General features: G+C 60.7%; 97 protein-coding genes, 10 tRNA genes and 1 pseudogene (1 of these 108 running past the window's edge). 57 read left to right on the forward strand and 51 right to left on the reverse strand.

Translation table 11 applies throughout. The features are described 5' to 3' along the window. From AB1805_05655 to AB1805_05675, 5 genes are all read right to left on the reverse strand, one after another. A partial coding sequence (locus AB1805_05655; GenBank protein MEW5744911.1) for a GTP-binding protein occupies positions 1-114 on the reverse strand: 114 nt, incomplete at its 3' end. Positions 115-215: 101 nt separating this feature from the next. Further along, positions 216-288: transfer RNA gene (locus AB1805_05660), tRNA-Thr, on the reverse strand. A gap of 125 nt (positions 289-413) precedes the next feature. Then, a tRNA-Gly gene (locus tag AB1805_05665) sits at positions 414-485 on the reverse strand. A 92-nt stretch (positions 486-577) separates the two neighbouring features. Further along, positions 578-662: transfer RNA gene (locus tag AB1805_05670), tRNA-Tyr, on the reverse strand. 136 nt (positions 663-798) lie between these two features. Next, positions 799-874 (reverse strand) — tRNA-Thr (locus tag AB1805_05675). A 257-nt stretch (positions 875-1,131) separates the two neighbouring features. Between AB1805_05675 and AB1805_05680 the strand changes: the two genes are divergently transcribed. From AB1805_05680 to AB1805_05695, 4 genes are all read left to right on the forward strand, one after another. Further along, positions 1,132-1,209 (forward strand) — tRNA-Pro (locus AB1805_05680). 114 nt (positions 1,210-1,323) lie between these two features. Then, positions 1,324-1,397 (forward strand) — tRNA-Arg (locus AB1805_05685). A gap of 135 nt (positions 1,398-1,532) precedes the next feature. Then, positions 1,533-1,607: transfer RNA gene (locus tag AB1805_05690), tRNA-His, on the forward strand. A 110-nt stretch (positions 1,608-1,717) separates the two neighbouring features. Beyond that, positions 1,718-1,791 (forward strand) — tRNA-Arg (locus AB1805_05695). Positions 1,792-1,911: 120 nt separating this feature from the next. Here AB1805_05695 and AB1805_05700 read toward each other — a convergent pair. Beyond that, positions 1,912-3,126 (reverse strand): bifunctional 3,4-dihydroxy-2-butanone-4-phosphate synthase/GTP cyclohydrolase II, encoded by a 1,215-nt coding sequence (locus AB1805_05700; protein MEW5744912.1) that lies wholly within the window; start codon positions 3,124-3,126, stop codon positions 1,912-1,914. Positions 3,127-3,391: 265 nt separating this feature from the next. Here AB1805_05700 and AB1805_05705 point away from each other — a divergent pair, with 265 nt between their 5' ends. Both AB1805_05705 and AB1805_05710 read left to right on the forward strand, forming a co-directional pair. Further along, complete coding sequence (locus AB1805_05705) at positions 3,392-5,347, forward strand: adenylate/guanylate cyclase domain-containing protein (protein ID MEW5744913.1); 1,956 nt, start codon at positions 3,392-3,394, stop codon at positions 5,345-5,347. Positions 5,348-5,359: 12 nt separating this feature from the next. Next, positions 5,360-6,127 carry a 3',5'-cyclic-nucleotide phosphodiesterase gene (locus AB1805_05710; protein ID MEW5744914.1) on the forward strand — a complete coding sequence of 256 codons (768 nt, stop codon included), beginning with the start codon at positions 5,360-5,362 and terminating at the stop codon, positions 6,125-6,127. A 141-nt stretch (positions 6,128-6,268) separates the two neighbouring features. Here AB1805_05710 and AB1805_05715 read toward each other — a convergent pair whose 3' ends face one another. The 4 genes from AB1805_05715 to AB1805_05730 form a co-directional block, all read right to left on the reverse strand. Continuing rightward, positions 6,269-6,910: a riboflavin synthase gene (locus tag AB1805_05715; protein MEW5744915.1), complete on the reverse strand. Its 642-nt coding sequence runs from the start codon at positions 6,908-6,910 to the stop codon at positions 6,269-6,271. Positions 6,911-7,016: 106 nt separating this feature from the next. Then, positions 7,017-7,622 (reverse strand): signal peptidase I, encoded by a 606-nt coding sequence (lepB, locus tag AB1805_05720; GenBank protein ID MEW5744916.1) that lies wholly within the window; start codon positions 7,620-7,622, stop codon positions 7,017-7,019. A gap of 133 nt (positions 7,623-7,755) precedes the next feature. Continuing rightward, positions 7,756-9,546 (reverse strand): translation elongation factor 4, encoded by a 1,791-nt coding sequence (lepA, locus tag AB1805_05725; protein MEW5744917.1) that lies wholly within the window; start codon positions 9,544-9,546, stop codon positions 7,756-7,758. Between the two features lie 181 nt (positions 9,547-9,727). Then, the gene (locus AB1805_05730) at positions 9,728-10,669 is read right to left on the reverse strand and encodes an ROK family protein (protein ID MEW5744918.1); all 942 of its coding nucleotides are present in this window, start codon (positions 10,667-10,669) and stop codon (positions 9,728-9,730) included. Between the two features lie 400 nt (positions 10,670-11,069). Between AB1805_05730 and AB1805_05735 the strand changes: the two genes are divergently transcribed. From AB1805_05735 to AB1805_05750, 4 genes are all read left to right on the forward strand, one after another. After that, positions 11,070-11,999: a 5'-3' exonuclease H3TH domain-containing protein gene (locus tag AB1805_05735; GenBank protein ID MEW5744919.1), complete on the forward strand. Its 930-nt coding sequence runs from the start codon at positions 11,070-11,072 to the stop codon at positions 11,997-11,999. Further along, positions 11,996-13,810 (forward strand): DNA polymerase I, encoded by a 1,815-nt coding sequence (gene polA / locus AB1805_05740; GenBank protein ID MEW5744920.1) that lies wholly within the window; start codon positions 11,996-11,998, stop codon positions 13,808-13,810. Before AB1805_05735 ends, polA begins: the two co-directional genes overlap by 4 nt. Positions 13,811-13,932: 122 nt before the next feature. After that, positions 13,933-14,205, forward strand: a complete 273-nt coding sequence (locus AB1805_05745; protein ID MEW5744921.1) for an HU family DNA-binding protein — start codon at positions 13,933-13,935, stop codon at positions 14,203-14,205. A 156-nt stretch (positions 14,206-14,361) separates the two neighbouring features. Next, complete coding sequence (locus tag AB1805_05750) at positions 14,362-14,667, forward strand: MTH1187 family thiamine-binding protein (GenBank protein ID MEW5744922.1); 306 nt, start codon at positions 14,362-14,364, stop codon at positions 14,665-14,667. A 111-nt stretch (positions 14,668-14,778) separates the two neighbouring features. Here AB1805_05750 and AB1805_05755 read toward each other — a convergent pair whose 3' ends face one another. From AB1805_05755 to AB1805_05790, 8 genes are all read right to left on the reverse strand, one after another. Then, positions 14,779-15,501, reverse strand: coding sequence for a polymer-forming cytoskeletal protein (locus tag AB1805_05755; GenBank protein MEW5744923.1), 723 nt, complete (start codon positions 15,499-15,501; stop codon positions 14,779-14,781). A gap of 228 nt (positions 15,502-15,729) precedes the next feature. Further along, positions 15,730-17,694, reverse strand: a complete 1,965-nt coding sequence (locus AB1805_05760; protein ID MEW5744924.1) for a thioredoxin domain-containing protein — start codon at positions 17,692-17,694, stop codon at positions 15,730-15,732. Positions 17,695-17,844: 150 nt separating this feature from the next. Further along, positions 17,845-18,282, reverse strand: a complete 438-nt coding sequence (locus AB1805_05765; GenBank protein MEW5744925.1) for a hypothetical protein — start codon at positions 18,280-18,282, stop codon at positions 17,845-17,847. A 29-nt stretch (positions 18,283-18,311) separates the two neighbouring features. Further along, positions 18,312-18,806 (reverse strand): ferritin family protein, encoded by a 495-nt coding sequence (locus AB1805_05770; GenBank protein ID MEW5744926.1) that lies wholly within the window; start codon positions 18,804-18,806, stop codon positions 18,312-18,314. A gap of 60 nt (positions 18,807-18,866) precedes the next feature. Then, positions 18,867-19,367, reverse strand: a complete 501-nt coding sequence (locus AB1805_05775; GenBank protein MEW5744927.1) for a cytochrome P460 family protein — start codon at positions 19,365-19,367, stop codon at positions 18,867-18,869. Positions 19,368-19,508: 141 nt separating this feature from the next. Continuing rightward, positions 19,509-19,955, reverse strand: a complete 447-nt coding sequence (locus tag AB1805_05780) for a hypothetical protein (protein ID MEW5744928.1) — start codon at positions 19,953-19,955, stop codon at positions 19,509-19,511. A gap of 34 nt (positions 19,956-19,989) precedes the next feature. Further along, complete coding sequence (locus AB1805_05785; GenBank protein MEW5744929.1) at positions 19,990-20,256, reverse strand: hypothetical protein; 267 nt, start codon at positions 20,254-20,256, stop codon at positions 19,990-19,992. Positions 20,257-20,275: 19 nt separating this feature from the next. Continuing rightward, positions 20,276-20,881: a Fe-Mn family superoxide dismutase gene (locus AB1805_05790; protein ID MEW5744930.1), complete on the reverse strand. Its 606-nt coding sequence runs from the start codon at positions 20,879-20,881 to the stop codon at positions 20,276-20,278. 276 nt (positions 20,882-21,157) lie between these two features. On the opposite strand from AB1805_05790, the gene AB1805_05795 reads away from it, so the two are divergent. From AB1805_05795 to AB1805_05810, 4 genes are all read left to right on the forward strand, one after another. Further along, a complete protein-coding gene (locus tag AB1805_05795) occupies positions 21,158-21,775 on the forward strand; it encodes an HAD family phosphatase (GenBank protein MEW5744931.1) in 618 nt (205 codons plus the stop codon). 45 nt (positions 21,776-21,820) lie between these two features. Next, positions 21,821-22,654, forward strand: coding sequence for an aldo/keto reductase (locus AB1805_05800; GenBank protein ID MEW5744932.1), 834 nt, complete (start codon positions 21,821-21,823; stop codon positions 22,652-22,654). 84 nt (positions 22,655-22,738) lie between these two features. Beyond that, positions 22,739-23,653: an NAD(P)/FAD-dependent oxidoreductase gene (locus tag AB1805_05805; protein ID MEW5744933.1), complete on the forward strand. Its 915-nt coding sequence runs from the start codon at positions 22,739-22,741 to the stop codon at positions 23,651-23,653. Positions 23,654-23,811: 158 nt separating this feature from the next. Further along, entirely contained in the window at positions 23,812-24,708 is an 897-nt protein-coding gene (locus AB1805_05810; GenBank protein ID MEW5744934.1) for an NAD(P)/FAD-dependent oxidoreductase, read from the forward strand. A 46-nt stretch (positions 24,709-24,754) separates the two neighbouring features. Here the strand turns inward: AB1805_05810 and AB1805_05815 are convergent, their stop codons facing one another. Next, positions 24,755-26,920 (reverse strand): EAL domain-containing protein, encoded by a 2,166-nt coding sequence (locus AB1805_05815; protein ID MEW5744935.1) that lies wholly within the window; start codon positions 26,918-26,920, stop codon positions 24,755-24,757. Positions 26,921-27,164: 244 nt separating this feature from the next. On the opposite strand from AB1805_05815, the gene gltB reads away from it, so the two are divergent. Genes gltB through AB1805_05830 form a run of 3 tightly spaced genes read left to right on the forward strand, consistent with a single transcriptional unit; the run spans position 27,165 to position 35,236 of the window. Then, entirely contained in the window at positions 27,165-31,559 is a 4,395-nt protein-coding gene (gene gltB, locus AB1805_05820) for a glutamate synthase large subunit (protein MEW5744936.1), read from the forward strand. 28 nt (positions 31,560-31,587) lie between these two features. Beyond that, complete coding sequence (locus AB1805_05825; GenBank protein MEW5744937.1) at positions 31,588-34,119, forward strand: PAS domain S-box protein; 2,532 nt, start codon at positions 31,588-31,590, stop codon at positions 34,117-34,119. Further along, entirely contained in the window at positions 34,097-35,236 is a 1,140-nt protein-coding gene (locus AB1805_05830) for a hybrid sensor histidine kinase/response regulator (protein ID MEW5744938.1), read from the forward strand. The genes AB1805_05825 and AB1805_05830 overlap by 23 nt, the downstream gene beginning before the upstream one ends. Positions 35,237-35,282: 46 nt before the next feature. On the opposite strand, the gene AB1805_05835 is transcribed toward AB1805_05830, so the two are convergent. Next, on the reverse strand, positions 35,283-35,666 hold the full coding sequence (locus AB1805_05835) for a hypothetical protein (protein ID MEW5744939.1): 384 nt from the start codon (positions 35,664-35,666) through the stop codon (positions 35,283-35,285). Positions 35,667-35,975: 309 nt separating this feature from the next. On the opposite strand from AB1805_05835, the gene AB1805_05840 reads away from it, so the two are divergent. From AB1805_05840 to nth, 6 genes are all read left to right on the forward strand, one after another. Continuing rightward, a complete protein-coding gene (locus tag AB1805_05840) occupies positions 35,976-37,106 on the forward strand; it encodes an ATP-binding protein (GenBank protein ID MEW5744940.1) in 1,131 nt (376 codons plus the stop codon). A 3-nt stretch (positions 37,107-37,109) separates the two neighbouring features. After that, positions 37,110-37,565, forward strand: a complete 456-nt coding sequence (locus AB1805_05845; GenBank protein MEW5744941.1) for a response regulator — start codon at positions 37,110-37,112, stop codon at positions 37,563-37,565. 9 nt (positions 37,566-37,574) lie between these two features. Next, positions 37,575-40,448: an EAL domain-containing protein gene (locus tag AB1805_05850; protein ID MEW5744942.1), complete on the forward strand. Its 2,874-nt coding sequence runs from the start codon at positions 37,575-37,577 to the stop codon at positions 40,446-40,448. Between the two features lie 184 nt (positions 40,449-40,632). Continuing rightward, positions 40,633-41,619: a HAMP domain-containing sensor histidine kinase gene (locus AB1805_05855; GenBank protein ID MEW5744943.1), complete on the forward strand. Its 987-nt coding sequence runs from the start codon at positions 40,633-40,635 to the stop codon at positions 41,617-41,619. Between the two features lie 123 nt (positions 41,620-41,742). Next, complete coding sequence (locus AB1805_05860; GenBank protein MEW5744944.1) at positions 41,743-42,108, forward strand: DUF309 domain-containing protein; 366 nt, start codon at positions 41,743-41,745, stop codon at positions 42,106-42,108. A 30-nt stretch (positions 42,109-42,138) separates the two neighbouring features. After that, on the forward strand, positions 42,139-42,771 hold the full coding sequence (nth, locus tag AB1805_05865) for an endonuclease III (protein ID MEW5744945.1): 633 nt from the start codon (positions 42,139-42,141) through the stop codon (positions 42,769-42,771). Positions 42,772-42,782: 11 nt separating this feature from the next. On the opposite strand, the gene AB1805_05870 is transcribed toward nth, so the two are convergent. The 3 genes from AB1805_05870 to AB1805_05880 all read right to left on the reverse strand — a co-directional run bounded on the left by AB1805_05870 (position 42,783) and on the right by AB1805_05880 (position 44,124). Continuing rightward, a complete protein-coding gene (locus tag AB1805_05870; GenBank protein MEW5744946.1) occupies positions 42,783-43,124 on the reverse strand; it encodes a hypothetical protein in 342 nt (113 codons plus the stop codon). Continuing rightward, the gene (locus AB1805_05875; protein ID MEW5744947.1) at positions 43,111-43,434 is read right to left on the reverse strand and encodes a hypothetical protein; all 324 of its coding nucleotides are present in this window, start codon (positions 43,432-43,434) and stop codon (positions 43,111-43,113) included. Before AB1805_05875 ends, AB1805_05870 begins: the two co-directional genes overlap by 14 nt. Before the next feature lie 93 nt (positions 43,435-43,527). Further along, entirely contained in the window at positions 43,528-44,124 is a 597-nt protein-coding gene (locus tag AB1805_05880; protein MEW5744948.1) for a DNA-3-methyladenine glycosylase I, read from the reverse strand. A gap of 146 nt (positions 44,125-44,270) precedes the next feature. Between AB1805_05880 and AB1805_05885 the strand changes: the two genes are divergently transcribed. Further along, positions 44,271-44,993 carry a pirin family protein gene (locus tag AB1805_05885; protein ID MEW5744949.1) on the forward strand — a complete coding sequence of 241 codons (723 nt, stop codon included), beginning with the start codon at positions 44,271-44,273 and terminating at the stop codon, positions 44,991-44,993. 24 nt (positions 44,994-45,017) lie between these two features. Here AB1805_05885 and AB1805_05890 read toward each other — a convergent pair whose 3' ends face one another. The 3 genes from AB1805_05890 to AB1805_05900 form a co-directional block, all read right to left on the reverse strand. Beyond that, entirely contained in the window at positions 45,018-45,551 is a 534-nt protein-coding gene (locus AB1805_05890; protein ID MEW5744950.1) for a YceI family protein, read from the reverse strand. 112 nt (positions 45,552-45,663) lie between these two features. Next, positions 45,664-46,680: an NAD(P)-dependent oxidoreductase gene (locus AB1805_05895; GenBank protein ID MEW5744951.1), complete on the reverse strand. Its 1,017-nt coding sequence runs from the start codon at positions 46,678-46,680 to the stop codon at positions 45,664-45,666. A 307-nt stretch (positions 46,681-46,987) separates the two neighbouring features. Next, positions 46,988-48,034, reverse strand: a complete 1,047-nt coding sequence (locus tag AB1805_05900; protein ID MEW5744952.1) for a radical SAM protein — start codon at positions 48,032-48,034, stop codon at positions 46,988-46,990. Positions 48,035-48,803: 769 nt separating this feature from the next. Between AB1805_05900 and AB1805_05905 the strand changes: the two genes are divergently transcribed. Beyond that, positions 48,804-50,027 (forward strand): zinc-dependent alcohol dehydrogenase, encoded by a 1,224-nt coding sequence (locus AB1805_05905; GenBank protein ID MEW5744953.1) that lies wholly within the window; start codon positions 48,804-48,806, stop codon positions 50,025-50,027. Positions 50,028-50,169: 142 nt separating this feature from the next. Here the strand turns inward: AB1805_05905 and AB1805_05910 are convergent, their stop codons facing one another. After that, positions 50,170-51,348, reverse strand: coding sequence for a PLP-dependent aminotransferase family protein (locus AB1805_05910; protein ID MEW5744954.1), 1,179 nt, complete (start codon positions 51,346-51,348; stop codon positions 50,170-50,172). A gap of 217 nt (positions 51,349-51,565) precedes the next feature. On the opposite strand from AB1805_05910, the gene AB1805_05915 reads away from it, so the two are divergent. Together AB1805_05915 and AB1805_05920 are read left to right on the forward strand one after the other, a co-directional pair. After that, complete coding sequence (locus AB1805_05915; protein MEW5744955.1) at positions 51,566-52,687, forward strand: efflux RND transporter periplasmic adaptor subunit; 1,122 nt, start codon at positions 51,566-51,568, stop codon at positions 52,685-52,687. A 37-nt stretch (positions 52,688-52,724) separates the two neighbouring features. Next, positions 52,725-55,832, forward strand: coding sequence for an efflux RND transporter permease subunit (locus AB1805_05920; GenBank protein ID MEW5744956.1), 3,108 nt, complete (start codon positions 52,725-52,727; stop codon positions 55,830-55,832). Between the two features lie 154 nt (positions 55,833-55,986). Here AB1805_05920 and AB1805_05925 read toward each other — a convergent pair whose 3' ends face one another. The 3 genes from AB1805_05925 to AB1805_05935 all read right to left on the reverse strand — a co-directional run bounded on the left by AB1805_05925 (position 55,987) and on the right by AB1805_05935 (position 58,222). Next, entirely contained in the window at positions 55,987-56,976 is a 990-nt protein-coding gene (locus AB1805_05925; protein ID MEW5744957.1) for a lytic transglycosylase domain-containing protein, read from the reverse strand. Positions 56,977-57,100: 124 nt separating this feature from the next. After that, entirely contained in the window at positions 57,101-57,469 is a 369-nt protein-coding gene (locus AB1805_05930; GenBank protein ID MEW5744958.1) for a cytochrome c, read from the reverse strand. A 9-nt stretch (positions 57,470-57,478) separates the two neighbouring features. After that, positions 57,479-58,222: a cytochrome c gene (locus tag AB1805_05935; GenBank protein MEW5744959.1), complete on the reverse strand. Its 744-nt coding sequence runs from the start codon at positions 58,220-58,222 to the stop codon at positions 57,479-57,481. Between the two features lie 116 nt (positions 58,223-58,338). Between AB1805_05935 and AB1805_05940 the strand changes: the two genes are divergently transcribed. Beyond that, positions 58,339-59,151, forward strand: coding sequence for a ZIP family metal transporter (locus AB1805_05940; protein MEW5744960.1), 813 nt, complete (start codon positions 58,339-58,341; stop codon positions 59,149-59,151). 82 nt (positions 59,152-59,233) lie between these two features. Here AB1805_05940 and AB1805_05945 read toward each other — a convergent pair whose 3' ends face one another. Both AB1805_05945 and AB1805_05950 read right to left on the reverse strand, forming a co-directional pair. Further along, positions 59,234-60,505 (reverse strand): multiheme c-type cytochrome, encoded by a 1,272-nt coding sequence (locus AB1805_05945; GenBank protein ID MEW5744961.1) that lies wholly within the window; start codon positions 60,503-60,505, stop codon positions 59,234-59,236. 33 nt (positions 60,506-60,538) lie between these two features. Continuing rightward, positions 60,539-60,883 (reverse strand): hypothetical protein, encoded by a 345-nt coding sequence (locus AB1805_05950; protein ID MEW5744962.1) that lies wholly within the window; start codon positions 60,881-60,883, stop codon positions 60,539-60,541. A 393-nt stretch (positions 60,884-61,276) separates the two neighbouring features. On the opposite strand from AB1805_05950, the gene AB1805_05955 reads away from it, so the two are divergent. The 5 genes from AB1805_05955 to AB1805_05975 all read left to right on the forward strand — a co-directional run bounded on the left by AB1805_05955 (position 61,277) and on the right by AB1805_05975 (position 72,002). Further along, positions 61,277-62,074 carry a PEP-CTERM sorting domain-containing protein gene (locus tag AB1805_05955; GenBank protein ID MEW5744963.1) on the forward strand — a complete coding sequence of 266 codons (798 nt, stop codon included), beginning with the start codon at positions 61,277-61,279 and terminating at the stop codon, positions 62,072-62,074. Between the two features lie 28 nt (positions 62,075-62,102). Next, a complete protein-coding gene (locus AB1805_05960) occupies positions 62,103-67,031 on the forward strand; it encodes a copper oxidase (GenBank protein MEW5744964.1) in 4,929 nt (1,642 codons plus the stop codon). Positions 67,032-67,164: 133 nt separating this feature from the next. Further along, positions 67,165-69,042 carry a cytochrome D1 domain-containing protein gene (locus AB1805_05965; GenBank protein MEW5744965.1) on the forward strand — a complete coding sequence of 626 codons (1,878 nt, stop codon included), beginning with the start codon at positions 67,165-67,167 and terminating at the stop codon, positions 69,040-69,042. Positions 69,043-69,084: 42 nt separating this feature from the next. Further along, on the forward strand, positions 69,085-71,229 hold the full coding sequence (locus tag AB1805_05970; protein ID MEW5744966.1) for a cadherin-like domain-containing protein: 2,145 nt from the start codon (positions 69,085-69,087) through the stop codon (positions 71,227-71,229). A gap of 161 nt (positions 71,230-71,390) precedes the next feature. After that, positions 71,391-72,002, forward strand: a complete 612-nt coding sequence (locus tag AB1805_05975) for a PEP-CTERM sorting domain-containing protein (protein MEW5744967.1) — start codon at positions 71,391-71,393, stop codon at positions 72,000-72,002. Between the two features lie 134 nt (positions 72,003-72,136). On the opposite strand, the gene AB1805_05980 is transcribed toward AB1805_05975, so the two are convergent. Together AB1805_05980 and AB1805_05985 are read right to left on the reverse strand one after the other, a co-directional pair. Beyond that, positions 72,137-72,988: a 2-oxoacid:ferredoxin oxidoreductase subunit beta gene (locus tag AB1805_05980; protein MEW5744968.1), complete on the reverse strand. Its 852-nt coding sequence runs from the start codon at positions 72,986-72,988 to the stop codon at positions 72,137-72,139. After that, the gene (locus AB1805_05985; GenBank protein ID MEW5744969.1) at positions 72,966-74,690 is read right to left on the reverse strand and encodes a 2-oxoacid:acceptor oxidoreductase subunit alpha; all 1,725 of its coding nucleotides are present in this window, start codon (positions 74,688-74,690) and stop codon (positions 72,966-72,968) included. The genes AB1805_05980 and AB1805_05985 overlap by 23 nt, the downstream gene beginning before the upstream one ends. A gap of 193 nt (positions 74,691-74,883) precedes the next feature. Here AB1805_05985 and AB1805_05990 point away from each other — a divergent pair, with 193 nt between their 5' ends. Then, a complete protein-coding gene (locus tag AB1805_05990; GenBank protein ID MEW5744970.1) occupies positions 74,884-75,438 on the forward strand; it encodes an NUDIX domain-containing protein in 555 nt (184 codons plus the stop codon). A gap of 35 nt (positions 75,439-75,473) precedes the next feature. Here the strand turns inward: AB1805_05990 and AB1805_05995 are convergent, their stop codons facing one another. Then, on the reverse strand, positions 75,474-76,241 hold the full coding sequence (locus AB1805_05995; protein ID MEW5744971.1) for a VacJ family lipoprotein: 768 nt from the start codon (positions 76,239-76,241) through the stop codon (positions 75,474-75,476). 114 nt (positions 76,242-76,355) lie between these two features. Beyond that, positions 76,356-77,012: an ABC transporter substrate-binding protein gene (locus tag AB1805_06000; protein ID MEW5744972.1), complete on the reverse strand. Its 657-nt coding sequence runs from the start codon at positions 77,010-77,012 to the stop codon at positions 76,356-76,358. Between the two features lie 175 nt (positions 77,013-77,187). Here AB1805_06000 and AB1805_06005 point away from each other — a divergent pair, with 175 nt between their 5' ends. From AB1805_06005 to AB1805_06050, 10 genes are all read left to right on the forward strand, one after another. Beyond that, positions 77,188-79,839 carry an MMPL family transporter gene (locus AB1805_06005; GenBank protein ID MEW5744973.1) on the forward strand — a complete coding sequence of 884 codons (2,652 nt, stop codon included), beginning with the start codon at positions 77,188-77,190 and terminating at the stop codon, positions 79,837-79,839. A 182-nt stretch (positions 79,840-80,021) separates the two neighbouring features. Beyond that, a complete protein-coding gene (hpnJ, locus tag AB1805_06010; protein ID MEW5744974.1) occupies positions 80,022-81,449 on the forward strand; it encodes a hopanoid biosynthesis associated radical SAM protein HpnJ in 1,428 nt (475 codons plus the stop codon). A 68-nt stretch (positions 81,450-81,517) separates the two neighbouring features. Further along, entirely contained in the window at positions 81,518-82,579 is a 1,062-nt protein-coding gene (locus tag AB1805_06015) for a radical SAM protein (GenBank protein ID MEW5744975.1), read from the forward strand. Then, positions 82,561-83,454 (forward strand): ChbG/HpnK family deacetylase, encoded by an 894-nt coding sequence (locus tag AB1805_06020; protein ID MEW5744976.1) that lies wholly within the window; start codon positions 82,561-82,563, stop codon positions 83,452-83,454. The genes AB1805_06015 and AB1805_06020 overlap by 19 nt, the downstream gene beginning before the upstream one ends. After that, positions 83,439-83,924, forward strand: coding sequence for a DMT family transporter (locus tag AB1805_06025; protein ID MEW5744977.1), 486 nt, complete (start codon positions 83,439-83,441; stop codon positions 83,922-83,924). Before AB1805_06020 ends, AB1805_06025 begins: the two co-directional genes overlap by 16 nt. 68 nt (positions 83,925-83,992) lie before the next feature. After that, entirely contained in the window at positions 83,993-86,014 is a 2,022-nt protein-coding gene (gene shc / locus AB1805_06030; protein MEW5744978.1) for a squalene--hopene cyclase, read from the forward strand. Next, positions 86,011-87,027 (forward strand): hopanoid-associated sugar epimerase, encoded by a 1,017-nt coding sequence (gene hpnA, locus AB1805_06035; GenBank protein ID MEW5744979.1) that lies wholly within the window; start codon positions 86,011-86,013, stop codon positions 87,025-87,027. Before shc ends, hpnA begins: the two co-directional genes overlap by 4 nt. Before the next feature lie 34 nt (positions 87,028-87,061). Next, entirely contained in the window at positions 87,062-87,862 is an 801-nt protein-coding gene (locus tag AB1805_06040) for a DUF116 domain-containing protein (protein MEW5744980.1), read from the forward strand. Then, positions 87,859-88,878: an adenosyl-hopene transferase HpnH gene (gene hpnH / locus AB1805_06045; GenBank protein ID MEW5744981.1), complete on the forward strand. Its 1,020-nt coding sequence runs from the start codon at positions 87,859-87,861 to the stop codon at positions 88,876-88,878. Before AB1805_06040 ends, hpnH begins: the two co-directional genes overlap by 4 nt. Next, positions 88,854-89,744 (forward strand): carotenoid biosynthesis protein, encoded by an 891-nt coding sequence (locus AB1805_06050; protein ID MEW5744982.1) that lies wholly within the window; start codon positions 88,854-88,856, stop codon positions 89,742-89,744. The genes hpnH and AB1805_06050 overlap by 25 nt, the downstream gene beginning before the upstream one ends. Here the strand turns inward: AB1805_06050 and AB1805_06055 are convergent. Beyond that, a complete protein-coding gene (locus AB1805_06055; GenBank protein MEW5744983.1) occupies positions 89,699-90,565 on the reverse strand; it encodes a hypothetical protein in 867 nt (288 codons plus the stop codon). The two genes, AB1805_06050 and AB1805_06055, sit on opposite strands and share 46 nt — an antisense overlap. A 373-nt stretch (positions 90,566-90,938) precedes the next feature. On the opposite strand from AB1805_06055, the gene hpnI reads away from it, so the two are divergent. Continuing rightward, a complete protein-coding gene (hpnI, locus tag AB1805_06060; GenBank protein ID MEW5744984.1) occupies positions 90,939-92,102 on the forward strand; it encodes a bacteriohopanetetrol glucosamine biosynthesis glycosyltransferase HpnI in 1,164 nt (387 codons plus the stop codon). 479 nt (positions 92,103-92,581) lie between these two features. Here the strand turns inward: hpnI and AB1805_06065 are convergent, their stop codons facing one another. The 3 genes from AB1805_06065 to AB1805_06075 form a co-directional block, all read right to left on the reverse strand. Then, positions 92,582-92,896, reverse strand: a complete 315-nt coding sequence (locus AB1805_06065; protein MEW5744985.1) for a hypothetical protein — start codon at positions 92,894-92,896, stop codon at positions 92,582-92,584. A 171-nt stretch (positions 92,897-93,067) separates the two neighbouring features. Then, complete coding sequence (locus AB1805_06070) at positions 93,068-93,283, reverse strand: S41 family peptidase (protein MEW5744986.1); 216 nt, start codon at positions 93,281-93,283, stop codon at positions 93,068-93,070. Continuing rightward, positions 93,250-93,334: transfer RNA gene (locus AB1805_06075), tRNA-Leu, on the reverse strand. The genes AB1805_06070 and AB1805_06075 overlap by 34 nt, the downstream gene beginning before the upstream one ends. Before the next feature lie 147 nt (positions 93,335-93,481). Between AB1805_06075 and AB1805_06080 the strand changes: the two are divergent. Beyond that, positions 93,482-93,806, forward strand: a pseudogene (locus AB1805_06080) (integrase core domain-containing protein). 246 nt (positions 93,807-94,052) lie between these two features. Continuing rightward, positions 94,053-94,196, forward strand: coding sequence for a hypothetical protein (locus tag AB1805_06085; protein ID MEW5744987.1), 144 nt, complete (start codon positions 94,053-94,055; stop codon positions 94,194-94,196). Positions 94,197-94,319: 123 nt separating this feature from the next. Here AB1805_06085 and AB1805_06090 read toward each other — a convergent pair whose 3' ends face one another. Further along, the gene (locus AB1805_06090) at positions 94,320-95,813 is read right to left on the reverse strand and encodes a DUF4912 domain-containing protein (GenBank protein MEW5744988.1); all 1,494 of its coding nucleotides are present in this window, start codon (positions 95,811-95,813) and stop codon (positions 94,320-94,322) included. A 159-nt stretch (positions 95,814-95,972) separates the two neighbouring features. Beyond that, positions 95,973-96,060: transfer RNA gene (locus AB1805_06095), tRNA-Ser, on the reverse strand. Between the two features lie 138 nt (positions 96,061-96,198). Between AB1805_06095 and AB1805_06100 the strand changes: the two genes are divergently transcribed. Next, positions 96,199-96,741: a DUF502 domain-containing protein gene (locus AB1805_06100; GenBank protein MEW5744989.1), complete on the forward strand. Its 543-nt coding sequence runs from the start codon at positions 96,199-96,201 to the stop codon at positions 96,739-96,741. Positions 96,742-96,759: 18 nt separating this feature from the next. On the opposite strand, the gene AB1805_06105 is transcribed toward AB1805_06100, so the two are convergent. From AB1805_06105 to waaF (AB1805_06115), 3 genes are all read right to left on the reverse strand, one after another. Continuing rightward, entirely contained in the window at positions 96,760-97,194 is a 435-nt protein-coding gene (locus AB1805_06105) for a PPC domain-containing DNA-binding protein (protein MEW5744990.1), read from the reverse strand. A 91-nt stretch (positions 97,195-97,285) separates the two neighbouring features. After that, positions 97,286-98,314: a lipopolysaccharide heptosyltransferase II gene (gene waaF, locus AB1805_06110; GenBank protein ID MEW5744991.1), complete on the reverse strand. Its 1,029-nt coding sequence runs from the start codon at positions 98,312-98,314 to the stop codon at positions 97,286-97,288. Beyond that, positions 98,295-99,848, reverse strand: a complete 1,554-nt coding sequence (waaF, locus tag AB1805_06115; GenBank protein MEW5744992.1) for a lipopolysaccharide heptosyltransferase II — start codon at positions 99,846-99,848, stop codon at positions 98,295-98,297. The genes waaF (AB1805_06110) and waaF (AB1805_06115) overlap by 20 nt, the downstream gene beginning before the upstream one ends. 159 nt (positions 99,849-100,007) lie before the next feature. Between waaF (AB1805_06115) and AB1805_06120 the strand changes: the two genes are divergently transcribed. From AB1805_06120 to AB1805_06160, 9 genes are all read left to right on the forward strand, one after another. Beyond that, positions 100,008-100,409, forward strand: a complete 402-nt coding sequence (locus tag AB1805_06120; GenBank protein ID MEW5744993.1) for a Fur family transcriptional regulator — start codon at positions 100,008-100,010, stop codon at positions 100,407-100,409. A 93-nt stretch (positions 100,410-100,502) separates the two neighbouring features. Next, on the forward strand, positions 100,503-101,111 hold the full coding sequence (locus AB1805_06125; GenBank protein MEW5744994.1) for a redoxin domain-containing protein: 609 nt from the start codon (positions 100,503-100,505) through the stop codon (positions 101,109-101,111). A gap of 133 nt (positions 101,112-101,244) precedes the next feature. Then, the gene (locus tag AB1805_06130; GenBank protein ID MEW5744995.1) at positions 101,245-101,688 is read left to right on the forward strand and encodes a hypothetical protein; all 444 of its coding nucleotides are present in this window, start codon (positions 101,245-101,247) and stop codon (positions 101,686-101,688) included. An 88-nt stretch (positions 101,689-101,776) separates the two neighbouring features. Next, positions 101,777-102,991 (forward strand): FprA family A-type flavoprotein, encoded by a 1,215-nt coding sequence (locus AB1805_06135; protein MEW5744996.1) that lies wholly within the window; start codon positions 101,777-101,779, stop codon positions 102,989-102,991. A 28-nt stretch (positions 102,992-103,019) separates the two neighbouring features. Beyond that, positions 103,020-103,514 (forward strand): rubrerythrin family protein, encoded by a 495-nt coding sequence (locus tag AB1805_06140; protein MEW5744997.1) that lies wholly within the window; start codon positions 103,020-103,022, stop codon positions 103,512-103,514. 58 nt (positions 103,515-103,572) lie between these two features. Next, positions 103,573-105,114 (forward strand): multiheme c-type cytochrome, encoded by a 1,542-nt coding sequence (locus AB1805_06145; GenBank protein MEW5744998.1) that lies wholly within the window; start codon positions 103,573-103,575, stop codon positions 105,112-105,114. Next, a complete protein-coding gene (locus AB1805_06150; protein ID MEW5744999.1) occupies positions 105,111-105,683 on the forward strand; it encodes a flavodoxin family protein in 573 nt (190 codons plus the stop codon). Before AB1805_06145 ends, AB1805_06150 begins: the two co-directional genes overlap by 4 nt. 16 nt (positions 105,684-105,699) lie before the next feature. Next, positions 105,700-106,032 (forward strand): carboxymuconolactone decarboxylase family protein, encoded by a 333-nt coding sequence (locus AB1805_06155; protein MEW5745000.1) that lies wholly within the window; start codon positions 105,700-105,702, stop codon positions 106,030-106,032. Continuing rightward, positions 106,033-106,983: a radical SAM protein gene (locus tag AB1805_06160; GenBank protein ID MEW5745001.1), complete on the forward strand. Its 951-nt coding sequence runs from the start codon at positions 106,033-106,035 to the stop codon at positions 106,981-106,983. Here the strand turns inward: AB1805_06160 and AB1805_06165 are convergent. The 6 genes from AB1805_06165 to AB1805_06190 form a co-directional block, all read right to left on the reverse strand. Further along, the gene (locus tag AB1805_06165) at positions 106,964-109,456 is read right to left on the reverse strand and encodes an EAL domain-containing protein (protein MEW5745002.1); all 2,493 of its coding nucleotides are present in this window, start codon (positions 109,454-109,456) and stop codon (positions 106,964-106,966) included. The two genes, AB1805_06160 and AB1805_06165, sit on opposite strands and share 20 nt — an antisense overlap. Positions 109,457-109,608: 152 nt before the next feature. Continuing rightward, positions 109,609-110,991, reverse strand: a complete 1,383-nt coding sequence (locus tag AB1805_06170) for an NADH-quinone oxidoreductase subunit N (protein MEW5745003.1) — start codon at positions 110,989-110,991, stop codon at positions 109,609-109,611. Then, positions 110,988-112,496, reverse strand: a complete 1,509-nt coding sequence (locus AB1805_06175; GenBank protein ID MEW5745004.1) for an NADH-quinone oxidoreductase subunit M — start codon at positions 112,494-112,496, stop codon at positions 110,988-110,990. Before AB1805_06175 ends, AB1805_06170 begins: the two co-directional genes overlap by 4 nt. A gap of 23 nt (positions 112,497-112,519) precedes the next feature. Continuing rightward, positions 112,520-114,460: an NADH-quinone oxidoreductase subunit L gene (gene nuoL, locus AB1805_06180; protein ID MEW5745005.1), complete on the reverse strand. Its 1,941-nt coding sequence runs from the start codon at positions 114,458-114,460 to the stop codon at positions 112,520-112,522. A 4-nt stretch (positions 114,461-114,464) separates the two neighbouring features. Further along, complete coding sequence (nuoK, locus tag AB1805_06185; GenBank protein MEW5745006.1) at positions 114,465-114,767, reverse strand: NADH-quinone oxidoreductase subunit NuoK; 303 nt, start codon at positions 114,765-114,767, stop codon at positions 114,465-114,467. Positions 114,768-114,845: 78 nt separating this feature from the next. Further along, a protein-coding gene (locus tag AB1805_06190; GenBank protein ID MEW5745007.1) for an NADH-quinone oxidoreductase subunit J crosses the window boundary here: on the reverse strand, positions 114,846-115,343 show its 3' portion. It continues 36 nt past the right edge of the window; only the last 498 of its 534 coding nucleotides appear in the window; its start codon lies beyond the right edge, outside the window; its stop codon occupies positions 114,846-114,848.

Here is a 115,343-nt window from a genome sequence, read left to right on the forward strand (position 1 = left end):
CATGGCTAATACTTTCGTGATCGCCGCCGTCAAGGTCGTCTTGCCGTGGTCTACATGCCCGATCGTCCCCACATTCACATGCGGCTTTACCCTCTCAAATTTTGCCTTCGCCATATCTCCTCCTTGCTAAAAATCGAAAATAAAAAAATCAAAAACGCACAATGAAGGATTCCATAACGCTTACTGCTGCATCCCACGCTGCTTCAATGCGTCAGAGCCCATGACCGGAATCGAACCGGTGACCTCTTCCTTACCAAGGAAGTGCTCTGCCGACTGAGCTACATGGGCGTCTCACTAAATGCGTTATAGCGTGCAGCGTTGTGCGTTATAGCGCGAGTTGAAAAAAATTCCTTTTGCCATAACGCGATGAACGCTATAACACGATAAACGCCGTAACGTTGTACGGTCTCAAAAGCGGGAAACGGGATTCGAACCCGCGACCCTCAGCTTGGAAGGCTGACGCTCTACCACTGAGCTACTCCCGCAAGAACTGATATTATAAAACAAAAACAGCACTTTATGCCAGGGCACTACTGAGAGCGCCCTGCAGGGGCCGCCCTTCCGCACTGCGAGCGCATGGTGGAGAGGGGAGGATTCGAACCTCCGAAGGCGGAGCCGGCAGATTTACAGTCTGCTCCCTTTGGCCACTCGGGAACCTCTCCGATTCATGCGTACAGCGATATAGCGTTCATCGCGTTATGGCCAAAAGGAACTCCCTCTCCCTCACGCTATACCGGCGCCCGCTGTACCGTTTCTTTGCTAGAACGCGATGAACGCTATCCCGCACAACGCGTCTTATGGAGCCACCGAAGGGATTCGAACCCCCGACCTGATGATTACAAATCAACTGCTCTACCAACTGAGCTACGGTGGCGGTAACTTATTAATATAGGGAAACTATTATAAAAATGTCAACCTGTTTTTTCAATACGGCGCGGCGGGCCGCTCCCTTCTCTCCTGCCCGTTCGGCAGGCCGGCACGGCTTGCGGTGCAGCAGCGCTGCTCGGCAAGAGAATCCGTAGACATCGAGCGGCCATACACGATCGTAGTTATTATTCAATTATAACAACCGACCCGTAATCCAGCAATTAAATTGACTTTTCACCCATTATCTAGTAAGCTAAACAGTTACGGGGCGTAGCGCAGTTTGGCTAGCGCACCTGCCTTGGGAGCAGGGGGTCGGAGGTTCGAATCCTCTCGCCCCGACCAGTCCCGTAATGCGTAACGCGTGACGCGTAATGAGTATATATTTGCCCTTCAGCAAGGGTATTCTTGCCGCAGTCTCCAGCTCGTTACTGATTGCGCATCACGGATTACGAATCTGCGCCTGTAGCTCAGTCGGATAGAGCAACTGCCTTCTAAGCAGTGGGCCAGGGGTTCGAATCCCTTCAGGCGCGTTGGAAAATTGTGCAGCGTACAGCGTTGTGCGCTATGGCGTGCGATGAAGAAAACTGTTTTTCGTCATGACGAGACAAACGCTATAACGGCTTTTGCCATAACGCGATAAACGCTATAACGCTGTACGCATGATGGTGGGCGTAGCTCAATGGCAGAGCACTGGACTGTGGCTCCAGGTGTTGCGGGTTCGAGCCCCGTCGTCCACCCCAAAATTAAATCCGAAATTCTAAATCCTGAAAAGGTGGCAGGAACTCCGGATTCCTGACTCCTGAGCGGTTTAACACTCGGTATTTGGTGCTTCGGATTTGCTGTTACAGATGCGCCTGTAGCTCAGATGGATAGAGCATCAGCCTCCGGAGCTGAGGGTCGGAGGTTCGAATCCTCTCAGGCGCGCTCTTCTTTTCACGATGCGTAATGCGTAATCGGTAAAGCTGCTCTCGCTTGCACACTTCTGGATACTCTTCTAACCGGCCTTTTTCTCGTTACGGATCACGCATTACGGGTTGCGGTCGTTTACACGTTCTCCAGCATGTGCCCCAGCTTCTTCTTCTTCGTCTGCAGGTAGACGATGTTCTTGTCATGCGGCGAGCACTCCACCGGGACCCTCTCGACCACTTTCAGTCCGTACCCCTCGAGCCCTATGATCTTCTTCGGGTTGTTCGTCAGCAGCCGCATCTTCCGGATGCCGAGGTCCACGAGGATCTGGGCGCCGATGCCGTAGTCCCTGAGGTCGGGCTTGAAGCCGAGCTTGAGGTTTGCCTCGACCGTATCGAGTCCCTTGTCCTGGAGCTCGTACGCCCTGAGCTTGTTGGCGAGGCCGATGCCCCTGCCCTCCTGGCGCATATAGAGGATCACGCCCTTTCCCTCGTGCTTCATGACCTCCATCGCCTTGTGGAGCTGGTCGCCGCAGTCGCAGCGCTTCGAGCCGAAGACGTCGCCGGTCAGGCACTCGGAGTGGACCCTCACCAGCACCTTGTCCTCCGGAGAAATATCTCCCTTTACGAGGGCTATATGCACGTTGGCGTCGAAATCGTTCGCATAGGCGACCGCCTTGAACTCGCCGCCGTACTTCGTAGGCATCTGGACCTCAGCCACCCGCCGGACAAACCGTTCCGTCCGCATCCGGTACTGGATGAGGTCCTTGACCGTAATGATCTTCATCGTGTGCTTCTTCGCAAACTCCATCAGCTGGGGCACCCGCGCCATGGTGCCGTCGTCGTTCATGATCTCGCAGATCACTCCCGCCGGGGTGAGCCCGGCGAGCCGCGCGAGGTCGACGGACCCCTCGGTCTGTCCGGCGCGCTGCAGAACCCCTCCGGGCTTCGCGCGCAGCGGGAAGACATGGCCCGGTCGCGCTATATCCTCGGCGCCCGACTTCGGGTTGATGGCAGTCAGGATCGTTATCGCCCTGTCCTGGGCGGAGATGCCGGTGGTGACGCCTTTCTTGGCCTCTATCGAGACGGTGAAGGCGGTGCCGAACGATGAGGTGTTGTCATCGGTCATCATGGGAAGCTTCAGCTCCTCGACACGCTGCGGCGTCAGGGACAGGCAGATGAGACCCCTGCCGTACTTTGCCATGAAATTGATCGCTTCGGGCGTCACCTTTTCCGCCGCCATGCAGAGGTCCCCCTCGTTCTCCCGGTCCTCGTCATCGACGAGAATGACCATCCTGCCTTTGGCGATATCGTCCAAGGCCTCTTCTATGGTATTGAATCTATGCTTCTCCATGTACGACCTCCTGGGCGCTCTCTGATCACTCTGCGCACGGTGCGGGCCATACCGCACGGTAATGCACTCCTCAGTATAGCAAAATCAGGCAGTTCCTTTCCATTTCACCGCACGTCCCTGTCGAGCAATTCTGATATAATAGTTGAAATTTCCGGTCGTCGTGCAGAAGCGCGAGACCGCGGGACCCGTAGGCCATGAGCCATAAGGAGGAAGCCCCGATGAGACCGGGCCGTGCAGGGGAGCAGCCGCTCCGGCGGGCAGCGCGATGAGGAACCGCCGGGCAGTTACCGGCATTGCCCTCGGCATAACAGTGCTCATGGTCATCCTGAGCATCCTCAAGCCGGCTCCGCTCGAGCTCCTCGAAAACAAGCTCCTCGATGCACGCTTCAGGCTGCGCCCCTCCCTTGTCCACAGCGATGCCGTCGTCATTGCCGCCATCGATGAAAAGAGCATCGCCAGGCTCGGCAGATGGCCGTGGGACCGAGCTCTACTGGCCCGGCTCGTACGGCAGCTCGACTGGTCGGGGGCTGCGGTCATCGTATCCGATGTCCTTCTGAGCGAGCCGGAGCAGAACGACCCCCTGCTCGCAGAGGCGATGAGTGAGGCGGGGAATGTACTGCTCCCTGTCGCGTTCGACTTTCACCGGGATTCGCCCTCCCCTGCAGGGGAACGCCTCGCCTCCTCGTCGATCTCCGTTGCCGGCCGGGAGCTCTTCGCTGCATCCTCCCCGATTTCCGCAAAGGGGGTCCTCATGCCGGTTCGCGAGCTGAGCGGGGAGGCTGCGGGGCTGGGGCACATCACCATAGTGCCGGACGATGACGGCGCCGTACGGTGGGAGCTCATGGCTGTCGAATATAACGGGGGACTCTATCCTTCAATCGACCTGTCGGCCGCAGCCTTCTACCTCGGCATCCCTCCGGAGCGTATCGTTGTCGAGGCGACAAAAGGGGTTCGCCTCGGGGACCGTTACATCCCGACCGATAGATGGGGCCGTACGCTTATCAACTACCATGCCCCGGCGCAGACGTTCCGCCGCATCTCGATAGTCGACATCCTGGACGGCGCCTCCGACCCGAAGCTCTTCCAGGACAGGATCGTCCTCATCGGCGCTACGGACGCAGTGGGTATTCATGACCTGAGGGCCACGCCTCTCGCCCCTGCCGCTCCCGGCGTCGAAAAGCATGCGAGCGTCATCGCCTCGATCATCGAGAACAAGTTCCTGCGGCAGACCTCTCTTCACCTTGATGCGGCGCTCATCCTTTTGAGCGGGCTGCTCCTCGCCCTTCTGCTCCCCCGTTTCCGGGCTGCGGCTGCAGCAGGCGCCGCTGCAGGGCTGCTCGCCGCCCTCCTCGCTTTTACCTACTATCTGTTCGCTTATAAAGGGCTCTGGACTCCCGTCGCCTATCCCTCGCTGAATGTGCTGCTCATATTCATAGGGGTCATTACCGGGAACTACGCCGCAGAGGAAAGGAGCGCCCGCAGGATACGCGCCCTCTTCTCGAGCTACGTGGCCGAGCGTGTCGTCGATGAGCTGATCAAGCATCCCGAAGCAGCCCGGGTGGGAGGGGAGCGGCGCGAAGTGACGGTGCTGTTTGCCGATCTGCGCGGCTTCACCGGCTTTGCCGAAAAGCGTCCGCCCGAGGAGGTGGTCGCGCTGCTCAACGAGCATTTCGGCGTGTTGACGAACGTCGTGCTCAAATGGGAGGGAACCCTCGACAAATTCGTCGGCGACGCCCTGCTCGCCTTCTGGGGGGCGCCCCTGCAGCAGCCGGACCATGCGGAGCGCGCCCTCCGGTGCGCCCTCGAGATGGCCGCAGCGCTCGAAGCGCTCAGGGAGAAGTGGAGAGCGGAAGGGAAGCCGCCGCTCGCCTGCGGCATCGGCATGAATACCGGAGAGGTGGTGGTAGGGAACATCGGCGCTGCAGAGAGGAAAATGGAGTATACGGTCATCGGAGACCATGTGAATCTCGCCTCGCGGGTGGAGTCATTGACCGGGAAGTATACTGCGCAGATCATCATTACCGAATTCACCCTGGCCAAGGTAAGGAGAGCTCTCGATGAGCAGCGTATCGCGCAGGTGACGGTCAAGGGCCTCGACCGGGTCATCGTAAAAGGCAGGGAACAGCCGGTAACCATTTACGAGGTCATTCATCACGAGCACGGGACGCCCTCACGGGTGATCGAATACGGGCAGGAGTTTACCGGCGCCCTGAGTGTATAGGAGAAGACGGACATGAAGATCAGAGTTCTCGGCTGCTCGGGAGCGGAGCTCCCGGGCCATAACCTCTCGGGCTTCCTGCTGGACGGTACGATCCTCTTTGATGCAGGCAGCGCCGCCGCCGCGCTCGACAGGAGGGGACAGTCGAAGATCGGGCATATCTTCATCACCCATGCGCACCTCGACCATATCAGGGGCATCCCGTTCCTCGCGGATAACATCACCATCGAAAGGAGGAGGCAGCAGGTCGCTGTCATCAGCATCCCCCCTGTTCTGCGGACCATAAGAAAGAATCTCCTCAATAACGCCTTGTGGCCCGATTTTTCGACCATCCCGGATCACGAGAGCGCGGTGCTGAGATACCTCCCTCTCACGGAGGGGCAGGCGGTCGCTGCCGGGGACTTCTCGATCACGCCGTACCGGGTACACCACTCGGTTCCGGCTGTCGGCTATCTCGTCGAGGACCGCGGGAAACGGCGCTTCTTTTACACCGGCGATACCGGCCCCACCCCTGCAACATGGAAGAAGCTCGGCGACCGTCCGCTGCACGGCCTGATTATCGAGGTCTCTTTCCCGAACCGGATGAGCGAGCTGGCGGTCACGACAGGCCACCTCTCCCCGCTCCTCCTCAAAGAGGAGCTCGGAAGGCTGCCGCACCTGCCCGAAACGATCTATATCACCCACCTGAAACCGCAGCTTGCAGGGACCATAAAGAAAGAGCTGGACAAGCTCAACCTGAGAAATCTCAGGCTGTTGAGAGAGGGGGAGACAATTACGTTATAGCGTTTATAGCGTACAGCGTTATAGCGTAAAAGACGATGCCTGCAACGCGACAGACGCTATAACGCGATGAACGCTGTACGCGATGAACGCGACAAACGCTGAACGCTATGAACGCTATAGACGCGATGAACGCGATGAACGCTAAATGAAGCCTGATCGTTTGAGCGCCGACATGAGCGAGGCATCCTTGCCGGTGTCGATCTGGAGGAACTTCGCCACGTACTTGGCGAGGATATCGGGCTCGAGGTTGACCGTTTCCCCGGTGCTCTTGATCCCGATGGTGGTCATCGATGCGGTATGGGGGATGATAACGACGGTGAAGGCGTCCTTCAGGACATCGACGACCGTCAGGCTGATCCCGTCAATGGCGACCGAGCCCTTTCCCACGAGATACCGCACAACATTCTCCGGCGCCTCGATCTCGACCCTCACCGCATTGCCGAGGGGAGTCTTCGAGCGGACCCGGCCTATGCCGTCGACATGGCCGGTAACAAAATGGCCGCCCAGTTTCGAATCGGGTTTGAGCGAAGGCTCGAGGTTGACGCGGTCTCCCCTCTTCAGGACGCCGAGGTTGGTGCTTTTGAGCGTCTCGTACGAGACATCGAAGGAGAGCACCTCCCTGTCGATGGTCACCACGGTGAGACAGACGCCGTTGATCGCGATGCTGTCGCCGATCGCGGCATCCTTCACCACCTCGCGGCCCCGTATCGACAGCCGGGCGCTGTCGTCCCTCCGGTCGAGGGCGACCACCTCTCCGAGCTCTATGATCAATCCGGTAAACATAAATACCGTTGTGCGTTTATCGCGTTCATCGCGTTGTGCGTTTATCGCGTTGCAGACATCGTCTTTTGCGCTATAAACGCTATAAACGCTATAAACGCTATAAACGCTAATGAACGAGCTGCCCGATCCGTCCGAACCGGGGGAAGCTCTTTATCTTATCCCAGGACCAGTAAATGATGAACGCCTTGCCCTTGAGCAGCTTCGTATCCACATAACCCCAGTACCGGCTGTCGTAGCTCTGGTCCCGGTTGTCTCCCATCACGAAGATCCTGCCCTTCGGCACGAGGTAGGGGCCGAAATTGTCCCGGGGCTCCATGCCGCCCATGCGCACCGAGGCATCGGTGTACTGCACGTAGGGCTCGACAACGCGCTTCCCGTTGACAAAAACCGCTTTGTTGCGCGCTTCGACGACGTCCCCCTCGACACCGACAACCCTTTTTATGAAATCCTTGCTGGGGTCTTCGGGATACTTGAAGACCACGATATCGCCCCGTTCGGGCTTTGCGAGGACCAGCACGCGGTTATCGGTGAACGGGATCGTGGTGCCGTAAATGAACTTGTTCACCAGGATGTGATCGCCGATCAGCAGCGTCGGTATCATGGAGCCCGACGGTATCTTGAAGGCCTGCACGACATAGGCCCTGATGATCAGCGCAAGAATGAGCGCCGTACCGATCGCCTTCGTATATTCCCAAAGTTTTTTCTGGTTCATTCCTCTCCTCACAGCGTTCATCGCGTTGTGCGTTTATCGCGTTGCAGACATCGTCTTTTGCGCTATAAACGCTATAACGCGATGAACGCTATAGCGCGATGAACGCGATGAACGCTGTACGCTATAACGGTAGTTACTCCTGCACCTTCAGCACCGAGAGGAAGGCCTCCTGGGGGATCTCGATCCTCCCGATCTGCTTCATCCGCTTCTTCCCCTCTTTCTGCTTTTCGAGGAGCTTCCTCTTCCTCGTGATGTCGCCGCCGTAGCACTTGGCGAGGACGTTCTTCCGCATCGCCTTGACGCTCTCCCGCGCGATGATCTTGCCGCCTATGGCAGCCTGAATGGCAATCTCGAAGAGCTGCCGGGGAATGACCTCGCGAAGCCGTTCCGCGATCTGCCTGCCTTTATAATACGCCCGGTCGGCATGCACGATCAACGAGAGGGCGTCGACCGGCTCGCCGTTGATCAGCAGGTCGAGCTTGACGAGCTTCGACTCCCGGTAGCCGATGAACTCGTAATCCATCGAGGCGTACCCCCGCGAGACGGACTTGAGCTTATCGTAGAAATCCCAGAGGATCTCGTTGAGCGGTATCTCGTAGGCGACCATGATGCGGTCCCTGCTGATGAACGAAAACTCCTTCTGCACCCCGCGTTTGTCCTGGCAGAGCTCGAGGATCTGGCCGACATAGGTCTGCGGCACGAAGACGGTCACTTTCACGTAGGGCTCTTCGATGGTCTCGAACCGGTCGGGAAGGCTGCTGGGGTTATCGACGGAGAGCACGCTGCCGTCCGCGGTCGTCACCCGGTAGACGACCGTCGGCGCGGTCGTGATCAGCGAGAGGCCGAACTCCCGCTCGAGCCGCTCCTTGATGATCTCCATGTGCAGGAGCCCCAGGAAGCCGCACCGGAACCCGAACCCCAGGGCGGACGATGTCTCGGGCTCGTAGCTGAAGGAGGCGTCGTTCAGCCGCAGCTTTTCGAGCGCGCCCTTCAGGTCCTCGTACTGGTGCGTCTCGACCGGATAGAGCCCGGAAAAGACCATCGGCTTTATTTCCTTGTACCCGGCCAGCGGCTTATCCGCGGGCCTGTTCGCATCGGTGATCGTATCGCCGATCTTCGTATCCCCCACGGTCTTTATGCCGGCAATGATATAGCCGACCTCGCCTGCGGTGAGCTCCGCCGCTTCCGTCATCTTCGGCGTAAAGACCCCCACCTTGGTGATCTCATACTCCTTGCCCGCTGCCATCAGGCGCATCTTCATGCCGGGGCGCACGACCCCTTCAAATATCCTCACCAGCACGACCACCCCCTGATAGTTGTCGAACCATGAATCGAAGATGAGCGCCTTGAGCGGCGCTTCGTCGCTCCCCCGGGGCGGAGGGACCTTCTTGACGATCGCCTCGAGGATCTCCCTGGTGCCGATGCCCTCCTTCGCGCTGGCGAGCACCGCCTCCGAGCAGTCGATGCCGATCGCCTCTTCGATCTGCTCCTTCACCCGCTCCGGCTCGGCGCCCGGCAGGTCTATCTTGTTGATGACCGGGATGATTTCGTGGTTGTGCTCGACCGCGAGATAGGTGTTGGCGAGGGTCTGCGCCTCGACCCCCTGGGTTGCATCGACGACGAGGAGGCTCCCTTCGCAGGACGCGAGGCTCCGCGAGACCTCGTACGAGAAGTCCACATGGCCCGGCGTATCGATGAGGTTCAGGATGTACGGGGTCCCGTCCTCGGCCGTGTAGGAGAGCCGCACCGCATGGGCCTTGATCGTGATCCCCCGCTCCCGCTCCAGGTCCATTGAATCGAGCACCTGGGCCATCATCTCGCGGGAGCTCAGGGCCCCCGTATACTCGAGGAGCCGGTCGGCCAGGGTCGACTTCCCGTGGTCGATATGGGCGATTATGGAAAAATTCCTTATGTTCTTCGACATACCGTGTTTCCTCTTCCGTCACTCACCGCACTGCAGAAAGCCGGCGCGCCGCGGCCGGCAGCAGCCGGACCCTGCCACGCTGCCAAGACCTGCCGGAACCTGCCAAAGCCTGGAATGGATAGGATAACGGCAGAGGCAGGGAAGAAGCAAGGCACCGCCGGCTGCGGCTGGCGGCAGACGCTCACCGGTCGCTCTTGCACGCCTCGAAAGCGAGATGTGATGCGCCGATCATGCCGGCATCGTCGCTCTGGGAGGAGGGGATGATTTTTACTCTGCTGTACAGCTCCTTGAAGGCCCGTCGGGAGGCCTCCTGGACCGCGGCTTCGCCGTAGATGTTCCAGGCGCCGGTGAGCCCGCCGGTGAGGATGATCGCATCGGGGCTCAGGAGGTTGATCATATTCGCGATGCCGATGCCGAGGCTCTTTCCCGCATCCCTGAGGACCGTCCGGGCAAGGACGTCGCCGTCGAGCGCCGCCTTGTAAACATCCTCGGCCTTTATCTTATAAAAATTACCGTTATGATAGTCCTTCAGGAGACTGCTCTTGCCCTTTTCTATTTCGGCGATGGCGTGGTTGATCACCGCCGTGGCCGACGCATAGAGCTCGAGACAGCCCACGTTGCCGCAGGGACACTGCTGCCCCCCGGCGCTGATGCTCATGTGGCCTACCTCCGCGGCGACCGGCAGGAGCTTGTCCTGGATAACGATGCCGCCGCCGATCCCGGTGCCGAGCGTCAGCACGACGAAGCTTCTGAAGTCCTTTCCCGCTCCGACGAGCTTTTCGCCATAGGCTGCGGCATTCGCGTCGTTCTCGATGACGACACAGGTCTTGTACCATTTCCTGATTTCAGCCGCGATAGGGATATTGTCGAGCTTCTGGATGTTGGGGGAGCGCAGCACCACGCCGTTCTCCCGGTCCACGACCCCTGCAACCGCAACACCGATACCGCACACCTCCCTCGCATGCGGCACATAGACCGACTCTAAGAGCTTGTGCACCACCGCAACGGGATCTTTCCCCGTCGCCGCTTTCGCCTTTTCGACGACCTCGCCGTTGAGGGTGATGAGGGCTGCCCTGATATTGGTACCGCCAATATCGATACCTGCAACATATTTTTTTGCCATGGATTCTCTCTTGCCGGCGCTGCAAAGACATCTGGGGTTTCAATGAATTGTCCCGAGAGGGAGTTCCTTTTAAAAAACAATATTTATATTACCATATTTACGGTTGCTGCGCAATTTGCCGGCTCCCTCGAAAAGACCTTTCACGCTCACCTGGCTGGCAGTGCCGGGGGGGAGTGCCGGTTTTGAGGGGAATTATTCTTCGTTTACTCCAGAGCAGAGGGTGTTGAACTCGATCCTCGTAAATGCACCCGCAACGGTGGTTCGCCCCAAAGGCTCCGCCTTTATGGGCTGCACCAGAGCCAGGAATTCCCCTCAAAACCGGCACTCCCCCCCGGCACTCCACACCCAATCCATCCCGCCCGGCGTCCCGCCGCGTCCGGATAGTCTGTTATAATTAACGATGAACCTTTATCTGATAGACGGGAGCTCCTATTTCTACCGCGCCTACCACGCCATCAAGCGGCTGAGCACCTCCAAAGGGTTCCCGACCAACGCCATTTACGGCTTCACCAGCATGATCCTGAAGATCATCAGGGACAAGAAGCCGGACGGCCTGGCGATCGTCTTCGACTCTCCCCTTCCCACCGAACGCCACCGGCTCTATGAGCAGTACAAGGCCCACCGGCCCGAGATGCCCGACGATCTCGCGCTCCAGATCCCGCCGATCAAGGAGATCATCACGGCCTTCCGCATCCCCTCGATCGAGGCCCCCGGCTGCGAAGCGGACGACCTCATCGGCGCCGCGGCCAAAAAGGCGGCACGACAGGGAGCGAAGGTCTTTATCGTGAGCGGCGACAAGGACATGATGCAGCTCGTGGACAAGGCGATCGTGATGTATGATCCCATGAAAGACCTGCTCATCGACGAGGCTGCGGTGAAGGAGCGGTTCGGCATGGAGCCGGAGAGGATAGTCGAGGTCATGGCCCTGACCGGCGATGCCGTGGATAACATACCGGGCGTGAAAGGCATAGGCGAAAAGACCGCGAAGGACCTCCTCGCCGAAGCGGGAGGACTCGAGGAGCTCCTCGCCCATCCCGAGAGGATAAAGAACGAACGCCACCGGAAGATGATCATGGAGAATATCGATACCATCCGGTTGAGCAAGACCCTCGCGACGATAGATATTCGCCTCCCGGTCGAGATCGATCCCGGCGACCTGGTGCTTGCCGAGCCCGACTGGCCGGCGCTCCTCCGCTACTTTACGGAGTTCGAGCTCAAGAGCTTCATGAAGCTCGTCCCTGCCCGGGGATATGCGCAGCGGGGGAGTTACATCACCCTGACCCGCAGGGAGCAGCTCTGCGAGTTCCTGGGCCTGGGGAGCAGGGGATGAAGCAGCACTCGCTCTTCGGGGCCGATGCCCCCCAGGAACACAACGTAAAGGGACCCGAACGCTGCAGCCAGGATAGCGCCCCCGTCTCCGGCTCCCCGGTTCGCCTCCTCTCCTTCGATATCGAGTCGACAGGCCGGGACCCTCTCGCCGACATTCCCGTGGGCATCGCGCTCTGCAAGGAACCGGGCGTCGCCTACTACGTGCCCCTGCGCCACACCTCGGGGCCCAATATCGAGGGCGCCCTCTCCCTGCTGAAAGATATCCTCGAGGACCCCGCTGTCCCGAAGGTCGGTCACAACCTGAAATATGACATCCTGATACTCCGCCGCGAAGGGATAAAGGTCAGGGGCTTTCTCTACGACACCATGGTGGCATCGTACCTGCTGAACCCCAACAAACCGGGCCACAGCCTCGAAGAGGTTTCGGTCGAGCATCTCATGCACAAGAAGAGGGCCTTTACCGAGGTGCTGGGAAAGCGCGAATCCTTTGCCGAGGTGCCGCTCGACGAGGCCACACACTATGCCGCAGAGGATGCGGAGCTCGCGATGGAGCTCAAGGAGATACTTTTCCCCGCGCTCGAGAAGCAGGGGCTCGGACGGCTCTACGACGAGATCGAGATGCCGCTCATCCCCGTGCTCGCCGATATGGAAGAGGCGGGAGTCAAGATCGACCGCGAGCGGCTCGAGGCATTGTCCGGAGAGCTCGACCGGCAGCTGGAGGCGCTCCAGGCGAAGATATTCGCGCTTGCGGGGTCATCCTTCAATATCAACTCCCCGCGCCAGCTCTGCAAGGTGCTCTTCGACGACCTCGGCCTCAAACCGACGCGGCGGACGAAGACAGGATACTCCACGAGTGTCGATGTCCTCGAGGAGCTGGCAAAGGTCCACGAGCTCCCCGGCGAGATCCTCAACTACCGCACGCTCTACAAATTGAAGACGACCTATGCCGATACCCTCCCGACCCTCATCAACGAGCGGACCGGACGGGTCCACACCTCCTTCAACCAGACCGTCACCGCCACCGGACGGCTCAGCAGCAGCGACCCCAACCTCCAGAACATACCGGTCCGCGGTGAGTGGGGAGCCCGGATCAGGGAAGCCTTCATTGCCGAAAAAGGCCATATGCTCATCTCGGCGGACTATTCGCAGATCGAGCTGCGGGTCCTCGCCCACATGAGCGGAGACGAAGGGCTGATCAGCGCCTTCAGGGAGGATATCGACATTCACGCGAGGACCGCGGCAGAGCTCTTCGGGGTTCCGCTCGATGCGGTCTCCGCCGAGATGCGGCGCATAGCCAAAACGGTGAACTTCGGCATCGTCTACGGCATCAGCGCCTTCGGCCTGTCGGAGTCGCTCGGCATCCCGCCGAAGCAGGCGGGCAGCTATATCGACCACTACTTCGACAAGCACCCCGGCGTCCGGCGGTTCATCGAGCAGACGATCGCGGCCGCCCGGCAGCAGGGATATGTCACGACCCTGCTGGGAAGGATGAGGCCGGTCCCTGAAATCACCAGCGCCAATGCGGCGATACGGCAGCAGGCGGAGCGGCTCGCGACCAACACCCCTGTCCAGGGCACCGCGGCAGACCTCATCAAGAAGGCGATGATTACCATCGCGCACCTGCTCCGGGAACGGCAGCTCGCGACCCGCATGATCCTCCAGATCCACGACGAGCTGCTCTTCGAGGTCCCTGAAGAAGAGATTACGGCAGCGCGGGAGCTGATACGGGAGGCAATGGAGCACGCCCTCCCTCTCTCCGTCCCCCTGAAGGTCGATATCGGCTGGGGTACGAATTGGGCTGAAGCGCACTAAAAGCACGGAGCGAAATGAGCGAGCGGGCCGGGCCATATTTCCCTTGACAAAGCGTTCTTCGCCCGTTTATTGTGTATACCTGCTTCTTTGCGCTACTTCTTCAAAAGAAAGGAGGGAAATATATGACAAAGGCAGAACTGATCGACAAGATCGCCTCGAACACCGGCCTCTCGAAGAGCGGAGCGGCCAAGGCGCTCGATTCGACGCTGGATGCAGTCAAAGCCGCTCTCAAAAGGGGGCAGAAGGTGACGCTCGTGGGGTTCGGCACCTTCTCGATAAGCAAGAGAAAGGCACGGAAGGGACGTAACCCGAGGACAGGAGCCGAGATCAAGATTCCCGCAGCAAAGATTCCGAAGTTCACCGCAGGCAAAACACTCAAAGACGCAGTAAAATAATAGTTCTTTATCCCCTGCTTATTGAAAGAGGCGGCTGTCGTGCCGCCTCTTTCTCTTTACTCCGCCATGCCCCCTGCTGCCGCTGCTCCCGTGCCCGTGCGCGCCCGGGCGAAGCGGGATATAATGTAAGAAACCATGTGTGAAAAGGAGGAGACCATGCTCGCGGAATTCAGCATCATTCCCATCGGCGCGGGAAGCAGCATCGGGGACCAGCTCGCCGCAGTGCTCAGGATCGTCGATGAAAGCGGTATTCCCTACAGGGTCAATCCCATGGGCACCGTTCTCGAAGGAGAGTGGGACGATATCATGCGCTTGATAAAGAAATGCCACGACGAAGTCATGAAGCGGGAGGAACGGGCCTATATCAGCATCACCATCGACGACCGCAAGAACAAGCCCGACCGGATCGCCGAGAAGATCGCCTCGATCGAGCGGCGCCTCAGGAAGACATTGAGCAAATAGCGATCCGGGGCGCGCAGGCGGTCGCAGCGGTCCGCCCCGCTGATCCGTACTCATCACACCCTGCGAGAGCGGTTGAGGAGACGACCCTCAAGAGAGGGCCGTCTCTCTTCGCTACTTCATGGAGAAGAATCCCTTCTTCGGCTTCGGCTCCTCTCTGGTTACCCTCTCCGGAACCGGCTTCGGAGCAGGCTCGGGTTTCCGGTCCGCTGGCATGCGGGTGATGCGGCCCTCCACCTTCGCTCCCTTCTGGATCGAGAGGTCCTCCCTGAAGAAGAGCTCTCCCGTGCCCTGGGCGCCGGCGCCGACCTCTATCTCGTTGCTCTCGAGGGTGCCACTGAATTCGCCGTTGATATGGATCTTCTCTCTCGCCTGGATCTTTCCGCCGTGGAACTTCCCGGTGATCTTCACGTATCCTCCGGCAACGATATCGCCCCCGCTCATGTCGCCTTCGATCTCGACGCTGCCGCCTTTGGTCCTGATGTTTCCTTTGCAGGTGCCCTTGATGAAGATATTCGAGTTCTCCTCGCTCGTGATATCGCCTTCGACGTCACCGGTGATCTCGAGGTCCTGGGTGATGATGAGATTGCCGGTAAGCTTGCTTCCTTTATTGATAGCGTTTATCCCCCGCAGGACGGGTTTGATCGTGCTCTCCGGGGCCACCCTCCCGTTGTCATGCGCCTCGATGCCTTCTCTCTCGGCTCCCTCGGCTTTCAGTACCGGCAGGACCGGTTCGAGCTCATCCACAGGCACGGGCCGTTCCATGAATCCTGCGATCGAAACGGGCTTCGGGGAAGTCTCCTTCGAATTCTCTGCTACTGCTGCTTTGCTGTTCATATCTCTTCAACTCCTTTCTCCCGGACTGCCCGGGAACGACAATAGCTCTGCCCGGATAACGGCGAGCGCTTGTCAGGGGAAAGCAAGGGCCATACCACTTTATAAATTCCGCAAAATCAGGTATCCCCCCGCGGCAGTGAAGAGAGGAACATACACTTTGCCGGTTCCGGAGTGTAGGGAGAGTACTACATACGTCGAGGGCCTCTCCGGGAATACGCTGCTCTGCCGCTACGATGCCTTCACCGTCGAATCGATAAACTCCCTGAGCCCTGAAGGCTCGCTCAACGGTTCGTAGCAGGTATCCCCGAGGCAGGGAATGATGCGCTGACGGTCTTCGGCATAGACGATCGCCGTATACGGTCTGAAGAGTGACCGCGCCGCATCGGCGAGAGGGCTTTCGGGCGATGCCTCGATGGTCAGCGTCAGCAGCGAAAAGTATGCATCGAGGCTGCAGAAGTAGTACCCTCCATGGGCGCCGAGGTCCCGTGCCCGTACGGCAAACGCCGATAACGCTTCCTCCGCGCGTTGGCGATACAGCGCTCTCCCGGTGAGGACGGAGAGCTTGAGCAGCTGCATGACCGCCGCCGCATTGGGCGATGGGTGAGGGATATCCTCGATGCCCTTGAGCCGGATGCCGAGCACCTCTGTCTCGGCGTCGAAGAACCCTCCCTCCGAACCATCCCAGAACTTGGCGAGGCACTGCTCCATGAGGCGCTCGGCCTCATCGCGGCAGGCTGCCGAGCCGGTGGCTTCATAGGCGGCGATGAGCGCCTCGACGATATAGACATAATCATCGAGCAGCGCCTCCACTCCTGCCGTATGGAGGAGCCTCTCCTCCTGCCTGTTCAGGCGGAGTATGCGGTCGAGGCTCTTGAGCGCAAAAGCCCGCGCACCATCATGCCCGAGCATCCGGGAGGCGCTGAGAAAGGAGGTTATGAACATGCCGTTGAGCGAGGTGTAGAGGGTCTCATCGATAAAGGGGGCGGTCCTCCTGTCTCTCTCGTTGAGCAGCTTCGCCTTGCCGCGCGCGATCAGCTCCTTCACCGCCTCCTCGCTCTTCCCCATCTCCCGCGCTATAGCGCTTTCATCGCGAGCAGCGAAGAGCACCCGCTTCGAGGGGTCGTGGTGCATGCTCCCCCGCTCGTGCAGCAGATGTCGGGAGAGCACGTCGTATTCGTCTTTGCCGAGAACCGCCCTGAACTCCTCGTCGGTCCAGGTGAAATAGCCCCCCTCGTCATCAGGGGTGACATCCGCGTCCTGGCTCGCATAGAACCCTCCTTCGGGGTCAGAGAGCACGCTCATGGCGAAGGTGATGATCCCTTCGGCAACCTGCCGGTAGTAGGGGGCGCCGAAGAGTCCATAAGCGTCGGCGTACACTCTCAGGAGCCATGCATTATCGTCCGCCATCTTCTCGAAATGCGGCACGACCCAGGCTTCGTCGACCGAATAGCGGTGGAACCCTCCCTTGAGCTGGTCGTGGAACCCGCCCTTCGCCATGGCGTCGAGGGTCTTCCTGACGGCGAGAGCGCTGCCCTCGTCACGGTCGAAGAAGTGCCGGTTCAGGAGGAAGGTCATCGCTCCATGCAGCGGGAACTTCGGCGCCGTGCCGAAGCCGCCGTTCCGGGGATCGAACGCCGACATGACCGCGCCGACGGCCCCGTCCCTGAGCTCGACCGTTATCGGTCCCCGGGGCAGGCCCTCGGGCTTGAGGAAGTCCATAAGCTGCGCCGTGTACCGTGCAACCTCTTCCCGGTTTTTCCGGTAGAGCTCCACGACCGCCCTCAGGACCCTCTTGAACCCGGGCCTTCCGTAGCTGTCTTCGGGAGGAAAGTAGGTGCCGCCGAAGAAGGGTCTCTTGTCGGGGGTGAGAAAGACGCTGAGGGGCCAGCCTCCGCCCGAGCCCATCGCCGCCACCGCCTGCTGGTAGCGCCGGTCGATGTCGGGACGCTCGTCGCGGTCGAGCTTGATGCAGATGAAATGGTCGTTGAGGAGCCGTACGACCTCGTCATCGAAGAAGCACTCCTTGGCCATCACATGGCACCAGTGGCACCACACGGCGCCGGAGCTCAGGAATACCGGCCTGTCCTCGCCCCGCGCCCGCTCGAACGCCTCTTCCGACCAGGGATACCACTCGATCTTCTGGTCAGCGGCGTGCCTGAGGTACGGGGATCTCTCCCGGGCGAGCTTGTTCATAATCCTCACAATGAAAAAATAGCTATCAGCTATCAGCCGGCAACAAAGGATACAAGCAGTCTGCAAAACATCTTAGTTGTTACTGAATGCTGAAAGCTGACCGCTGAAAGCTTCTTTGTTTTCACTGATAGCTGATTGCTTGCTTCGTCCTCACACGGTCGGCTCGTAGCGCTGTATCGGGAAGCCGAGCCGCTTCATCTGGTCGAGCGCCCACTCGTCCTCGACCCGCTCATCCTCGGCCACATATCCCTTGGTCCGGGCATACTCCCGCAGGAACACATAGGCGAGCTGCTTCTCCGCGGTATCGAACTGGAGCATCAGGTTCGCCCTGTTGTCGACCACCTGCCAGCGGACATCGAGCGCGGTGATGAGATCGTGAAGCCTCCCGTCGTCGACCGCCTCCTGGACGACCATGACGAGCTGGCCGTCGGGCCCGGCGGTAAGCTTCATGAACTGGGCCGGCTCGTCGAGGGACTCCCCGTGCTGTTCCGCCCATGCAGCCAGACGCGGCACATACCGGATATCGGCCACGCAATACTCGCCGCCGATCCTTTGCAGCAGCTCATCATAGTCCCGTACGCTGATCATGACTCCCTCCGTACGTGGTGAGATAGGGGTTAGGCTGCCCGGGAGAGCTTTGCCATCATGCTCCTGAGATGGTCGATGTGCTTCGTCTCCTGCTCCATCATGCTCCTGAAGACGACCCGTGCATTGGTATCCGCAGCGCTCCTCGAGAGCTTCCAGTAGAGATTGTAGGCCTTGCCCTCGATCTCGAGCGCCAGGGCGACCGCTCCCATGTCGTCGGTAATGGTATAGCGCTCGATACTCGATTCGAGATCCTTTACCGGGATTCCCGCCTCGGTGAGAGGAGCAGGGCTCTTTCTGCTGAACTCCTCGAACCCCTGCACATCCCGGTCTTCCGTCATCGACCGGTAGAGGTACCCGATATACTCCATGTGCCGGTCCTCCCATTCCGCAAGCTCCTTGAACGCCTGCTTCGCCTCGGCAGCCGACACCTTCTGCGCAGCCTGCGCATAAAACTCCCGAGTCCCCTTCTCCATGAAATAGGCGTCCATGAGCGCCTGGAGCACGTCCTCTTTCCCTGTCGCCATTACCCGGCTCTCCCTTCGTCGAATAAAGGATGGTTGTTCATCGCTGCTGCACAGGGCGCGCTACTTGGTCAGGATATAGTCGCCGGCCTTGTTCTTCGCGTGGCAGCCGATACAGCTCTCCACCTTTCCCGAAGCCTGCACCGTGCCGTCCGGAGCATATTTAGCCCAGAACCAGTTCCCGGCAGACGGGTTGTAGCCTTTCACCTTGTACATCACGGTGAGGGCGGCGAGCTCTTTGTCGGACTTGTAGTTCTCCTTCACGATGATCGCATCGTTGGCCATGCCCTTCTTCTTGCCGATCGATCTGAGCGCAGGCTCATTGACATAGGTGGTGAGCAGAACGCCGTGGGGCTCCGTCCCCTTGTAGAGCTTCCCTTTGCCGGGCCACATATCCCACTGGGTGTAGGGATCGGTCTTCGTTATGTAATCGTAGAGCGCCTTGGCGTTGGGCCCCGGCATGACCTTCTGCGTTTCCGAAGGGATCTGCTCATGCACCGCATAAGAGCCGGAACCTGCTGCAAGGAGAGCAAAGAGACAGAGAGCTGCTACCGCTGTTTTCATAACCCATACCTCCTGAATAGTGGTTTACGAGCAACCATAACTGCTACTTAACTCCTACCAAACAGGCAAGTGGTTGTCAAGGCTGCGGATTGCGGCACCCCTCAGCTGCCAAGAACGTACGTCCACACCTGCGCAAAGACCTCAGTAGGTCGAAGGATCTTCGGGAGGGAGCTCCGCCTCGTCGAACGGCAGAACCCCGAGCTGCACCATAACGGATTCGAAATCGCTGAGGAGGCCGGAATAGTCATACCCCGGGAGCTCCTCGTGCAACGCTTTTTCGACGAGCGCATCGAAGGACGCGTAGTCGAACTTGCCGTCGAGCACGTCCGAGCGGGTCAGGAGAGAATAAAGCGTCTTCTCGTCATCCAGTCGTTCCCCCTCCTCTACGCGAAGGCTCTTCCGCCGCTCAGGTCCGAGCACATACCAGTGCATGGCGCTCCCCAGGGCATCATACAGGGTCACGATCCCTGCAGCGATCTTGCCCTGCCGCAACCGTCGCCTGCCGCCGCGGATATGCAGCTTCGCCTGCTGCAGCGCCGCTGCTTCGGGCCCGAGGGCGTCGGCATCCATCAACCCCGCATGCGGCACCGCATTCCCTCGCCTTCCGGAACGGCAGCAGGTCTCATTCCGGCCAGGTCTCCCCGGGATCGAACCCCTGCTGCGCCCGGCGTATACGCTTCGCCAGCTCCCTGATCGCATCGGCCAGGGGCATTCCTTCGGCAACCAATTCGCTCACGAGCTCCGCCTTCGAGAGACTGCTGATAATCTCCTCCGCAGGGCGGCTGTCGATGCAGACGTTGGCCCCGGTCTCGAGCTGTTGTGTTATGCACCGCTCTATCTGGTCGGGGGTATACTTCTTCGCCAGTTCTTTGATCTCCTTTACATCCACGACGCTATCCTATGGAACGCTATGCCACTCCTGCGAGGGCAGGCGTCTGCTGCAGCCGCGCTTCTGCCGCCGCCCAGTTGATGTTCTTGAAGAAGGCAGCGATATAATCGGCTCTCTTCAACCCGTAATCGATCATGAAGGCATGCTCGAAGACATCCATTATCAGTATGAGGTTGCATGAGGAAGGATGCCCGGTATCGTGCTCATTGATCCAGAAGTTCATGAGCTTGCCGGTGCGCGAATCCTGATAGAGGGCTGTCCAGCCGATGCCCCTCATCGCTCCCGCAGCCTTGAAATCCTTTTCCCAGGACTCATAGCTTCCGAAGTCCTCGGCCATCCGTGCAGCGAGCTTGCCGTTCTTGTCGATACTCCCGTTGCCGCCGAGATTTTCGAAATAAAACTCGTGGAGCCGCACCCCGTTGAACTCCCATCCGAGCCTCCGCTTCATTTCAGCGTACTCGGGAGTCGACTCCTTCCCGTCCTTGAGCAGCGCCGCCAGGGAATCCAGGAGCTTGTTGGTATTGGTCACATATCCCTGATAGAGCGTAAAGTGGTTCTTCAGGAGCGTCTCGCTGAATCCCTCCATGCCGATCAGCTTGCTGTAATCATTTGCCGTGTACGCCATAATGCAGTCCTCCTTGAGATGATGAATGCTGGATTCTGATTGAATTCTATTATCTTTTCCATTCGATAGCAACCCCTCCGCATTCCCTTGCGGATGCCGGGCCCCGCGGTAAATTACCTAAATGCTACCAGATTGGGCATAAATGTCAAATAGCGGAGAGTCCGACGTTTGGAGCTCGCTGCGGGGCATCCCGATCCGAACGTTCCCGGTCCTTTTTTCTGCTATAATCTCCTTAACAACACCTGCCGTGGCTTCTCGATACTCTCCGGGGACACCATGAAAAGACCTGAAAAAAAAGCGCCGCTCAAGGCAGTCCTGTTCGACTTCGGCGGGGTCCTGGCAGAAGAGGGCTTCAGGGGCGGGCTCAAAGCGGTCGCCCTCAAGGACAATCGTGATCCCGAGCGCTTTTTCGAGCAGGCCCGGGAGCTTATCTACGAGATCGGCTATGTCACCGGACAGACCGACGAGGCGAGCTACTGGAGCGCGCTGCGGGAAGAGACGGGCATCACCTGGAGCGACGGCGAGCTCAGGGAGGAGATTCTCAAGCGCTTCGTGCTCCGCCGGCGCATGCTCCGGCATGTCGAGCGACTCAGATACCACGGCATCGTCGTAGCCCTTCTGAGCGACCAGACGAACTGGCTCGACGAGCTGAACCGGAGGGACCCCTTCTATCACTACTTCGACCACCTCTTCAACTCCTTCACGCTGCACAAAAGCAAGCGGGATCCCTCGATCTTTATGGATGCGGCCGCACGCATCGGGTTCAGGCCCGGGGAGATGCTCTTCGTCGATGACGACAAAGGAAACACCGGGAGGGCCACTGAGCGGGGATACAGGGTCATCCATTTCCAGGGCATCGATGATTTCGAAGCGAAGATAAGCGCTTTCGTCTGAGCCCCGGCTTTTGCGGGCTTCCGCATTGTCTGCTACAATTGCCTTATGGATATTCCGAAAAGAGTTCTCGGCAGGACAGGCGTTGCGGTCACCGTCCTGGGGCTCGGCGGAGAGGGAGTGCTCAGGACCTACGGCTATGAAGAGGACGCTTACCGGCTCATCAACACGGCGATCGACCTCGGCATCACGTACTGCGAATCGGCGCGGGCCTACTCCGGCAGCGAATCCTATTACGGCCTGGCCCTGAAAGAGCGCAGGGCAGAGGTATTCCTCACGAGCAAGTCCCACGCCAGGGATAAAAAAGGCGCCCTCGCGCACCTTGCCGAGACCCTGCGCGCCATGAAGACGGACCACCTCGACCTCTGGCAGGTGCACGATGTGAGGACCGCCGATGATATCGAGGAGCTCTTCGGTCCCGACGGGGCCGTCGAGGCCTTCGCCGAGGCGAAGGCGAAAGGTCTCGTCCGCTTCGTCGGCGTGACCGGCCATCACGATCCCGCCGTCATCTCCCGGTGCATCGGGATGTTCGACTTCGATACGGTGCTGCTGCCGGTCAATCCCGCGGAACCGTCGCACAACAGTTTCATCCGGACCGCGCTGCCGCTCGCACAAGAGAAGGACATGGGGGTTATCGGCATGAAGGTCTATTTCCGCGGGCTCGCAGAGCAGCTGCCGTGGTTCAGCTCGATGGAGCCGTTCCTGCGCTTCGCGCTCTCCCAGGGGATCACCACAGCGGTCATCGGGTGCGACAGCGTTGCACAGCTCGAGGAGAATGTCGCCTTTGCGAAGTCCTTCCGTCCCCTTTCCGACCGCGAGCTGCAGGAGCTCATCGACGAGACCGCTCCCTTTGCCCGGCAGCTGCTGTATTACAAACCGTAAAACGCTGCACCCTGTTCGACCGGCACACAGGGGGGCCGCGCGCTGTCCGTAATCCCTGAGAGCACCCGTGAAAGCGAGGGAGTCATGAGAGAAGAGAAACTGTACGACTGTCTGATTATCGGCGCCGGACCCGGCGGGCTCCAGGCTGCCATTTACCTGGGACGATGCAATTTCGAAGTCCTCCTCATCGACAGGACGGGAGGCAGGACATGGCATGCGAAACATATCGAGAACTACTTCGGCCACCGGCTCGTCACCGGGGAGGAGCTCATTACGACCGGCATCGAGCAGGCGAAGCAGTTCGGGACCCGTGTCGAGCGGGGACAGGTGATCGGCATCCGGAAGCGCGATACCTTCGAAGTGGACACCCACACCGATACCTGCCGCGCCCGCTTCGTCATCGTCTCGTCCGGCGTCTATGACATCCTTCCGCCGCTCGAGAACCTCTACACCTTTTTCGGCGACTCGTTCCACACCTGCATCGATTGCGACGGGTACCGCACCACCGGAAAAAAGATCGTCGTCATGGGAGACGGCATCGAGGCGGTCAATCATGCATTCGCCATGAAAGAGATGTACACCGGCGATATCACCGTCGTGGTCGATGCCGACAGCATACCACCCGAATACGAGGAGGAGCTGAGCGACGAGGGCATTCCGCTCGTTAAAGGGGAGCCGGTAAAATTGCTCGGCGGCGAACACCTCGAGGCCGTGGAACTGAGCAGCGGAGAGCGCATTCCCTGCGAGGCGGTCATGTCGACCTACGGCTATCGCCGCAATGACGACTTCCTTTCAGGGCTCGAGCTCAAGAAGAACCAGCGGGGATACTATGTTACCAGCCGGGACTACGAGTCATCCCTGAGCGGCCTCTACATCGTCGGCCCGCTCAACACCGGCCACGACCAGGTCGTCATCGCTGCAGGAGAAGGCGCCGTCGCCGCCCTCGACATCAAGCGCGCCGTCCTCGAACAGCGCAAAATGGCGTTCTTCACGGAATAAAGGCAAGTGAGAAGTGGGAACTGAGAAGTAGGAAGTGAAAACAGGAGCCAGAATAAAAAACTCCCTTAAGCTCCCCCCCGTCTTCTTACTTCTTACTTCTTACTTGTCTGTCCTTACTTGTCTTTATCCCTTCATCTCGTTTACTATTCTCTTCAGCCATGGCTGAAGAGAATAGCTACGACTGCATCATTGTGGGCGCAGGGCCCGGCGGGCTCCAGGCCGCGATTTACCTGGGACGGTTCAGCAAGGAGGTGCTGCTCATCGACCGCGGCGGCGGGAGGACCTGGCATGCCCGCCACATAGAGAACTTCCTGACCCAGAAGGTCATCACCGGCAAGGAGATTATCGAGCGGGGCATAGAGCAGGCCCGCAGCTTCGGCGTCACGGTCATGAAAGGGCTCGTGACCGCGATAGAGAAAAAGGGCGGCCTCTTCGAGGTGAGCGCAGGGGAGGCGGTCTACCGCGCCCCGTTCGTCATCGTCTCGTCAGGCGCCCAGGACAATCTCCCCTCGATCGAAAACCTCTTCACCTTCTTCGGCACGAGCATCTACACCTGCGTCGATTGCGACGGCTACCGGACCAGGGGCAAGAAACTGGTCATCATCGGCAACTCGATCAAGTCGGCGGACCTCGCCCTCGCCATGAAGAGAATGTATACCGACGACATCACACTCGTCCTCTATACCGACAAGCTCCCCGACGATTACAAAGAGGAGTTGAAAGAGGAGCGCATCCGCCTCGTCATCAGCAGGCCTGTTCGCGTTATCGGCGAGAAGGTGCTGGAAGGGGTAGAGCTCCAGGACGGAACGACTGTCGCCTGCGAGGCGATCATGTCCCACTTCGGGTTCAAGCTGAATGACGCCTTTCTCTCCGGGCTCGACCTCAAAAAAGATGCGCAGGGGTTCAAATATGTCGTGAGCGCTGCCTACGAGTCGTCCCTGAGCGGCCTCTACATCGTCGGCCCGCTCAACACCGGGAACGACCAGGTCGTCATCGCCGCAGGAGAAGGCGCCGTCGCCGCGATCGATATCAACAAGCGCCTCCTCCAGATGTAGCACTTGCATAAAAACCTTAGCGCCCCCTCTCCCCGCTCGTTACGCTCTAACGGTACAGGCTGATCAGGGCCCTGAGCTCTTCCGCATCGACCGCCTCGCTGAAGAGGTATCCCTGCATACCGTCACAGCCGCTCTCGAGGAGGGCCGCGAGCTGCTCCTCTGTCTCGACCCCTTCGGCGACCACCTTCAGCTTCAGGCTGTGCGCCATGGCGACAATCGCTCCCACGACGGCCTGATCGCCGCTATCGCCGGGAAGCCCCCTCACCAGAGACCTGTCTATCTTGATCGTATGGACCGGGAGCCGCTTCAAGCAGCTCACTGAAGACAGGCCGGTCCCGAAGTCATCGATCGAGAGGCGCACCCCTGCGGCGGTCAGCTCTTCCAGAGCAGGCATCGCTGCGCCGCAATCCTCCATGACCGTGCCCTCGGCAACCTCGAGCGCGAGCCACCGCGGCTCGAGCCCGGTCTCCTGGAGCGTCCGGAAGACCACCTCGGCGAGATTGGCCTGCAGGAACTGGCGCGCCGAGAGGTTGACGGTAATCGTGAGCGGCGGATATCCCGCCTCGTCCCACGACCTTCTCTCTGCGCAGGCGGTGCGCAGCACCCACTCATCCATCGTGACGATGAAGCCCGTCTCCTCGGCGAGGGGGATGAACCGGAACGGGTCGATCAGGCCGAGCTCGGGATGCTTCCAGCGCACCAGGGCCTCGACCCCGATAAGCTGCCGGGTATCGATGCTCACCTGCGGCAGGTAGTGGACGCTCAACTCTCCCCGCTTCAGCGTCTGGCGCAGGCTGTTCTCGAGGATCATCCGTTCCAGCGTGGCCACGTTCATGACGGGGTTGTAGAACTGGTAGTTGTTCCGCCCCTGCTCCTTGGCGTGGTACATGGCGATATCGGCGTTCTTGAGGAGGGTCTCGGCGTACTCCCCGTCGTCGGGATACATGCTGATGCCGATGCTCGGCGTCACATGGAGCTCCTGCCCGCCGAGGATAAAAAACTTCTCGAAGGCGGCCAGCACTTTCGTTGCGATCTTCGCGGCGTCTTCCGCCTGCGCGACCTGGGGGAGCAGGATCGTAAACTCGTCGCCGCCGATACGGCCTATCGTATCGGACTCGCGGATGCAGGGCCTCAACCGCGCCGCGACCTCTTTCAGCAGCCGGTCGCCGGCATCGTGCCCGAGGGTATCGTTGATGCTCTTGAACCGGTCGATATCCATGAACATCACCGCCAGCCTCGTCCGGTCGCGGTGCGCCTGGAGGATGGCGCGGTCGAGGTGGTCCATCAAGAGCATCCGGTTCGGCAGGCCGGTGAGCAGATCGTGATACGCCTGGTACCTGATCGCCTCTTCGGCCCGCTTGTTCTCGGTAATGTCCGTGGCAACGGCGATGGCGCTCAGGATCAGGCTGTCGGTGGGGACCGGCGCTATATGCACCCGGTACCACCGCAACTCGCCGTTCGGGTCCGCTCCCTCGATTTCGTACTCCCGGGAATTTCCGGTATCGAATACGGCGGCGAGCGCAGCGCGCGCCAGATGGCGGGAGTGCGCCGGGACCCAGTCGAAGAAGCAGCTGCCGATCACCTCGCTCATCTCGCAGCCGGAGGCCGTCCTGTTCATGTAGATGATCGTCCCGTTGCGGTCGAGCTGCATGATGTACCCGGGTGCGTTCCGGGTTATGATCGTGAGCCGGGCCTCGCTCGCCCGGAGCGCCTCCTCGGTGCGCTTCCGCTCCGTGATATCGGCGATCATGCCCACGAGGCCGATGACCTCCCCTCCCTCGTCGCGCAGCGGCGCTGTCCAGAGGCAGACATCGATAAGGGTCCCGTTTTTCCTGAGACGGCGCAGCTCGACCCCGGAGTGTGAGATTCCCCTGAACTGCTGCCGTATGCTCTCCAGGTAGTGGGCCCGCTGGTCTTCGGGAATGATAGGGAGCGGACGGCCGAGCACCTCCTGCCCGCTCCAGCCGAAGAGCTGCTCCGCAGCAGGGCTCCACATCAGCACATCGCCGTTACGGTCGAGGACGATGATCGCCAGAGGCGAGGCCTGGGCCAGTGCCCGCAGCGTATCGCCGGCGCGGTACCGCGCTGCTTCGGAAGACGCCTGAGCAATGCTCCTCGCCCGGTGAAGCTCCTCCTCGGCCCGGGCGAGCCTGCAGCGGAGCTCCTCCGTAGCGGCAACAAGTTCGCACTTCTTTTTTCTGCGCGGATCCATATCCCCCCACACCACGCGGTGGATGCGTCGTACTCCTGTTGAGGCTTGCTCGTGTCTTTAAGGCTCGGGAACTGCTGAAGCGGCGGAAAGCATGTAAATAGTTTCTAATATTACCCTTAACGCGCATCTTTTTTCCACTATCGGGGCAGCGGTACCCGGTACGCTGGCAACGCCCGAAATATCTGATACAATTTGAGTAGGTCAAAAGCGCTGTACGACACATCTCTTGCATCGTGGGCAGGCCATGCAGAAGAACATTCGCGAGCATCCGGACAGCACCGGCTCCTGCGGCGTCGGCTTCATCTGTACTCTCGCAGGGACCAAAAGCCATGATATCGTCCTCCGGGGGACCGAAGCCGTAAAGAACCTTACTCATCGGGGCGCCGTCGGCGCGGACGGGAAGACCGGCGACGGCGCCGGGGTCCTCATCCAGATACCGCAGGAGCTCTTCCGCGGGGAGGTAGCCCGAAAGGGCTACTCCCTGGCGGACGCGGCAACGCTCGCCGTGGGAACGTTCTTCCTCTCCGATGATGCAGAGCCGTCCATAGAGGAAGTATTCAGGAGGCGGACGTTCACGGTCATCGGCTGGCGGGACGTTCCCACCGACAGGAATGCCCTCGGCGCATCGGCGCTCCGCACCATGCCGCGGATACGGCACCTCCTCCTCGATACTGTGCAGATCCCGGCGCCGCGCCGCGAGAGCCGGCTGTACCTCGCGCGAAAAGAGATCGAGCGGACCCTCGCCTCTTCAGTGTATGTCGCCTCGCTCTCCACGAAGACGATCGTCTACAAGGGGCTGCTGGCGGCAACGCATCTCGCCGAATTCTATCCCGACCTGCGCGACCCCTCTGTCGGGTCGGCCTTCTGCATGTTCCACCAGCGCTTCTCGACCAACACCCTCCCCGACTGGTCGATCGCGCAGCCCTTCAGGGTCATCGCCCACAACGGCGAGATCAACACCATTCAGGGCAACAGGAACCGGATGGTCACCTTCGAGCATATGGTGCGGCACGAGCTCTTCGGCGGCGAGCCGCTGCACCCCCTCGTCTCGCGGGAAGAGAGCGACTCCGCCTCGCTCGACAGGATCGTGGAGCTGCTGGTGCTCTCGGGGTTCCCGCCGGCCCACGCGCTCCTCATGTGCATCCCGCCCGCCTGGGAGCACGCACCCTTCAGCGACGAGGTGAAGGCCTTTCTCGAATACCAGTCGCTGCTCATGAAGCCCTGGGACGGCCCTGCTGCCGTAACCTTCACCGACGGCGTCACGATCGGCGCCCACCTCGACCGCAACGGCCTGAGGCCCCTCCGTTACCTGGTGACCGATGACGGGCTCATGGTGATGGGGTCCGAGACGGGCATGGTGGACCTCGGCAAGCGGACTGTCGTGGAGAGGGGCCGCCTGGGTCCCGGCGATATCGTCACCGTCGATACCGCACGGGGCGTACTGAAGCATACCGACGAGATACTCGGGGAGCTGGCAGCGCAGAGGCCCTACCGGGAGTGGCTCGACCGCTTTTTCCTCAAGCTCGGGGAGACACGCATTCCCGTTCCGCGGCATGACCACGACCTCATCCGCAAACAGAAGGCCTTCGGGTACACGGCCGAAGAGCTCCGGACCTCCCTGAAGACGATGGCGGAGACAGGCAGGGAGATGACCTACTCCATGGGAGACGATACGCCCCTCCCTCCCCTGTCCGCACGCCCGCAGCTCCTCTTCAGGTACTTCAAGCAGAAGTTCTCGCAGGTCACGAATCCTCCCATCGACTATATCCGGGAGCGGGAGGTGATGTCGCTCTCCATGAACCTCGGCCGGAAACGGAGCTTCCTCGCCGAGATGCCGGAGCACGCCCGCCGGATCCACCTGGACTCTCCGCTCCTGCTCGAGAGCACCATGCGGGAGATCGAGCGGCAGCCCTCTATCACCTTCCAGCGGATACTGACGACCTTTCCCTGCTCGGAGCCGACGCCCTTTCTCCCCCACTCGGTAGCAGCGCTCCAGCAGCAGGTGCTCCAGGCGGTACAGGGCGGGGTCGAGCTCCTCATCCTCTCGGACATCGATATCTCCCGGCGCCACGCGGCGATCCCGGTCCTGCTCGCTGTCTCGGCCTCCTTCAAGGCCCTGCAGCGGGAGCGCCTCGCCGACCGGGTCAGCATCATCGCCGAGACCGGGGAGGCGCGGGATATACACCATATCGCCTGCCTCATCGGCTACGGCGCTTCCGCGGTCTATCCCTATCTCGCATTCGAGACGGTCCATGACGAGTGCCGGAGAGGAGCGGTCGCCGTCCCCTACGAGGACGCGGCGCGCAACTACAAGCGGGCTATCGATGAAGGACTGCTCAAGGTGATCGCGCGCATGGGCATTTCGACCCTCAATTCCTATCGCGGCGCACAGCTCTTCGATGCCGTATGCCTGAACAGGGACTTCGTCGACGAGTTCTTCACCGGCACCCCGGTCGTGATCGAGGCGGACGGCATCGCTGCGCTCGAAGAGTCGCTCCTCGATCGGCACAACAGCGGCTACGAGGAGCCGCACCCCGTGCTCGAGTACGGCGGCGAGCTGCACTACCGGAAAGGGGGGGAACTGCATGCGTGGTCTGCTCCCCTGGTAGCCGCGATCAATAAGTTCATCAAGACTCCTTCCGATGCCGCCTATCGCGAACTCTCCCGGGCGGCCGGGGAGCAGCCTCTCTTTCTGCGCCATCTCCTCGGCTATAAGGAAGGGCGTCCCCTCCCGGTCGGCGAGGCAGAGGCGGAAGAGGCGGTCCTCAGGAGGTTCTTCTCCGGGGCCATGTCCATCGGCGCGCTCTCTCCCGAGGCGCACGAGACGATCGCCGAGGCCTGCAACCGCCTCGGCATCAGGAGCAACAGCGGCGAGGGGGGAGAAGACCCCCGGCGGTACGGGGGGCCGAAGAACAGCGCGATCAAGCAGGTCGCCTCCGGGAGATTCGGGGTCACGCCGGCCTATCTCGCATCCGCTGACGAGATCGAGATCAAGATAGCCCAGGGAGCGAAGCCCGGCGAAGGCGGCCATCTCCCCGGCTCCAAGGTGAGCGGTTACATCGCCCTGCTGCGCCACTGCACGCCGGGCATACCGCTCATCTCGCCGCCGCCGCACCACGATATCTACTCTATCGAAGACCTCGCCCAGCTCATCAACGACCTCAAGGAGGCGAATCCCGAAGCGAAAGTCTGCGTGAAGCTCGTGGCGCAGACAGGGGTCGGCACCGTCGCTGCAGGCGTGGCAAAGGCCTATGCCGATATCGTCCAGATCAGCGGCGGCGAGGGCGGCACCGGCGCCTCCCCGCTCGGGTCGATACGGCACGCGGGAGGGCCCTGGGAGACAGGGCTCCTCGAAGCGCACCGCGTGCTGATGGAGAACGGCCTCCGGGAACGGGTGGTGCTCCGGGTAGACGGCGGGCTCAGGACAGGCAGGGACGTCATCATCGCGGCGCTCCTCGGCGCAGAGGAGTTCGGGTTCGGCACCGCGACGATGATCGCCGCCGGGTGCGTCATGGCGCGGCAGTGCCACCTTAACACCTGTCCCACCGGCATCGCCACCCAGGACGAAAAGCTCCGCGGCAGGTTCAGGGGCACGGTTGAAGGAGTAATGACCTACTTCAGGGCCGTCGCCCGGGAGACGCGGGAGCTGCTCGCCCGTATGGGCCGCCGGTCGCTCGAGGAGATAATCGGGCGGACCGACCTGCTCGCGCCGGAGCCGCACCAGCTCCATCCCGCTGCACGGAGGTTCGGCCTCGGCACGCTCCTGGCAGGAGAGGACAGCGGCCTCCGGCGTGCAGGGCCCGCCGGACGCAACGACAACCCTGCGAATGCCGCCACGCTGAACACCCGGCTCGTCGAGGAGCTGTCTCCCTTCATCGAAAATGGCCGGCAGATCCGGCGGGAGTACCCGATACGCAATGTCGACCGCAGCGTTCCGGCGCGGCTCAGCCATGTCATCGCCAGACGTTACGGGGACGAGGGGCTTCCTCCCGATACGCTCCAGCTCACCTTCAGGGGCACGGCGGGCCAGAGCTTCGGCGCCTTCAACCACCGCGGCGTGTCCCTGACGCTCATCGGCGAGGCCAATGACTACGTCGGGAAGGGGATGTTCGGGGGACGGATCGTCATGAGATTCCCCGAAGACGGCGGCGGCGCCCCCGAGCCGCACCGGCAGGTGATCGCGGGGAATACCGTACTCTACGGCGCTACCGGCGGAGAGTTGTATGCCGCAGGCAGGGCGGGCGAACGCTTTGCGGTCCGGAACAGCGGGGCGACCGCCGTTGCCGAGGGCGTCGGCCACCACCTCTGCGAGTATATGACGAGGGGTACAGTCGTGGTACTCGGCGCGACCGGAGGCAACATAGGCGCCGGCATGACCGGCGGCGTGCTCTATCTCTGGGATGAAGACCGCACTGCCGCAGCGAAGCTCAATACCGATTATGTTACCGCCGCCGCGCTCACCGATGAGGAGCGTGGCGAGGTCGTGGCCCTCCTCCGCGCTCACTACCGGTACACGGCGAGCCCGAAGGCGTGCGAATTGCTGGCCGAATCCGGAGAAAAGGCAGCGCACTTCATAAAGGTGGTGCCCGTGCATGTCCGGGCAGCGAGCGCCGCCTATGCGGCCGCCCTCAGGGCATGACCTTCACGGCATGAAAGGACCGTTCTTGATGAATAGCGACACCGTACGGTCGAGGCTCATACCGCTCAAGGTTGCGCTCGTCTATGCGCTGATCGGCGTCACCTGGATCCTCTTTTCCGATATGCTGCTCGCCTCGATCGCCACCGATCCTGCGGAGCTGAGCCGCCTGCAGACGTATAAAGGCTGGTTCTATATCATGGCTACGTCGCTGGTGCTTTATGCGCTCGTCAACCGCTATGTCCTCAGGATCCGCCGGTCGGAGGAGGAGCTGGGGGAGGCAAACCAGACCCTCTACTCGCTCATTCAGGCCTCGCCTGTCGCCATCATCGCCCTCGACCCCGAAGGGAACGTGACGCTCTGGAACCCGGCCGCCGAGCGCATCTTCGGCTGGAGCGCGGAGGAGACGATCGGCCGCCCGAGCCCGATCGTCCCGGAGCACCTGCGCGAGGAATACCACTCCCTGCGGAGCCGCGCCCTGGGGGGAGAGGTCGTGTCCGGCGTGGAGCTCCAGCGCCGCAGGAAGGACGGCACGCTCATCGACGTCAGCCTCTCGACCGCTCCGCTGTTCACTCCCGAACACGCGATAGCCGGCACCATGGTGCTCATCTCGGATATCACCACGCGCAAGCGGGCCGAGGCAGCCCTCCGCGAGAGCGAAGAGCGGTACCGTATCGTCGTCGAGACCGCCTGGGACGCCATCATCACCATCGACGAAGAGAGCACGATCCTCTTCGCCAATCCCGCAGTCGAAAAGATATTCGGCTGCCGCCCGGAGGAACTGCTCGGGCAGCCGGTCACCGTCCTGATGCCCCAACGGATGCGGCAGCTCCATCTCGAGGCGATCAGGCAGCATATACGCACCGGCGAGCGGCACATGCCGTGGGGCGGCATAGAGCTGCCGGGACTCCACAAGAGCGGCCGGGAGATCCCGCTCGAAATCTCCTACGGAGAGTTCAAAAAAGAAGGCCGCCTTATCTTCGTCGGCTTCCTCCGCGATATTACCGAACGGAAGACCGCCGAGGAGTCATTGCGGAGATCGGAGAGAAAATACCGGGCCCTTTTCGAGGAGTCGAAAGACGTCGTCTCCATCAGCACGCCGGAGGGGAGGCTGATCGACATCAATCCCGCCGGTGTCGAGCTCTTCGGGTACGCGTCGCGGGAGGAGCTCCTCGGCGTGGATATGGCGCGTGACCTCTATTTCCGGCCGGAGGAGCGCGAACGGCTGAAAAAAGAGATGGCAGAGCGGGGATTCGTCAGAGACTTCGAGATAGAGATGAGGAGGAAGAACGGAGACCGGCTGACCGTGCTCGTGACCGCCACCACGGTACGCGATGAAACGGGAGCGGTCATCGCGTACCGCGGGTTCATGCGGGACATCACGAACCAGAAGAAGCTCGAGCAGCAGCTCATTCAAGCCCAGAAGATGGAAGCGGTCGGCAAGCTCGCCGGCGGCGTCGCCCACGACTTCAACAATATCCTGACGGCGATCATCAGTTACGGCAATCTCTTGCAGATGTCGCTGACTGCGGACGATCCCTCCCGCACCTATATCGACCAGATCCTCGCCCTCGCCGACCGGGCGGCGATCCTCACCCAGAGCCTCCTCGCCTTCAGCAGGCGGCAGATCATGAACCCCCGCGAGGTAGACCTGAACGAGATCATCGACAGGATAGAAAAAATCCTCTCCCGCCTCATCGGCGAGGACGTGGAGCTGCGCGTCAGCCGGAGCGGGGAATCGCTGCCGGTCATGGCTGACGTGGGCCAGGTAGAGCAGGTGCTGATGAACCTCGCCACCAATGCCCGCGACGCCATGCCCGAAGGCGGCGTCCTCAGCATCAGCACGGAACAGCGGGTGATAACCGGGGAGTTCGTCCGGAGCCACGGCTACGGGGCCCCGGGCGTCTTCGCCCTCATCAAGGTATCGGATACCGGGGTCGGCATGGATGAAGCGACGAGGACGCGCATCTTCGAGCCCTTCTTCACCACCAAGGAAATGGGGAAGGGAACGGGCCTCGGCCTCGCGATCGTCTGGGGCATCGTCAAACAGCACAACGGCTACATCAACGTCTACAGCGAACCGGGGAAGGGAACAACGTTCAGGATCTATCTCCCGCTCGTAACAGCCGGCGCAGGGAAGGAGCCCTCCGCTGCCCCGCTTCCCGCCCTTGCGACAGGCGCCGAAACGATCCTCGTCGCTGAGGACGAAACTGCGGTCAGGGACACGACCGTGGCGCTCCTCGAGAAGTTCGGGTACCGGGTCATTACGGCAGCGGACGGCGAGGAGGCGGTGCGGAAGTTCGGCGAGAACAGGGATGACATACAGCTCCTCCTCTTCGACGTGGTAATGCCGAAGAAGAACGGCAGGGAGGCGTACGAGGCGATACGGCGGCTCAAGCCCGGCATCAAGGTGCTCTTTACGAGCGGCTATGCATCGGATATCATGTATAAACGAGGCATTCTCGAAGAGGGATTCGACTTCATATCCAAACCCTTCACGCCCCGCGATCTGCTGAACAAGGTGAGGGAGGTCCTGAGCCGTGAGCCGGCAGCACAAGGATAGCGTCATCCTCGTCGTCGACGACGATCCCTTCGTCCTCCATTCGGCGTCGCTCGTCCTCGGCGCCTACGGCTACCAGGTGATCGCCGCCGAGAATGCGCGGGAGGCGCTCGACCGCTTCCGGAGCAACCCTGTCGATGCGGTGCTGACGGACGTCAAGATGCCCGGCGTCTCGGGCATCGAGCTCCTGGAGCAGCTCCGCCTGCTCGACCCCGACATCCCGGTCATCCTCATGACCGCCTATGCCGACCTCGAGGTAGCGATCGACGCGGTGAAGAAAGGGGCCTTCGACTTCATCACCAAACCGTACAAGCCCGACCACCTGCTGCACGCCCTCGAAAAAGCGGTCAGGTACCGGAAGCTCATCCAGGTGGAGCAGGACTACCGCCGCATTCTCGAAGAGTTCAACAAGGAGATGGAGACGCTCATCGCCGAGCGGACCATGAGCCTGATGGCCCTCGCCCTCGCCGACCGGGTGCGGAACCCTGCTGCGACGATCAGCGGGACCGGGAAACGGCTCCTCGCGAAAGAGAAGCTCCCGGAGCGGGTGCGGGAGGGGCTTTCGGACATGGTCGCCGAGGCGGAACGCCTCGACGGCATCGTCGGGGAGTTCCAGGAGATCCTGAAGAGCCGCCGGTCGCTCTTCTCCTACGAAGACCTCAACAGCATCACGGGCAGCGTTGCGGCGATCGTGGTGAGGGAAGCCGCAGACCGGGGCATCGAGATGTCCGTCGATCTCTCGACGCAGCCGCTGCGCATCAACGCGGAAAAGAACCTGCTCCGGGTCGCGATCTTCCATATCCTGCGCAACGCGCTCGAAGCGACCCCTGCCGGGGGAAGCGTAAGCGTCTCCACCCGCGCCGAAGGAGAGGACGTGGTGCTCACCATCGCCGATACCGGCTCCGGCATTCCCCCCGAAGAGGTGAGCAGGATATTCGACCCCTTCTACAGCACCAAGGAGCACCAGTTCGGCATGGGCCTCCCCCTCGCAAAGCAGATTATCGAAGAGCATCTCGGCGCCATCGATGTCGAGAGCGAGCCCGGCAGAGGCACCGCCTTCCGCCTCCGCTTCCCGGCCCGCTGGTTCGAGAAGGTCCCCTTCAGCGAGAAAGCCCGCTGAACGCAACCGGCAGTTGCAGAAGAGGGGCTGGCTTATTCTCTCTCCCCTACCACCTCGTAGAAGGAAGCGGCGCTGTCGTCGACCGGGGTGAATTATTGTCAGCGCTCGCTGCCTGAACACAGCCGCTCCCTTCCGCCCGGTAGCCGATAATGGTCCCGCGCGGGTTCACTTCCCAATGCACGAAGCAGTCTTTAGCGAAGGGCTCGATATAGACGGAGTTCCCGTTGGCGAGCGGATAGACGGACTCTTTCCAGCCTGTCTTCGAGGCGTACGAGCCGGGCCGGCTCATCTCCTGTTTAAGCTCGGTCAGCGGTCGCGCTATCCATTCCCTCTCGTGCTCATCGAGGGTCGCCTGGGACGCGCACCCGTACAGGAAGATAAGGAATAGTGCAAAAAAATAACCGGATACCGGAACCGCTCGATGTCTCATGCTCGCACCCTCGTCGCGTTTATTGAAAGCAGGACCATTATACCAGATCGCCGCCGGCATTTTTGGAGCGCAGGGGCATATAAGCTACAATATAAGTATCACTATAAGTATCACTCAGCTGATTGCGCCCCGGGCTCTTTACCGGACATCACGATCTCGCCGGAGGCCTCCGCTCTGCACCCGGGCGCTCTTCATCGCCAGGCCCAGGCTCGAAGACCATGGGACTTACAGGCGACGCAGGCACTATCTCAAAGGAACTTTATAAGCGAGATCATAGCTTCTGCTGTTCGCTTCTTTTGAAAGGACCGAATGGAACGGGATAGGGATGAACAGAGCGGCAGGCAGAGTACTGCAGGCAGCTCGGACCGGGGCCGGGGAATAGTCTCTCTGCCCTGCGAAGACATACTGCAGGGTATGGGGACCGGCATCGTGGTCCTCGACCGCGCGTGGCGTTACACGTTCATCAACGACAAGGCGCTCGAGCTGCTGGGAAAGCAGAGACATGAGCTGCTGGGCAGGGTGGTATGGGAAGCCTATCCTGACCTCGCGGGCGCCGACATCGAAGCCGCTTACCGCAAAGTCATGGATGAGAGGGCGCCGGTCTCTTTCGAGAGGTTCCATTCCCCGCTGAACGTCTGGCTCGATCTGTATGTCTATCCGGTCGATGACGGTATCGCGCTCCAGTTTACCGATGTAACCGGCCGCAAGCGGGCAGAACAGGAACGGGAGCGGCTGATTGCCGATCTGGAGCGTTCAAACAGAGAGCTGGAACAGTTCGCCTATGTCTCTTCCCATGATCTCCAGGAACCGCTGCGCATGGTCGCCAGTTATGTACAGCTCCTCGAGAAGAAGTACAAAGGAAAACTGGATGAGCAGGCCGACAAGTACATCACCTATGCCGTGGAGGGCGCAGTACGCATGCAGAAGCTCATCGAGGGGCTCCTGCAGTATTCGCGCATCGCCACGCGCGGAGCCGATTTCAGGCCTGTCGACATGAATAAGGTGTTCGATAGCGCCGTGGCGAACCTCACGATTGCAATCCGGGAAAGCCGGGCAGCAATCACCAAAGACGATCTGCCTACCGTACTCGGCGATGAGACCCAGCTCATACAGCTGCTGCAGAATCTCATCGGGAACGCTATGAAGTTCAGAAAGCCCGATGTCCCTCCGGCAGTGCATGTCTCGGCAAAGAGTGAGGCAGGAGAATGGGTCTTTTCCGTCTCGGACAACGGTATCGGGATCAAGCCCGAGCACTTCGACCGCATCTTCCTGATCTTCCAGCGGCTGCATACGCGCCAGGAGCACCCCGGCACCGGCATAGGGCTCGCCTTGTGCAAACGGATCGTGGAGCGCCACCACGGACGCATCTGGGTCAAATCGACGCCCCGCGAAGGGACTACCTTCTTCTTTACGATACCCCTTGCAGCAGAGAGGAGATGACCGATGAAACAAGAGCTTTGCAGACCGATCGAAATCCTGCTCATCGAGGACAACCCGGGTGATGTCGATCTCGTGCGGGAGGCGCTGAGTGAAGCCAAAGTGCGGAACGAGCTCCATGTCGCCACGGACGGGGAGGAGGCGATGAAATTCCTCAGACGAGAGGGGCACTATGCGGATGCGCCGGTCCCCGACCTCATCCTGCTCGACCTGAACCTTCCGGTAAAGAACGGCAGAGAGGTGCTCGCGGAGATCAAGAGCGACCCCGAGCTCGGTATCATTCCCGTAGTCGTACTCACCACCTCGAAAGAGGAAACGGACATCATAAAATCCTACAGGCTCCATGCAAACTGCTATATCACCAAGCCGGTCGATTTCGAGCAGTTCCTGAATGTGGTGAAATCGATAGAGGACTTCTGGTTCACCATCGTCAAACTGCCCTGCATGGCGCGATCGTCGTAAGGCGATGCCATGAAGAGCGCGCCGCTGCTCAGGATACTGCTCATCGAGGACAACCCCGCCGATGCGGACCTCATCCGTGAGATGACGGAGAGCTGCAGACCCCGTTGCCTGCTTACGATCGCGGAGGAGCTTTCTTCCGGGCTGGAGCTGCTGGAGAAAAAGCCGTTCGATGTCGTGCTCCTGGACTTGGGCCTGCCCGACAGCAGCGGCCTCGATACGCTCCGGAGCTTTCAGGAGAAGGCATCGGAGCTCCCCGTTATCGTCTTGACCGGGCTCGCCGATGAGGAGCTCGCCGCACAGGCAATAAGCATGGGAGCGCAGGACTACCTGGTCAAAGGACAGCTCGACAGCGAGACGTTCCTGCGCTCCAGCCGCTATGCCCAGGAACGCAAGCGGGCGGAACTGGCGCAATATGAAAGCGGGAGGCGATTTCGCCAGCTTGCTGATGTGATGCCCCAGCTCGTCTGGACCGCCGACCCCGACGGCACGGTGGACTACTACAACAAGCGCGTAACGGAGTTCGAAGGGTTCGAGCAGGGGCCCGACGGCTCCTGGCACTGGGCGCCGGTGCTGCACCCCGACGACCGCGAGCTCACGGTCAAGGCATGGCAGCACGCCGTGAAGACGGGCGAACGCTACGATGTCGAGCACCGTGTCAAGAGGCGCGACGGCGCCTATCACTGGTATCTCTCGCGGGGCGAGCCCGTCCGGGACAGCGCCGGCAGGATCGTCAAGTGGTATGGAACGGCGACCGATATCAACGACCTCAAACAGACGCAGGAGGCGTTGCGCGAGAGCGAGGAGCGCTACCGCATGCTCTTTACGAACATGACGGAAGGGTTTGCGCTCGGTCACGTCGAATATGCCGGTGACGGTTCTCCGAAAGACTTCCGTTTCATCGAGATCAACACCGCCTTTGAGCGGATAACCGGGCTGACGCGGGGAATACTGGGAAGGCCTATAAGCAGCGTGCTTCCGGACCTGGAGAAGTCCTGGATAGAAACCTATGGCCGCGTTGCCCGGACCGGAGAGTCGGTCAGATTTGAAAATTACAACAAAGATACGAACAGACATTATGATGTGTACGCGTACAGTCCCGGGAAAGACCGCTTCGCGATCATATTCACCGACATCACCGAACGAAAGAGGACGGAAGAAGCGCTGCGTGCCGCCCAGGAGACCAGCGATCGACGGCTCGCCCAGCTGAATGCGGTTGTCACCCATATGACCGAAGGACTCGTCGTATTCGATCCTGAGGGCAACCTGCTCGATATGAACCCTGCGGCTTTGCAGATTCATGGCTTCAAGAGTGTGGAAACACTGCGTCGGCATCTGGATGACCTCACAGAAATCTTCGAGCTCTTTGACCTTGAGGGCCGCCCTCTGCCGGTTGAGCAGTGGCCCATCGGTCGGGTGCTGAAAGGGGAGGTCATTGAATCCTACGAGGTCCGCGTGCGGCGCCGGGATACAGGCGTAACGTGGATCGCCTCCTATGGCGGCGCACCGGTTAAAGATCCGAGCGGGAGACTGGTCCTTTCGATTGTGACCTTGCGCGATATCACCGAAAGGAAAAGGCTGGAAGAGGAGATCAGGCACATGGCGCACCACGATGCCCTGACCGGTCTGCCCAACCGGAGGCTTTTCATGGACATCGTCGCTCTCGAACTTGCAGAAGCACGCCGCCGTCATAAGAAACTGTCGGTCCTCTTCCTCGACCTCGACCGCTTCAAGGAGGTCAATGATACGCTGGGACATGAGACCGGCGACGAGCTCCTGGTGGAGGTCGCCCGGCGGCTCAAGGCGAGCATCAGGGAGTCCGATACCGTTGCCCGTATCGGCGGAGACGAATTCAACATTATCCTCACCGATGTCCCCCGTGCGGAATACGCCGCTACCGTAGCGCAAAAGATCTTGCACTCGTTCAAAGAGCCCTACTTCATCGCCGGCCACGCGCTCCATATCACCACCAGCATCGGCATCAGCATCTGCCCCGACGACAGTGAAGATGCAGATACCCTCTTCAGGTATGCCGATATCGCCATGTACCATGCCAAGGAGCTGGGCAAAGACAACTACCAGTTCTATAACGCTGAAATCAATAGCCGGTCGGTCGAGAAAATCCGCTTCGAAAGCTACCTGCGCCGGACGATCGAGCGTGGAGAGCTCTCGGTCTACTATCAGCCGCAGGTCGATATCAGGACCGGCCGTATCGTCTGTGCGGAGGCGCTGGTCCGCTGGCGGCACCCGGAACTGGGAGTGCTGCCTTCAAGACGGTTTATCCCTGCTGCAGAGGAGACGGGGTTTGTAACGGCCATCGATGAGTGGGTGCTCCGCACCGCCTGTGCGCAGCTCAAAGTATGGCATGAGGCAGGGTATCCTCCCGTGTGCGTTACCGTGAACCTCTCTGCCAGGGAATTCCGGAATCCCCAGCTCGCCGCCACCATCGGGCGCATACTCGGCGAGACCGGCCTGTCCCCGGATTGTCTTGATATAGAGATCACCGAGAGCATGGCGATGCGCGATATCGACCATACGGCCAGACAGCTCAACGAGCTGACCGCCATAGGGGTACACATCTCGATCGACGACTTCGGCACCGGCTATTCGTCCCTGAGCTATCTGAAGCGGCTGCCCATACAGAGGCTCAAGATCGACCGGTCGTTTGTGAAGGATGTCACGACCGACCCGGACAACAGGGCCATTATCCAGGCGGTCACTGCCATGGCGCACACCATGCAGATGACGGTGGTTGCCGAAGGGGTGGAGACCGAAGAGCAGCTCAGGTTCCTGCACGAATCCCGGTGCGACGAAGCACAGGGATATCTCTTCAACAAGCCCCTGCCTCCGGAGCGCTTCACCGAGGTGATGACCGCGGGGAGTTAGTCGGCTGGAGACTCCGCCCCCTGTACGCGCCCGCCGCTCCTGCCCTGCACTGTTCTGCCCCCGGCCGGCAGGGGCGAAAACCTTCCAGATCCTGAGCTATAATAATGAGAAGAAACCCCCTCCCCGAACGCTGAAGAGCGGCGGAGAGGAGGAGCGCGGCGCGGCGGAGTTGCAGCAGGTCGTCATGAGGAGGCGATCCATCCATACGAGACAGCCGTGCTGCAGGGACCCGGCCGGTGATACCATGATCAGCGCAGACCGCATCGTCCATACCGTGAAAGAGAACCGCCTGCTCCTCCTGGGACTTGCGGTTGCTGCGGGGTACTGGACTGTCGAGGCCGCCATAGACTCCTTCGTGTTCGGTCTCGGCAGCGTTTACGAGCGCCTCATTCCTCACGACGCCAACGAGACCTGGATGAGGCTCATCGTCCTCCTGCTCATCATTATTTTCAGCAGTTACGCCCAGGTGCTTATCACCAGGAGCAGGCGGCTCGAGGCCGAACGGAAGGACATGCTCTCCATGCTCGCCCACGATATGAAGAACCCCCTTATAACGGCTGCGGGGTTCGTAGCGCGCCTCCTTTCGGGCAAGGAGGGGCCGCTTACCGGCAAGCAGGTCTCCCGCCTCGAGATCGTCGACGAAGAGCTCGGCCTGCTGAAGGGAATGATCGCGGATTTCCTCGAATTTTCTAGGCTCGAAACCAGGGAGCACCAACCGGTCCGGGAAGCGATGAACCTGAAAATGGAGCTCTACAAGACCGTGGAGATGGCGAGGACAGAGGCGGAGAAGAAGGGAGTGAGCCTGCTCCTCGATATTCCCGAGGACATCCCGGACACGATCACCGCCGATGCCATGCTGATCACCAGGGCGACCACCAACCTGCTGGACAACGCGATCAAGTACTCGCCCCGGGGCGGGACGGTAGAGATCCGACTCGCCGAGAAGGGCCCGCATATTCTCATCAAGGTAATCGACACCGGCATAGGCATCCCGGAGGCCCATCTCCCCCATGTCTTCGATCTCTTCTACCGGGTGAACAGGGACGCAAAAGGCTCGGGCCTCGGTCTCTCGATCGTCAAGAAGATAGCAGAGGCGCACGGCGGGAGCATAGAGGTCGAGAGCGCTTCCGGGAAAGGGAGCACTTTTACCCTCGTCCTCCCCAAGAAATGAACGGGTCGTGACCGATAGGCATGCGCAGGGGCCTTTGCTATAATTTTGATAGGATGAAAATCCTGCGACCGCAGACCGGGGCAGCGTTACTGCACCACCGCACGATCGCACGAGGAGGTGCTCATGAACACTATCGGGCGCGGCATAGAGCTCTTCAATAACGGCGACTATTTCGAGGCCCACGAGGAGTGGGAAGAGGAGTGGCTGAACAGCGCCGACCCGGAGCGCAAGCGCTTCATTCAGGGCATGATCATGATCGCAGCAGCGCTCCATCACTACAAACGGAAAGAGCTCAGGGGCACGGAGCGGCTCCTCGAGCGGGGGCTGGGGCTCCTGAAGGGGTCTGAAACGGCAGCGGTCGATCTCGATAAGCAGGGGCTCATTCATGACGCAGAGCGGTTCGCCCGCGCGCTCGCTGCACGGGGAGAAGGGATTCCCGGGAGCGAATTCCCGCGCATAAGGAGCGTGGCAGCAGCGGAGCGCATGTGATAGAATGAGACGGTGCGGGAAAGAGGAGCCATGGACAAGGAGAAACAGATACGCGAGATACTGCGGCGGTTGAAGAAGATCTATCCTGTCATCCGTACCGCCCTGCACTTCAAGGCGCCCTTCGAGCTCCTCGTCGCCACGATACTGTCCGCACAGAATACCGATGCGGGAGTAAACAAGGTGACCGAGAACCTCTTCAAGAAGTACCGGACCGTCAAAGATTATGCCGAAGTCCCTCTCGAAGAGCTCCGGAACGATATCAGGACGATCAACTTCTACCGGGGAAAAGCGGCGAGCATCAAAAAGACAGCTCAAATCATACTCGATCAGTTCGGCGGAAAAGTCCCGAAGTCGATGGCTGAGCTCGTCGCGCTGCCGGGCATTGCGCGGAAGACCGCCAACGTCATCCTCTCGGGCGCTTACGGCATCAACGAGGGGATCGCCGTCGATACCCACGTCAAGCGTCTCGCCAACCGCCTCGGCCTCACGGAGCACGACGACCCGGTCAAGATAGAGAGGGACCTCATGGCGGTCACGCCCCGGGAAGAGTGGGCGAACCTCTCGCACCTCCTCATCTTCCACGGCAGGAACATCTGCGTCGCCAAAAAGCCGAAACACCACGAATGCGTGCTCTACGACCTCTGCCCGTCGAGGGATATATGAGAGCGGGGGCTTTACTCAGGGGCAATAACCGTTGCGTAGACCTGCTTCATTTTTGAGCAGACGTCTTTTATCGACGGTTCCGTACAGGGAATGTGCTGCGAGGGGTCGTGTTCCGGATGGATATGCCAAAACCTGTAATTATCACAACCATACACTCTTTCATTTTGGTTAATTAACGCGTAACTCTTTTTACCGGTGAGGACATTATAGTAGATTTCGAGGAATATCTTCTCTGAGAGGTCGGCTCTTACTTCGATAATTGTTCCTCTCTTCTCCGCTGCCGTTACAGGGGCCTCCGGAAAGAGCTCTTTTATCCGGCTGATAAGCTCGCTTTTGAACTCACGAATGTCCATGCACCAAGTGCTGGATATTCCTGATAACCTCCATCCAGCTCTTCTTCTCGACGATAAGATCCTCCCATTTCATGAGGTCTTTTTCGGTCTGGTAGGAGAACTCGTCAGGCACCTCAGCGGAGCCTATTTTCATCCTGAGCTCGTCGAGCGAGGAGCCGTACTTCGTCTCATATTCGAGAATCTCAAGCTCGCACTCTCTCAAATAATTCTTTATTCCTGAAACAAGCAATTCCACCGCCCTTTCATCGGGTGCAGAGCTGATTTTCTTCAGGATCTCTTTTGCAGAAGGCGACAGCGTTAATATCGGCATGGTGCGACCTCCACTAACGGTACTATAGCACAACGAAGAAAAGATTAGAAATCGCCACAGAGCTCGAAAAACTGCAGCCACGTCCTCCCGTTCTCACTTTCCCCCCAGCTCCTGCCAGCGGAAACAATCGACGGTGTGGTCGTTGACCATCCCCACCGCTTGCATGAAAGCATAGCAGATGGTCGTCCCGACGAACGAGAATCCCCGCTTCTTGAGGTCCTTGCTCATGGCGTCCGACACCGGCGTAGAGGAAGGGAGCTCTTCGATGCGCCTCCAGGCGTTCCGGACCGGTCTTCCGCCTGTAAAGCGCCAGAGGTAGGCATCGAACGTCCCGAACTCGTTCCTCACCTCGATGAAGGCGCGGGCGTTTCGAACAGCGGCCTCGATCTTCAGGCGGTTCCTGATGATCCCCTTATCGGCGAGGAGCGCCTGCACCTTCGCTCCGCCGAAGCGCGCGACCCGCTCGGGGTCGAAGCCGGCGAAGGCTTTCCTGAAATGATCGCGCTTCCTGAGCACCGTGAGCCAGCTCAGGCCCGCCTGCATCCCCTCGAGGACGAGGAACTCGAAGAGCCTGCGGTCGTCGTGCACCGGCACGCCCCATTCGGTGTCGTGGTACGCGACGAGGAGCGGATCGCTGAGAGCCCAATTACCCGTCCACAGGCAGCGGACCAGGGCATCTTTTTCCTTCATCCTCTCTTTCCGGACCGTTCCCATAAGAAGCGCACTTTACATTTTTTCCATTTGTGATAGTATGCATCCATAACGGCTCATCAATTATAACGGGGCAGGGAGACAAAGACAACAAGAGCGTCGATCGGGAGGGGAGGGATTCCGCTATGTCGAGCATCGTTATCAGGCAGCCCGAGAGCATTTATCAGATAGACGGAGAGATCGAGAACGGGACGTTTCACGGCCGCTGGCACTTCTCGTTCGGGGATTACGTCGATCCGGCACATACCCAGTTCGGCACCCTGCGGGTATTCAACGACGATACGCTTTCGCCGGGCGCGGTCTGGCCGCTCCATCCGCACCGCGAGATCGAGGTCGTCACCTACTGCGCCGGCGGCGAGTTCCGGCATGCGGATGAACACGGCAAGGGCGGCGTGCTCAAAAAGGGATGGGTGCAGCATACGACGGTCGGGAGGGGCATGTGGCATTCGGAGATCAATAACCGCAAGGACCAGCCGATGCGGTTCATCCAGATGTGGTTCATTCCCGCGGCCCACGCGCTCGAGCCTGCAGTAGAGCAGAAGAACGTGGAGCAAGAAGAGCGGACGAACCGGCTCCTGCCCCTGGTTTCGAACAGGCACCCCGAAGCACTCAGGATCGTCTCTGATGCCGGGGTCTACTCGAGCCGTCTGCTCAAAGGCAACAGCATACCGCACTCATTTCAGCCCGGACACGGAGGATATCTCTACGTGCTCGAAGGGGGGCCGGTGCGTATCAATGACCACCATATCCTGACGCTCGGCGCTGCAGCGGTGCGCTCGACACCGGAGATAACCATAGAGGCCGGGGCGGATGCAGAGCTGCTCCTCGTCGAGGTGAGGGTGCCATGATCGAGCGGCTCGTGCATAGCTCCTTTACCCGTCCGCCCGGTCCGCCTCGAGGTCGATGAAGAGCTCCACCTCTCTGCCGACCATCACGCCGCCGGCCTCCATCGCCTGGTTCCAGGTTATACCGTAATCTTCGCGGTTGATGGTGAGAGAGGCGCTGAAGCCCATGCTCACGCCCTCGCCGAAGGGGTCGTTCACCGGGCCGTAATACTCGGCGTCGAACGTCACCGGCCTGGTGATACCGTGGATCGTGAGATCGCCGCTGACCCTGCCTTGGCTGCCGCCGATCGGCTCGACGCTGGTGCTCTTGAACGTGATCAAGGGGAAATGCGCCGCATCGAAGAAGTCGGGGCTGAGGAGATGGTCATCCCGCTTCCTGATGCCGGTGGTGATGCTCGCTACCTCTATCTTCATATCTACGGACGACCGGGCGATATGCGCGGGGTCGAAATGAATGGTCCCCGCGATATTACTGAACTGCCCGCGCACGCTGGCGATCATCATATGCCGGATAGAAAAGGCGGCGACAGAGTGATCGGGGTCGATAATCCATTTGGCCATAGCTCCTCCTTCAGCGCCTCATCGAACAATGAGCGATATGCTTTACAGCCTACAAAGTTCTGAGGAGAAGCGCAACCGGGGGGCTGCGGCGGAAAGGAATGCGCACCCGCGATCAGGCGGTCGCCTGCTGCGGCTGCACGACGTTCTGGGGATACCCCTTGATGTACATCTGGATATTCTGGATCGTCGTCTCGAGGATGCGCTCGAGGGCCTCCTGGCTGTAAAAGGCGATGTGCGGGGTGAACACGACGTTCTCCCTCCGCAGGAGGATATGGTCCCTGACCACTTTCCCGAGCGTCTCGACGGTGCTCTGGTCGTAGAGGATCTGCTCCTCCTCCTTGATCAGCTCTTCCCCTTCGAGCACGTCGAGGCCCGCGCCGCAGAGTATCTCTTTATCGAGTGCTTCGAGCAGCGCCTCGTTATCGACCACGCCTCCCCGCGCCGTATTGATGAGGATAGCGCCCTTCTTTATCTGGTGGATCGACTCCTTGTTGATCAGGTGGTGGGTGCGCTTGTTGTAGGGGACATGCAGCGAGATGATGTCGGAATTGCCGAGCAGCTCGTAGAGCCCCCTATAGCGGAACCCGAGGACCTCGGCGAGGATCTTGTTCGGCCGGGCATCATAGGCGAGGACCTGCATATCGAAGCCCCGGGCGATCCTGATGACGTTCAGGCCTATGCCGCCGGCGCCGACGACGCCGAGGGTCTTTCCCTTGAGGTCGAACCCCTTCAGGCCCTCTATGTCGAAGTCGTAGCGCAGCGTCTTCATGTACGCCTTGTGGATATTGCGCGAGATGGCGAGGATGAGCCCGAAGGTGTGCTCTGCCACGGTATTCTCGCCGTAAAAGGGAACGGTCGAGACCGGTATCTTCCTCTTCGCGCACTCTTTTACATCGATATGGTCGAACCCCGTCGACCTCGTCGCGATGAGCTTCAGCTTGGGGAGCTTTTTGATGACCTGCGCGTTCACCTTCGAGTAGATAAAGACCGAGAGGCACTCGATATGCTTCACCCGGTCCGCATTCTCCTCGGTAAGGGGGTCGGCATAGAACTCGAGCGCATGCTCCTTCAGCTTCTTTTTGAGATATTTCTTTTCCCAATCCTTGATCTCGAAGAAGGCGATTTTCATAGGAACATCTCCGGGCACTGCAAGGGTTTCTACTGAAGAGGCGAGAGCACGGCGGAAGAAAGAGACATCTTTTTTAAAAGTATAGCAGAGAATCGAGACAGCGCAAGTCAAACCCCTGATATCTGCGGAATATCACCGTGGCAGCCGGAGGGGGAGCGAGGCGAGGCATTTGGAGCGGCATGGGCAGCCCGAGCGGAGCCATGACGGCGGAGCGGGCTGCCCCGCCTCGGAGGACGGCGTGGATGCCGTCCGAGAATGAGCGAAAATGCCTCGCCTCGCTCCCCCTCCGGCTGCACGCGCACGCACTTCAGAAGTGCAGGAAGCACTGCGGGTCCTCGCCGAGGAAATCGTCGCTGCCCCGCGCCTGCGCAGCGGCGTAGGCGATCGCCCTGCAGCCCCTGCAGACCGCCCACCTGCTGCACCTGCCGCACTTCCCCTTGTACTTCCTCCTGTTCCTCAGCTGCTCCAGCACCGGCGAGACGGCCCAGAGCTCGCGGAGCGAATCCTCGCGCACGTTGCCGATGGGGATGGGCAGCCTCCTGCAAGGGGTAACCGTGCCGTCGGGCAGAATGGTCAGTCCCGACAACGCTGCAGCACACCCTCCGCAGGCAACGCTGCCGCCCTCACCCGTCTCTGCATCGAACGCCATCTGGGAGAATAAGGGGTCGCCCGATACCAGGGCGAGGTTGTCGGTCCCGAGGGACCGGAGAGCGGTGTACAGCCTCTTCACCCTCCCGGTATCGAGCATATCCGAGAGCAGGCCGGCGCCCCTCCCCGACGGGACGAGCCGCGAGAAGCCGAGCCGGTGGACGCCCATGGCCGAGGCGAGCGAGACGAGCCTCATGAACGAATCGGCATTCACCTCCGAAAGGGTGGTGTTGAGCGTCACCTCGATGCCTTCACCGAGGAGGTAGTGGACCCCCCTCAGGGCCGCGGCAAAACTGCCCTTGCCCCGGATACGCTCATGAACTGCTTCAGGTCCTTCGATGCTCACCTGGACGCCCTTCACGCCGAGCGCTGCGAGCATCCGCGCCCGCTCCATATCGATCATGGTGCCGTTCGAAAGGAGAAAGAGCTCGAATCCCCTGTCAGCGATCGTCTCGAGAACCTGCGCCAGATCGGGGCGGAGGAAGGGCTCTCCGCCGGTGAGGGTGAAGCTCGGCGCAATGCCGATGCCGTACGCCTCGGCCCAGTCCCCGAACATCTCGGCGGCTTCGCTCACCACGTCCGTTATCTCGTGAAGGGACAGCTCATCCGAGCGCCCGCCGGTCTGGTAGCAATGCCTGCACGAGAGGTTGCACCGCTCGGTAAGGTGCCACTGGACTATGAAGTCGTGCTCGTTCCCCGTAGGCATAAGTAACCGTTCAAACTGTTCAAGGCCGTTCAAACCGTTTGAACCGTTCAAGCGGTTTGAACGGCCTTGAATCTCTTGAGCCCTGTATCCTGACGTGAAAGGCGGATACGCTGCCGCCTGTTTTCCCCGGCGCACACCGTACCCGCCCTCATGGTTCGTGTTGCCGGACCGGCAACTTTACGATTTTCAACCCTTTCACTTCTGGCATACCTTGCCAGGACTATCCTTCATCGCTGCCTTTACCCGGTTCCAGTGGTCCGCCTCTTTGGCAAGGGCGGCCTTGCTCAGCGTCTTCTTCATCCTGCTTCACCTCCTTTCCCGACGGGCCCGCGCAACGCCCGTCCTTGTGATTGCATCCTACTGCTTCATATCCGTGATGTCAATACGCATCCGGGAGACTCCGTACCGAAACACCGCGCAACAATCCCTGGTGCTCTCTGCGCCCTTACTTAACTTGTAGCAAAAAAGAGAGTGGACCGCAAGCGGCAGAGAGATGCTGCGGCCGAAGCGCTTGCACCAGTGGCACGGTTTCTTGACGCCCCAGGACATGCCTGATACACTTTGTATTAGGACGGCACTGCATACAAGAGCAGCCCTGGACGCACGATCCTCGCCGCACCTCCTTTCCTGCACCCGCGCCTTTTTCCGTTCAAGCAGTCGCCATCGCTACGGTATGCGGTCATGCAACGAAACGCCTTCCCGCTCTTCTTCAGGGGAGAGGGGAAGAGACTCGAGAGAACCATATCCAGAAGCACAGAGGAGGCAGACCATGAAAGCAGTCGTGTTTCGCGGAATCGGCGACATCAGGATGGAGGAGGCGCCGGACCCGAAGATCGAGGCCCCCACCGACGCCGTTGTACGGCTCACCACAACCGCGATCTGCGGGACGGACCTGCATATGGTGCGCGGCACCATGGCGGGCATGGAGCCCGGCACCATCCTCGGTCATGAGGGAGTCGGCATCGTCGAGCAGGTGGGCTCCGCGGTCCGTAATCTCAGGGAGGGCGACCGGGTGGTCATCCCCTCGACCATCGCGTGCGGATATTGCGCCTACTGCCGCGCCGGCTACTATGCGCAGTGCGACAACGCCAACCCCAACGGAAAACGGGCGGGAACCGCCTTTTTCGGCGGGCCAAAGATGTCCGGACCCTTTCACGGGCTCCAGGCCGAAAAGGCGCGTATCCCCTATGCGAACATCGGTCCGGTAAAACTGCCGGACGACGTGATCGACGATGCGGCGATCATGCTGTCCGATATCTTTCCGACCGGCTATTTCGGCGCCGAGCTCGCCGAGATAAAGGATGGAGACAATGTGGCGGTCTTCGGCTGCGGTCCCGTAGGGCAGTTCGCGATCCTGAGCGCCTTTCTCCATAACGCAGGCCGGGTCATCGCCATCGACCGGGTCCCCTCGCGCCTCGATGCGGCAAGGGCGAAGGGCGCCGAGATAATCAACTTCGAGGAGGAAGACCCCATTCAGGCCATTCTCGACCTGACCGGCGGCATCGGCGTCGACCGGGTCATCGATGCGGTGGGAGTAGAAGCGGTCCATCCGCACCACGGCCCGGCGGCGAAGGATGTCTGCACAACGCACAAAGAATTCAGGGAGGAGGTCAAGGAGGTCGCCCCGGAGATGCCGACGCCCGGGAAGCCCTGGCGGCCCGGCGACGCTCCGTCGCAGGTGCTGCGGTGGGCGGTGGACGCCGTCGATAAGGCGGGCACGATCTCGGTCATCGGCGTCTATCCCCCGACCGTCGACTTCTATCCCTTCGGCAAGGCGATGAACAAAAACCTCACTATAAAGATGGGGAACTGCAACCACCGGAGATACATCCCCTTCCTGCTCGAGCTGGTGCGGAGCGGCGCCGTCGATCCCGAGACCGTGCTCTCGAACGTCGAGAGCCTCTCATCCGCGATCGACGCCTACAAGGCATTTGACGAGCGGCAGCCGGGATGGATCAAAGTGGCGCTGGTGCCTGAGGCGGCATTGGCGTAATGAACTGCCCCGGGGAAGGGGCAGGGTATGGTATGCGACCGAGAATCGGGGTCCCCGAAGATCGTACGATCTTCGGGGTGACAGTTGAGTCGAGCGTACTATGCCCTGTCCCTTCCCCGTCCACGCACTGAGCTGACAATTCCTAGATGAGCGTTTTCAGCACCTCGGCCAGCCTCTTTATGCCGGTCACGATCGTCTCTTCATCCACGCTCGAGTAGTTCAGCCGCAGGGTATTCACGTCTTTCCTGTTCACGTAAAAGGGATCGCCCGGCACAAAGGCGACCTTGTGCTCGATAGCCCTCTTGAAGACCTCCATTGCCGAAAGCGCTTCCGGCAGGGCTCCCCAGAGAAACATCCCTCCCTCGGGCTTCGTGTAGGTCACCCCGGCAGGGAAATAATCCTGCATCGCCGAGACCATGGCATCCCGCTGCCTTCCATAGGCCTTGCTGATCAGCTCGATATGCGCATCGATGTCGTTGTCTTTCAGGTACCGGAGGATCGCCCGCTGCCCGAAGTAGTTGGTATGGAGGTCGGAAGCCTGTTTCGCGATGATCAGCTTCTCCATAACCTCATCTCCGGCCACGATCCAGCCTATGCGGAACGACGGCGCAACGATCTTCGAAAAGGAGCCGAGCAGCACGGTACTGCGCGGCATGAGCTCGTAGAACGACGGTCTCTCCGCTCCCCGGAAACGCAGCTCGCCGTAGGGGTCGTCCTCGACCAGCATGGTCTGCTTCCCCTCGAAGAGGCGGGCGACGCTCCTGCGATTCTCCTCGGAGTAGCTTATTCCCGAGGGGTTCTGGAAGTTCGGCACGCAGTAGAACAGCTTTATCCGGGAGCCGTTCAACGCCTGCTGCAGTGCGGCGAGGTCGATCCCGTTCTCGTCCACCGGGACCGGATGGAAGGTCGACTTGTAAATGGAGAAGGCCTGAATCGCGCCCAAATATCCCGGCTCTTCGATAGCAACGTCGTCCCCCTCATTGAGAAAGGTCTTCCCGAGCAGATCGAGCCCCTGCTGCGACCCGGTGGTGATCAGGATATGGTCCGGATGAATCGTGAGCCCTTTCTTCTCCTTGTACCTGTCGGCAATCCACTGCCGCAGCTCCCTGTCCCCCTCCGAGGAGCTGTACTGCAATACGTCCTTGCCGCATTCGTCGAAGAGCCTGTTGGTCGCGGCCTTCATCTCCTCCACGGGGAAGAGGTTCCTGTTCGGCAACCCTCCCGCAAAAGAGATGATCGACTCATCCACCGCCACCTTCAGGATCTCCCTGATGAATGACCGCGGGACATCCGACATCCTGTCTGAAAAAATGGTTCCCATGCGCTCCCTCTCTCCTGATCGCCTGATCGCCTGATCGCCTGATCGATGGTAGTAGTATAGCAGGTTCTCCCGGCATGCCTGTTGGCACGGGTATGGAGAGGCCCTCTCCCTCCATACAAACGCCGGGAGATCAAGCACCTTCACCTTGATAATTTCTTTTTTAACGTGTTAGCCTTTCAATAGTCCTCTGCAACCTGTTAAAGGAGCTATCCTGTTCGTGAAGAGACGCGTAATCTTCACCCTCATCGGCCTGGTCATGCTCGTCGCCGTTCTGGTCGCTGTCAAGGCCATGCAGATCGGTGCGATGATCGACCAGGGCAAGAAGTTCGTCCCGCCCGCAGAGGCGGTCACCTCCGCAGCGGTAACCGCCGATTCGTGGGAGGCCTCCCTCACCGCGGTCGGCACGCTCAATGCGGTGCAGGGGGTCACCGTGGCCGCCGAAGTGCCGGGCAAAGTGGTCCGGATATCCTTCGAGGCGGGCACGCCGGTGAGGAAGGGCGATATCCTGATCCGCCAGGACACCTCCTCCGAAGAAGCCCAGCTCCCCGGCGCCGTTGCACAGGCCGAGCTGGCCCGGGCAAACCTCGAAAGGGCGCAGCTGCTGCTGACCAAGGAGTATATCTCCCGCGCCGACTTCGATAGTGCCGTAGCGAATGCGGCGCAGGCAAAGGCGCAGGTCGAAAACCTCAGGGTCGCCATCGCTAAAAAGACGATCAGTGCCCCGTTCAGCGGGCAGCTCGGCATCCGTCTGGTCAACGTAGGGCAGATCCTCCGGGAAGGAGACCCTGTCGTCACCCTGCAGTCGCTCGACCCGATCTATGTCGACTTCACCCTTCCCCAGCAGCAGGTTCCGCAGCTCCGCCTCGGGCTCCCTGTGCGGGTGACGAGCGACGCCCTGCCCGGTGTGATGGTCGAAGGACGTATCACTGCAATGAACCCGAACGTCGATGCCGAAACCCGCACCATCAAGGCACAGGCAACGGTGGCCAACCGTGCCGGGCAGCTTCGCCCCGGCATGTTCGTTACGGTCTCGGTCGGACTGCCGGCCAGGCAGAAGGTGTTGACAATCCCTGCTACCGCGGTCCTCTATGCTCCATACGGCGACTCGGTCTTCGTGATCGAGGCACAGAAGGACGGAAAGGGAGGGAGCGTAGCGCGCCAGCAGTTCGTACGGCTGGGAGAGAAGCGCGGAGACTTCGTGGCGGTCACGAGCGGGCTCAAGGAGGGGGAGACGGTCGTAAGCACAGGGGTATTCAAGCTGCGCAACGGCCAGCCGGTTGCGGTCGACAACAAGCTCGCGCCCTCCTTTCAGCAGCAGCCCGCTCCGGAGAACAACTGACCGGTGCTGCCGAGATTATTCATAAAGTGATCCGTCCATGAAGATTACCGACCTCTTCATCCGCCGCCCGGTGCTCGCCCTCGTGGTCAACCTGCTCATCATCATCGCCGGCCTCCAGGCGATCCGCGCGCTCAATGTACGCCAGTACCCCCAGACCGAGAATGCGGCGGTGACCGTAACCACCGTCTATGTCGGCGCCAGCGCCGAGCTGGTGCGCGGCTTCGTCACCACGCCGCTCGAGCGGGCTATCGCTGCAGCGGACGGCATCGAGTACATGGAGTCGCAGAGCAGCCTCGGGCTCTCGACCATCAAAGTGCGCCTCAAGCTCAACTACGACGCGACCAAGGCGCTCGCCGAGATCAGCTCCAAAGTGGACCAGGTGCGCCGCGACCTCCCTCCCGAGGCCGAAGTCCCGGTGATCAACATCGAATCTGCCGACAGCCAGTTCGCCTCGGCGTATCTCAGTTTCTCCTCGGGCATGCTGCAGCAGAACGAGATCACCGAGTACCTGGTGCGCATCGTGCAGCCCCGCCTCTCCGCCATAGAAGGGGTGCAGCGGGCCGATATCCTCGGCGCCCGCACCTTCGCCATGCGCATCTGGCTCAAGCCCGAGCGGATGGCCGCCCTCAATATCAGCCCCGCGCAGGTGCGGAGCGCGCTGGCTGCGAACAACTTCCTCGCCGCCCTCGGCCAGAGCAAGGGCGCCTTCATTCAAGTCAACCTGACCGCCAATACCAACCTGACCACCATCGACGAGTTCAAGCGGCTCGCGGTGCGCGAGCAGAACGGCGCCATCGTGCGGCTCGGGGAGATCGCCGACATCGTGCTGGGAGCCGAGGACTATAATGCCGAGGTCCGCTTCTCGGGCCAGACAGCGGTCTTCATCGGGGTATGGCCGCTCCCCAATGCCAACTCCGTCGATGTCATCAAGCGGGTGCGGACCGAGATGGCGGCGATTCAACGCGACCTGCCGAGCGGCTTGCAGGCGCGCGTCGCCTATGACGCCACCGACTACATCACCAGCGCCATCCGCGAAGTTTTGAAGACCCTCGGCGACACGCTCTTGATCGTCGTCGTCGTCATCTTCCTCTTCCTCGGCTCGTTCCGCTCGGTCTTCATCCCGGTCGTGGCGATCCCGGTCTCGCTCATCGGCGCGGTCTTCCTCATGCAGGCCTTCGGCTTCACCGTGAACCTGCTCACGCTCCTGGCGATCGTGCTCTCGGTCGGCCTCGTGGTCGACGACGCCATCGTCGTCGTCGAGAATGTCGAGCGCCACCTGAGGAAGGGGAGGTCCGCTTTCGAGGCAGCCCTGCTCGGCGCGCGCGAGCTGGTGGGGCCGATCATCGCCATGACCATCACCCTGGCGGCGGTCTATCTGCCGATCGGCCTGCAGGGAGGGCTCACCGGCTCGCTCTTCCGCGAGTTCGCCTTTACCCTTGCCGGCGCGGTCACGATCTCGGGCGTCGTAGCCCTCACCCTGTCGCCGGTCATGTCTGCCAGACTGCTCAAGCCAGGCCTCGAGGAGCACGGCCTCGCCGGCCGCATCTCCCGCGATTTCGAGCGGCTGAGGAACGCCTACGGCCGCTTGCTCGACATGACCCTGAGGGCTCGGCCTGCCGTGTATATGGTCTGGGGCGTAGTAAGCCTGCTCACCGTACCGCTGTTCACCATGTCAGCCAGGGAGCTGGCGCCGACCGAGGACCAGGGGGTCATCTTCGGCATCATGGACGCTGCGGCCAACTCGACCCTCGACCAGAACAGCCGCTATGCCGCGGCGGTCAATCAGGCGTTCCTGAGCGTTCCCGAGACCGACTTCACCTTCCAGATCACCTTTCCCAATTCAGGCTTCGGCGGCATGGTGGTCAAGCCGTGGGACGAGCGGGAGCGGAACATCTTCCGTATCCTCCCGGACGTTCAACAGAAGCTCCAGAAGATACCCGGCATCCAGATATTCCCGGTCACGCCCCCGGCGCTCCCGGGAGGAGGGCAGTTCCCGGTCGAGTTCATTATCGCCTCTACGGCGGAGACCGGGCAGATCCTCGAGCTCGCCCGCCAGGTGCAGCTGAAGGCGATACAGAGCGGCATCTTCTATTTTCCTCCGCTGATCGATGTCAAGATCGACCAGCCCCAGTCGGAGTTCGTCATCGACCGCGACAAGGTGGCGGCCCTGGGGCTGAGCCTCGAGCAGGTCGGCGCCGACATGGGGATCATGGTGGGCGGCGATTTCGTCAACCGTTTCGACATCTCGGGCCGCAGCTACAAAGTCATCCCGCAGATCCAGCGGAGCGGCCGCCTCAACCCGGAACAGCTCCAGAATGTCCATGTCACCGGTCCCAACGGCAAGCTGATCCCCCTCGGCACGATCGCCACGCTGCGCGATTCGGTCGTGCCCCGTTCGCTCAACCGCTTCCAGCAGCTCAATGCGGTCAAGATCAGCGGCGTAGCGGTGCGGCCTCTCGACGAGGCCCTCCGCTTCCTCGAGGACGAAGCTGCGAAGGTCCTGCCGAAGGGGTATGTCCTCGACTACACCGGCGAGTCGCGCCAGCTGCGTACTGAAGGGAACAAGTTCCTTCCCGCCTTCGCCCTTGCCGTGATCCTGATATTCCTCGTGCTCGCTGCACAGTTCAACAGCTTCCGCGACCCCTTCGTTATACTGGCCGGCTCGGTGCCGCTCGCGATGTTCGGCGCGCTGCTCTTCACCTTCCTGAAGATGCCGGACCCCAATGTCCCCTTCTGGACCCACGGCTGGACCACCACGCTCAACATCTATTCGCAGGTGGGGCTCGTGACCCTGGTCGGGCTGGTATCCAAGAACGGCATCCTGATCGTCGAGTTCGCCAACCAGCTGCAGCTCCAGGGCCGGACCAAGCTGGAGGCGGTGCGCGAGGCTGCCCTGACCCGTCTGCGGCCGATCCTGATGACGAGCGCCGCTACCATCGCCGGCCACTTCCCGCTCACCCTCGTCACCGGGCCCGGCGCCGCTGCCCGCAACTCGATCGGTCTCGTGCTGGTGGGCGGCATGTTCGTCGGCACCCTCTTCACCCTCTTCGTCGTCCCCGCGATCTACATGCTCATAGCCCGCGATCATGCGAGGGACCGCGAGCGCGACGCCCTTGTCGCGCCGGACACCTCATCCCCTCTGTAACAGTCTCTTTCAGCAGGCAGAAAAACATTCGGAGGAGGGCCTGGATGCCCTCCGAGAATGAGCGAGTACCCCCTGCCCTGCCGGCTCCCCCACGCGCCTGCTGAAAAAGATCGTGGGTCTCCTGCACTCCACCGAGCAGCCCGGCAGCGCCGGGTTACTCAATATCCCTGAAGGGCGCTCCGAAGGTGAAGCGGCACCGGCGCATCGTCCAGTCGTAGCTGGCGACAGCAGCGCTTTCCCGCGTCCCTATCCCCTCTTTCAGCGGCATTGCAGCGGGAATCCTCAGAGCGTAGGCATACGGCGGCGTCTTTTCGGTCAGCAGCGCGGGGTTCAGCTCTTTGAGGACCTTGGCCGTCGTTTTATGCCGATGCGCCAGCGTGCGCAGCGCTGTCGCCCTGGAGACGATCACTTGTCGCGTCTCTTTTTTCACGGCCTTGCTGATGACGAACCCGAACCGTTCGGGCGCCTTCGCGATCGCTGTCGCAATGACGAACAAGGGCACATAGCGCTTTGTCTCGAGGGGCGTGCTGCTGCTCCGGTAGATATCGCCGTGCGTATCGATGATCCTGATGATCCTGTTCTGCCCCGCGTTATAGGCCGCGAGGGCGAGGCTCCAGGAGCCGAAGATGTCGTAGAGGTCGACCAGGTAGTCCGCTGCCGCCCTCGTCGATCTCTCGGGGTCCCTGCGCTCGTCGACATGCTCATCGATGCGCAGGCTATAGTCCCTGGCGGTCCCTTCGACGAACTGCCACAGACCCACCGCCTTCGCCGGGCTGACGGCGTACGGAGAGAACCCCGACTCTATCAGGGGGAGATAGGCGAGCTCCAGGGGCAGGCCTTTCTCCCTGAAGATCTCCCTTATCATCTCGATATGCTCCTGCGATTTCTGGAGCCATCCGCCGAAGCTCGTCCGGATTCTTTTCGTGAGCAGGTGGTAGGAATCGAACAAGAGATGGCCGACCTCGTACTGCTGCGTCTTTTCGATGATTTCGGCATACACCGCCTCGCCCTCGGCATCGCCCGTCACAAAAGAGGCGATGGCAGCGCTGATGTCCGCATCGGTGTTGCTGTGCGAGGGAACAGCCATGACGGCGAGCATGAGAAGAACGGAAAGGAACACCTTAACCGCGCTCATCGGCTTCATATGCATCTCCCCCCTGAATGTCTGGTATGCCCGGGTATAGAATTGATGCAGCATGCCGCTGCCCTTGCATCACGCCCTTATTTCAATGATAGTAGATTCCCTGTCTTTTGCAAGGTACTGTTGCCTAAAGCGTATTCAAATACGCGAGGAGGTCTTGGACCTGCTCATCTTTCAGGTGGGCGAAGGACGGCATGTCGCTGAAAGGGTCCCTGAGCTGTCTCACGACGTTCTCGGGCGTCGCGGGCCGCTTGCTCACCGGCAGCGTCGGGTTCTTCAGGATGCCCTTGTGCCCTGGCGCCATGTCGCCCCTGGCGCTCTTGGGGTCGTGGCACCCGATGCAGAGCTTATCGTACAGCGCCTTGCCCTGCTCGATGCTCTTTTTGTCCTTTTTCACGACGATCTTTGCATCAGCTCCCTTCTGCGCTCCAGCGCTCAAAGACACACCCGAGAACATCAGGAAGATGATCGCTGCAACACCGGTCAGCGTTTTCATAGTTCTCTCCTAAAGTGTATTCATATACGCGATCAGATCGCTTATCTGCGCATCAGATAGAGACGCGAAGGACGGCATCGCCTTCCAGGGCTCTTTCAGCTGTTTGATGATGTTTTCAGGAGTTGCGGGACGGCCGCTGGAGGGCAGTACAGGGCGTTTCAGAATTCCCTTGTGGCCTGGGCCTGCGATCGTCCTGGTGCTGCGGGGGTCGTGGCAGGAAGCGCATCTCTTCTTGTAAAGCCTTTTGCCGCGCTCGATGCTCTCCCTGTCGGCAGCAACCGCGAAAGAGGAAGAAGCGGCCCGCCCTCCATCCCGGCTCGTCACCACCGGCTCCTTTCGGGAGAAATCGGCGATGAGGAGATAGTACCCTCCCGAAGTGCCGAACACGAGGACCGTCAGGACGACCAGGGTCATCCCCATAGCGGCTGCGCGATTGTAGAAGAGCTTATAGAGCTCCACGAAGGAGATCTTCATGAGCAGGATGACCAGCACGGCGAGCGCGAAGACGCCGTGGAGGGACGCCCGCACCGAGGGTTCGGCCTTTGTGGCGGCGATGACATAGAGACAGAGCCCTGCAATGACGAGAAAGAGCAGGAGATAAGCCATCCCGTTGATGCGGTGTATCCTCTTCAGCCGCTCGACACTGTATCTTTTTTCGCTCCTGCCGAAGACCTCGAACATGGTGAAGACCGCAATCCCTGTCAGGGCAAGCAGCACGATCGACAGTATGGTCTTGAAGAGAAAAAGCGGCATCGTCCCTCCTCTCAGCAGCATCCTCTCCCCATTCTATTAGAAAAAGCGGCGGCGCGCAACCGCCGTCCTCGTAATCTGATCTTCGGCATTGTATAATCGTTAATGGTGGGAACATAATGCTCGAATTCATCGTCACCCTGCATCCGGTAACCCAGGCGCTGCTCGCCACCTGCTTCACCTGGCTGGTGACCGCCCTCGGCGCGTCCTTTGTCTTCCTGGCGAGAGAGGTAAACCGGCGGGTCCTGGACGGCATGCTCGGCTTTGCGAGCGGGGTCATGATCGCTGCCAGTTACTGGTCGCTGCTCGCCCCGGCGATCGAAATGTCGGCGGAGAGCGGCCTGCCGGTCTGGTTTCCGCCTGCGGTGGGGTTTCTTTCCGGCGCGGTTTTCCTGAGGATCGTCGATCGGGTATTGCCGCACCTCCACCTCTGGCTTCCGGTCAAGGAGGCTGAAGGGATCAAGACACGCTGGCGGCGGACGACCCTGCTCATCCTCGCCGTCACCCTGCACAACATCCCCGAGGGCCTCGCGGTGGGCGTCGCCTTCGGCGCGGTGGCGGCAGGACTGCCCCAGGCGACCACTGCAGGAGCGGTCGCGCTCGCCATCGGCATAGGGCTGCAGAACTTTCCGGAAGGGATGGCGGTCTCGATGCCGCTCAGACGGGAGGGCATGTCGCGATTGAAGAGCTTCTGGTACGGCCAGCTGTCGGGAATGGTAGAGCCCATAGCCGGGGTTGTCGGCGCAGCGGCGGTGCTCGTATCGAAGCCCCTCCTGCCCTACGCCCTCAGCTTCGCCGCCGGGGCGATGATCTTCGTCACGGTCGAGGAGCTGATCCCCGAGGCGCAGCGGGGAGGCAACACCGACCTCGCCACCATGGGCGCCATCCTCGGATTCACGGTGATGATGATCCTCGACGTCGGCCTTGCGTAGCGCGGTGTGCGCTTCACGGCGTGCAGCACGGCGCGTCAAAGACCGGGGGTGCGCCTTCGAAGCCGCATCCCCTGAAAAACGCTTACCGTTTCGTCTTTCCCCGGAGTTTTGCCTCCTCGCGCAGTGCTGCGGCCATCTCCCTGATCTCGGTCAGGTCGCGCTGCATCTCGCTCCAGCCGTACCAGAGCGCATAATCGGGATTCGAATGGAACGAGCCCTGGAAAGCCCGCATCCGGTGCTCGAGGAACATGACGAAGAGCGTCTGCTCTATGACCGTGGGCGCATCGTGGAACGTCAGCAGGTCGGGGAAGGCGAAGGCGTAGCCCTTCGGCTTCTTCAGGATGCCGTCTTTGTATAATCCCGCAACGATGCGGATCGCCTCGGCCATGAGATGGTCCGCCTCCCTGATCATCAGGTCTCCTTTCTGGAGCTCGCCCCGGGCGAAGTTGGCCGAGTGGCACTGGTTGCAGACCTTCAGCATCCGGTCCCGCTCCTGCTGCCATGCCTCTTGCGTCAGCCGCGCCAGATCCGCTGCCTTGACCGCTTCGAGCCGCTCGGTCGGCTTGCCGTCGGGGCCGAGCACGCCGAGCCCCTGCAGTATGGTGGCGCGGTCCGCTGCCCACTGCTTGTCCTCGGGCATAGGCAGCCTTACGGCAAGGAAGCCCCAGGCGGTCCTGACGCCATGCTCGCCTCCCGGCATGTGACATGTCTGGCATGTCGGCGCTGCGATAGTGTCGGGAAGCACGCCGTTCTGCATCAGCAGATAGCGCACCCCGTGCTTGGAGCCCGAATACATCTCCCACTGCGGATGATCGAACCCCATGTGACAGGTCTGGCAGGCCTGCGGCTGCCGCGCCTCCCTGACCGAGAAGGCATGCCGCGTATGGCAGGAGTCGCAGGCGACCCGCCCGAAGCGATACCCGCCTTTATCGAGCTCCTTGATATCCGCTTCGGACTTTATGCCGATCTTGTGGCATCCGCCGCATCCCTTCATTCCCTCGGTGAGCAGCATCGGCTGGTAATGGATCGTCGGCATCGCCTTCATCGCTGCCCAGGCGAGGGCATGCTTGCCGCTCTTGTACTGTTTCACCCGTTCGGCATGGCAGCCGCCGCAGGTCTCGGGCGTCGGTATCAGGGCCTGCTGGGCATCCTCCCTGGTGCGGTGTTTGTCGCCATGGCAGGCCGCGCAATCGATCCCGTTTTTGCTGTGCTTGCTCAGTTGCCAGTCCGAGATGATGTTGGGGGTGACCTGCTTGTGGCAATCGATGCAGACTTGCGCCGAAGCGAGCGGGACAGAAAGAAGGAGCGAGAAGATAATGACAAGTGTCCGGGAAATCGTGGCCGTTGCATTCATTGCTCTTCACCTCCTAATGCAGGTGTATGGTTGCTACCGTTTACGGGTGAGGAGATGCAGGAGGATCAGGAATTCCATAGGCCGGTCCTCGGCCGTTCTCCTCCTCTTCGCATATGCCTCCCCGCCGGGGGGCTCTCCTGCTATCTCAGAATGAATCCGGGTCTTTTCATCAAGAAGAGGGGCCGGCGGTTCGGGAAGACAGATGATCCCCTGCCGGTACGCCGCCGCCTTGATGACCAGGAGGTCGCGAATACCCCCCTCCTCTACGGGAGCGCGTCTCTCGTGAGCGAGGGCGCACCACTGCACGAGAGAGCCGGATTGAGGGGGGATAAAACCGAGAGCGCACAAAAAGAGAAAGAGGGGCAGGACTCTTTTCACGCCGGCCTCCTGCGCGCGACAACGGAACGGTTTATGAACGCTGAGGGAAACCTTTGTACCTTTACTTCAAAGGTAGCAGGAAACACAGCGCCTGTCAACGAGATAGTGCATACGGCGGCCGTTCAGGGGTTCTGTAAACTCTATCGACACCGCGTGTAAGCGCAGGCGACATTATTGCGGCTCCCGTTCCCTTCCGCCCTTTGGTTTATTGTGATTTTTACCCCGGCACCGATCTTGCAACCGGCTCATCCTAAGTAGAAGCTGTAACACCGGGAAACCAGAAAGCCAGAAAGGAGGAATGTTCATCTCAGCAAGAGAGGCATCACCGTACCTCTGCACAGGGTCGATTGACACCGCAGACAGCGGAAAACATCACGGCACAAAGGAGAACCAATGAAATTCAAGCGCAGCCTGAGTACAGCACCGGTCTTTTTCATTTTCTCTCTCCTGGCAGCGATAATCATCTCTGTCTCCTCGTCAGCGCACGGAGCCGCCGTCTCGAGCAACAGCTCTATCATCAACTGGGAAAGCCTCTCTTACAAGACAAGCGAGGGCATGTCGCTGCATTTCCCGGCCAGGAGCAGCACCTCGTTTGCAGCGGCGTTCAGCTCGTCGTCGTTCGCCGATGACTTTCATTCTTCTGACGGCTGGGGCAGCACGTCCGCCCTGGCGAGTATCGTCTCCCCATCGGGCTCGGCCATAGGAAGCGCCTTTACCAACCCGAGGACCCTCTTCGCCTCTGCAACCGCTTCATCCGCATTCGGCAGCCCGTTCCAGTCCGACGCAGCAGCGCTCCGCTCCGCAGGGTTCAGCGTGTCGGGGAGCGGAGACCTGACGGTGAGCGTCGGCTACAGTTTATCGCAGAGCCTGAGCACTTCGCTCTTCCGCGAGTTTGCAGAGGGCTTCGCCTTCGCAGGGCTCCTCCTGTACTATGACGATAACTCGGCGGTGGCAGCCGACACCGATGTCATTCTGAACTCCATCCTCGACGGCGACTCGCTCTTCGCCTCCCGCACCGGAACCCTGAGCGCCACGTTATTCTTCAATGACGGACAGGGCGGGTTCTTCGACGTGCTCGGCTCCGGCCATTCCGCCGTTGCTCCTGTCCCCGAGCCCTCCACCGTCATTCTCCTGGGTGCGGGGCTGGCAGGCATGGGGCTTTTACGGAAGCGGTTCAAACGCAGCGCCTAGAGATAAGCCTAGAGATAAGGAGGATGGCATGATACCGGTTACTGCTCCGTTAAGGAGAGCGCCGGGGGTTGCTCTGACCCTGGCGGCGCTCTTCCTTATCGCACTTCCCTCATTGCTCCAGGCATACACCTGCGAGCGCATCATCACTGCTGACGTGGTCGCCATCAACCAGTCTATCCCCCTCAACAGGTTCGGCGCGATCAGTCCCGACGGGATGATCTTCGCCCTGAAGCGGGATGTGGTCATGAGCAGCGGAGGCGCTTCGCTGCGGCCGGATAAGCGACCGCGTCCGCTCGTGCTGCGCATGAATGCCGGGGACTGCCTCCGGATCACCTTTACGAATCTCCTCGACGGCGTCCAGGGAGACCAGCCTGCGACACGGGCGGCCTCGATCCATGTAAACGGCCTGCAGCTCGTCAATTCGATCACGGATGACGGCTCCAATGTCGGGACCAATCCGAGCAGTCTCGTCATGCCCGGCGACACCGCCGTCTATACGCTCTACGCTGAAAAGGAAGGCACGCACCTTCTCTACAGCACCGGCGCCATGACCGGCGGCGAGGGCAACAGCGGCTCGCTCGCCTTCGGCCTCTTCGGCGCGGTGAACGTACAGCCGAAGGGAGCCGAATGGTATCGCAGCCAGCTCACAAGGGCCGAGATTGATATGGCTGCCGACCGGGACAAGAACGGCACGGTCGACTATGACGAACAGACTGCCGATGGGCACCCGCTGATCGATTACGACGCGAAGTATCCTGCAGGTTATGCCTATAAGGAGGGACAGCCGGTCATAAGGATACTGAACGACTACAACGAGATCGTCCATTCAGACCTGACCGCTATCATCACCGGCCCGTACCGCGGCCCGTTCCCTGCAGGCACCTACAAGCCCAACCCGGCATATCCGGACAGGGACCAGCCGTTCCGCGAGTTCACCATCCTGTTCCACGACGAGATCGGCGCGGTTCAGGCATTCCCCGAGTTCAATGATCCTGTCCTGGGTTTCACCCTGCACGGGATAAGGGACATGTTCGGCATCAACTACGGGGCTGCGGGGCTCGGCTCGATGCTGCTCGCCAACAGGAAGGGCGTGGGCCCGAACAGGAACTGCGCCGAGTGCGCCTATGAGGATATGAGCTTCCTCTCGTGGGCGAACGGCGATCCGGCGATGGTAGTCGACAATCCCGCCAATACGGGGCTGCAGGCGACGAAGGCGCTCTATCCCGACGACCCCTCGAATGTCTACCACAGCTACATCGCCGACCATACGAAGTTCCGGATACTCCATGCAGGCAAAGAACACCACATCTTCCATCTCCACAACCACCAGTGGCTCTTCAACCCCGATGACGACAACTCCACTTATCTCGACAGCCAGGCAATAGGGCCGGGCTCGTCCTACAACCTCGAGATCGCCTACAACGGCGGCGGCAACCGCAACCAGTCGTACGCCGATTCGATCTTCCACTGCCACTTCTACCCGCACTTCGCGAGCGGCATGTGGTCGCTGTGGCGCGTGCATGACGTCTTTGAAAACGGCACGATACTCGATGCCGACGGCAGGCCCGCGCCGAAATCTCGGGCGCTCCCCGACGGCGAGATACTGGCGGGCTCGCCGATCCCCGGTCTCGTGCCGCTCCCGGGACTGCCCATGGCGCCCATGCCGGCGAACGTGCAGCTCGTCGCAGCGGACATTACCGGCGACGGCATACCGGATTCGAGCCAGATCGACCTGAACGACGACGGGATACCGGATTTCAGACAGGTGCAGGATGTCACTATAGCAAAGAACCCCGGGTACCCGTTTCACATGCCTGCCGTCGCAGGCCATGAGCCGCCCGAGCCGCCCTTGAGCAAGCTCTTCGACGGCGGGTTCCCAAGGCATGTAATGGCTGCAGGAGTGCAGGTGGCGGTCACCAACAGGTTCGAGATTACCAGTGAGCTCCACAATGCGACTGCCTACCGCCTCCCCGAGGCAGGGACGCATGTCGAGAAGACCACCATCGACTTCCATGCGACAAGATTCCACCCGACCTTCACGCCCGAAGGCGCGCCTGCGCAGTTCGAGACTAACGGACGTCCCGCCGTGCGTGGCGCGCCGTTCGCCGACCCCTGCAAGCTCGACAACGGCACGCCGGTGGCGGTCAACCGCACCTACAAGGGAGCGGTCATCGATCCCGATGTGAAGATCAACAAGGCGGGCTGGCATTTCCCCCAATCGCACATCGTCGCCCTGTGGGAGGATGTAGCGCCTCTCATGTCAGGGGCAAAAGCGCCCGAGCCGTTCATCTTCCGCACCAACTCCGAGGATTGCATAGAGTTCCACCACACCAATCTCACGGCGCACGAAGAGGAAGCCAACGCTTTTCAGATCAGGCACAACACAGTGATGATCGGCCAGCACATCCACCTGGTCAAATTCGATGTCCAGGCCTCCAACGGCGGCTCGACCGGCTACAACTATGAGGATTCGAGCATGAGTCCCGAAGCGGTTCGCCACCACATCCATGCCGTCAATGAAACCGGGGGCATCATCAATGAGGATGGAACCCGGACACCGCTGGTCGCGCAGCCGCATCCCTTCTTCAAAGATGTGCCCGGCGTGGACGCGCTCGGCGCACAGACAACGGTCTATCGCTGGTATGCGGACTCCCTTTTGAACAACCAGGGAGTGGACAGGACATTGGGCAATGTCTTCACCCATGACCACATGACGCCTTCGACCAACCAGCATACCGGTCTCTACGGCATGTTCATCGTCGAGCCCAAAGGATCGAGCTGGCGCAACCCGGAGACCGGAGCATTCTTCGGCACACGCGCCGACGGAGGCCCGACGAGCTGGAGGGCCGATATCCTCACCGCCAACCCGCGGGACAGCTTCCGCGAGTTTGTTTTCATGTTCCAGGACTTCCAGCTCGCGTTCCTCAAAGGCGCGTGCGTTGCGCCGGGAGACCCTTCGTGCCTCGACGTGCTCAAGGCGGTAAATCCTCCGGGCAAGGTGGAAGTAGGCCTGCCGTTCCTGCTCGCGCCGCCTGACGTCTGCCCCGGCGGAGTGGAGCCCCCCTGCCCTGAAGCCATCTCGGCGGACGACCCCGGGACCTTCTCGGTGAACTTCCGGAACGAGCCCATCGCCCTTCGCGTGCGCGATCCTCAAACCAACAAGCAGGCTGCGGGGCTCAAGGGAGACCTGGCGTATGCCTTTGCTTCGCGCACCGACCGCGCAGACCCGGCATTCAACATGCAGCCCGCGTTTTATCCGCCGCTTACTGCGGATGTGCGGCCGAGCGACCCCTTCACCCCGATGATGAGGGTCTATGAGAACGACCGGGTGAGGATCAGGATACAGGTCGGCGCGCAGGAAGAGGGACATATCTTTTCGATGCACGGCGTCAAGTGGCTGCAGGAGTTCGCGAGCCCGAACTCTGGCTACCGGAACGCCCAGATGATGGGGATATCCGAACAGTTCATCCTCGATGTGCCGATCAACCCGAATCGTACACAACTGGGAGTTGCAACAGACTACCTCTACACAACCAATGCAGCGGTCGACGGCTACTGGAACGGCACATGGGGCCTGATGCGCGCCTACTCGACCCTGAGGGGCGATCTCAGACCGCTGCCGAGCAACCCGGTCGGGCCGCTGGGCCTCAACATCCTCAACATCGCGAGCTTTCCGGGCATGTGTCCTTCGACCGCGCCGCTCAAGAAGTTCGACGTCACCGCAGTCACCGCACAGAATGCGCTGCCGGGCGGGACCCTGATATACAACTCCCGCACGGAAAACGGCGGTCCGCTGAACGACCCGACCGCGCTGCTCTATGTGAGGACAGCGGACCTCGACGCCTACGGCAAGCTCAAGGCGAACGTCCCGGTCGAGCCCCTTATACTGAGGGCCAATGCAGGCGATTGCATCGAAGTAACGCTCAGGAACAAGTTGCCCGTGCAGTTGCCCGATCCCGGCGATCCGGATACGTGGGGCTTCAGCACCCTTCCGATGATCGTGAACAACTTCAATTCAAATGAGCTGAGGCCGTCGAGCCATGTGGGGCTCCACCCGCAGCTCGTGGCCTATGATGTAACAAAGAGCGACGGGGCCAACGTAGGGATCAATGTCGCCCAGACCGTTGCGCCGAACGGCACGAGGACGTACCGCTGGTATGCAGGAGACATCAAGTTCAACAGCGCAACCCGCCTGCTCTCCGCAATCCCTGCCGAATTCGGGGCGACGAATCTCATCTCTTCCGACAGGATCAAGCACAGCAACAAGGGGGCTATCGGGGCGCTGGTCATCGAGCCGAAAGGCGCAAGCGTGATCGAGGATTACGGGACCCGCGCCGCGGCAACGGTGAAAAAGCCCGACGGCAGCTCGTTCCGGGAATTCGTCCTCCTCTTCCAGGACGATGTGAACCTGAGGTTCGGCAGCGATGCCTTCGGGTTCGCTGCAGGCGACGCCGTGCCCAACACTGCCGAGGCCGAAGACCCGGAGGATTCGGGACAGAAGGCCCTCAATTACCGCACCGAGCCGTTCTGGTTCCGCCTCGGGTTTGCGCCGGACACTCCTTTGATGATGACCCGCGAAGAGGACTTCAGCAACGTCCTCTCCAATGACCTGATCGGCGGCGACCCCGAGACACCGGTCTTCACCGCGAAGAAGGGAGCGCCGACGCGGTTCCGCATACTCCAGCCCGGCGGGCATGCGCGCAACCATGTCTTCACCCTGCACGGCCATACATGGCAGCGGCAGCCTTACCAGAACAATTCAACGGTGATAGGCGACAGGCCGCTTTCGTTCCTGATGAGCGCGCAGGAGGGTCATGGGCCGGCCAACCACTTCGACGTCGTCCCGCAGCACGGGGCCGGCGGCAATTTCAACGTAAAAGGCGACTACCTCTACCGCGACAATGCGTCGTTTTTCCTCGACGGCGGCATGTGGGGTCTGTTCAGGGTAACCGAGTAAAAGCGTTATTACCACAGAGGACACAGAGTGTACAGAGAAAAAATTCTCGAAGAAAATAATGATTTCTCTCCATGCCTCCGTGTCCTCTGTGGTTCAAGAGCACATTAATCCGGAAGGGAGGAGCTTCTGCAAGGTGAGAAACAATAGCGTCGTTTTCATTATTCTTTTCTGCCTCTTCGCATGTATAGCCGCCGACTCATTTGCTGACAGCGACGGGGTCAGGATAGAGTTCTCGGCAATACCGCTCAATGCCGGAGAGCTTCGTGAAGGTGGCCATGCGACCATGCGCTTCAGGATTACGAACACCGGGACCGGCGAGCCCTTGACTTCGCTGAGGCCGATGGTATGGATCGACCGCACGAATGGACCGGGCGAAAGGAGCGCCGGCAGTCTCGCCTGTGAAGACAGGGTCGGCGCACACCTTCAGCGGCGGCTGGGCGCCCGTCCCGATATCGACCTGGGCGGCTACTTCATCCTCACGATGAACAGCGACGCCTCCCTCTCCGTCATAGACCCGATGAACGGCGTCAAGGGCATCACGCAGCTCTATGCAATGGTCACCCTCGATGCGCCCGGCGAAGACTGGGCTGCGGACAGCGACAGGGGGAAGCTCTTCGTCACCATGCCGTCGGTCCGCAAAGTCGCGGTCGTGGATACGGGAACATTCAAGGTGCTCAAAAATATCGACGCAGGGAGCGCACCTGGCCGCATCGCCCTGCAGCCTGACGGAGCATATGTGTGGATCGGCAATAACGCAGGAGATAGAGATGAAAGCGGTGTCGTGGCAATCGATGCGGAAAGGCTCACTGTTGCCGCCCGCATTCCGACCGGCGCAGGACATCATGACATGGCGTTCTCCGAAAACAGTCGCTATGTCTTCGTCACGAGCGACAAGGACAGGACCGTCTCGGTCATCGATACGCAGTTATTAAGAAAGATAAAAGACATCGAGACCGGAGGGGTACCTGTCGCCATAGCCTTTTCTCAGGCAAGCGGAGCGGTCTATGCCGCCAGCGAAGATGATGGCGTCATCACGGTCATCGATGCTCAGAGACACGAGATCACCGCGCGGTTCGGAACAGCGCCCGGAATCGCTGCGCTGCGCTTCAGTCCCGACGGACGCTGGGGTTTTGCAGTGAATGCGAAGAAGGACCTCGTACATATCATCGATGCGATGAGCAACAGGGCAGTCCATTCAGTAGGGACCGGGGCTGCTCCGTATCAGGTAGCATTTACCGGCAAGGCCGCCTATATCCGCTCGCAAGGGACCGGGGACATCACGCTTATTCACCTGTCTGACCTGGACACGAACGCCCCGCGCGCCGCTCTCAGGATACCGATCGGGCAGAGCGCTCCGCAGGCATCTCCCTCTTATTCACTCGCCCCTGCCCTCTTCCCTGCGCCTGAAGGAGACGTCATGCTGATCACCAATCCTGCCGACACGCTCACGTATTACTACCGGGAAGACATGCAGGCGCCCATGGGAACCTTCAAGAACTACGGCCGATCGCCCAGGGCGGTAAGGGTGGTGGACAGGGGCCTCCGGGAAAAAGGCGACGGTACTTACACGGCCGGAATAAGGCTCCCGGAAAGCGGCGCCTACCAGGTCGCCTTTTTCATCGATACCCCAAAGGTTGTCGAATGCTTTGAGCTCACCGTACCTCCCGGTCACCGGCTGTCGAACAAGCACGATAAAGGGCTTCTCAAGGTAGAGTTCCTCACCAGGGAGACGAAAATACGCCCCGGCGAAAAGGTCGGGCTGCAGTTCAGACTGACGGATGCCGTGAGCAATGAACCGAAGGACGGCGTCGGCGACCTCATTGTCCTTGCATCCCTTGCGTCGGGCCAGTGGCAGCAGCGGTACCAGGCAAAGCCCGTGGGCGGAGGCATTTACGAAACGCAGCTCAGTCTCCCCCGTCAAGGCGTGTATTACGTATTCTTATCGAGCCCTTCATTAAAAGCAGGATTCAACCGCATGGAGCATCTGGTGCTGCAGGCAGCAGATAAATGAAACGGCAGGAGTTTTGAGAGGTTCAGAAAAAGGAGAAAGCACATGAGAACGAAAACAAGAGCGCTCATCACGCTGCTGGTCGGACTGCTTATCGTCATGGCCGGCCCGCCGTCCTACGCCGTATTGAAGGCGGTAGGGCCTGTCTCGCAAAGTACGGGGTTCTTCCCGGCGTGGTACTCTGATCGCAACAACGACGCGTTCGAGCTCTGTCTGCCGTCTCCGGGCCCCGAGCTCCAGAACGGGTACTGTCTGCTGCTCCCCGCAGATATTCCCGATCCGAATGCGCCCGTATCGTTCCCGAACAACTTCCCTGAAGAGGCGTTCTGGTGGTCGGCCGGCGCCACGATCGACCTGGGCAACGGCAATTCGGCAGACCTGGTACTGGCGCTCGAAGCGGCGTTCCTCAACGGGGCGCCGGCGGCAGGAGACCAGGTGAGCTTCGGCAGGGTCCGCATCCGGATCGATACTGACGCGGTCGGGACTTACACCGTAACTCATCCTTTCGGCGTCGAAACCTTTACCGTCACCGCCGAGGAGGCGGGCAACCGCGCCATCAACTTTACCAGGGATATCGGCATCACTACGCCCGGAGACTTCACCGGCGCGCTCATCAGCGATATCGGCCCCTTCCTCAAAGCGTCGGCAGCGCCGGGCGGAGCTCCGCTTCCCTACGTAGAGCTCATTCCCGGAAAGTTCTATGTCGCCGATCCCAACACGCCTACAAATGTTACCGGCAGCCCCTTCAATACGAATTTCTTCCGCGTCGAGGGCCCCGCAGGATTCGCTGCCGTGGAGACGACCGACTTCAATCTGCAGGGGAGAGTGTTCAGGGGCACTCCGGTAACGATCGACCGCGCAACCTACCGCAGGACAGGCGGCAACATCATAGTCGATGCATGGGCGAACTCTCTCAGCGGAGCTTCACTTGCAGCAGGTCTTGTCGGCAGCCCCCAGGCTTCAATGCAAGGGAGCAACGAGAGCTTTTTCGGCAGCTTCACCGCTTCGTTACTGCCGTCATTGATTGAAGTGACGGCGTCGATGACAGGCAGGCTCACCTCTACCGTCCAGAGCTCCTTAAGCGATGTCGTTTCCATCTCTCAGGCCGACTTCGACAGCGGCTCAGGGGTGCTGACGATAGCGGCAGCGTCGAGCGATCAGAACGTTGCCACACTGATTGTCGAGAGCATCGGCGCTGTTTCAAACGGCGGCGCCGCGACCTTCACGCTCCCGATTCCGCCTTCAAGCGTTACCGTCACCTCACCCCAAGGAGGGTCTGATACCGAGCCGGTCACGATCGTGGCAGGGGCTTCAGGGAATATTCCACCCGTTGCAACGGCTGACGCTTATTCGGTCAATGCAAACGCAACCCTTACCGTAGCGGCTCCGGGCGTGCTCGGCAACGATACCGATCCCGACAACAACCTTCCGCTTACCGCCGTCCTGGTGACCGGCCCTTCAAACGGTTCGTTGACGCTGAATGCCAACGGCTCCTTCACGTACGCGCCGAATCTCAATTTTGCGGGAACGGACAGCTTCACCTACAACGCGCGCGACAGCCTCGGCGCATTGTCCCCTGCGGCAACCGTGACGATCACGGTCAACCAGGTGGTAAACACTCCGCCGACGGCGGCGAACGATGCGTATATCGTCAACGCAAATACTGTGCTGAATGTCCCGGCTCCCGGAGTGCTCGGCAACGATAGCGACCCTGACGGGAACCTGCCGCTCACCGCAGTTCTGGTAACCGGCGTGTCCAACGGCTCGCTGACCCTGAATGCCAACGGTTCGTTTACGTACACCCCCACTGCAGGCTTCAGCGGCACCGACAGCTTTACCTACCGCGCACAGGACAGCCTCGGCGCCCTGTCAGCGCTCGCGGCGACGGTGACGATAACCGTCAATGCCCCTGAATCCATCGCCATCACAAGGGCCGAATTCAGGATTACCGGGAGCGAGTGGAGAGTTGAAGGGACCAGCGCGCCTCTGGGCGTGGGAACCGGCAACACCATCACGATCTATCTCGGTCCCACCGTGGGAGGCCCGGTGATCGGTACAGCCACCGTGCTGGCCGACGGCACATGGATACTCAGGCAGACAGGGATCAACCCCGGCAGTATCCGCACCGTGAGCGCTCAATCGAGCAGCGGCGCCCGATCGGAAGGGTTCCCGTTACGGGTACGGTTCTAAACGATTCCGGGCCTGCAGGTCCCAGGAGATCTGCATAAAAAGGTGGAGGGGACTGTCCCAATTTACGGACCGCAGCGGAGCGGAGGTCGTAGAATAGGGACTGTCCCCGGCTCTTGGCAAGACGAGTGGACACAGCCCATCATGAAAGGAGATGAAACGACATGAGGAAAATGATCTTACTTCTGGCGATAGCACTGGCGATAGTCCCTTGTACCGCATGGGCTGCGCTGACAACGCTGACGTTTGATGAAGCACCGTTTCAGCCGGCAGATGGTCTGACTGTTCAAGGAGTTACTTTCGGCTTTCAGTCGGCAAACCCATCTCCGTCAGCAAACTACAATGTTCCCGTCCCTTTCCCCTTGACCTACATTCAAAACGCTGCCCTGGTAGGAGATGGTGACGGCGTGCTGACGCTTGATTTTGCCGCCAATCCTACACCGACGCTCCGGTTCGGCGTTGCACAGACTTCTCTGGAGGCATTGACCCCCGGCTTCAGCGTTATACTCTTCGACCCGAACCTCCTGGAGCTCAGCACCATCGACGTCAACACAAGCCCGCTCCTGAGCTTTTCAGAGGGCCTATTTGACTATTCAGGAGCACTGGTAGGGTTCGCCGCTATCAGATTCGCCATAGGTGAACAAGGCGAATTCGCTCTCGACAATCTCACCTACGGGACGCCGGACAATGTAGTTCCCGAGCCCTCTACCTTCCTGCTCCTCGGTGCAGGTATCGCAGGGGTAATCGTGATGAGAAGAAAGCTGAAAGTGAATTAGCACGGTCCGCCCATCTCTGAACCGGGAAACGGGGGGAGGGCATCTTCTTTCAGGAGGAGCCCTCCCCTTCGCTTACCAATACTTTATTCGGCGAGGGGGCATTCGACGGCTTGCGCCTCTGGAAGCCCGTGCTGTCAGTAGAACGCCTTGAGGGTCGCCTCGAGTTTTTCTCGATGGAGGGGCTGCTTGACGAGAGGCCCGTCCTTGAGCATCGGCAGCTTCTCCTCGAAGGGCTGCCGGTCGTTCCTGTAGATCACGCCGAGGGGAATGCGGTCTCCCCATTCGAGGGCCTTTGCAAAGGCCTGTGCCCTGTCCCCGGGGTTGTAATCGGGGCTGAGGTGATACGCCCGCTCTCTATACCACTGGAAGGTGTTGAGCTTGTTGAACGTGACGCAGGGCTGCAGGATATCGACGAGCGCGAAGCCGTTATGCCGGACCGCTTCCTTCACCATGCTCTTCAGGTGTTCGGTGTCTCCCGCAAAGCTCCGTGCCACAAAGCTGCAGTCGAGGGCGACAGCGAGAGCGACCGGGTTGAGCTGCTCCGAAAGAATGCCGAAGGGCTGATTCTTCGTCACCATCCCTTCCATACTCGTGGGCGACCCCTGCCCCTTGGTGAGCCCGTAGATCTGGTTGTCGTGCACGAAGAGCTTGACGCCGATATTCCGCCGCAGCGCGTGCAGGAAGTGGTTCCCGCCCTCGCCGTAGCAGTCGCCGTCGCCCGCAACGGCGAAGACATGCAGGTCATGGTTCGCGAGCTTCATCGCCTGCGCCGTGGGCAGCGTCCTGCCATGGAGCGTATTGAAGGTATTGCAGTTCAGGTAGTGGGGGAACTTGCCTGCCTGCCCGATACCCGAGACGATGACGAACTGGTGCGGCTCCATCCCCAGCTCTACCATCGCCTCCTTGAAGGTCTTGAGAATCGGAAAGTTGCCGCAGCCCGGACACCACGCCGGGGTGCGGCCTTTATACTCTTGCAGGGTGGACATGCAGTTCTCCTATGAGGTCTTCTATAGTGAACGGTCTGCCGTCGTAACGGTTGATCTTCTCCTTGAATTCGTACCCCGTCTCCATCTTCATGAGGAGCGCGAACTGGCCGAGGGCGTTCTGCTCGATGCAGACGGCGCGGCGGGCGTTGCGCAGCACGCTGAGATAATCGAAGGCGTCGGTCGTCGGAAACGGAGCGATCTCGCTGAAGTGGAGCATGGCGATATCGATCTCCTTTGCGAGCAGGTCCACCGTCTCCCGCATCACCCCGTACATCGAGCCCCAGCCCACGAGCACCAGCTCGGGATGAGCGCTGCCGTAGAAGAGCGGCGGCGCGATCTCCTGCCTGATGAGCGGCAGCTTCTTGAGCATCCGCTTCTGCACCATCCTGATCCTGGTCTCCGCGTCCTCCACGATATGCCCCTCCTCGTCATGCTCATCGCTGTCTACGGAGACGACATGCCGCGCGTCTCCGGGCACGGCCAGGGGAGATACGCCGGTCTCGGTATACGCGAACCGCTTGTACTCCGCACGCTTGGCGAACTCTTCACCGCGCAGCCGGTAATCGACATACCCTATCTTCCCGAGGTCGAAGCCGTCGAAGGTCCACTGCGAGTCCGCGAGGTACTGGTCCGTAAGGATGATCACCGGGATCTGGTATTTCTCCGCCAGGTCGAAGGCCTTGCCGGCCAGGGAGAAGGCCTGCTCCGGCGTGCCCGGCGCAAGCAGCACGCGGGGGAACTCGCCGTGTCCGGCATGCAGGGCAAAGAGCAGCTCGCCCTGCTCGGTCCTCGTCGGGAAGCCTGTTGCAGGCCCCGGCCGCTGCCCCAGGGCGATCACCACCGGCATCTCGATCATCCCGGCCAGGGATACCCCCTCGACCATGAGCGCGAAGCCGCCGCCCGAGGTGCCGGTCATCGACCGCACTCCTGCATAGGACGCCCCGAGCGCCATATTGATCGCCGCGATCTCGTCCTCGGCCTGTTCGACGATGATGCCGTACTCTTTCTGTTTGCCGGTAATGTAGGTCATGATCCCTGTCGAAGGGGTCATGGGATACGCTGAATAGAACTTGCATCCCGCGGCGATGGCGCCGAACCCGAGCGCGTCGTTCCCCGCCACCAGCATCTTCGGCCGGGAACGGGGCGCTGCGGAAAAGGAGCAGGCGGGACACTCTCTCACCGCAAAGTCGTGGCCTGCCTGGGCGGACTTGATGTTCGCCTCGATGACGCTCGACCCCTTTTTCTCGAAGACCTCTCCGATGATCTCCTTGAGGATATCGAGCTCGATGCCGAGCATGCCGAGCACCGCTCCGGTAGCGACGGTATTTTCCATGATCTTGCTGCCGCCGTGCTCGACAGCGAGCCTGACGAACGGAATGTCCAGGAACTGCGGCCCCTCGTAGGTCCGCTTGAGGGTGGCCGAGTCGTAGATGATCAGACCGTTCTCCACCAGCTCCTTCCCGTGGAAGACCACGCTGTCGTTATCGAGAGCGATGACGATGTCGATGGCGTTCCGCACCGCGGTTACGGGCGCGTCGCTGAAGCGTATGAGATAGAAATTATGGCCCCCCCTGATGCGCGACTCGTAATCCTGGTGGGTCAGGACATGATAGCCGCTCCGGGAAAAGACCCGGGAGAGCGAATCGCCTATGGTCTGTATCCCCTGCCCGGCCTCGCCGCCTATCTTTATAGAATAATCCATGATCGCCTCCGTGCGGTCCCCTCTCCATTTTTATAAAAAGTATAAATCATGCAAGAAGACCCCGCAACCCCCCTGCCCGGTGTGCTAAGCACTCTAATTTTCGATAGCACGCCGGGATGAATGGCTTTATACTATAAGTAAATTGCACCTTTGCCTTCCATCCGGACCTCAACGCTGCTTACCAGGAGAGCCTATGCACAATATTCCGCCTGCACAGAACATTCTGATCGTCGATGAGCACGATAACTGTATCGGCGAGGAGGACAAGGAGCGCTGCCACGACGGCGACGGCATCCTCCACCGCGGGTTCCTCGCCATGCTCTTCACAGACAGGGGAGAGCTCGTTCTCGCCCGCAGGAGCGCTCGGAAGCGGCTCTGGCCCGGCTTCTGGGACGGGACCGTCGCGAGCCATGTGCTCAGGGGGGAAGATTATCTGCTGGCATCGCGGCGCCGGCTGATCGAAGAAACAGGCCTCGTCGCCGACAGCATACGGTACCTGTTCAAATTCCGGTACAAGGCAGGATACAGGGATGCGGGCACCGAGCACGAGATCTGCGCCGTCACCCTCGTCACCGACATCGACGAGGAGCAGCTGCTTCCGGACAGCAGCGAGATTGCCGAGCTCAGGACGATCGATCCGCGCAGCATCGTTATCGATCGTGCGAGCGAAGAATACACCCCGTGGCTTATCTTGGCCCTCGACCATATGCGGCAGCAGCGGCAGGTCTGGCCTGTTGCCGCACCCTGAGCCCGCCCGGGCCGGAGGCCGTGCAACAGGAGGAACTATTTCTTGATCTGCGCCTTCCGGTATTCGATATAGGCGTCCTTTATGGCCACATAAGGCTCGAGGGCCGCTTCCTTCAGGTCTTCATATTCGCCGAGCTGCAGCGATGTCCTGTTGACCTGATCGTAGGAACGGACAGCGAGCTGCGACTCGAAAGGAGTAATGTAGGTGACCGGGTTCAGAAAGCCGTCGCCTACCCGTCCTACGGTGTCCCTCAGCGTCGACGGTCCGAGGAACGGCCACACGATATAGATGCCGCCGCCCACCCCGTAGGCGCCGAAGGTCTGGCCCAGGTCCTCTTCCTGCGGGTTGATATCATAGTGCATCTTGGCGACATCGAAGAGACCGGCGATGCCGATGGTCGAGTTGATGCCGAAGCGGGCGAGCTCGTTGCCTGCTGCCTTGGGCTTGCCCTGCAGAAGGGAGTTGACGAAGCGTATCGGCATGGTGATGTTATCGAAAAAGTTCCTGACCGAGACACGGGCCTGCTCGGGGACGACGGCATTGTACCCGCGGGAGACCGGTTTCAACACCCAGAAGTAGAGACGGTCATTGAAGTGGTACATCAGGCGGTTCCACGGCTCGAGGGGATCGGCAATGGCCGCCTCCTCTACCGCTTCCTCTTCAAACAGATCGTCGCCGAGCCCGTCCGCCGGGGTCTCGACCCCTTTGATCGCCTCGCCCGCAGGGGTCTGCGCCGGTGAGGCACAAGGCACGAGCAGCACGACCGCAATACACACCGCCCCGAAAACGTTCTTCACACGCATATTCCCTCTCCTCTTACAAGGTTCATATGAAATCGTAAAGAGTATACCATCATTATCGCGGAAAATTGAAAGACCATGAGCGTCGAGAGCTCCCCGCCCCGCAAGGGCGCCCGGTCACTTCCCGCTGCCCCGGGCAAGCCTCTCGATCCTGTTCCTGAGCGTCTCCATGAGGCCCTCGAATCCTTTCTTCTTAAGAATGCTTACGAATTGGGAACGCGTCAGGGCGAGCTGGCTCACTCCTTCGATGCGGATATCGGCAATCCGCCATCCTCCCTCCAGCTTCCGGAGCTGATAGTGGAACGCCACCTCGTCCTTTCCCGGCTTGTCCGGTACGCCGAGCCTGCTCACCACCGTCACGGTGCCGCGGAGCGGCTCTGCTGCCGAGACGATGGTGAAGGTCTCGCCGGCATACTCGTCGAACCGTCCGGCATAGGTGGCGATGGTCCAGTCGGTATAGGCCTTCAGATACCGCTGCCGCTGCTCCTCGCTGAAGGTCGCCCAGTATCTCCCCGCGGCAGCACGTGCCGTGTACGAGAGGGCGAAGGAGTCCCTGATTACCGGCGCGAGGAGCTCGTAGCGTCCCCGGTAGCCGAGCCGGTCACCGCCCTTCATCGACTTCAGGAGGGCCTCGTTGAACTGTTTGATCACCGATGCCGGATCGGCCTGCTGGGCCGCTGCCTGAAGCGGCAGCAGCACGAGCGCGGAGACAGCGGCGAGGACGAGCGCTGCCGTCGCTCCTATCGGGCTCTTCTTTCGCTCCCTTCGATTCATAACGCTATCTCTCCTTGGCTCTGTCCGGTGCCGGCATTGAGCAGTGATGCGTTTCTGCTATCATTATTAATAATACCCCGAAAGCTTCTTTTGTTAAACGGATAATCCGCGCTTGGTACGCGCCGCCTGGCAGAGCGGCGGCAGGCAGCGACGCGTGGCTCCCTAAACAACGGCAATGCTCGACCGATACAGGGAACATTCATTGCGGCTCCTCGAGTGGTGGATCGCACTCATGCAGCGCCGCGCTGCGGCGGTCCTCGCCATCGCCGCGCTCGTCACTGCCGGGGCGATCTATTATTCCTCAGCGAACTTCAGGATAACGGTCGATGTCAACCAGATGATCGCCGAAGATCTCCCTTTCCGGAAGCTCGAAAGGGACCTCGAGCGGGCGCTCCCGAAACATACCGATACGATCGTCGTGGTGATCGAGGCGCCTCTGCCTGAGCGTGCTGTTCAGGCGCGGGAGCGGCTGGCCTCCCATCTGAGAGAGAAGCAGCAGCTCTTCAAGGATGTCTACGAGCCGGGAGGCGGCCCCTTCTTCGAGAGGAACGGTCTCCTGTACCTCGATACAGGAGCCCTGCAGGAGACAGCCGACCATCTCGCTGCAGCGCAACCGCTCCTCGCCCTGCTCCTGGAAGATCCGAGCCTGCACGGCTTCTTCTCGGTGCTCGAGACCGCGGTGAGCCGGTCAGAGGAGGTCGAGCTTCCTGAAGAGACCCTCGGCAGCCTCTTCGACCGGATGAGTGCGGCGTTCGAGGGCGTGATGAGCAGTCGTCCTTACTCCCTGTCCTGGCAGGAGCTCATGCTCGGTGAAAGGGCCGCGGTCGAGCAGCGCCGCCAATTCATCATTCTCCAGCCCCGCCTCGACCTGGCGAGTCTCACCGCAGGCGCGGAGCCCCTCGAAGCCATCCGGCGCGCGGCGCACGAGCTCCGCCTCGACGGGAGCCGGGGCGTAACAGTGCGCATAACCGGCGATGTCGCCCTGTCGTACGAGAATCTCATGACGGTCGAACGGAGCGTAGGAGGCGCCTCCTTTCTCTCCCTCGTCCTCGCGGGCACTATACTGGCGATAGGCCTCAAGGGCTCGGGGCGCCTGATACTCGCAAGCCTCGCGACGCTCATCTCTGGCCTCATCTGCACCATGGGGTTCGCCATCGCAGCGGTCGGCAGCCTGAATCTCATCTCCATAACCTTCGCAGTGCTCTTTATCGGGCTGGGCATCGACTACAGCTACCAGTTCTGCCTCCGCTACCGGGAGCTCATCCAGGCGGGAGTGGAGAACAGACAGGCGATCGCCACCACTGCACGGGGAGTCGGGATGAGCCTCCTGCTCGCGTCCCTCACGACCGCTATCGGTTTTTATTCGTTCATCCCGACCTCGTATGCCGGCGCTTCGGAGCTGGGGCTCATATCCGGCACCGGCATGTTCATCAGTTTCCTTGCAAACTTCACGATCCTGCCGGCGATACTCACCCTTCTGCCCGTGAGGCGGGGAAAGCATGCCGAGAGAGAGGGAGCACCCCTGCCCCTCGAGGAGAAGGTGATGATGCTGCCCTACCGGCACACCGGGGCCGTCATCATAGGGGCGCTCGTTATCGGAGCAGGGGCCGCTGCCCTGCTGCCCCGCCTCTCCTTCGACTATAATCCGTTGAATCTCTATAACCCGGCGTCGGAATCCGTGACAACAGCAAAGGCGCTCTTTAAAGATCCCGCAACAGCGCCCTGGACCGCCTCGGTCCTCGTGGAAGGAGCGGAGGAGACCCGGGAGCTGGCCCGACGTCTGGAGCGGCTCGACGAAGTCGGATCGGCGGTCACCGTTTTCGATTTCGTGCCCGATAACCAGTCCGAAAAGCTCGGCGTCATCGCCGACATGGCGCTCTTCATGCCGCCGGTTCCCGAAGGGATCGCGATCCGGCACCGGGGCTATGCCGAAACCCTCGAAGCTCTCGCGTCGTTTGAGGAGGCGTTGAGGCATCTCTCTTCTTCCTCCCCTCAGCTCGCACCGAGCGCCCGACGGCTGCTCGAGCGCATAGACCGGTTCAAGGCCTTTGCGAAGAATACGCCGCAGGGAGAACAGGCCTTTACCGCGCTCTCGGATCGGCTGCTCTCCACACTGCCTATGCTCCTCTCCAGGCTCGACCGCTCGCTCCAGGCTGCCGAGGTCTCTCTGAATGACCTCCCCCGGGAGCTGGTGGATCGCTCCGTGACCGCAGACGGACGGTACCGGATCCAGGTCTTCCCTCGGGGAGACCTTACGGATATCCGGGCACTTCAACGCTTTGTGGCTGCGGTGCAGACCGTTGCTCCCGGGGCTACCGGCTCCCCGGTCACCATCCTGGAGTCGGGCCGCGTAGTCGTTGCATCCTTTCGTCAGGCATCCCTCTACGCCCTGCTGGCTATTACGGCGTTCCTGCTCATCCAAATGCGGAGTGTCACGGCGACGCTGCTCATCCTCTCGCCGCTCGTGCTCGCGCTGCTCATGACCGCAGCGGCATCCGTCATTTTCAGCGTGCCGCTGAACTTCGCGAATGTCATCGTGGTGCCGCTCCTCCTCGGCATCGGCGTCACGAACGGCATACACTTCGTCCACCGTTACCGGACAGAGCCGCCTGCGGACGGCAACATGCTCAGGACGAGCACCTCGCGCGCCGTGCTCTTCAGCACGCTCGACACCGTCGCAAGCTTCGGCATCCTCGCCTTCCTGCCGCACCGGGGCATAGCGAGCCTCGGCATACTCCTCACCCTCTGCAACGCCTTCCTGGTGCTGAGCTCTCTCCTGCTCCTCCCCGCCCTGCTCAAGCTCTTCGGGAAAGGCCGTAATGCGTGATGAATAGATAGTCGTTATGCGGTTATGCGTCACGCATTACGGCATCTTCTGTTCTTCTTGCAAAAAAACAGGGGGTTGCTATAATTGGAATTATTGACGGGCAGGCTCGTATTTTACAGCTCCTTTAGGCAGTTATTTCCTGACTTCTCACCGACACCGTAATTCTCTTTGGAAGGTAACCAATGCGTACGTTGCTCCTCAACCCACCCTCGTATGGAGGGTTCGACGGCGGAGCAGGCTCACGGTACCAGGCGCGCCGCGAGATTCGCTCGTTCTGGTATCCCACCTGGCTCGCCTATCCGGCGGGACTTATTCCCGGGAGCCGCCTCATCGACGCGCCTCCGGAGGATATCGGTGTCGATGAAGTGGTCCGCCGGGCACGGGACTATGACCTGGTCGTCATGAACACGAGCACGCCGACGGTGATGAACGATGCGCGCACGGCCGAGCTGCTGAAAGAGCATTACCCGGGAATCGTCATCGGCCTCGTCGGCCCCCATACCATGGTGCTGCCCCGCGAGACGCTCGCGCTCTCGAAGGCCATCGACTTCGTAACCACCGGAGAGTTCGACTACGCGGTTGCCGAGATCGCGCAGGGCATCCCTTTCGACAAGGTAGCCGGGATCGCCTTCAGGGCAGGCGGCGGCATCCGCCGCACTCCCGGCAGGCCGCCGATCGAGGAGCTCGATGCGCTTCCCTTCGTGACCGAAGTGTACGCCCGCGACCTGGCGATCGACAACTACGCTATCGGCTACCTCAAGCACCCGTATATCTCTTTTTATACGGGCCGGGGATGCCGCTCCCGCTGCACCTACTGCCTCTGGCCCCAGACCATTGCGGGGCATGCCTATCGCGTGAGGAGCGCGGAGAACGTCCATGAAGAGCTCGTCACGGCGAAGCGGCTCTTCCCTCAGGTGAAAGAGTTCTTTTTCGACGACGACACCTTCACCGATACTCCCTCTCGAGCTGAAACGATAGCACAAAAAATAAAACCCCTCGGTATTGCGTGGTCGTGCAATGCGCGGGCCACGGTGCCGAAGGAGACGCTCAGGAAGATGAAAGAGGCCGGTCTGCGCCTGCTGGTGGTGGGGTTCGAGTCGGGCAACCAGAAGATATTGAACAACGTCAGGAAAGGCGTCCGCCTCGATCAGGCCCGCGCATTCGTCAAGGCGACAAAAGAGTTGGGCATCCTCGTTCACGGCACCTTCATTCTCGGCCTGCCCGGCGAGACCCCGGAGACCATGGAAGAGACGATGCGTTTCGCCCTCGAGCTCGACCCCTACAGCATCCAGGTCTCGCTCGTTGCACCCTATCCCGGCACCGAGCTCTACGCGCAGGCGGTGCGGGAGGGCTGGCTCGTACAGGAAGGCAGCGGCCTGGTAACGGACGGCATCCAGAACGCTGCGATCGCGTACAGCGGCCTGTCCCGTGAAACGATCTTCGAGACGGTCGAACGCTTCTACCGCCGCTTTTACCTCAGACCGCGCCCTATCCTCAGGATCGTGAAGGATATGCTCAGGGACCGGGATGAGTTCAGCCGCCGGGTCAGGGAGGGCAGAGAGTTCTTTTCCTTTATGGCCAAACGCAAAGAGGCGGTCCCGACACCATGATACCGCAGGAGATGCAGGCCGCCCCCGCTGCTGCAGGATATTCTTCCCCTGTACCAGGGAGACGCGGAATGCTCCGGCTGGTGCTCGAGGAAGGGGGACCCGGATTCTGCCAGTTCGCGATCACCGATGCCTGCAATGCGCGCTGCGCCTTCTGCAGCTTCGCCCGCGATGCGCTGTCCGTCGGGGAGCGCTCCTACGCAGCCCCCGAAGCCGCGGCTGCGGCGATCGATATCCTCAGCCGCAGGGGCATCCGCTACCTCGTGATCACGGGCGGCGAGCCGCTCCTCCATCCCCATCTCGAAGGGATCGTCGGGCATGCGGCAGTGCGGGGCATGAGGGTGCTGCTCGTCACCAACGGCGCGCTCCTCACCGAACAGCGCATACAGGCGCTCGCCGGGGCAGGACTCTCCGGCTTCATCATATCCATCGACGCAATGGATGAGGAGGCGCACGAAACAAACCGCGGGCTTCCGGGGGTCTGCCGGAAGATCGGCGAGGCGAACGGGCTCATCAAGAGGTGGAGGATGAGCTCTACTGCATCGGTGACGATGAGCCGCCTGGTGGACTATGACGCCGTCCCGGCGTTCCTCCGCTCCCTCGGCTTCTCTTCGGTCACCTTCTCCTATCCTCTCGAGCACCTGGCGTCGAGCTTCCGGGGGTACGCCCCTTCGGAGCTGGTGAGCTACCGTGACGATGAACTGATCGAGGCATTCGAGGCGGTGAAGCGTCTCAAGAAGCGCTTTGCCGTGGTGAACCCTACCCCCTCCCTCGAAGAGATGCAGCGCTTCGTCCGGAAGGAGCCGCAGCGCTACCCCTGCCTCGCGGGCTACAAATACTTCTACCTCGATTGGAACCTCGATCTCTGGCGCTGCCACAACGGGGGAAACCCGCTCTGCTCGGTCTTCGACTTCGACGGTTCCCAGTGTGTGCGCGACGGATGCACGCGGTGCATGATCGACTGCTATCGCGACTCGAGCGTTATGCACCAGGTCGGCATAGCGCTCCATGACGCGTATCTGTCGCTGAGGGCCTTCCGGCCGGGGGCAGCAGCGCAGGCGCTCCTGAACAGGAGCACGTTCGGGTCGCTCCGCGCCGTCATCGAGGAGTTTACATGGATACGGCGCCTGTAGCACGAAAGTATCTCGTAGTCGTTGCCGACGATCTCGGACGCTCGTCCCCGGTGAACCGCGCCATCGCCGCAGCGCATGACCGGGGCATCGTCACCGCAGCAAGCATCATGGCGGGCGGAGCGGCGTTCGAGGAGGCGGTCGATCTCGTCCGCAACCGGGAGACGCTCTCCGTCGGGCTCCATCTCACGCTCTGCGACGGCCGCGCCGTGCTGCCCCGTCGGAGGATTCCGGGCCTGGTCGATCCGGACGGCTGCTTCGAACGGAATCCGGCCGTAGCCTGGCTGCGCTGCCTGTATCGTGACACCGATGCACAGATCGAAGCAGAGATAGCTGCGCAATTCGACCGTCTCGAAGCGGCGGGCATCACGCCTGAGCATGTCGACAGCCACCATCATCTGCATATGCAGCCCCGCCTCTTCGCCCTCGTCTGCAGGCTGGCGGCAGAGCGCGGGGTGCGGTGGATCCGGATCCCGGCAGAGCCTGCATCGATGCTCTCGAAATGGAGGTCGCCCTCGCGCGGGATCATGCCCTTTCTCGAATGGGGCGCCTTCGCCATGCTCGCCCCCGGCAACGCACGGGCTGCCCGGAGGTACGGGCTCCGGAGCGCCTGCACCGTCTATGGTCTCTCCCGCACCGGCGCGGTCGACAAGGCGTACCTGTTCGCGGTCGTGAGGAGCATGTCCTCTTCTCCCTGCGAGCTCTTTGTCCATCCCGACGAGGCGACGCCCGGGGGCCGGAAGGAGCTCGAGGCGCTCATATCGCCGGAAGTCCGTCACCGCATCGATGCTGCCGGTATCGAGCTCGGCCATTATGAATCACTTTTCGGAGCGCTGCCTGCTTCCGTGGCAACAGGAAATCAATGGACCCAAAGGTGAAGACATTGATCGTCATTTTCTTCGCGGCGCTGAGCACCTCGATCGGCGAGGTCCTCCTCAGTTACGGCATGAGGAAGAGCGGACAGATCGACCTGGCGAACCCGTCACACCTGGTGACGCTCGTCCTTTCGGTAGTCCGCAATCCCTATATCTTCGCAGGGGTCGTCTTCACGGCTATCTTTTTCTTCCTTTATCTTACCGCCCTCTCCTGGGCGGACCTCAGCTTCGTCATGCCCCTTACGTCGCTCTCCTATCTCTTCGCCACGCTGATCGCCAAGTATCTGCTGGGAGAGGAGGTCTCGTGGTTCCGGTGGGCAGGGACCGCCGTCATCATCATCGGCATCACCCTGATCGCCCTCGACAACAAGCAGCGGACCGAGGTGAGCCGCCTGATAAAGCATCGCGACGCTCCTCCTGCTGCAGACGTAACGGCGACGCACCGCTCGCCCGGAAAGGAGGGAAATCTCTGATACGACGCCCTTCTTTTCTCCACTACACGCCTGATAACGGCAGCCGACAACGCCAGAGAGGTTTTCCCATGGGTATGCTCGCAAAGAGAAAGAGAAAGGAGCCCGTAGTCCGGCCGCTCATTCCGCCTGACATCGGCCGGCAGGCCCGGCGCAATCATCCTGCCGTCACCTTCCTCAAGCCGGGTCTCAGGGAGCTCATGAAGAGAGCAACGGAAGCGGTACAGAAGACTCGTTCCTACTACGTAAGGGAACAGCACCCGGACGGCTACTGGTGGTACGAGCTCGAATCCAACGTCACCATAACCGCCGAATACCTCATGCTCCTCCGCTTTCTCGGAGTCAGAAACGAGCACCGCGAGCAAAAGATGGCACGGCATGTCCTGAACCGGCAGCGGCCGGACGGCACCTGGTCCATTCACGCAGGCGGCAGGGGGGACCTCAGCACGACCATCGAGGCCTACTTCGCGCTGAAGCTCGCCGGCTATTCCGCCGACGACCCGCTCCTGCGCAAAGCGCGCTCGTTCATCCTCGATGCAGGAGGGGTCGAGGCGTCACGGGTCTTCACGAAGATATTCCTCGCCCTCTTCGGCCAGTTCGAATGGAAGGCGATCCCCTCCATTCCGGTCGAGCTCATACTGCTGCCCGGCTGGTTTCCGTTCAACATCTACAGCTTCTCGAGCTGGGCGCGCTCCACCATTGTGCCGCTCTCGGTCGTCCTGGAACAGAGGCCCGTAAAGCCGATTCCCGAAGCGAGCCAGGTGCGCGAGCTCTACCGCGATCAGCACCGGAGCCCTGCACTGGCGGCCCAGCGCTTTTCATCGTTCTCGTGGAAGGGGTTCTTCATCCTCCTCGACCGTGCCGTGAAGATGATGGAGCGCGCGCCGGTGAGACCCCTCCGGAGAAAGGCCTTGAGCGTGATCGAGCGATGGATACTCGACCACCAGGACCCGACAGGAGACTGGGGCGGCATACAGCCGGCGATGGTGAACGCCCTGCTCGCCCTCGCCGTCCTCGACTACGATCCCTCGCACGAGGCGGTCAGAAGAGGGCTCGAAGCGCTCGAGCGGTTCACTATCGATAAGGAGGACGAACTGGTGCTCCAGTCGTGCATATCGCCGGTATGGGATACGGCGCTCACCGGGCTGGCGCTCCTCTCTTCGGGCATGGAGCGGGATGACGCCGTGCTCATGCGCGCCTGCCGGTGGCTCGCCGCGCGCCAGATCGGGGAGAGAGGGGACTGGAGCATCAAGAGACCCGATCTCGAACCCGGCGGGTGGGCCTTCGAGTTCGACAACTGCCGGTACCCCGATGTCGACGACACCGCCGCGGTGCTCATGTTCCTCACCCGGTATGCGGATACTTCCGCCGTCGACCGGGAGGCGCTCGAGCGCGGGGTCCGGTGGCTCCTCGGCATGCAGGGGAAAGACGGCGGATGGGGCGCCTTCGATGCGGACAACACGATGCGCATACTCAACCAGCTGCCCTTCGGCGACCTGGAGGCGATGATCGACCCGAGCACCGCCGACCTCACCGGAAGGGTGCTCGAGCTCCTCGGCATGATAGGGTACCCTTCTTCGCACGCTGCGGTGCAGAGCGCGATAGCCTTTCTCAAGAGAGAGCAGGACGCCGACGGTTCGTGGTGGGGACGGTGGGGAGTCAACTACCTTTACGGGACGAGCACCGTGCTGGCTGGCCTCGCCTCGATCGGCGAAGACATGACGCAGCCCTATATCAGGAGGGCGGTCCGGTGGCTCAAGGCGAACCAGAATACCGACGGCGGGTGGGGAGAGTGCTGCGAGTCGTACGGCGATGCGACCCTCAAGTGCATCGGGTCGAGCACCCCTTCGCAGACCGCCTGGGCGCTCCTTGCGCTCATCGCTGCCGGCGAAGCCGCCTGCAATGAAGCGACCCGCGGCGTTCAGTACCTCCTCGACCGGCAGCGCGCCGACGGGACCTGGGAGGAGGAGCACTTTACCGGCACGGGATTCCCGAAGTATTTCATGATCCGCTACCACAATTACCGCAACTGCTTCCCGCTCATGGCGCTCGGGAAATTACTCTCCTTCTTCAAGGGGGGCACGGCCCCATGAGAGCGCTGGTGACCGGGGCAACGGGGTTCGTCGGCTTCCATGTGGCGAAGCTGCTCAGGGAGCAGGGCCTCGCCGTACGGGCGCTGGTGCGCAGGGGCAGCAGCGCCGTCCCGCTCGCGGCCCTGGGCGTCGAGCCCGTCATCGGCGACGTGCGGGACCTCCATTCACTGCAGCGTGCGGTGAAAGGATGCCGCTGCCTTTTTCATCTCGCTGCCGACTACCGGCTCTGGGTCCCTGATCCCGAAACGATGTACGATATCAACGTCGGCGGGACCCGGAACGCCCTCCAGGCCGCGTTCGTTGAGGGTGTCGAGCGGGTGGTCTATACGAGCACCGTGGGCGTGCTGAAGACGAGCGTCGACGGCAGCATTGCGAACGAGGAGCAGCGCATTCCGGCAGATGCCATGGTGGGCCATTACAAACGCTCGAAGCACCGCGCCGAAGAGGAGGTCTATCGCTTTATCGAGGCGGGTCTCCCGGCAGTGATCGTGAATCCGTCGACACCCATAGGCCCGATGGACCGCAAGCCCACGCCCACGGGAAAGATCATCGTCGACTTCCTCAACGGGAAGATCCCCGCCTACCTCGACACCGGGATGAACTTCGTCGATGTCGCGGATGTGGCTATGGGCCATTGGCTCGCGGCGTGCAGGGGAAGGATAGGCGAGCGCTATATCCTCGGCAACAGGAACCTTTCGCTCAGGGAGTTCTTCGAGATACTGGCGGGAGTGACGCGGCGGAGGGCCCCCCGCATACGGCTGCCCTATGTCCCGGTGCTCCTCGCCGCCTATGTGAGCGAGGCGCTGGCGAATACCGTTACCGGCAGGCACCCCGCGATCCCGCTGACCGGCGTAAAAATGGCGCGGCGCTATATGTATTTCGACTGCTCGAAAGCCGTGCAGGAACTGGACATGCCGCAGACGCCGGTCGAGCAGGCGGTCGAACGAGCGGTGGCCTGGTTCCGGGAAAACGGCTACGCGGGGATGGTCGTCAAGAGACGGAGCGCGGGATGATTCCCGCCGGAACCCGGTCCCCACGGAGACGCTTATGGCAAAAGAAACGAAGCCGGAGAGAAGACACGACAGAAAGCTCGGTGACGAGTGGTCCGACTGGGACGGCAGCAGCGGAGGGGAGCAGGGCATCGACGAGCGCCTCTCCACCTTCTTCGTCCTCGCCCTCTGCATACTGCTCGTCACGCTCGCCCTCATTCCGGCAGGATGGTATTTGATAAAGCCGAGGGTGGTACAGCTGAGCCCGTCCCTCTCGGCAGTAATCGAGTGGTCTGTCCTGGCCGTGATCGGTGTCGTCTTCTTCATGGCGGCAGCCGAGGGGATCGCTTTCACGGTCTTCAGGAGGTCCCTGCTTCCCTACCGCTGGACAGAGCGGCTGCTGCTCGCCCTTCTTCCCGGGGCCGTCTGGCTCGGCGGCAAGCTCGGTATCAGCAGGGATAGGGTGGGCAGCTCATTCATCAAGGCGCACAACTCGCTCCTCGCGAGCAACCGCGGGGCAGTGAGTACCGAGCGGCTGCTGGTCCTGCTCCCGCGCTGCCTCAGCAGAGAGACGAGGGGTCATATCCTGGAGCGGTTCGGCGGCAGCAGCGCAGAGATCGTCACCGCGGGAGGAGGAGAGGAAGCGAGAGCGGCGATCGCCAAACACCGGCCCACCCTCATCCTCGCCCTCGCCTGCGAGCGGGACCTGATGAGCGGACTGAAGGACGTGGCGGAGAAGATACCCGTCCTCGCCGTGCCGAACAAAAGACCTGAAGGCCCCTGCAAGAACACGCTCGTCTCCCGTGAAGTGCTGGATGAGGCGCTGCAGGTCATTTCCCACAGAGAAGAGGTTCGATGAGGTTTCCGGCGAGTCTCCATAGCGCCCTCACCCGCTGCTTCGTGCGCAACGCCCTCGCGGGCAGGAAGCGCTTTCCCCTGGTGCTCATGCTCGAGCCCACGCACCGCTGCAATCTCGCCTGCGCGGGCTGCGACCGGATACGGCTCCACCAGGAAGAGCAGGCCGCCGGTCTCTCGGCCGATCTATCGCTCGAGGAGTGCATCGACGCAGCGGTCGCCTCGGCCACACCGGTAGTGACCGTCACCGGAGGAGAGCCGCTGCTCTACCCCCGGCTCGTGCCCCTGGTGAGCGAGCTCCTGCGCATGAAGCGGCATGTCTATCTCTGCACCAACGGCATACTCGCCGGGTCCTTTATCGATGTCTTCGCCCCTCATCCGCGGCTGACCCTGAATATCCACCTCGACGGCATGGAAAAGACCCACGACCGCGTCACGAACAGGGAGGGCGCCTTCAGGAGCGCCCTCCTCGTCATCCAGAAGGCGAAACAGAAGGGCTTCAGGGTGAGCACCAACACCTCGGTGTACAAGACGACCGACCCTGCCGATCTGGAGCGGCTCTTCGCCCTGCTCAAGAGGCTCCGTGTCGACGGGATCCTCGTTGCGCCGGCCTTCAGCTACGAGCGTGTCGAGGACGACATCTTCCTGAGCAGGGAGGAGGCGGTCGAGCGCTTCGGCATGATGGCCCGTCTGCTCGCGGAGACGCCCATCATGAACTCGCCCGTATACATGGAATTTCTGCAGGGGAGACGGGAGCTCCGCTGCACTCCCTGGGGCAACCCTACCCGCAACCCCCTCGGCTGGAAATCCCCCTGCTACCTGATCACGGACGGGTACTACCGCTCGTTCGGCGAGATGATGGAAAAGACGGCGTGGGACCGCTACGGGACGGGCAACGATCCCCGCTGCCGCGACTGCATGGTGCACAGCGGGTATGAGGCGACGGTGACGCGGCTCGCCTTCTCCGATCCGAGGGTGCTGCTCAGGCTCGCCCGATGGAATATGCAGCGGCCGCAATGATCGACCGGGTCGTCTCGCTGCTCGCCGGCACGCTCTTCCTGCGGCCCTACGTGGCCGCCTTTTTCATTGTCTATCTCCTCGGCTGCTCGCTCCACCTCGGCATGAAGCGGGCGCTGCTCTTCGGCCTGATCGGCTACGGCATCGCCTGGCTTTCGGAGCTCTCGTCCATCCATACCGGCATCCCCTACGGCGATTACTTCTACATCGAGACGACCAGGGGACAGGAGCTCTGGGTCCTCGGGGTGCCGCTCATGGATTCGGCGAGCTATGTGTTCCTCGCCTATGCGAGCTACTCCATGGCGCTGCTCGTGACCGCCCCGGTCATCCTCGTTCGCAAGCTCCCGTACCTCCTCGAGACGAGGGCGCTCAGGAGCGGGCTCTCCGTACGCCTCCTCGGCGCGCTCTTCTTCGTCTATCTCGATATCATCATCGACCCTGTCGCCCTGCAGGGGAGCCGCTGGTTCCTCGGCCAGATCTACGGCTACCCGGAGCAGGGTGTCTATTTCGGCGTGCCGATCTCGAACTTCATCGGCTGGTTCATTGTCGGGTTCCTCATGATCTGCGCCCTCCAGCGGATCGACGCGTTTCTCTACCGGAGGAACGCGCCTGATTGCGCCGGCTACGCCTATCCCTGGCGCTATCTCATCGGGCCCGCTCTCTACGGCAGCGTGCTGCTCTTCAACCTGGCGGTCACCTTTGCGATTGAAGACTATACGCTCGGGTGGGTAGGGATCTTCATCATACTGATGCCGGCGGTGCTGCTCGTCCGGCTCGTCAGGATGAAGTACCTGCACGGAGCGAACGATGAAGCGCTGAAGGCTCACCTCAGGGACTTCCCCGAGGCTGCAGTCCCCGGCTCGCAGTAGGACTGCCGCATCCCGCTCAGGGCCTGCACCGCGCGCCAGAGCTGCATCGAGGCGGTCCGCGCGTTACGCCCCATTCTTATGCTGCAGGGAATGAGCCGGGGGTTCAGCAGGAGCCTGCGGAGGGCGCGGGAGGACCGGTATACGCCCTGCTCGTCCGTTACCGCAAAGAGCTCGGGGGGAATATCTTCCTCCGCGCTGTCGGTAACCGCCCGCACCGCCAGGAAGGGGATATCCTTGTTCACGGCATAGCGGGCCAGGGGATAGGTCTCCATATCGCATACGGGATGGGGGAGATCTTTCGGTATATGCGGCGCGAGAGCAGCCTTCGTCATCCTCTCGCCGATGGTGATAATGCTGCCCTCGCTGGCATCGAGCATGCGGGCAATGCAGCGGACCGCTCCCCCTGCATCGGGGAGCTGGAGCGTATCTTTTATCATTGGTATCATCGGCATCCCGGGAGCGCCCGCCACGAGAAGGGAGACGCTCCGCGCGATGACGAGATCGCCGGTCGAAAGCCCGGGCCGCAGAGCGCCGCCGAACCCTATCGAGACGAGGCATCCGGGCGCATACGCATTGCAGACCTGCTCTACTGCGGCTTCGGCATTGCGCACTCCCATGCCGGTCCGGACTATGATGAGCTCATGAGCAGCGCAGGAACCGGAATACAGCGTAAAAGGAGGCGCCTTCGCGCGCAGCCTCACCGCAGCGGTCTTTCTTTTTATCTGCGCGATCTCCTGGGGGAATGCGGCAAACAGGGCTATCTTCATCTTCCCGGCACGCTCGGCGCTGAATAACGGTCCATCGGCAAACGAGCACGTCATAAAAATTATAGCAGCTCAATCTCCACAGGGCCACAACCTAATGCAGTAGGGGTGTAATAAAAAGGTGACAAGAGGGAGGCAAGGCGGAGGAGGGGAAGGGGGTAGGGGAGGAGCAAATCGGGAGTATTTCGTGACGGCTCTTAGCGAAATGGAGCGTTAGGCTGCAGCACCTGTCTGAGGTCGGTGCGACCGAGTTGTGCTGCGGCAGCGTAATGAGCTTAGAGCCGTAGAAATCTCCCGTCTGAGCGGAGCCCCTGCCCTCTTCCCCGGCACCACATTGAGTGAGATGCTTGCCACCACCTTATAATTACACCCAAGTAGTTAATGCAAGTGCTTCATTGCATTTGTCCCTGATTTCTGCTGTGATTTAAGTATGATCGAGACTATTCTGGTGCTGCTCATTGCAGGCGGGAGCCTTTACCAGCTCTTTTCGCTCTTCTGCATCGTCTCTTTCTTCGGGCCCGGGATCACCGCGCAGGAAGAGGACACCGCGCTTCCCGCAGTATCCCTGCTGAAGCCCCTCTGCGGCACGGACCCGGAGCTGGAGAAGAACATAAGGAGCTTCTGCGATCAGGACTATCCCGAATACGAAGTGCTCCTCGGATTTACCGACCCCGATGACAGCGGCCTGCCCGTTGCACGAGAGCACGCGCGCTCTCCGGAATGCATGCTCCGCGTTGTCGTAAGCTCCGGGACTCTCGGAACGAACCGCAAAGTATCCAACCTGCAGGGCCTCGCAGAGGCGGCGCAGTATCCGCTCCTGGCGATCAGCGACAGCGACATGAGAGCAGAGCGTACGTACCTTCGGCGGATCATTGAAGAATACCGGGCCGGCCGCCGGCGCGGGAGCAACGTCGGGCTGGTAACTTCACTCTACAAGATTTCCGATCCCCGCACCCCCGGCGCCGCTCTCGAGTCGCTCACGCTCGCCCTCGATTTCATACCCGCCGTGCTCGCGGTAGAACGCATGGAAGGGGTCACCTTCGGCCTGGGCGCTTCGATGCTCCTCTCGAAGCAGGCCCTCGAGGAGGTCGGGGGCTTCCCGGCCATCGCCAACCACCTCGCCGACGACTACCAGATCGGCAACCGCTTATCGAAAAAGGGGTACGCCGTCGTCCTCTCGAAGTACGTGCTCGAAGACATTGCGGGCCCGATGCGCATTGACGATCATGTCACCCATCAGCTCAGATGGGCGCGCACCTACCGGGCGTGCAGGCCGAAGGGTTACTGGGGGTACGGCGTCACCTATATCGTCCCCCTCGCCCTCCTGCTCCTCGCGGTCGAGGGGCCGACGCCTCGCGCGCTCTTGCTGTTCGGCGGGACCCTGGCGCTGAGACTGCTTACGGCGTTTGCGGTCTATCGGCGCATCATCCGCGCTCAGCGATGGCTGCGGTGGCTTCCGCTCATTCCGCTGAAGGATATACTGAGCTTCGGCATCTGGTTCCGGAGCCTCTGGGGGAATACGGTTCGCTGGAGAGGAGCGACGTTCCGCGTAGTAAAGGATGGATTGATCGAGCCGCTCCCCGAACGGCGCTGAGCCCATACAGAGAACGGCTCAGGGTATCTGCCTTGATACACGGAAATGAAGGGGAAAAATAAGACGAGCAGCACGGCGAGGACAATCTGGGGGGAGGTGACTGCCCAAGCCGGTGCCCGTCGCTGTACTATAACCGGCATCGTGGTCGTCTGTCAAATGGCCCCCCCCCCCCGTTCCGTGCGGAGGATGCGCTGCCGGACGCCGGGAGAATGACCGAGCCCAAAAGGGCCTGTAGTGTGCAGAAATCTCAACCTGCACCTCGAGCTCAGCTGATCCTCTTGTTTTATATTCTAAAAAATATAGATAAACGTTCTCTTGACAAGAGGAAAAATCTTGCAACTCATCAATGTCATTGATTTAACTAAATTCGTTCTGCCTAAAAAATAGGCAGAAACGGAGCGGGCCGCGCAAATAAAGGGTTTCCGGGTGAAGTGAAAAACGATTTAGGAACAGGTTATCAACAACTGTTAGGAAACAGCTTACTGCTCCTCCCACACCTGCTGCCACAGGGCCAGCTCACGCTCTATCTCCGCGGCGCTCGCCCGTGCCTCTCTCAGAGACGAGTATTGCAGCAAGGCCAGGGTCAGCTCCTTGTTGAAAAGCGCCTCGATCATATCGACCACTCTGCTGTTTTTGTCGATGAGCGCCTTGTACAGCATCGCCCGGGGAAGAACTTCCGCCTTCTTGAACCGGTTGAGGAGCCTTTCGAGATAGGCGGGGTCGCCCTCGCACCTCATGAGTGTTTCGGCTATCCGGGGAGCGAACTGCCCGTAGTGGCGGTCGAGACTCTTCATTGCTGTTCCCCCTCCGGAACCGAAGACAGCAACGGATTACTGCGCGACAGCGAGTGCGAATCGCCCTCTCACCGAAAGCGCTGCAACAACCTCTTTATCTGTATTTACCATCGATCGCAACCGTTTGCAAGGGGGAAAATTGCTCCGCCTGTGATATACCCCCAAGACGTATTACCTTCCCCCGAGGGTCGCCACAAGGGCCCCCTTCCTCATGAATTGATCGCTTCTATCGATAGCCTGATCGAACAGTCCGCCGGGGCTATCGCGGAGATCGAGCACGAGAGCCTCCGATCTCGGGACTGAAAGAGGGGATGTTTTGAACGGACAATGCTGAACAGCAGAGGCGCTGAAAGTGGTGCGAGAGAGGGGAGTTGAACCCCTACGGATTGCTCCACTGGATCCTAAGTCCAGCGCGTCTGCCAATTCCGCCACTCTCGCTTCATTGATTGTAAAGGATATTCAGAGGCGTGGTCAAACATTTACCCTCCTACTGTGACTAAACTGTATGAACGAAGAGCCGGGACGGTTTTATTTTCCACCCGGTAATTAAAGAGAACCGTCCCGGTTAACTCCTGCGGCAACCGGGAACATCACGAATATCAGCTGTATCTTGCGGTAGAAGACATCGACCACAGCAAGACGAAAGCACGGTCGCCGCAGAGCAACGGAATCTGCGAGAGATTCCACAGAACGATACTTGATGAGTTCTACAGGGTGGCGTTCAGGAAAAAGGTGTACTTCTCGCTCGAGGAGCTTCAGAAGGATCTGGACAACATGGATAGCCGAATATAACGAGCAGAGGACTCATAGCGGCAAATACTGCTATGGCAAGACCCCGCTGCAAACGTTTAAAGATTCTTTGCCTTGGGCGAAGGAGAAAATGCTGGCCAGCTTACAGTCGGCAGCATAATTTCCAAAGGAGTTGTCAGATCAAGTCTTGACAATTACACCTGATCATCCCTGGAGGGATAGTAACAAGAGAATGTTTGAGCGCCAGAAGTTGAGGAAACGGCCTCAGAAAGCAGCTGCATAAAACCGGACATTTCTATTTTGGCTTGACAGACAGCCGCCGCTTTTGTTGACTTCCTTTCTCCTGCTGTGTTAGTATTTCGATTGCCTCATGGGGCTCAATCGTATTCCTCTGGAGGGTGCTATCGTGTGTGCCGTGCTGAATGGTTCTGATGAAAATGAGCAGTTCGACTTCGAAGACCGCAACGGGGCTTATGATTTCTATAAAACCCAGGAGGGGGTATCGTGCGGAGAGTGGGATCTGCCGTCCCCTGAAGAGCGGCTGAACTGAGCGGCAACCCCGGCGGACACCTTCCCCTGTCACTGAAAATTCTCTTCAGCTCTCCCTGTTAAAGAACACCTGGGCCTTTTCAGTTCATCAAAGCACTATGCCTGGATACGCTCTCACGCGGCATCAGTACGAGCTGATTCCCTCGGGTATCACGAAGAACTCTTCCGGCAGCCCTTCTGCCCGGGCCGCTTTCTCCTCTCTCTGCGGCCTGCGCCGGGGCCGGCGCGCAACGGCAGCTCCGGAGCTCACCGATACGGCAAGCGCGAAGAACTCAGCGGGCAGGCCGGCGGCCTCGCCCGCCTCGTCCGCTGGCCGCGGCCTTACAGGAGCGGGACCCTTCTCCCTCTCCCCGGCAGCGGGCTCAGGAGGTCCGCCGACAGGCCGCGCCTCGGGCTCGGGCGCTGCTTTCACTGCAATCCTCCTCTTCGGGGGCTCGGCCATTCTCTCGGGGGGGGTCGTTGCTACGAGCGGCCTGCCCTTCTGCTGCGGGATCATGGTGACGAACTCGCCCTTGCGGTCGATCACGCCGATCTCGGCAGTATACTCTCCCTCGGGGCTGACCGTAACAAAATACTCGCCGATCCGCTCGTCCACCGGCAGGTAAAAGGCATCTCCCTTTTTCATCTCGACGATCTTGATATTGAGATTGCCGGGGCGGCGCGCGACCGTCTCCTCGGACACTTCCCAATAGAGATAGAGCCGCCGCGGCGTCACTGTCATGGTGACGATCTTGTCCTCGCCTGACCGTGGCAGCGGCGCTTCCACCGGAGGCTTTTCCATGAGCTTCGGGAGCTCCCTGAAGAGCGGCTCTTTTTTTACGGATGCAGGCTTTCGCAGGACTCGAGGGGCTGTCATGCCTGCGGCCTTCCCGGCTGCCGCAGCCCTGGCGGGCTTGCCTTTGCGGAGAGCAGGAGCAGGCTCTTTCCTGTCCTTGAGAGCGGAAGACACCCTCTTCCTCCCGGACACGCCCTTGCCGAGAGGGATCTTCGCCGGGGTCTTCGGCATCCGGAGGGCCTTTATGATGTCCGCCTTCCTGTAGCCGCTCTTGAGCGGCACCTTGAGCGCCTGCGCAAGCGCCTTCAGCTCGGCTACGGTAAGCTTCTCCATGGGCCACTGCCCTGTCGCGGGAGCGGCTCTGGGGCCTGTGCGGGGTGCTTTGGAGGACGCCCCTGCCTTTGGCGCAGGCTTCCGGGCAGCTCGAGGGGCAGCTTTCTCTTTCGGACGGCTCCGCTCGGTCTTCTTGGGAGCCGCCGGCGCCTTTGCCTTGAGCGCAGGCCGGGGAGCGGCTTTGGGCGGCTGTTTGGCCGCGGGCTTCTTCTTTCTATCTCGTGAGGCCGGAGCTGCCTTCGAAGGAGCTTTCGCCTTTGCGGCTTTCTTCTGCGGGGCTTTGGCGGCGACCTTGACGCTCTTCTTTGCCGGAGATTTCTTCGGCGCTTTCGCGGGCGCTGGCTTCGGCTTGGCCGCCTTCTTTGCCGCCTTTCGTGTCGGAGATTGTTTCGCTGCCAGGGCCTTTATGAAATCCTCTTTTTTCCACGAGCTCCTGGCAGCGACCCCCGCCTTTTTAGCCATAGTCCTGAGCTCGGCCATAGTCTTTGCAGCAAGGTTCTGCTTTCTCATATCCCCTTCCGCCTCCAGATGACACCCGCTCTTGTGATACGCCCCGTAACGGTATTATATACCAGTATTTTCCCAAACTGCTATTATTGAGGACACTCCTGCGGCGCAGGCAACCTGATCGTGAAGACAGCGAGCTCCCGCGCCCTTGAGCTTTGGAGACGGAGGGGGAGGGATTCGAACCCCCGGCAGGGTGTAACCCTGCAACGATTTTCAAGACCGCCGCTTTAAACCGCTCAGCCACCCCTCCACGAACGGTGAGTCAAGAATGAATTGTATCAAACTTTCCGGGCAAAATGCCACCGAACCGCCCGCTGCCGACCTGCTACTTCCACGGGATTTCAGGTACAATAGCAGGGAAGCATATACCCCGATCAAGGAGTGGTCCATGAAACGCCTTACCAAGTATTTCTTCGAGGGACTGCTGTTCCTCACGCCCATTGTCGCAACCGTCTATGTCCTGTTCCTCATCTTCTCGAAGATAGATCATATCTTCCGGTTCAGCATTCCGGGCCTCGGCTTTCTCGTCACGATCGCAATCGTGACGGCGATCGGATTCCTCGTCTCGACCTTTTTCGCGAAGGGCGTCGTCATACTGATCGATAAGCTCTTCAGCCGGATGCCGCTCACCAAGCTCATCTACACCTCGATCAAAGACCTGATCAACGCCTTCGTGGGCGAGAAGAAGCGGTTCAGCAAGCCGGTGCTGGTGACGCTCTCTCCGGCAAGCAGCCTCCAGATCATCGGCTTCGTCACCTGCGAGAGCCTCGAAACGCTCGCCCTGCCGGGAAGCGTAGCGGTCTACATCCCGCAGTCCTATAATTTCGCAGGGAACCTGATCGTAGTCCCCAGGGAGCAGGTGACGCCGATCGCCGCCGACAGCGGCAGTGTGATGGCCTTCATCGTGTCAGGAGGAGTAACGGCGCCGTAGAGGGGCTGCAGAGGGTCGCTAGACTTTCAGCAATACCATTCCCGACACAGGGTCGAGCTCCCTCGCCGCGGTCACTCCCTTGATCTCCATGATGATCGCTTCGAGGACGAGGAAGGCCTGTGCGCCCTCCCGCATGCAGCCGGCCTTTACGTTGTCCCGCTTCGCATAGGCGCCGTGGAAATGGAGCTTCGGCTCGTCGCCCTGCCAGAAAATCGTGCCGAGCCCGACGATCTCGTGGCTCTCGTTCAGCTCGCGCCATACCGGCACCGGCGGCATCTCTTCTCTCTCCGGCCCTACCACGAACCTGCCGCTCTTCATGCCTCCCACGAGATAGAATACGCCCGCCTGTATATTCTCCTTTTTGGCGATCTCTCCCAGGCCCTGCAGGACAGTATCGCCATCCTCGAACCGCACCACCACGATCCTTCCGGTCTCGCCGATCTGGTAGTTCATTCATCCTCCTTTAACGACAGTGATGCGTAATGTGTAATGCGTGATAGGTGATGAACCATAAGGATAAAGACCCGCCAAAGAGTACTGCTCATCACGCATCACCTATTACGGTCTTTACCGCATCGTATACGCCCTCGACGGTGATCTCGTTCATGCACCGCAGACTTTTGCACTTCCTCTTATAGCACGGGGCACAGGACACCGGGGCCTGTACGATCCTGTTGCGCTCGCCGTAGGGGCCGGTCCTCATCGGATTCGTAGGGCCGAAGATCGCCACTGCCGGCACCCTGCAGGCTGCCGCAATATGCAGAGGCCCGGAATCGTTGGTGATCACCAGCCGCGCATCCCTGATGAGCGAGATGAGCTCCCTGAGGCTCGTCTTTCCCGCCATCGAGCGCGCCTTCCCCCCCGAGGAGGATTCTATCTGCGCGCCGAGCCCGGCATCGGACGACGAGCCGATAATCACGCTCCTCATCGGCAGCAGCGCCGCCACCCTGCCGAAGCGCTCGGCCGGCCACCGTTTCGTTGTCCATCGTGCGCCCGGAACGACTACCGCGTAATCGCCCATCTCCTGCTTTGCGGCCTGCACGCCCTTCGACTCTTTCACCAGGGGAAGCGGAAAGCGCACCTCCTGCGGGTCGCAGCCGAGGGCTGCCGCAACCTTCAGGTAGCGGTCCACGGCATGCACATCGCGGCCGCCTTCGACTTTATGCGTATAGAAGAGCGCGCTCCCCTCGCGCGCCTCCTTGAAGCCTATCCTGAGCGGCGCCCGGCTCGCCCTCGTCAGGAGGCCGCTCCGCAGGAGCCCCTGGAGATCGATGGTGATATCGTACTGCTCCTCTCTCAGCCGCCTGAACAGGCTCCCGACTTCGGCAACCGTCCCTTTGATCCTCCTGATCTTCTTCCACTGGTCCTTGTCGATGATCCAGAGCTTCTTCACCATGGGATTGCCTTCGAGCAGCTCCTCGAGCCCTTTTGCGATCACCCAGTGAATATGCGCCCGGGGGAAGCTGCCGTGCAGCGCATGGAGAAAGGCGAGGCTATGCACCACGTCTCCGAGGGAGCTCGGTTTGACGACCAGTATCTTGCGGGGTATTTTTTTAATCTCGACCGTCTTCATTCCGGAGTATAACCCTGACCGCCTCATCCAGGCTGTTGACAGTGATGTCCGCATGCGCCGACGACTGCTGCTTGCCTGTCGTGACGAGTATCGCCGTGGCGCCTGCCGCCTTTGCGGTGAGCATATCGTCGTCCTTGTCGCCGACCAGATAGGAACGCTGCAGATCGATGCCGTGCTCTGCACGTGCCCGAACGAGCATGCCCGGCTCCGGCTTCCTGCAGGAGCAGTAGTCGTCCGGCCCGTGGGAACAGTAATAAAACGCATCGAAACCAAACTCCTCGGTGAACATCCGGTTCACCTCTTTCACGAAGGCCTCGTTGACGATCCCGCGGGAGACACCCGACTGGTTGCTCACCCCGATAAGGGCGAACCCCGCGTCTTTCAGTACGCCGAGGCGCTCCACACCCGGGAGCAGCTCGAAATCCTCCCACCTCTTCAGATAGTGCGCGTCCCTGCAGAGGGTGCCGTCGCGGTCGAAGAAGACCGCGGGCCTCTTCGGCAGCAGCTCCTTGACCGTAAAAAAGACCTCTTCCGAAGTAATGGTATACATGCAGCGGAGGTCGCCGGTGTCACAGGTGCGTTCGAAGCAGGGGCCGCACGAAAAGCCCTTCCTGACGATCCTGTTGCCGTACCCTACGGGCCCGGTAAGCTGCGGCGAGGTCGAGCCGAAGATCGTCACCAGAGGCGTGCCCACGGCATAACCGAGATGCATCGGCCCTGAATCGTTGGTGACGAGGACATCGCAGGCAGCGATCAATGAGATGAGCTCTCGCACCGTCGTCCTCCCGGAGAGACTCAGCAATGCGCGATGCCCGACGCCCGACGCCTCACTCCCGATAAGCTTCTCGATCTCTTCCGCCGTCGCCGCCTCCTTCGGCCCTCCGAAGATGACGACGCCGCCCCCTCTATCCTTGATGAACCACTGCGCGACCTCTGCGAAGCGCTGCGGCAGCCAGCGCTTGGCAGAGCCGTAGGCAGCCCCGGGATTGATGCCGAGAATCGGCCGGGGAAGCGCGGCGAGCCTCTCCCGGGCGGTCCTCCTCTCGTCGAGGGAGAGCCGAATCCAGGGCTGCTGGTAAAAGACCGGCATACCGACCGCTTTGAGGAGCGTCAGGTAGTAGGCGATGTGGTGAATCTTCCGGTCCTCGCCGTTGAACGAGACGGGGTGGGTCAGGAGAAAGCCCCTCCGGTCCCTGTCATAGCCGATGCGCTCGGGTATCCCCGCGAGAAAGGCGAGCAGCGCGGCATCGAAGGCGTTCTGGAGGAGGATCGCCTTCGAGAAGTGTTTCTTCCTGAGGCGGTAGGCGAGCTTGAAGCGCCCGAAGGCGGTCCGGAAGCAGTCCTCATAGAGAATGATCTCATCGACAGCGGGATCTCTTTCGAAGACAGGGGCCACGGAGGGTTTCACGAGCAGACTGATCGGAGCGTCCGGAAAGGCCTTGCGCACGCTCCAGAGGGCGGGCATGGTCATCACGGCGTCGCCGATCCAGTTGACCCCGCGGACAAGAATGGACGATGCGGTATTCCCGGACATCCTCTAGTTTACCATGAGCAGGCCCTGCTGCCGATAGCAGGGGGAGGCACTGAAGAGCCGGGCCGAGAGCTGTTAAGAAAAGACTTGACAAGGCTAGTTCTAATTTGATAAAAATTATCAAACGATAATCATTATAATCTAAACAAGGGCGAGGTGATCATGAACAAGACAAGAGAGAGGGGGCTCAAGCTGACGCCGCAGCGGATGGCGATTTTCGACTATCTCAGGGACAATACCGACCACCCTTCGGCAGAGGACGTTTATGCCGCGGTCTCGAAGAGGTTCCCGACCATGTCCTTTGCGACGGTCTACAATACGCTCGAGACATTGCGGAAGAGGGGAGAGGTGCTGGAGCTCACGATCGATGCGGACAGGAAGCGCTTCGACCCGAACACGCATCCGCACCACCATCTTATCTGCATACACTGCAAACGGATCGTGGATATCCATAGCGAGTTCGAGCTCTCCCTCTCCGGCAAGGACAGGGCCGATTTCGAGGTAGTCGGCAACCATGTGGAGTTTTACGGCGTATGCGGCAATTGCAGGAAAAAGAAGAGTTAGCTTTTATCGGCGATTTTTTTCCTGTAGAATTTTTATTAGGGTTTAAGGAGTCCTTGGCTCCTGATTGCATACCATCGGAAGAGGTCTATCATTATGGAACACGTATGCTGCGGATTGAGAGTGGGACAGACGGCGCCGGACTTCACGATCGAGACCTTCGAGCCTACCCGGGGGGATTTCGGCGAGAGGAGCCTCGCGGAACAGAAGAAGGCGGGGAAGTGGACTATTCTCTTTTTCTATCCCGCTGATTTCACCTTTGTCTGAGCGACCGAATTCGCTGATCTGGCGGATCAGTACGAAAACATCAAGGCAGCGAACGCCGAGTTGATCACGGTGAGCACCGATACGAAATTCGTTCACCTCGCCTGGAAGACGAGCGAAAAGCTCCTCGAGAAGGTTAAGTACCCCATGGGAGCGGACCCGACCGGCAGGCTCTCGCGGCTTTTCGGCATTTATGACGAAGAGACCGGGCTGGCGCTCAGGGGAACGTTCCTCATCAGCCCCGACGGCAAGCTCCTCGGCTCGGAAGTCAACTTCTACAATGTGGGAAGGAATTCCGAGGAGCTACTCCGGAAGCTGCAGGCGAGCGACTATCTCAGGGGAGCCCCTGAAGAGGCCTGCCCCGCCCGGTGGACCAAGGGAGAAAAAACGCTGAAGCCGTCTGCCGAGATGGTCGGCAAGGTGTATGAGGCCCTGCAGTAGGCCGGCCGCTCATAGAGCAACAACTATCATAGCGAGGGTGTCATGGTTCAGGGGATTTCATTGCCTGAAAAGGGAGCTTTCAGCTCCGATTTAAACGGGTCGATGCTTATCTCATTCGATCGAGGAGGATGTCATGTGCGTTGCGTGTGAACGAAGGTGCAGGTGCGGCAGCCGGTCTGCGAGCTTTCATTTCAAGGACAATGTCCTGTCGGACCGGGTCGTGCGGGAGCTCTACTGCCCCTCCTGCTCGCCGGGGATAACCGTGGACCCGGCGAGCATGGTCGCCGATAACGGGTGGGTGATCGAGCTCGATATGGAGGTCGCGGCATTCATGGGGCGCTGCCTTCCTTTTCCGGCGCTCACGCCGGATATCCTCTTCGATGAGGGCTACTGCAGCTGGAACGGCATGTATCCCGGCGACCATATCGACTGCATCAGGGAGCGGGAAGCCATTGTACCCCTCGCGAAGTCGGACCCTGCACGATACCTCAAAGAGATGAGGTTGTGGGCGACGCAAAGAAATGATAGACTCTCTGCTGAAGGATGGAGAAAGGCGCGGAAGCCGACTGCGGTATAGATGAGAGGAGCGGCTCCTGGCCGGCACACAGCGCGGTCCGTCCGGGAGGGATGCTCGTCATTACTAACTATGAACGGAGGTTGAGGGGATGAAGGCAGTAGAGATCAAGAACGGAATCTACTGGGTCGGCGCGATCGACTGGGCGGTGAGGGACTTCCACGGGTACGAGACGCCCCGCGGCACGACCTACAACAACTATCTCGTCATGGACGACGAGATCACTCTGATCGATACGGTGAAGCACGACTTCGCCGAGGTGATGCTCAAGAACATCCGGAGCATCGTCGACCCGTCGAAGATCAGGCATATGGTGGTGAACCATATCGAGAACGATCATGTGACGAGTCTCGGCCGCATCATGGAGCTCATTCCCCACGCCACGGTTTACATAACCGAAAAGGGCAGGAAAGGGCTCGAAAAGTTCTTCGATATCGCCAAATGGAACATGAAGGTCGTCAAGAGCGGCGATACGCTCACGATCGGCAAGAGGACGCTCCTCTTTCTCGAGACCCCCATGCTCCACTGGCCCGACTCGATGATGACCTACATAAAAGAGGACAAGCTCCTCATCAGCCAGGACGGCTTCGGCCAGCATATCGCCTCCGCCGTCCGCTTCGACGACGAGTTCGTCACCTGCGAATCGATGGCCGAGCTCGAGGACGCCGTGATCGATTACTACGCCAATATCCTGATGCCCTTCGGCCAGCTCATCAAGACGAAGGTGGCCGAGATCCAGAAGCTCGGCCTCGAGATCGATATGATCGCGCCCGACCACGGCGTCATCTGGAGGGCGAACCCCGGGAAAGTGCTCCAGATGTATCTCGATATGGCGGGCGGCAGGGCGGCCCGCTGTGTCTCGATCATCTACGATACGATGTGGCACAGCACGGAGCAGATGACCTCTCCCATCATGCAGGGCGTAAAGGACGAGGGCTGCGACTGCAAGGTGATCAAGCTGAGGGCCACCCCGATGAGCGTCGCGATCAAGGAGTTCTGGAAGGCCCGGGGCTGCCTCGTCGGCACGCCGACGCTGAACAACATCATGTACCCCTCGGTCGCCGAGTTCCTTACGCATTTGCGGGGCCTCCGTCCGAAGAACAGGATCGTCGGCGCCTTCGGGAGCTACGGCTGGGGAGGCGGCGCCGTGAAGGAGGCGTACGAGGAGTTCAAGAGGATGGGCCTCGAGACCTTCGATCAGGGCCTGCAGGTCCTCTACCGCCCCTCGGCAGAGGATGAGGCGAAGTGCTACGATTTCGGAAGGGCGTTTGCGCGGACAATGAAGGAATACCACGAGAAATTCTAACGATCGGATAAAACTGGCAGGAGGATTCATGGGAACAGCGATGAACGATTTAATGGCGGCATTCGCCGGGGAGAGCCAGGCGAACAGGAAGTATCTCGCCTTTGCGAAGAAGGCGGAGCAGGAAGGCTTTAAGCAGGCTGCCAAGCTCTTCAGGGCTGCTGCCGAGGCGGAGACGATTCATGCCCACAACCACCTGAGGGAGGCGGGTGGCATCAAGAGCACGCGGGAGAACCTCGAGGCTGCCATCAACGGCGAGGTCTACGAGTTCGAGAAGATGTACCCCGAGATGATCAAGGATGCCGAGAGAGAGGGCAATAAAGGAGCGCTCCGCTCGTTCACGTTTGCGAACGAGGTCGAGAAGGTCCATGCAGCGCTCTACAAGAAGGCGCTCGAGAGCCTCGGCAGCGCTGCCGAGACCGACTACTACGTATGCGGCGTCTGCGGCCATACCGTGGAAGACGAGGCGCCCGACACCTGCCCGGTCTGCGGCGCGAAAAAGCAGGCATTCAAAAAAGTGGACTAGACATTCCATGCCGGGGGAGCAGCAGGCGAGGCGAACCATTTCCCTGAAAGGAGTTTTTATGAGACCGGCACTTAAACAGATTTTTCCGTTCCTGGCATCACTGTTTCTCTTGTCCCTGTTCCCGCTCTCGGGCGGTGCGGCAGGAGCTGCAGAGATGAAGGGCGATGCCGCCCCGCTGAGCCCCCAGACCCAGGCATGTATCGACTGCCACAAGACGTATACCCCCGGGATCGTCCATGACTGGCTCTCGAGCAGACACGCGAAGACGACCCCTGACGCTGCGCTGAAGAAGCCGGCCCTGCAGCGGAGGATCTCCGCTGCAAAAGTGCCGGACGACCTCTCCCCGTACGCGGTCGGCTGCTATGAGTGCCACAGCAGGAATATCGAAAAGCATAAAGACAGCTTCGACCACATGGGCTACCGGATCAACGTGATCGTCAGTCCCCATGACTGCAAGACCTGCCACCCCGTCGAGGCCGACCAGTTTGCCGGGACCAAAAAGGCGCATGCAGTCAAAAACCTCATGAGCAATCCTGTTTATCACTCTCTGGTAAGCACGATTACCGGCGTCAAGGAGATCAAGGACGGGAAGATCTCGGCGAAAGAGCCTTCGAACGCGGCGCTCATGGACTCCTGCCTCGGCTGTCATGGGACAAAGGTCGAAACCAAAGGTATGAAAAAGGTCTTCACCAGGATGGGCGTCGTGGAAGTGCCTGAGCTCACCAATTGGCCCAACGAGGGCGTCGGCAGGGAGAACCCCGACGGCAGCCTCGGCTCCTGCTCATCGTGCCATGCGCGCCATTCCTTCTCGATCGAGACAGCGAGAAAGCCCTACACGTGCGGCCAGTGCCATCTGGAGCCCGATGTCCCCGCCTACAACGTCTACAAAGAGAGCAAACACGGCAATATCTTCGAATCGAAGTACCACGAGTGGGATTTCAGCGCCGTGCCCTGGACCGTGGGAAAGGACTTCACCGCGCCGACCTGCTCCACCTGCCACAACAGCCTCATCGTTTCACCGAGCGGCGACGTGCTGGCCGAGCGGAGCCATGATTTCGGCGCGCGCTTGTGGGTGAGGATATTCGGCCTCATTTACAGCCACCCCCAGCCGAAATCGGGAAATACGACTCTTATAAAGAATAAAGACGGCCTGCCGCTGCCCACGACCTTTGCCGGAGAGCCGGCAACCGAACACCTTATCACCGCGTCGGAGCAGGAGAAGCGGCAGGGAGTGATGAAAGGTGTCTGCAACGGGTGCCACGGCACCAACTGGATCAACGGCCATTTTGCAAAGTTCGACACCACGGTGCAGGAGACCGACGCCATGGTGCGCGCAGCTACCGCTCTCATGTCCGATGCATGGAACAGCAAGATCGAGGAGCCGACCAATCCGTTCGATGAGGGGATCGAGGAGATGTGGATAAAGCAGTGGCTCTTCTACGCAAATACCGTGCGGTATTCCTCTGCCATGACCGGCGCGCCGGACTATGGCGCCTTCAAGCTCGGCTGGTGGGAGATGACCAACAATCTGAGAAACATGAAAGACCTCATAAATCTTAAGAAAGCAGTCAAGTCCCTCAGCGAGAAAGAGGCAAGATGAAAGTCGCCGCGTTCCAGGGCAGTCCGCGCATCGAGGGGAACACGGACCTCCTGCTGCGCGGGGCGGTGCGCGCCATAGACGAGGCCGGGCACGAGATACAGCTCTTCAAGCTCAATTACATGAACATCAAGCCCTGCCAGAACTGCGGGGGCTGCGATAAGACCGGGCAGTGTATCGTCAAAGACGATATGGAAGAGATTTATCAGGCGATACGGGAGGCAGACAGGATCATCCTCGCCTCCCCTATCTTCTTTTTCGGCGTCAGCGCGCAGGCGAAGATGATGATCGACCGGTGCCAGGCCTTCTGGTGCGAGAAGTATCTGCTGAAGAGAGAGATCCCCGCAGGCCCCGCGGGAAGAAAGGGGCTCCTGCTGCTGGTGGGCGGCATGAAAAAAGAGATCGGCATTCAATGCTCGGAAGCCACGGCAAAGGCTTTCTTCAGGACCATCAGTGTTCCCGGGCATGAAACACTAGGCTATCTGGAAGTAGATGCAAAAGGAGACATCCTCAAACACCCGACCGCATTACGCGACGCCTATGAGGCGGGAAAGAGACTCATCACGTCATAATACCGAGGAGGAGAACATGACCGTGCAGCCAGGACAGTTACCGGAGCAGTACAAGAGCATCAAGAAGAGGTTCAGTAAATATTTCAAGGCGCTCGAGAATTTCGGCAAAGCAGCGCGCGAGGCAGGGCCGATCGACGACAAGACCGCCCATCTCATTCAACTGGCGGCTGCTGCCGCCGTATGGTCGCAGGGCTCTGTCCACTCCCATGCGCGGAGGGCGCTCGAAGCCGGAGCCACGCCCGATGAGCTGCACCACGCCATCATCCTGATCTCGAGCACTGTGGGCTTCCCCAATGTGTCTGCGGCATTGAGCTGGGTCGACGACCTCCTGCGGCACCACAAGGGCTGATTGACTCCCCCGTCTCCCGGGTATATCCAGCTCTTCCCGACGCTGCACTGCAACCAGCAGTGCAGCTTCTGTTTCAACCGCGGCATCACCCGACAGCCCGGCGGCCTTACTGCCGCCGGGCTCGAGCAGCTCGTCCGGCGCATTGCAGAGGCGGGCATTCCCGCGCTCGATATCCTCGGCGGAGAGCCGACGCTCCATCGCGACCTCTACGGACTGCTCGGCAGCGCGGTCGAATACGGACTGCGCGTCACTATGAGCACGAACGGCTCCGACCCGGCAGCGCTCCGGAGGATCAGGCACTCCTTCGGAGACAGCGTCGCCATAGGGATATCGCTCAACGGCGAGCCCGTGAGCGCCGGGCTCCACGACTTCATCGTTGCGTACCGCCCCCTGCTCAAGAGTCTGTATGAGCCGCGGTCGCGGCTGCTCCGGCAGCGCCTGCGGGCGTATGCCGGTCTGGCCGGCACAACCTACTATCTCCTCTACCGGGACGCGCTCACCTCCGAGGACCTCGGTCGCAGTATTCCTCTTCCGCGCTTTCTGGACGCCGCACGCTCGCTCCGGAAGCGCTACGCGGGTATCGATACCGTCTATTGCTCGGGCTTTATCCCCAATGCAACGGATCACTCTCTTACGGAAAGCGCCAGATGCCCTGCGGGATCCGCGAAGCTCTCGGTGATGCCCGACGGCTCCGTTTATCCCTGCTACCTTCTTTTCAGGCATAAGGAGTTCATGCTCGGCAACATACTGACGGACGATATCGCCGGCATCCTGGCGCATCCGGCGCTCGACTGGTTCAGGACCTTTGCCGGGAACCGCTGCCCGGACACCGGCTGCAGGCTCTTCTCGCGATGCCGCGGGGGATGCCCTGCCGTCAGCCTCCTCGTCTGTAGCGACCTCACCGCCCCCGACCCCCGCTGCATCCGTCCGGCTATCGGTGGAGGGCGATGAGGGCGCCTATCTCGTCGGCAGGGACAGGCCTGCTGAAGAGGTATCCCTGTACCGCGTCGCAGCGGCTCGCCTTCAGGAACGAGAGCTGGTCATCCGTCTCGACCCCTTCGGCAACGACCTGCAGCTTCATCGTGTGCGCCATCGCGATGACCGCCGTAACAATCGCCTGATCATCGGGGTCGTCGCTCAGGCCGCTGATGAACGATTTGTCTATCTTGATCCTCCGGATGGGCAGCCGCTTCAGGTAGCTCAGCGACGAATAGCCGGTGCCGAAATCATCGATCGAGAGCCCGATGCCCCTGCTGCTCAGGTTGGCCAGGTGGGGGATGGTGATATCGATATGCTGCATCGCGATACTTTCCGTCACCTCGATCTCGAGGCACTCGGGACGCAGCCCCGTCTCCTCCAGGGTCCGCGAAACCACCTCGACGAGATCGGCCTGCTGGAACTGCCGGGCGGAGAGGTTCACCGTCACGCAGAGCTCCCGGTATCCTGCATCCTGCCACTGTTTATTCTGCGCACAGGCGGTGCGCAGCACCCATTCATCGATCGAAACGACGAGCCCCGTCTCTTCGGCAAGGGGAAGGAACTGGAACGGCTGGAGCATCCCGAGCTCGGGATGCCGCCACCGGACGAGCGCCTCGACGCAGGTAATGCCGGGGCGTTTCAGATCGATCTGGGGCTGGTAGTGGAGCTCCAGCTGTCCCTTCTTGAGGGTCTGCCGCAGGCTCTGCTCGAGGATCATCAGCTCGAGGGTCCGCAGGTTCATGGCAGGACTGTAGAACCGGTAGTTGTTCCTCCCCTGCTCCTTCACATGGTACATCGCGACATCGGCGTTCTTCAGCAGCATCTCGGGATACTCGCTGTCATCCGGGTACATGCTTATGCCGATGCTGGCGGTAATATGAAACTCGTGCCCGTCGAAGTGGTAGGACTGATCGAGGATCATCCGGAGCTCCTGCGCAATCCTGGCCGCGCTGTCGGTATCCGCGATATCGGGCAGCACGATGGCGAACTCATCGCCGCCGATGCGGGCGATCGTATCGGACGCCCGCAGGCAGTTCCTCAGCCGTGAAGCGACCTCCCTGAGGAGCCGGTCGCCGGCAGCATGGCCGAGAGAATCATTGATATTTTTAAAACGGTCGAGGTCGAGGAAGAGGACCGCAAGCTTGGCGCGATGGCGGCGCGCCTGGGCGATCTCGAGGGAAAGGCGGTCCATGAAGAGCGTTCTGTTCGCTACGCCGGTCAGGAGATCGTGATAGGCCTGGTACCTGATCGTCTCTTCGGCCTGCTTCCGTTCGGTGATATCGGTGATCATGCCGAGGGCCCCTGCATACGCTCCCTCCTTGTCGAAGAGGGAATTCGTCGAGACGATGGCCCAGAGCGCCGAGCCGTCCTTTCGCCGGAACCGGAAATCGTGCTGCTCGGCAATGCCGTCCCTGCGGCGCGCGAGGTTCAGTTCCGCTTCCTGCCGGACCTCCTCATCCATGAAGTCGAAGAGCGGCCGCCCCAGCATCTCCTCTGCGGCATAGCCGAGCATTTCGGTCATATGCCGGTTGACATAGGTTGTGAGGCCCTGCGCATCGACGATCCAGACTCCTTCGTTCGCTGTATCGATGAGCTGGCGGTAGCGGGCCTCGCTCTCCCTGAGCGCCTCCTCGACCCTGCTCCGTTCGGCTATTTCGGTCTGGAGGCGCTTGTTGGCGAGCTTAAGGTCCGCGGTGCGCTCCTGCACCATATGCTCGAGCCCGTCGCGGTGGCGCCTCAGCTCCTCCTCGGCCTTTTTCCGTTCGAGGACCTCGGCGTGCAGCGCCGTGTTCATGGCATCCGTATGCGCTTTGGCCTCGCTCAGGTACGCAACGAGGTCCCTGTTCTCGAATCTGAGCGCAAGCGACTCGGCATAGATCGTATGGTTCTGCCGCGCCGTCATGAAGATCAGGACTCCATAGAGCAGGACCATGGCCGCCATGGCGAGATGGAACTCATCGCCGATCAGGATGAACCGGGCGGTGAGCGGTGCCAACGCGGGGATGCTATAGGCGAGGAAGGCCGCATTCACTGCCGAATATGCCGCTGCCGCTCCGGCTACCATGCCGCCGAGTACAAAGGCGAGAAAGACCTGGTGCGCTGTCGAGCCCTCGTTGAACAGCAGGATGCCTGCAGCTCCCCAGACCGTTCCCGAGAGCCCGATGCCGATGACGAAGCTCCTCCCCCACTGCGGCGCCCTGTCCGGAGTGACGGCATGTCTCCTGGACTTCCTGAGCAGAACGAACCTGGCGAGGGTAACGGCGAGGAGCGCCCCGAGCCAGAGGAGTATCCTGGCCGCGGGAACAACACCCCAGAGGATGAGGGCGACGATCGAGCCGTTGATCACCGTGGCGACCAACCCCACCGGCGCCAGACGGTAGAGCTGAGCGACCTGCTCGTCGCGCATATATTCATCCCGGGCGGACAGCCCTGCCGCAGGTCCCATTCCTCTCCCCCGCATGGTTAATGGATTATCCGGACTACCTCAATTGTAACAAATGCCGTGGCCGCATAAAAGGCGGCAACCAACAGTAACAGAAAAGCCGGTATCCCGCGGGATACCGGCTCGAGCCCGGAACAGGGCGCGTGCGCTGTCGGTTACGAGGCGATAACGATCGAGGGCATGATGCCGATCGCGAACACCATGATGACCGTGATCAGGATGGCGAGCCCGAGCATCGGCGACGGGCTGATCGTCATCTCCCCGACCACGTCCTTCATGTACATATTGCGGACGATCCTGAGATAGTAGTAGGCGGAGATGGCGCTGAAGATGACCGCCACGACCGCGAGCCACACGTATCCCGCACCGATGAGTGCCATGAAGATGTTGAACTTTCCGATAAAGCCTGCTGTCGGCGGAATGCCGGTGAGCGAGAACATGAAGACCAGCATCAGCGCGGCGACCAGGGGATGGCTCTTCGAGAGCCCTTCATAGTCCTTGATCTCGTCTCCCCGGTCGAGCAGGATGACGATGGCGAAGGCGCCTATATTCATGAAGGCATAGATCATCATGTAATTCATCATCGCCTGGCGCCCCTCCTCGCCGGCGATAATGCCGAGGAGCATGTAGCCCGCGTGCGCGATGGAGGAATAGGCGAGCATCCTCTTTATGTTGGTCTGCACGAGGGCGACGATATTCCCCACCGCCATGGTGGCGATGGCGATGCCGATGAGGATCGCGGTCCAGTCGGCCTGCAGGTGCTGGAAGGCGACGAAGAAGACCCTGCCGATGACCGCGAACCCCGCTGCCTTGGGCCCCACGGACATGAAGGCGGTGACCGAGGTGGGCGCGCCCTCGTACACATCGGGCGCCCACATATGGAACGGCACCGCGGCGATCTTGAACGAGAAGGCGACGGCGACCAGGATCATGCTGAAGAGCAGCAGCGGCGTCGCCTCCCCGCCCTGGAGCTGTGCTGCTATCCGGTAAAGATCGGTCGTCGTCGTCTGCCCGTAGAGCAGCGAAATGCCGTACAGCAGCATGGCCGACGAAAAGGCGCCGAGCAGAAAGTACTTGATGGCGGCCTCGTTGGATTTGGGGTCGTTCCGCTTGATGCCTGCCAGGATATAGGTGCTCAGCGCCATCAGCTCGAGGCCGAGATAGAGGATGATGAAGTCCTTGGCCGAGGCCATCAGCATCATTCCCGCAGTGGCGAAGAGCAGCAGGCTGTAGTATTCTCCATGTTCGACCCTCTCCCGCTGCAGGTACTTGAGCGATATGAAGATGGTCAGGACGAGGTTGATGAGGAAGATGACCTTGAAGTAGCTGCTGTAGCTGTCGCTGATGAACATGCCGCCGAAGGTCTCGCCGTAGCTCTGCGGGATGAAGTAGAGCGTCGCCGCCGCGGCAGCGACCCCGAGGAACGCCAGCACTCCCTTTTCCCTGAAGACGAGGTCGAAGAGCAGGAGCAGCAGCGCTGCCACGGTCATTATGATTTCCGGCAGTACCGGGGTCAGGTCGGGGAAGGGAATGGTCATTTGATCACCTCTATAATGTGCTGTGCTACAGCCGGCTGCCCCGCTGTGGAAATCCTCTGGATGAGGTTCTGGACCGAGGCATCCATGAAGCTGAGGAAGGTATTCGGATAAACGCCGATCCAGAGCACCAGGATGATGAGCGGTGCGAGTGTCGCGATCTCGCGGAAGTTGATATCCTTATGCTCCCGGACCGTCGGGCTCACCTCCATGAAAAAGACCCGCTGGTAGAGCCAGAGCATGTAGCCCGCGCCGATGATGATGCCGGTGGCGGCGAGGGCGCCCATGGCCTTCGATGCCGTGAATCCGCCGAGGAGGATCAGGATCTCGCCGACGAACCCGTTCGTCCCGGGCAGGCCGATCGACGAGAGCGTGAAGACCATGAAGAAGGCGGCATAGACCGGGAGCGCGGTCGCCACGCCGCCGTAATCCGCGATCTTCCTCGTATGGGTACGATCGTAGATCATCCCGACGCAGAGGAAGAGGCCGCCGGTGACGATGCCGTGGTTGATCATCTGGAGGATACCGCCCTGGAGCCCCTGCGTGTTGAGCGCGAAGAGACCGAGCGTCACGAAGCCCATGTGGCTGACCGAGCTGTAGGCGATGAGCCGTTTCAGATCGGTCTGGCCGAGGCAGATGATCGCGCCGTAGATGATGGCGATCACCGAGAGGATCATCATGACCGGCGACATCGCTTTCGTCGCCTCCGGCAGAATCGGCATGCTGAACCGCAGGAACCCGTAGGCGCCCATCTTGATGAGGATGCCCGCAAGGATCACGCTGCCCGCGGTCGGCGCCTCGGTATGGGCGTCGGGCAGCCAGGTATGCACCGGGAACATTGGGACCTTCACCGCAAAGGCGGCAAAGAAGGCCCAGAACAGGATGACCTGCAGGTTGAAGGGATAGGTGGTGGTCATCATCTTCAGGATATCGAAGGAGTTGCCCGTCTGAAGGTAGAGGACGATGATCCCAACGAGCATGAGGACGCTGCCCACCAGGGTATACAGGAAGAACTTGATCGCTGCGTAGACCCGGTTCGGCCCGCCCCACACGCCGATGAGGAGGAACATGGGGATCAGCATAGCCTCCCAGAAGATATAGAAGAGGAAGAGGTCGAGGCTGCAGAAGACGCCGATCATCGCGCCCTCGATGAGGAGCAGGGCCGCGTAGAACTCCTTCGCCCGGTCCTTGATACTGTTCCAGGAGACGGTGACGCAGAGGATGGTCAGGAGCGCCGAAAGCAGGACGAAGAGGACGCTGATGCCGTCTATGCCGAGGGCATAGCTGACGCCCCACGCGGGTATCCACTCATGGCGCTCGACGAACTGCATCTGCGCCGTGGTCTTGTCGAAGCCGCTGAAGAGCGGGAGGCTCAGGGCGAAGGTCGCTATGCTCAGGAACAGGGCGGTCCACTTGATCGCCGTCTCGCTGGTCCGCTTCAGGAGAAAGATCAGCAGCGCCCCTGCTAGGGGGAGAAAGATCAAGGTGCTCAGTATCGGGTAACTCATCATACCTCCTCGTTGGCCTCCTCTTACTGTCCGGCGGTTGCGATCAGCACCAGGGAAAGGATGAGAAAGAGCCCGATCGCCATCGAGACGGCATAGTGCTGGACATAGCCGGTCTGGAGCCTTCTCAGGCGCTCGCCGAAATTCCCGATAGCCCTGGGCACGCCGTTTACGATCCCTTCTATGATACCGCCGTCGGTGACGGCCATCAGTACATTGGTTGCGGCCCACCTGGTCGGCCTGACGATGATGAAGTCGTACAGCTCATCGATGTAGTACTTGTTCCACAACGTCGTGTATATTCCCCTGAAGCTCGCGGCGAGGGTCTTCGGAATCTCGGGCTTGAGCGCGTAGAAGACCCAGGCGAAGAAGATGCCGCCGAAGGCCGCTGCTATCGAGATGCCCACCACCATCAGCTCCTCCGCATGGGAGGCGTGGACATGAGGATGGCCGAGCACCGGCTCGAAGAAGTGGGCGATCCAGTTCCCGACGCCTATCGCCGAGCCGAACAGCTCGGGTATGCCGATCCAGCCCGACGCGATAGCGCCCACGGTCAGGATTATGAGCGGGACGGTCATCGTTGCCGGCGACTCATGGAGGTGGTGCTCCTGCTCGAGGGTCCCCCTGAACTTCCCGTGGAAGGCGAGGAAAATGATCCTGAAGCTGTAGAACGCGGTAATCGCGGCGACGAGAGAGCCGATCACCCAGACGATCCTGCCGACCGTGCCGCCGTTATAGGCGAGCCAGAGGATCTCGTCCTTGCTGAAGAAGCCCGCCAGGCCGGGCACCCCGGCGATGCTGAGCGAGGCGATGAGGAACGTCCAGTAGGTGACAGGCATATGTTTTTTCAGTCCGCCCATCTTCTGTATATCCAGCTCCCCTGCCATGGCGTGCATGACGCTGCCGGCGCCGAGGAAGAGCAGGGCCTTGAAGAAGGCATGGGTATAGAGATGGAAGATACCTGCGCCGAACGCGCCGACGCCGCAGGCGAGGAACATGTAGCCGAGCTGGCTCACGGTCGAGTAGGCGACGATACGCTTTATGTCGTTCTGCACCAGCGCTATCGTCGCTGCAAAGAGGCTCGTAATCGCCCCCGTGAGCGCGACGACGGCCATGGCGACTTCCGACATGCTGAAGAGCGGGTTGAACCGGGCGACCATGAAGACGCCGGCGGTGACCATGGTGGCAGCGTGGATCAGCGCGCTGACCGGCGTCGGGCCCTCCATGGCATCGGGCAGCCAGACATGGAGCGGGATCTGCGCCGATTTGCCGACCGCGCCGCAGAAGAGCAGGAGCGCTATCAGGGTGACGAGGTGAATCTCATACCCCAGCAGGCTGATCGTCTGGCCCTGCAGCGAGCCCACGTTCGCGAAGATATCGGCATAGTGAACGGTGCCCAGGGTGAGGAAGATCATGAAGACGCCGAGGCCGAAGCCGAAGTCGCCGAACCGGTTGACGATGAAGGCCTTCTTTCCCGCATCGGCAGCGCTCTTCTTTTCGTACCAGAAGCCGATGAGGAAGTAGGAGCAGAGCCCCACCGCCTCCCAGCCGAAGTAGAGCTGCAGCAGGTTGTTGCCCATGACGAGCATGAGCATCGAGAAGGTGAACAGGCTGAGATAGGAGAAGAAGCGGTAGTAGCCCGGATCGCCGTGCATGTAGCCTACCGAGTAGATATGGACCAGCAGGCTCACGCTCGTCACGACGATGAGCATGATGGCGGTCAGCTGGTCGATGAGGAACCCTACGGTAACCCTGAAGGTGCCGGAGACGATCCAGCTGTAGACATCCTGGTTGATGACCTGCCCGTTCACTACGCCGATGAAGGTCTTCACCGCGAGAACGAACGACCCGAGGACAGCGAGGATTGCGACCCAATGGGCCTTGTCCTTGATGATCCATCTGCCGAGGAGGATGTTGACGGCAAAGGCGGCGAGCGGCAGGAGCGGTATCAAAACATGCATATCCATGGGCTTACCCTCTCATCTCGGTGATTTCATCGGTGTGTATCGCCGCCCTGTTCTTGAAGAGCGCCACCAGGATCGCGAGCCCGATCGCCGCCTCGGCAGCAGCAACGGTGATAATGAAGAAGACCAGTATCTGGCCCCGCAGGTCCTGCAGGTAGTGGCTGAAGGCGACGAGGCTTATGTTCACCGAATTGAGCATCAGCTCGATGGACATAAGGACGATGATGATGTTCCGCCGGATCATGAACCCGACGACGCCGATGGTGAAGATGACGGCGCTCAGTGCGATATACCACTCCAAGGGTACCATATGTCCTCCTACGGAAATGAAGAGCTCGAAGAAAAAAGCGGGAAGTGAGAAGGTCCCTTTCTTATGACCACTCTTCCCTCACCTCTTCCTTCCTGTTTCCCGCTCCTTACTTGTTTTTTTGGCCAGCACGATCGCCCCGACGATAGCGATCAGCAGTATCAGCGAGGCGATCTCGAAGGGGAAGAGATACTCGGTGTACAGCACCGTGCCCAGCGCCTTCGTATGGGTAGCGGCCTTGATCGCCTCGATCGTGAACGGCCCCGCAGGGCCCTGCGTCAACGAACCCAGGACATACATGATCAGCACCAGGATAAACACCCCCATCGAGATGCCGAGCGGCCAGGCGCCGACAAACTTCTCGCCCTCGAGCTCTTCCTTGAGATTGAGCATCATGATGACGAAGAGGAAGAGCACCAGGATCGCCCCCGCGTAGAGGATGATCTGGACCGCCGCCAGGAACTCGGCGTTCAGGAAGAGGTAGAGCGCGGCGATATGGAAGAAGAGCCCCAGCATCATCAGGACGCTGTGCACGGGGTTTCTTCTGGTTATCACGAGCAGCGACAGGACGACCGTAGC

The organism is Nitrospirota bacterium, assembly GCA_040752355.1.
Classification (GTDB): Bacteria; Nitrospirota; Thermodesulfovibrionia; order Thermodesulfovibrionales; family Dissulfurispiraceae; genus JBFMCP01.

Bases quoted from the DNA above. Each gene is read 5' to 3' on its own strand.
- AB1805_05700 (MEW5744912.1), bottom strand. From the start codon at position 3,126: ATGGAGAAGCATAGATTCAATACCATAGAAGAGGCCTTGGACGATATC.
- AB1805_05705 (MEW5744913.1), top strand. From the start codon at position 3,392: ATGAGGAACCGCCGGGCAGTTACCGGCATTGCCCTCGGCATAACAGTG.
- AB1805_05710 (MEW5744914.1), top strand. From the start codon at position 5,360: ATGAAGATCAGAGTTCTCGGCTGCTCGGGAGCGGAGCTCCCGGGCCAT.
- AB1805_05715 (MEW5744915.1), bottom strand. From the start codon at position 6,910: ATGTTTACCGGATTGATCATAGAGCTCGGAGAGGTGGTCGCCCTCGAC.
- lepB (MEW5744916.1), bottom strand. From the start codon at position 7,622: ATGAACCAGAAAAAACTTTGGGAATATACGAAGGCGATCGGTACGGCG.
- lepA (MEW5744917.1), bottom strand. From the start codon at position 9,546: ATGTCGAAGAACATAAGGAATTTTTCCATAATCGCCCATATCGACCAC.
- AB1805_05730 (MEW5744918.1), bottom strand. From the start codon at position 10,669: ATGGCAAAAAAATATGTTGCAGGTATCGATATTGGCGGTACCAATATC.
- AB1805_05735 (MEW5744919.1), top strand. From the start codon at position 11,070: ATGAACCTTTATCTGATAGACGGGAGCTCCTATTTCTACCGCGCCTAC.
- polA (MEW5744920.1), top strand. From the start codon at position 11,996: ATGAAGCAGCACTCGCTCTTCGGGGCCGATGCCCCCCAGGAACACAAC.
- AB1805_05745 (MEW5744921.1), top strand. From the start codon at position 13,933: ATGACAAAGGCAGAACTGATCGACAAGATCGCCTCGAACACCGGCCTC.
- AB1805_05750 (MEW5744922.1), top strand. From the start codon at position 14,362: ATGCTCGCGGAATTCAGCATCATTCCCATCGGCGCGGGAAGCAGCATC.
- AB1805_05755 (MEW5744923.1), bottom strand. From the start codon at position 15,501: ATGAACAGCAAAGCAGCAGTAGCAGAGAATTCGAAGGAGACTTCCCCG.
- AB1805_05760 (MEW5744924.1), bottom strand. From the start codon at position 17,694: ATGAACAAGCTCGCCCGGGAGAGATCCCCGTACCTCAGGCACGCCGCT.
- AB1805_05765 (MEW5744925.1), bottom strand. From the start codon at position 18,282: ATGATCAGCGTACGGGACTATGATGAGCTGCTGCAAAGGATCGGCGGC.
- AB1805_05770 (MEW5744926.1), bottom strand. From the start codon at position 18,806: ATGGCGACAGGGAAAGAGGACGTGCTCCAGGCGCTCATGGACGCCTAT.
- AB1805_05775 (MEW5744927.1), bottom strand. From the start codon at position 19,367: ATGAAAACAGCGGTAGCAGCTCTCTGTCTCTTTGCTCTCCTTGCAGCA.
- AB1805_05790 (MEW5744930.1), bottom strand. From the start codon at position 20,881: ATGGCGTACACGGCAAATGATTACAGCAAGCTGATCGGCATGGAGGGA.
- AB1805_05795 (MEW5744931.1), top strand. From the start codon at position 21,158: ATGAAAAGACCTGAAAAAAAAGCGCCGCTCAAGGCAGTCCTGTTCGAC.
- AB1805_05800 (MEW5744932.1), top strand. From the start codon at position 21,821: ATGGATATTCCGAAAAGAGTTCTCGGCAGGACAGGCGTTGCGGTCACC.
- AB1805_05805 (MEW5744933.1), top strand. From the start codon at position 22,739: ATGAGAGAAGAGAAACTGTACGACTGTCTGATTATCGGCGCCGGACCC.
- AB1805_05810 (MEW5744934.1), top strand. From the start codon at position 23,812: ATGGCTGAAGAGAATAGCTACGACTGCATCATTGTGGGCGCAGGGCCC.
- AB1805_05815 (MEW5744935.1), bottom strand. From the start codon at position 26,920: ATGGATCCGCGCAGAAAAAAGAAGTGCGAACTTGTTGCCGCTACGGAG.
- gltB (MEW5744936.1), top strand. From the start codon at position 27,165: ATGCAGAAGAACATTCGCGAGCATCCGGACAGCACCGGCTCCTGCGGC.
- AB1805_05825 (MEW5744937.1), top strand. From the start codon at position 31,588: ATGAATAGCGACACCGTACGGTCGAGGCTCATACCGCTCAAGGTTGCG.
- AB1805_05835 (MEW5744939.1), bottom strand. From the start codon at position 35,666: ATGAGACATCGAGCGGTTCCGGTATCCGGTTATTTTTTTGCACTATTC.
- AB1805_05840 (MEW5744940.1), top strand. From the start codon at position 35,976: ATGGAACGGGATAGGGATGAACAGAGCGGCAGGCAGAGTACTGCAGGC.
- AB1805_05845 (MEW5744941.1), top strand. From the start codon at position 37,110: ATGAAACAAGAGCTTTGCAGACCGATCGAAATCCTGCTCATCGAGGAC.
- AB1805_05850 (MEW5744942.1), top strand. From the start codon at position 37,575: ATGAAGAGCGCGCCGCTGCTCAGGATACTGCTCATCGAGGACAACCCC.
- AB1805_05855 (MEW5744943.1), top strand. From the start codon at position 40,633: ATGAGGAGGCGATCCATCCATACGAGACAGCCGTGCTGCAGGGACCCG.
- AB1805_05860 (MEW5744944.1), top strand. From the start codon at position 41,743: ATGAACACTATCGGGCGCGGCATAGAGCTCTTCAATAACGGCGACTAT.
- nth (MEW5744945.1), top strand. From the start codon at position 42,139: ATGGACAAGGAGAAACAGATACGCGAGATACTGCGGCGGTTGAAGAAG.
- AB1805_05870 (MEW5744946.1), bottom strand. From the start codon at position 43,124: ATGGACATTCGTGAGTTCAAAAGCGAGCTTATCAGCCGGATAAAAGAG.
- AB1805_05875 (MEW5744947.1), bottom strand. From the start codon at position 43,434: ATGCCGATATTAACGCTGTCGCCTTCTGCAAAAGAGATCCTGAAGAAA.
- AB1805_05880 (MEW5744948.1), bottom strand. From the start codon at position 44,124: ATGAAGGAAAAAGATGCCCTGGTCCGCTGCCTGTGGACGGGTAATTGG.
- AB1805_05885 (MEW5744949.1), top strand. From the start codon at position 44,271: ATGTCGAGCATCGTTATCAGGCAGCCCGAGAGCATTTATCAGATAGAC.
- AB1805_05890 (MEW5744950.1), bottom strand. From the start codon at position 45,551: ATGGCCAAATGGATTATCGACCCCGATCACTCTGTCGCCGCCTTTTCT.
- AB1805_05895 (MEW5744951.1), bottom strand. From the start codon at position 46,680: ATGAAAATCGCCTTCTTCGAGATCAAGGATTGGGAAAAGAAATATCTC.
- AB1805_05900 (MEW5744952.1), bottom strand. From the start codon at position 48,034: ATGCCTACGGGGAACGAGCACGACTTCATAGTCCAGTGGCACCTTACC.
- AB1805_05905 (MEW5744953.1), top strand. From the start codon at position 48,804: ATGAAAGCAGTCGTGTTTCGCGGAATCGGCGACATCAGGATGGAGGAG.
- AB1805_05910 (MEW5744954.1), bottom strand. From the start codon at position 51,348: ATGGGAACCATTTTTTCAGACAGGATGTCGGATGTCCCGCGGTCATTC.
- AB1805_05920 (MEW5744956.1), top strand. From the start codon at position 52,725: ATGAAGATTACCGACCTCTTCATCCGCCGCCCGGTGCTCGCCCTCGTG.
- AB1805_05925 (MEW5744957.1), bottom strand. From the start codon at position 56,976: ATGAAGCCGATGAGCGCGGTTAAGGTGTTCCTTTCCGTTCTTCTCATG.
- AB1805_05930 (MEW5744958.1), bottom strand. From the start codon at position 57,469: ATGAAAACGCTGACCGGTGTTGCAGCGATCATCTTCCTGATGTTCTCG.
- AB1805_05935 (MEW5744959.1), bottom strand. From the start codon at position 58,222: ATGCCGCTTTTTCTCTTCAAGACCATACTGTCGATCGTGCTGCTTGCC.
- AB1805_05940 (MEW5744960.1), top strand. From the start codon at position 58,339: ATGCTCGAATTCATCGTCACCCTGCATCCGGTAACCCAGGCGCTGCTC.
- AB1805_05945 (MEW5744961.1), bottom strand. From the start codon at position 60,505: ATGAATGCAACGGCCACGATTTCCCGGACACTTGTCATTATCTTCTCG.
- AB1805_05955 (MEW5744963.1), top strand. From the start codon at position 61,277: ATGAAATTCAAGCGCAGCCTGAGTACAGCACCGGTCTTTTTCATTTTC.
- AB1805_05960 (MEW5744964.1), top strand. From the start codon at position 62,103: ATGATACCGGTTACTGCTCCGTTAAGGAGAGCGCCGGGGGTTGCTCTG.
- AB1805_05970 (MEW5744966.1), top strand. From the start codon at position 69,085: ATGAGAACGAAAACAAGAGCGCTCATCACGCTGCTGGTCGGACTGCTT.
- AB1805_05975 (MEW5744967.1), top strand. From the start codon at position 71,391: ATGAGGAAAATGATCTTACTTCTGGCGATAGCACTGGCGATAGTCCCT.
- AB1805_05980 (MEW5744968.1), bottom strand. From the start codon at position 72,988: ATGTCCACCCTGCAAGAGTATAAAGGCCGCACCCCGGCGTGGTGTCCG.
- AB1805_05985 (MEW5744969.1), bottom strand. From the start codon at position 74,690: ATGGATTATTCTATAAAGATAGGCGGCGAGGCCGGGCAGGGGATACAG.
- AB1805_05990 (MEW5744970.1), top strand. From the start codon at position 74,884: ATGCACAATATTCCGCCTGCACAGAACATTCTGATCGTCGATGAGCAC.
- AB1805_05995 (MEW5744971.1), bottom strand. From the start codon at position 76,241: ATGCGTGTGAAGAACGTTTTCGGGGCGGTGTGTATTGCGGTCGTGCTG.
- AB1805_06000 (MEW5744972.1), bottom strand. From the start codon at position 77,012: ATGAATCGAAGGGAGCGAAAGAAGAGCCCGATAGGAGCGACGGCAGCG.
- AB1805_06005 (MEW5744973.1), top strand. From the start codon at position 77,188: ATGCTCGACCGATACAGGGAACATTCATTGCGGCTCCTCGAGTGGTGG.
- hpnJ (MEW5744974.1), top strand. From the start codon at position 80,022: ATGCGTACGTTGCTCCTCAACCCACCCTCGTATGGAGGGTTCGACGGC.
- AB1805_06015 (MEW5744975.1), top strand. From the start codon at position 81,518: ATGCTCCGGCTGGTGCTCGAGGAAGGGGGACCCGGATTCTGCCAGTTC.
- AB1805_06020 (MEW5744976.1), top strand. From the start codon at position 82,561: ATGGATACGGCGCCTGTAGCACGAAAGTATCTCGTAGTCGTTGCCGAC.
- AB1805_06025 (MEW5744977.1), top strand. From the start codon at position 83,439: ATGGACCCAAAGGTGAAGACATTGATCGTCATTTTCTTCGCGGCGCTG.
- shc (MEW5744978.1), top strand. From the start codon at position 83,993: ATGGGTATGCTCGCAAAGAGAAAGAGAAAGGAGCCCGTAGTCCGGCCG.
- hpnA (MEW5744979.1), top strand. From the start codon at position 86,011: ATGAGAGCGCTGGTGACCGGGGCAACGGGGTTCGTCGGCTTCCATGTG.
- AB1805_06040 (MEW5744980.1), top strand. From the start codon at position 87,062: ATGGCAAAAGAAACGAAGCCGGAGAGAAGACACGACAGAAAGCTCGGT.
- hpnH (MEW5744981.1), top strand. From the start codon at position 87,859: ATGAGGTTTCCGGCGAGTCTCCATAGCGCCCTCACCCGCTGCTTCGTG.
- AB1805_06050 (MEW5744982.1), top strand. From the start codon at position 88,854: ATGGAATATGCAGCGGCCGCAATGATCGACCGGGTCGTCTCGCTGCTC.
- AB1805_06055 (MEW5744983.1), bottom strand. From the start codon at position 90,565: ATGACGTGCTCGTTTGCCGATGGACCGTTATTCAGCGCCGAGCGTGCC.
- hpnI (MEW5744984.1), top strand. From the start codon at position 90,939: ATGATCGAGACTATTCTGGTGCTGCTCATTGCAGGCGGGAGCCTTTAC.
- AB1805_06065 (MEW5744985.1), bottom strand. From the start codon at position 92,896: ATGAAGAGTCTCGACCGCCACTACGGGCAGTTCGCTCCCCGGATAGCC.
- AB1805_06090 (MEW5744988.1), bottom strand. From the start codon at position 95,813: ATGAGAAAGCAGAACCTTGCTGCAAAGACTATGGCCGAGCTCAGGACT.
- AB1805_06100 (MEW5744989.1), top strand. From the start codon at position 96,199: ATGAAACGCCTTACCAAGTATTTCTTCGAGGGACTGCTGTTCCTCACG.
- AB1805_06105 (MEW5744990.1), bottom strand. From the start codon at position 97,194: ATGAACTACCAGATCGGCGAGACCGGAAGGATCGTGGTGGTGCGGTTC.
- waaF (MEW5744991.1), bottom strand. From the start codon at position 98,314: ATGAAGACGGTCGAGATTAAAAAAATACCCCGCAAGATACTGGTCGTC.
- waaF (MEW5744992.1), bottom strand. From the start codon at position 99,848: ATGTCCGGGAATACCGCATCGTCCATTCTTGTCCGCGGGGTCAACTGG.
- AB1805_06120 (MEW5744993.1), top strand. From the start codon at position 100,008: ATGAACAAGACAAGAGAGAGGGGGCTCAAGCTGACGCCGCAGCGGATG.
- AB1805_06130 (MEW5744995.1), top strand. From the start codon at position 101,245: ATGTGCGTTGCGTGTGAACGAAGGTGCAGGTGCGGCAGCCGGTCTGCG.
- AB1805_06135 (MEW5744996.1), top strand. From the start codon at position 101,777: ATGAAGGCAGTAGAGATCAAGAACGGAATCTACTGGGTCGGCGCGATC.
- AB1805_06140 (MEW5744997.1), top strand. From the start codon at position 103,020: ATGGGAACAGCGATGAACGATTTAATGGCGGCATTCGCCGGGGAGAGC.
- AB1805_06145 (MEW5744998.1), top strand. From the start codon at position 103,573: ATGAGACCGGCACTTAAACAGATTTTTCCGTTCCTGGCATCACTGTTT.
- AB1805_06150 (MEW5744999.1), top strand. From the start codon at position 105,111: ATGAAAGTCGCCGCGTTCCAGGGCAGTCCGCGCATCGAGGGGAACACG.
- AB1805_06155 (MEW5745000.1), top strand. From the start codon at position 105,700: ATGACCGTGCAGCCAGGACAGTTACCGGAGCAGTACAAGAGCATCAAG.
- AB1805_06165 (MEW5745002.1), bottom strand. From the start codon at position 109,456: ATGGGACCTGCGGCAGGGCTGTCCGCCCGGGATGAATATATGCGCGAC.
- AB1805_06170 (MEW5745003.1), bottom strand. From the start codon at position 110,991: ATGACCATTCCCTTCCCCGACCTGACCCCGGTACTGCCGGAAATCATA.
- AB1805_06175 (MEW5745004.1), bottom strand. From the start codon at position 112,496: ATGAGTTACCCGATACTGAGCACCTTGATCTTTCTCCCCCTAGCAGGG.
- nuoL (MEW5745005.1), bottom strand. From the start codon at position 114,460: ATGGATATGCATGTTTTGATACCGCTCCTGCCGCTCGCCGCCTTTGCC.
- nuoK (MEW5745006.1), bottom strand. From the start codon at position 114,767: ATGGTACCCTTGGAGTGGTATATCGCACTGAGCGCCGTCATCTTCACC.